This is a genomic window from Lysobacter sp. A289, assembly GCF_054072675.1.
In genome coordinates this window covers 339,015-454,357 of record NZ_JBSVRN010000001.1, presented here as the reverse complement: position 1 = coordinate 454,357, position 115,343 = coordinate 339,015, and the positions used below count along the sequence as shown (strand labels likewise).

Annotated in this window: 97 protein-coding genes, 4 tRNA genes and 1 pseudogene (2 of these 102 cut by a window edge); 39 read left to right on the top strand and 63 right to left on the bottom strand. The window is 64.8% G+C overall.

The window, feature by feature from the left end; translation table 11 throughout:
• From xseA to ACW5DN_RS02165, 5 genes are all read left to right on the top strand, one after another.
• On the top strand, positions 1-323 hold the end of the coding sequence (xseA, locus tag ACW5DN_RS02185; RefSeq protein WP_456961123.1) for an exodeoxyribonuclease VII large subunit. Its footprint begins 1,030 nt before the window's first position; 323 of the gene's 1,353 nt are visible here — the last part of the coding sequence; its start codon lies beyond the left edge, outside the window; it ends in the stop codon at positions 321-323.
• A gap of 4 nt (positions 324-327) precedes the next feature.
• Positions 328-801, top strand: coding sequence for a DUF4442 domain-containing protein (locus ACW5DN_RS02180; RefSeq protein WP_456961122.1), 474 nt, complete (start codon positions 328-330; stop codon positions 799-801).
• 63 nt (positions 802-864) lie between these two features.
• Positions 865-2,853, top strand: coding sequence for a bifunctional serine/threonine-protein kinase/formylglycine-generating enzyme family protein (locus tag ACW5DN_RS02175; protein ID WP_456961121.1), 1,989 nt, complete (start codon positions 865-867; stop codon positions 2,851-2,853).
• Positions 2,854-2,895: 42 nt separating this feature from the next.
• Positions 2,896-3,570 (top strand): DUF502 domain-containing protein, encoded by a 675-nt coding sequence (locus tag ACW5DN_RS02170; RefSeq protein ID WP_456961120.1) that lies wholly within the window; start codon positions 2,896-2,898, stop codon positions 3,568-3,570.
• 92 nt (positions 3,571-3,662) lie between these two features.
• Positions 3,663-5,480, top strand: a complete 1,818-nt coding sequence (locus tag ACW5DN_RS02165) for a DUF885 domain-containing protein (protein WP_456961119.1) — start codon at positions 3,663-3,665, stop codon at positions 5,478-5,480.
• A gap of 132 nt (positions 5,481-5,612) precedes the next feature.
• On the opposite strand, the gene ACW5DN_RS02160 is transcribed toward ACW5DN_RS02165, so the two are convergent.
• Positions 5,613-6,968: a DEAD/DEAH box helicase gene (locus ACW5DN_RS02160; protein ID WP_456961118.1), complete on the bottom strand. Its 1,356-nt coding sequence runs from the start codon at positions 6,966-6,968 to the stop codon at positions 5,613-5,615.
• A gap of 439 nt (positions 6,969-7,407) precedes the next feature.
• Between ACW5DN_RS02160 and ACW5DN_RS02155 the strand changes: the two genes are divergently transcribed.
• A complete protein-coding gene (locus ACW5DN_RS02155; protein WP_456961117.1) occupies positions 7,408-9,519 on the top strand; it encodes a M13 family metallopeptidase in 2,112 nt (703 codons plus the stop codon).
• 155 nt (positions 9,520-9,674) lie between these two features.
• Positions 9,675-11,666 carry a M13-type metalloendopeptidase gene (locus ACW5DN_RS02150; RefSeq protein WP_456961116.1) on the top strand — a complete coding sequence of 664 codons (1,992 nt, stop codon included), beginning with the start codon at positions 9,675-9,677 and terminating at the stop codon, positions 11,664-11,666.
• 61 nt (positions 11,667-11,727) lie between these two features.
• Here the strand turns inward: ACW5DN_RS02150 and ACW5DN_RS02145 are convergent, their stop codons facing one another.
• Together ACW5DN_RS02145 and ACW5DN_RS02140 are read right to left on the bottom strand one after the other, a co-directional pair.
• Positions 11,728-12,384: a rhomboid family intramembrane serine protease gene (locus ACW5DN_RS02145; protein WP_456961115.1), complete on the bottom strand. Its 657-nt coding sequence runs from the start codon at positions 12,382-12,384 to the stop codon at positions 11,728-11,730.
• A 113-nt stretch (positions 12,385-12,497) separates the two neighbouring features.
• Complete coding sequence (locus tag ACW5DN_RS02140) at positions 12,498-12,833, bottom strand: MGMT family protein (protein ID WP_456961114.1); 336 nt, start codon at positions 12,831-12,833, stop codon at positions 12,498-12,500.
• Positions 12,834-12,868: 35 nt separating this feature from the next.
• Here ACW5DN_RS02140 and ACW5DN_RS02135 point away from each other — a divergent pair, with 35 nt between their 5' ends.
• A complete protein-coding gene (locus ACW5DN_RS02135) occupies positions 12,869-13,279 on the top strand; it encodes a hypothetical protein (protein ID WP_456961113.1) in 411 nt (136 codons plus the stop codon).
• 59 nt (positions 13,280-13,338) lie between these two features.
• On the opposite strand, the gene ACW5DN_RS02130 is transcribed toward ACW5DN_RS02135, so the two are convergent.
• On the bottom strand, positions 13,339-14,466 hold the full coding sequence (locus ACW5DN_RS02130) for an anion permease (protein ID WP_456961112.1): 1,128 nt from the start codon (positions 14,464-14,466) through the stop codon (positions 13,339-13,341).
• Positions 14,467-14,476: 10 nt separating this feature from the next.
• Complete coding sequence (locus ACW5DN_RS02125) at positions 14,477-15,103, bottom strand: DUF47 domain-containing protein (protein WP_456961111.1); 627 nt, start codon at positions 15,101-15,103, stop codon at positions 14,477-14,479.
• Between the two features lie 303 nt (positions 15,104-15,406).
• Between ACW5DN_RS02125 and ACW5DN_RS02120 the strand changes: the two genes are divergently transcribed.
• Entirely contained in the window at positions 15,407-16,744 is a 1,338-nt protein-coding gene (locus tag ACW5DN_RS02120) for a hemolysin family protein (RefSeq protein ID WP_456961110.1), read from the top strand.
• A complete protein-coding gene (locus ACW5DN_RS02115; RefSeq protein WP_456961109.1) occupies positions 16,728-17,363 on the top strand; it encodes an exopolysaccharide biosynthesis protein in 636 nt (211 codons plus the stop codon). The genes ACW5DN_RS02120 and ACW5DN_RS02115 overlap by 17 nt, the downstream gene beginning before the upstream one ends.
• Here the strand turns inward: ACW5DN_RS02115 and ACW5DN_RS02110 are convergent.
• The 3 genes from ACW5DN_RS02110 to ACW5DN_RS02100 all read right to left on the bottom strand — a co-directional run bounded on the left by ACW5DN_RS02110 (position 17,360) and on the right by ACW5DN_RS02100 (position 21,346).
• On the bottom strand, positions 17,360-19,534 hold the full coding sequence (locus ACW5DN_RS02110; RefSeq protein ID WP_456961108.1) for a putative bifunctional diguanylate cyclase/phosphodiesterase: 2,175 nt from the start codon (positions 19,532-19,534) through the stop codon (positions 17,360-17,362). The two genes, ACW5DN_RS02115 and ACW5DN_RS02110, sit on opposite strands and share 4 nt — an antisense overlap.
• The gene (locus ACW5DN_RS02105) at positions 19,531-20,379 is read right to left on the bottom strand and encodes a phosphate/phosphite/phosphonate ABC transporter substrate-binding protein (protein ID WP_456962933.1); all 849 of its coding nucleotides are present in this window, start codon (positions 20,377-20,379) and stop codon (positions 19,531-19,533) included. The genes ACW5DN_RS02110 and ACW5DN_RS02105 overlap by 4 nt, the downstream gene beginning before the upstream one ends.
• Positions 20,380-20,566: 187 nt before the next feature.
• Positions 20,567-21,346 carry an RNA methyltransferase gene (locus ACW5DN_RS02100; RefSeq protein WP_456961107.1) on the bottom strand — a complete coding sequence of 260 codons (780 nt, stop codon included), beginning with the start codon at positions 21,344-21,346 and terminating at the stop codon, positions 20,567-20,569.
• Positions 21,347-21,457: 111 nt separating this feature from the next.
• On the opposite strand from ACW5DN_RS02100, the gene ACW5DN_RS02095 reads away from it, so the two are divergent.
• Complete coding sequence (locus ACW5DN_RS02095) at positions 21,458-22,288, top strand: inositol monophosphatase family protein (RefSeq protein WP_456961106.1); 831 nt, start codon at positions 21,458-21,460, stop codon at positions 22,286-22,288.
• A 126-nt stretch (positions 22,289-22,414) separates the two neighbouring features.
• Here ACW5DN_RS02095 and secF read toward each other — a convergent pair whose 3' ends face one another.
• The 5 genes from secF to queA form a co-directional block, all read right to left on the bottom strand.
• On the bottom strand, positions 22,415-23,380 hold the full coding sequence (secF, locus tag ACW5DN_RS02090) for a protein translocase subunit SecF (protein WP_456961105.1): 966 nt from the start codon (positions 23,378-23,380) through the stop codon (positions 22,415-22,417).
• 15 nt (positions 23,381-23,395) lie between these two features.
• Positions 23,396-25,261: a protein translocase subunit SecD gene (gene secD, locus ACW5DN_RS02085; RefSeq protein WP_456961104.1), complete on the bottom strand. Its 1,866-nt coding sequence runs from the start codon at positions 25,259-25,261 to the stop codon at positions 23,396-23,398.
• Positions 25,262-25,319: 58 nt separating this feature from the next.
• Positions 25,320-25,655, bottom strand: a complete 336-nt coding sequence (gene yajC / locus ACW5DN_RS02080) for a preprotein translocase subunit YajC (RefSeq protein WP_456961103.1) — start codon at positions 25,653-25,655, stop codon at positions 25,320-25,322.
• A 113-nt stretch (positions 25,656-25,768) separates the two neighbouring features.
• Positions 25,769-26,878, bottom strand: coding sequence for a tRNA guanosine(34) transglycosylase Tgt (gene tgt, locus ACW5DN_RS02075; RefSeq protein ID WP_456961102.1), 1,110 nt, complete (start codon positions 26,876-26,878; stop codon positions 25,769-25,771).
• Positions 26,875-27,939: a tRNA preQ1(34) S-adenosylmethionine ribosyltransferase-isomerase QueA gene (gene queA / locus ACW5DN_RS02070; protein ID WP_456961101.1), complete on the bottom strand. Its 1,065-nt coding sequence runs from the start codon at positions 27,937-27,939 to the stop codon at positions 26,875-26,877. Before queA ends, tgt begins: the two co-directional genes overlap by 4 nt.
• A 221-nt stretch (positions 27,940-28,160) precedes the next feature.
• Here queA and ACW5DN_RS02065 point away from each other — a divergent pair, with 221 nt between their 5' ends.
• The 3 genes from ACW5DN_RS02065 to ACW5DN_RS02055 all read left to right on the top strand — a co-directional run bounded on the left by ACW5DN_RS02065 (position 28,161) and on the right by ACW5DN_RS02055 (position 34,190).
• Positions 28,161-29,675, top strand: coding sequence for an aminotransferase class III-fold pyridoxal phosphate-dependent enzyme (locus tag ACW5DN_RS02065; protein ID WP_456961100.1), 1,515 nt, complete (start codon positions 28,161-28,163; stop codon positions 29,673-29,675).
• A 250-nt stretch (positions 29,676-29,925) separates the two neighbouring features.
• A complete protein-coding gene (locus ACW5DN_RS02060; RefSeq protein ID WP_456961099.1) occupies positions 29,926-31,440 on the top strand; it encodes a catalase in 1,515 nt (504 codons plus the stop codon).
• Positions 31,441-31,748: 308 nt separating this feature from the next.
• The gene (locus ACW5DN_RS02055; protein WP_456961098.1) at positions 31,749-34,190 is read left to right on the top strand and encodes a membrane-bound PQQ-dependent dehydrogenase, glucose/quinate/shikimate family; all 2,442 of its coding nucleotides are present in this window, start codon (positions 31,749-31,751) and stop codon (positions 34,188-34,190) included.
• A 143-nt stretch (positions 34,191-34,333) separates the two neighbouring features.
• Here ACW5DN_RS02055 and ACW5DN_RS02050 read toward each other — a convergent pair whose 3' ends face one another.
• From ACW5DN_RS02050 to ACW5DN_RS01975, 16 genes are all read right to left on the bottom strand, one after another.
• Positions 34,334-34,918 (bottom strand): hypothetical protein, encoded by a 585-nt coding sequence (locus ACW5DN_RS02050; RefSeq protein ID WP_456961097.1) that lies wholly within the window; start codon positions 34,916-34,918, stop codon positions 34,334-34,336.
• Entirely contained in the window at positions 34,915-35,355 is a 441-nt protein-coding gene (locus tag ACW5DN_RS02045; protein WP_456961096.1) for a hypothetical protein, read from the bottom strand. Before ACW5DN_RS02045 ends, ACW5DN_RS02050 begins: the two co-directional genes overlap by 4 nt.
• A gap of 33 nt (positions 35,356-35,388) precedes the next feature.
• On the bottom strand, positions 35,389-35,847 hold the full coding sequence (locus ACW5DN_RS02040) for an HIT family protein (protein WP_456961095.1): 459 nt from the start codon (positions 35,845-35,847) through the stop codon (positions 35,389-35,391).
• On the bottom strand, positions 35,844-36,110 hold the full coding sequence (locus tag ACW5DN_RS02035) for a hypothetical protein (protein ID WP_456961094.1): 267 nt from the start codon (positions 36,108-36,110) through the stop codon (positions 35,844-35,846). The genes ACW5DN_RS02040 and ACW5DN_RS02035 overlap by 4 nt, the downstream gene beginning before the upstream one ends.
• 79 nt (positions 36,111-36,189) lie before the next feature.
• The gene (locus ACW5DN_RS02030) at positions 36,190-36,576 is read right to left on the bottom strand and encodes a YchJ family protein (protein WP_456961093.1); all 387 of its coding nucleotides are present in this window, start codon (positions 36,574-36,576) and stop codon (positions 36,190-36,192) included.
• A gap of 53 nt (positions 36,577-36,629) precedes the next feature.
• Positions 36,630-37,055, bottom strand: coding sequence for a PaaI family thioesterase (locus ACW5DN_RS02025; RefSeq protein ID WP_456961092.1), 426 nt, complete (start codon positions 37,053-37,055; stop codon positions 36,630-36,632).
• A 53-nt stretch (positions 37,056-37,108) separates the two neighbouring features.
• The gene (locus ACW5DN_RS02020; RefSeq protein ID WP_456961091.1) at positions 37,109-37,591 is read right to left on the bottom strand and encodes a hotdog fold domain-containing protein; all 483 of its coding nucleotides are present in this window, start codon (positions 37,589-37,591) and stop codon (positions 37,109-37,111) included.
• 146 nt (positions 37,592-37,737) lie between these two features.
• Entirely contained in the window at positions 37,738-38,538 is an 801-nt protein-coding gene (locus ACW5DN_RS02015; protein ID WP_456961090.1) for a trypsin-like serine protease, read from the bottom strand.
• 62 nt (positions 38,539-38,600) lie between these two features.
• The gene (locus ACW5DN_RS02010) at positions 38,601-39,083 is read right to left on the bottom strand and encodes an N-acetyltransferase family protein (RefSeq protein ID WP_456961089.1); all 483 of its coding nucleotides are present in this window, start codon (positions 39,081-39,083) and stop codon (positions 38,601-38,603) included.
• A gap of 8 nt (positions 39,084-39,091) precedes the next feature.
• Positions 39,092-39,349 (bottom strand): hypothetical protein, encoded by a 258-nt coding sequence (locus ACW5DN_RS02005; protein ID WP_456961088.1) that lies wholly within the window; start codon positions 39,347-39,349, stop codon positions 39,092-39,094.
• Positions 39,350-39,496: 147 nt separating this feature from the next.
• Positions 39,497-40,249 (bottom strand): NAD(P)H-dependent oxidoreductase, encoded by a 753-nt coding sequence (locus ACW5DN_RS02000; protein WP_456961087.1) that lies wholly within the window; start codon positions 40,247-40,249, stop codon positions 39,497-39,499.
• A gap of 460 nt (positions 40,250-40,709) precedes the next feature.
• Positions 40,710-40,919: a hypothetical protein gene (locus ACW5DN_RS01995; RefSeq protein WP_456961086.1), complete on the bottom strand. Its 210-nt coding sequence runs from the start codon at positions 40,917-40,919 to the stop codon at positions 40,710-40,712.
• On the bottom strand, positions 40,920-41,063 hold the full coding sequence (locus ACW5DN_RS01990) for a hypothetical protein (RefSeq protein WP_456961085.1): 144 nt from the start codon (positions 41,061-41,063) through the stop codon (positions 40,920-40,922).
• A 171-nt stretch (positions 41,064-41,234) separates the two neighbouring features.
• Complete coding sequence (locus ACW5DN_RS01985; RefSeq protein ID WP_456961084.1) at positions 41,235-43,769, bottom strand: diguanylate cyclase; 2,535 nt, start codon at positions 43,767-43,769, stop codon at positions 41,235-41,237.
• Between the two features lie 36 nt (positions 43,770-43,805).
• Positions 43,806-44,021, bottom strand: a complete 216-nt coding sequence (locus ACW5DN_RS01980) for a hypothetical protein (protein WP_456961083.1) — start codon at positions 44,019-44,021, stop codon at positions 43,806-43,808.
• Positions 44,022-44,161: 140 nt separating this feature from the next.
• On the bottom strand, positions 44,162-44,782 hold the full coding sequence (locus tag ACW5DN_RS01975) for a YbhB/YbcL family Raf kinase inhibitor-like protein (RefSeq protein ID WP_456961082.1): 621 nt from the start codon (positions 44,780-44,782) through the stop codon (positions 44,162-44,164).
• A 237-nt stretch (positions 44,783-45,019) separates the two neighbouring features.
• Here ACW5DN_RS01975 and ACW5DN_RS01970 point away from each other — a divergent pair, with 237 nt between their 5' ends.
• Together ACW5DN_RS01970 and ACW5DN_RS01965 are read left to right on the top strand one after the other, a co-directional pair.
• Positions 45,020-45,859, top strand: a complete 840-nt coding sequence (locus tag ACW5DN_RS01970) for an acetoin reductase (RefSeq protein ID WP_456961081.1) — start codon at positions 45,020-45,022, stop codon at positions 45,857-45,859.
• A gap of 2 nt (positions 45,860-45,861) precedes the next feature.
• Positions 45,862-47,994, top strand: coding sequence for a copper-transporting P-type ATPase (locus ACW5DN_RS01965; protein WP_456961080.1), 2,133 nt, complete (start codon positions 45,862-45,864; stop codon positions 47,992-47,994).
• Between the two features lie 71 nt (positions 47,995-48,065).
• On the opposite strand, the gene ACW5DN_RS01960 is transcribed toward ACW5DN_RS01965, so the two are convergent.
• The 5 genes from ACW5DN_RS01960 to ACW5DN_RS01940 all read right to left on the bottom strand — a co-directional run bounded on the left by ACW5DN_RS01960 (position 48,066) and on the right by ACW5DN_RS01940 (position 56,714).
• Positions 48,066-49,076, bottom strand: coding sequence for a zinc-dependent alcohol dehydrogenase family protein (locus ACW5DN_RS01960; protein ID WP_456961079.1), 1,011 nt, complete (start codon positions 49,074-49,076; stop codon positions 48,066-48,068).
• A gap of 103 nt (positions 49,077-49,179) precedes the next feature.
• On the bottom strand, positions 49,180-50,325 hold the full coding sequence (locus ACW5DN_RS01955) for a phytase (RefSeq protein ID WP_456961077.1): 1,146 nt from the start codon (positions 50,323-50,325) through the stop codon (positions 49,180-49,182).
• Between the two features lie 55 nt (positions 50,326-50,380).
• Positions 50,381-53,203: a TonB-dependent receptor gene (locus ACW5DN_RS01950; protein ID WP_456961076.1), complete on the bottom strand. Its 2,823-nt coding sequence runs from the start codon at positions 53,201-53,203 to the stop codon at positions 50,381-50,383.
• 125 nt (positions 53,204-53,328) lie between these two features.
• A complete protein-coding gene (locus ACW5DN_RS01945; protein ID WP_456961075.1) occupies positions 53,329-55,089 on the bottom strand; it encodes a hypothetical protein in 1,761 nt (586 codons plus the stop codon).
• 113 nt (positions 55,090-55,202) lie between these two features.
• Entirely contained in the window at positions 55,203-56,714 is a 1,512-nt protein-coding gene (locus tag ACW5DN_RS01940; RefSeq protein ID WP_456961074.1) for an alkaline phosphatase PhoX, read from the bottom strand.
• A gap of 166 nt (positions 56,715-56,880) precedes the next feature.
• On the opposite strand from ACW5DN_RS01940, the gene ACW5DN_RS01935 reads away from it, so the two are divergent.
• Together ACW5DN_RS01935 and ACW5DN_RS01930 are read left to right on the top strand one after the other, a co-directional pair.
• Entirely contained in the window at positions 56,881-57,309 is a 429-nt protein-coding gene (locus ACW5DN_RS01935) for a DUF2231 domain-containing protein (protein ID WP_456961073.1), read from the top strand.
• The gene (locus tag ACW5DN_RS01930; protein ID WP_456961072.1) at positions 57,306-58,598 is read left to right on the top strand and encodes a PQQ-dependent sugar dehydrogenase; all 1,293 of its coding nucleotides are present in this window, start codon (positions 57,306-57,308) and stop codon (positions 58,596-58,598) included. Before ACW5DN_RS01935 ends, ACW5DN_RS01930 begins: the two co-directional genes overlap by 4 nt.
• Positions 58,599-58,774: 176 nt before the next feature.
• Here the strand turns inward: ACW5DN_RS01930 and ACW5DN_RS01925 are convergent, their stop codons facing one another.
• Complete coding sequence (locus ACW5DN_RS01925) at positions 58,775-59,674, bottom strand: LysR family transcriptional regulator (protein WP_456961071.1); 900 nt, start codon at positions 59,672-59,674, stop codon at positions 58,775-58,777.
• Between the two features lie 80 nt (positions 59,675-59,754).
• On the opposite strand from ACW5DN_RS01925, the gene ACW5DN_RS01920 reads away from it, so the two are divergent.
• Positions 59,755-60,612: a DODA-type extradiol aromatic ring-opening family dioxygenase gene (locus tag ACW5DN_RS01920; protein WP_456961070.1), complete on the top strand. Its 858-nt coding sequence runs from the start codon at positions 59,755-59,757 to the stop codon at positions 60,610-60,612.
• 17 nt (positions 60,613-60,629) lie between these two features.
• Here the strand turns inward: ACW5DN_RS01920 and ACW5DN_RS01915 are convergent, their stop codons facing one another.
• A complete protein-coding gene (locus ACW5DN_RS01915) occupies positions 60,630-60,782 on the bottom strand; it encodes a hypothetical protein (RefSeq protein ID WP_456961069.1) in 153 nt (50 codons plus the stop codon).
• A gap of 76 nt (positions 60,783-60,858) precedes the next feature.
• Between ACW5DN_RS01915 and ACW5DN_RS01910 the strand changes: the two genes are divergently transcribed.
• The gene (locus tag ACW5DN_RS01910) at positions 60,859-61,089 is read left to right on the top strand and encodes a hexameric tyrosine-coordinated heme protein (RefSeq protein ID WP_456961068.1); all 231 of its coding nucleotides are present in this window, start codon (positions 60,859-60,861) and stop codon (positions 61,087-61,089) included.
• A 54-nt stretch (positions 61,090-61,143) separates the two neighbouring features.
• On the opposite strand, the gene ACW5DN_RS01905 is transcribed toward ACW5DN_RS01910, so the two are convergent.
• From ACW5DN_RS01905 to rsmD, 7 genes are all read right to left on the bottom strand, one after another.
• Entirely contained in the window at positions 61,144-61,911 is a 768-nt protein-coding gene (locus tag ACW5DN_RS01905; protein WP_456961067.1) for a TMEM43 family protein, read from the bottom strand.
• Entirely contained in the window at positions 61,908-62,798 is an 891-nt protein-coding gene (locus tag ACW5DN_RS01900) for an MBL fold metallo-hydrolase (protein ID WP_456961066.1), read from the bottom strand. The genes ACW5DN_RS01905 and ACW5DN_RS01900 overlap by 4 nt, the downstream gene beginning before the upstream one ends.
• 85 nt (positions 62,799-62,883) lie before the next feature.
• The gene (gene ggt / locus ACW5DN_RS01895) at positions 62,884-64,623 is read right to left on the bottom strand and encodes a gamma-glutamyltransferase (RefSeq protein WP_456961065.1); all 1,740 of its coding nucleotides are present in this window, start codon (positions 64,621-64,623) and stop codon (positions 62,884-62,886) included.
• A 29-nt stretch (positions 64,624-64,652) separates the two neighbouring features.
• The gene (locus ACW5DN_RS01890) at positions 64,653-64,907 is read right to left on the bottom strand and encodes a YfhL family 4Fe-4S dicluster ferredoxin (protein ID WP_456961064.1); all 255 of its coding nucleotides are present in this window, start codon (positions 64,905-64,907) and stop codon (positions 64,653-64,655) included.
• A gap of 72 nt (positions 64,908-64,979) precedes the next feature.
• Positions 64,980-65,480: a hypothetical protein gene (locus ACW5DN_RS01885; protein ID WP_456961063.1), complete on the bottom strand. Its 501-nt coding sequence runs from the start codon at positions 65,478-65,480 to the stop codon at positions 64,980-64,982.
• Positions 65,481-65,555: 75 nt separating this feature from the next.
• Positions 65,556-66,059 carry a pantetheine-phosphate adenylyltransferase gene (gene coaD, locus ACW5DN_RS01880; protein WP_456961062.1) on the bottom strand — a complete coding sequence of 168 codons (504 nt, stop codon included), beginning with the start codon at positions 66,057-66,059 and terminating at the stop codon, positions 65,556-65,558.
• Between the two features lie 57 nt (positions 66,060-66,116).
• Positions 66,117-66,746 (bottom strand): 16S rRNA (guanine(966)-N(2))-methyltransferase RsmD, encoded by a 630-nt coding sequence (rsmD, locus tag ACW5DN_RS01875; RefSeq protein ID WP_456961061.1) that lies wholly within the window; start codon positions 66,744-66,746, stop codon positions 66,117-66,119.
• A gap of 62 nt (positions 66,747-66,808) precedes the next feature.
• Between rsmD and ftsY the strand changes: the two genes are divergently transcribed.
• The 4 genes from ftsY to ACW5DN_RS01855 are packed head-to-tail and all read left to right on the top strand — an operon-like array spanning position 66,809 to position 70,796.
• Positions 66,809-68,083, top strand: a complete 1,275-nt coding sequence (gene ftsY / locus ACW5DN_RS01870) for a signal recognition particle-docking protein FtsY (RefSeq protein ID WP_456961060.1) — start codon at positions 66,809-66,811, stop codon at positions 68,081-68,083.
• 16 nt (positions 68,084-68,099) lie between these two features.
• Positions 68,100-69,425, top strand: coding sequence for a hypothetical protein (locus ACW5DN_RS01865; RefSeq protein WP_456961059.1), 1,326 nt, complete (start codon positions 68,100-68,102; stop codon positions 69,423-69,425).
• Positions 69,422-70,486, top strand: a complete 1,065-nt coding sequence (gene mutY, locus ACW5DN_RS01860) for an A/G-specific adenine glycosylase (protein WP_456961058.1) — start codon at positions 69,422-69,424, stop codon at positions 70,484-70,486. The genes ACW5DN_RS01865 and mutY overlap by 4 nt, the downstream gene beginning before the upstream one ends.
• A 34-nt stretch (positions 70,487-70,520) precedes the next feature.
• On the top strand, positions 70,521-70,796 hold the full coding sequence (locus ACW5DN_RS01855) for an oxidative damage protection protein (protein WP_456962932.1): 276 nt from the start codon (positions 70,521-70,523) through the stop codon (positions 70,794-70,796).
• 7 nt (positions 70,797-70,803) lie between these two features.
• Here the strand turns inward: ACW5DN_RS01855 and ACW5DN_RS01850 are convergent, their stop codons facing one another.
• Entirely contained in the window at positions 70,804-71,232 is a 429-nt protein-coding gene (locus ACW5DN_RS01850; RefSeq protein ID WP_456961057.1) for a DUF6491 family protein, read from the bottom strand.
• 161 nt (positions 71,233-71,393) lie between these two features.
• On the opposite strand from ACW5DN_RS01850, the gene ACW5DN_RS01845 reads away from it, so the two are divergent.
• Positions 71,394-71,469: transfer RNA gene (locus ACW5DN_RS01845), tRNA-Phe, on the top strand.
• A 119-nt stretch (positions 71,470-71,588) separates the two neighbouring features.
• Here the strand turns inward: ACW5DN_RS01845 and ACW5DN_RS01840 are convergent.
• A complete protein-coding gene (locus tag ACW5DN_RS01840; protein WP_456961056.1) occupies positions 71,589-82,058 on the bottom strand; it encodes a two-partner secretion domain-containing protein in 10,470 nt (3,489 codons plus the stop codon).
• Positions 82,059-82,069: 11 nt separating this feature from the next.
• Entirely contained in the window at positions 82,070-83,737 is a 1,668-nt protein-coding gene (locus ACW5DN_RS01835; RefSeq protein WP_456961055.1) for a ShlB/FhaC/HecB family hemolysin secretion/activation protein, read from the bottom strand.
• A 342-nt stretch (positions 83,738-84,079) separates the two neighbouring features.
• Here ACW5DN_RS01835 and ACW5DN_RS01830 point away from each other — a divergent pair, with 342 nt between their 5' ends.
• The 5 genes from ACW5DN_RS01830 (at position 84,080) to dxs (ending at position 90,353) form a co-directional block, all read left to right on the top strand.
• A complete protein-coding gene (locus ACW5DN_RS01830; RefSeq protein WP_456962931.1) occupies positions 84,080-84,544 on the top strand; it encodes an NDR1/HIN1-like protein in 465 nt (154 codons plus the stop codon).
• A gap of 66 nt (positions 84,545-84,610) precedes the next feature.
• Positions 84,611-86,401 carry an acyl-CoA dehydrogenase C-terminal domain-containing protein gene (locus tag ACW5DN_RS01825; RefSeq protein WP_456961054.1) on the top strand — a complete coding sequence of 597 codons (1,791 nt, stop codon included), beginning with the start codon at positions 84,611-84,613 and terminating at the stop codon, positions 86,399-86,401.
• Positions 86,402-86,476: 75 nt separating this feature from the next.
• On the top strand, positions 86,477-87,175 hold the full coding sequence (locus ACW5DN_RS01820) for an HNH endonuclease (protein ID WP_456961053.1): 699 nt from the start codon (positions 86,477-86,479) through the stop codon (positions 87,173-87,175).
• A gap of 64 nt (positions 87,176-87,239) precedes the next feature.
• Positions 87,240-88,340 (top strand): hypothetical protein, encoded by a 1,101-nt coding sequence (locus ACW5DN_RS01815; protein ID WP_456961052.1) that lies wholly within the window; start codon positions 87,240-87,242, stop codon positions 88,338-88,340.
• A gap of 87 nt (positions 88,341-88,427) precedes the next feature.
• Complete coding sequence (gene dxs / locus ACW5DN_RS01810; RefSeq protein WP_456961051.1) at positions 88,428-90,353, top strand: 1-deoxy-D-xylulose-5-phosphate synthase; 1,926 nt, start codon at positions 88,428-88,430, stop codon at positions 90,351-90,353.
• A 75-nt stretch (positions 90,354-90,428) separates the two neighbouring features.
• Here the strand turns inward: dxs and ACW5DN_RS01805 are convergent.
• The 9 genes from ACW5DN_RS01805 to thrS form a co-directional block, all read right to left on the bottom strand.
• Positions 90,429-90,505, bottom strand: a tRNA-Pro gene (locus tag ACW5DN_RS01805).
• Positions 90,506-90,578: 73 nt separating this feature from the next.
• Positions 90,579-90,935, bottom strand: coding sequence for a MerR family transcriptional regulator (locus ACW5DN_RS01800; protein ID WP_456962930.1), 357 nt, complete (start codon positions 90,933-90,935; stop codon positions 90,579-90,581).
• Entirely contained in the window at positions 90,928-91,230 is a 303-nt protein-coding gene (locus tag ACW5DN_RS01795; RefSeq protein ID WP_456961050.1) for an integration host factor subunit alpha, read from the bottom strand. The genes ACW5DN_RS01800 and ACW5DN_RS01795 overlap by 8 nt, the downstream gene beginning before the upstream one ends.
• Positions 91,231-91,306: 76 nt before the next feature.
• Positions 91,307-93,697 carry a phenylalanine--tRNA ligase subunit beta gene (gene pheT / locus ACW5DN_RS01790; RefSeq protein ID WP_456961049.1) on the bottom strand — a complete coding sequence of 797 codons (2,391 nt, stop codon included), beginning with the start codon at positions 93,695-93,697 and terminating at the stop codon, positions 91,307-91,309.
• 22 nt (positions 93,698-93,719) lie between these two features.
• Positions 93,720-94,757 carry a phenylalanine--tRNA ligase subunit alpha gene (gene pheS, locus ACW5DN_RS01785; protein ID WP_456961048.1) on the bottom strand — a complete coding sequence of 346 codons (1,038 nt, stop codon included), beginning with the start codon at positions 94,755-94,757 and terminating at the stop codon, positions 93,720-93,722.
• Between the two features lie 115 nt (positions 94,758-94,872).
• Positions 94,873-95,232 carry a 50S ribosomal protein L20 gene (gene rplT / locus ACW5DN_RS01780; protein WP_456961047.1) on the bottom strand — a complete coding sequence of 120 codons (360 nt, stop codon included), beginning with the start codon at positions 95,230-95,232 and terminating at the stop codon, positions 94,873-94,875.
• A 13-nt stretch (positions 95,233-95,245) separates the two neighbouring features.
• On the bottom strand, positions 95,246-95,443 hold the full coding sequence (gene rpmI / locus ACW5DN_RS01775; RefSeq protein ID WP_456961046.1) for a 50S ribosomal protein L35: 198 nt from the start codon (positions 95,441-95,443) through the stop codon (positions 95,246-95,248).
• A 194-nt stretch (positions 95,444-95,637) separates the two neighbouring features.
• Complete coding sequence (gene infC, locus ACW5DN_RS01770; protein WP_456962929.1) at positions 95,638-96,159, bottom strand: translation initiation factor IF-3; 522 nt, start codon at positions 96,157-96,159, stop codon at positions 95,638-95,640.
• Positions 96,160-96,239: 80 nt separating this feature from the next.
• A complete protein-coding gene (gene thrS, locus ACW5DN_RS01765) occupies positions 96,240-98,141 on the bottom strand; it encodes a threonine--tRNA ligase (protein WP_456961045.1) in 1,902 nt (633 codons plus the stop codon).
• Between the two features lie 490 nt (positions 98,142-98,631).
• Here thrS and coxB point away from each other — a divergent pair, with 490 nt between their 5' ends.
• From coxB to ACW5DN_RS01740, 5 genes are read left to right on the top strand one after another with little or no spacing between them, the layout of a single operon-like run.
• On the top strand, positions 98,632-99,525 hold the full coding sequence (gene coxB / locus ACW5DN_RS01760; RefSeq protein ID WP_456961044.1) for a cytochrome c oxidase subunit II: 894 nt from the start codon (positions 98,632-98,634) through the stop codon (positions 99,523-99,525).
• A complete protein-coding gene (gene ctaD, locus ACW5DN_RS01755; protein ID WP_456961043.1) occupies positions 99,522-102,005 on the top strand; it encodes a cytochrome c oxidase subunit I in 2,484 nt (827 codons plus the stop codon). The genes coxB and ctaD overlap by 4 nt, the downstream gene beginning before the upstream one ends.
• A gap of 10 nt (positions 102,006-102,015) precedes the next feature.
• On the top strand, positions 102,016-102,444 hold the full coding sequence (locus tag ACW5DN_RS01750) for a hypothetical protein (RefSeq protein WP_456961042.1): 429 nt from the start codon (positions 102,016-102,018) through the stop codon (positions 102,442-102,444).
• On the top strand, positions 102,444-103,145 hold the full coding sequence (locus tag ACW5DN_RS01745) for a cytochrome c oxidase assembly protein (protein WP_456961041.1): 702 nt from the start codon (positions 102,444-102,446) through the stop codon (positions 103,143-103,145). The genes ACW5DN_RS01750 and ACW5DN_RS01745 overlap by 1 nt, the downstream gene beginning before the upstream one ends.
• Positions 103,138-104,376 (top strand): c-type cytochrome, encoded by a 1,239-nt coding sequence (locus tag ACW5DN_RS01740; RefSeq protein ID WP_456961040.1) that lies wholly within the window; start codon positions 103,138-103,140, stop codon positions 104,374-104,376. The genes ACW5DN_RS01745 and ACW5DN_RS01740 overlap by 8 nt, the downstream gene beginning before the upstream one ends.
• 21 nt (positions 104,377-104,397) lie before the next feature.
• Here the strand turns inward: ACW5DN_RS01740 and ACW5DN_RS01735 are convergent.
• Positions 104,398-104,472: transfer RNA gene (locus ACW5DN_RS01735), tRNA-Val, on the bottom strand.
• Between the two features lie 81 nt (positions 104,473-104,553).
• Positions 104,554-106,659: an excinuclease ABC subunit UvrB gene (gene uvrB / locus ACW5DN_RS01730; RefSeq protein WP_456961039.1), complete on the bottom strand. Its 2,106-nt coding sequence runs from the start codon at positions 106,657-106,659 to the stop codon at positions 104,554-104,556.
• A gap of 154 nt (positions 106,660-106,813) precedes the next feature.
• On the opposite strand from uvrB, the gene ACW5DN_RS01725 reads away from it, so the two are divergent.
• The 4 genes and pseudogenes from ACW5DN_RS01725 to ACW5DN_RS01710 all read left to right on the top strand — a co-directional run bounded on the left by ACW5DN_RS01725 (position 106,814) and on the right by ACW5DN_RS01710 (position 108,916).
• On the top strand, positions 106,814-107,350 hold the full coding sequence (locus tag ACW5DN_RS01725; protein ID WP_456961038.1) for a GspH/FimT family pseudopilin: 537 nt from the start codon (positions 106,814-106,816) through the stop codon (positions 107,348-107,350).
• Positions 107,351-107,402: 52 nt separating this feature from the next.
• Positions 107,403-107,479, top strand: a tRNA-Asn gene (locus ACW5DN_RS01720).
• A gap of 120 nt (positions 107,480-107,599) precedes the next feature.
• Positions 107,600-107,827, top strand: coding sequence for a hypothetical protein (locus tag ACW5DN_RS01715; protein WP_456961037.1), 228 nt, complete (start codon positions 107,600-107,602; stop codon positions 107,825-107,827).
• Between the two features lie 53 nt (positions 107,828-107,880).
• Positions 107,881-108,916: pseudogene (locus ACW5DN_RS01710) on the top strand (IS5 family transposase).
• Positions 108,917-109,088: 172 nt separating this feature from the next.
• On the opposite strand, the gene ACW5DN_RS01705 reads toward ACW5DN_RS01710, so the two are convergent.
• The 6 genes in view from ACW5DN_RS01705 to ACW5DN_RS01680 are tightly spaced (at most 11 nt apart) and all read right to left on the bottom strand, a layout consistent with a single transcriptional unit that may run on beyond the window.
• Entirely contained in the window at positions 109,089-109,532 is a 444-nt protein-coding gene (locus ACW5DN_RS01705; RefSeq protein WP_456961036.1) for a type IV pilin protein, read from the bottom strand.
• A gap of 2 nt (positions 109,533-109,534) precedes the next feature.
• On the bottom strand, positions 109,535-113,092 hold the full coding sequence (locus ACW5DN_RS01700) for a PilC/PilY family type IV pilus protein (protein WP_456961035.1): 3,558 nt from the start codon (positions 113,090-113,092) through the stop codon (positions 109,535-109,537).
• Positions 113,089-113,631, bottom strand: a complete 543-nt coding sequence (locus tag ACW5DN_RS01695) for a pilus assembly PilX family protein (protein WP_456961034.1) — start codon at positions 113,629-113,631, stop codon at positions 113,089-113,091. Before ACW5DN_RS01695 ends, ACW5DN_RS01700 begins: the two co-directional genes overlap by 4 nt.
• Positions 113,628-114,743, bottom strand: coding sequence for a PilW family protein (locus ACW5DN_RS01690; protein WP_456961033.1), 1,116 nt, complete (start codon positions 114,741-114,743; stop codon positions 113,628-113,630). Before ACW5DN_RS01690 ends, ACW5DN_RS01695 begins: the two co-directional genes overlap by 4 nt.
• A gap of 1 nt (position 114,744) precedes the next feature.
• On the bottom strand, positions 114,745-115,221 hold the full coding sequence (gene pilV, locus ACW5DN_RS01685) for a type IV pilus modification protein PilV (RefSeq protein WP_456961032.1): 477 nt from the start codon (positions 115,219-115,221) through the stop codon (positions 114,745-114,747).
• An 11-nt stretch (positions 115,222-115,232) separates the two neighbouring features.
• On the bottom strand, positions 115,233-115,343 hold the end of the coding sequence (locus ACW5DN_RS01680) for a GspH/FimT family pseudopilin (RefSeq protein ID WP_456961031.1). 507 nt of this gene lie beyond the right edge of the window; only the last 111 of its 618 coding nucleotides appear in the window; its start codon lies off the right edge, out of view; the stop codon is at positions 115,233-115,235.

Sequence of the window (115,343 nt, the reverse complement as noted above, 5' to 3'; positions counted from 1 at the left end):
CCGACGCGGTACTGCGGATATCCCATCCGCGGCGGCGTGTCGATCGTTTGCGCGAGCGGCTGGCGGCGGTGTCGCAACGCCCACAAACAGCCATTGCCCGACGGTTGAGCCACGATGCCCTGGCACTGCGTGGACTCGCGCGATCACTGGAGGCGATCAGCCCTCTGGCCACCGTCCGCCGCGGCTACGCCATCGTCGAGCATCCTGACGGCCGCCTGGTTCGCAGCGTGTTCGATGCCGGTCCCGACGACCGTCTGGAAATCCGGCTCTCGGACGGCCGGCTGCAGGTTCGTGTCGAAAAACCGGCGGCGTCCGGCACTTGAATAAATGAACCCCAACCTGCTCCGCCACGGACTCAACCTGTGGCCGCCATTCCTGTTCAGCGGCATCCACGTCACTGCCATTGGTGCCCATTACCACCATGCCCATGTCGAGCTGCGCATGCGTCCGTGGAACCGCAATTACGTCGGCACCCATTTCGGCGGCAGCCTGTTCGCGATGACCGATCCGTTCTGGATGCTGTTGGTGATGCAATCGCTCGGGCGCGACTACATCGTCTGGGACAAGGCCGGCACGATCGAATTCATGAAGCCGGGCCGCGGCACCGTGCATGCGCGCTTCGACCTGGAGGCGGCGGCCCTGGACGAGTTGCGGGAAGCGACCGCCGATGGCGACAAGGCCTTGCGCTGGTTCGAGACCGGAATCACTGACGCCCAAGGCGACATCGTCGCCCTGGTACGCAAGCAACTGTACGTGCGCCGGAAACGCAGGACCCTTGGGGATATCGAACCGGACCCATGAGCGTTATGCTCGTCGCTCGCGAGACAGGGGGGCCGCGCGATGCCACATCCGCCAGACAATGATATGAGCACGCAACCAATGCCCGAAGTTCGTGGTTATCGGCTGCTGCGCGTCATCAACCATGGTGGCATGTCCACGGTGTACCTGGCAGAGCAGATCGCCCCGTCACGCGAGGTCGCGATCAAGGTGATGGCGCCGCAGGCGTTGTCGGATGAAGTCAGTCGGCGTCGCTTCGAGAACGAGGTACGTACCGTTGCCCGGCTGGAGCATCCCCACGTGGTACGCATCCACGAGTTGGGGCGCACCGCGGATGGCCTTCCGTATTACACGATGCCGTACCTGTCGCGTGGCCACCTCGGCCAACGCCGCTTCCTGCTCGACAATGGCGAGCCCGACGAACCGCGCATAATCGCGACCTTGCGCACGGTGCTGTCTGCCCTGGCGTACGCGCATGGCCGCGGCGTGGTGCATCGTGATGTCAAGGCCGAGAACGTGCTGTTCGATGAGGGCGAGCAACCGTTGCTGGCCGATTTCGGGATTGCGTTGCGACGCGGCTTCGGCCCGCGGGTGACTGCCATCGGCCTGGCGGTTGGCAGCACGGCCTACATGGCGCCCGAACAGGCACGCGGCGAGGAAGTCGACGGTCGCGCCGACCTCTACAGCATGGGTGTACTGGCTTGGGAAATGCTTACTGGCCACTTGCCGTTCGAAGCCGCTGACGCCTTGTCGATGGCGGTCATGCATGCGCAGGACCCGATTCCGAAACTGCCGGCACACCTGCGTCATTGGCAGCGTTTCATGAACCGTGCGCTGGCCAAGCAACCCGGCGAGCGATTCGAAGATGTCAGCCAAATGTCGGACATGCTGACCCGGGTGGAGCGGCGCCAGGGTTGGCCACGACTCGCCGTGTTCTGGGAGCGCATTACCGGTCAGCTGGCTGACGTGCCACGGTGGGTGTTGGCTGCCACCGCCTTGGTATTCGTCGCCATTATCGGCAGCGCCGTGTTGACCCGCGATAATGGCATCGATGGGTTCTTCCGCGCTGGCGCGCCGATGATCGAAAACACCGTCCAAACCGACCCAATCGCGTCGATGTTGCGCCCCCTGCCCGAAGCCCCCGTGCAAGCCGCACTGGACAACGCGCGCAGGCAGATCGAACAGCGCAATCTCACTGCACCGGAGGGCAACAACGCCTATGCCAGCGTGGTGACGGCGTGGCAGGCCGAGCCCGACAACCGGCAAGTGCATGCGGTGGCTGACGAGCTCACCACCGCGTTGGGCGCCGAATTGTTATTGAACCTGCGCAACGGCAAAGACACCCGCGCGAAGGAATACGCGGGCCGTGTGCAGCAACTGGCTGACGATACCGGAACCCCCGTGTCGCCCGCTCGCTCGCAACTGCAAGCCAATATCCAGCAGGTTCTGCAACACCGGATCGAACAGGCCGCCACCCATTTCGACAGCACGCTGGCGATCGCTACTGCCGCCTTGTCAGGACCGCTTGGATTGCCGGAGGCTGCGGCGGCCAAGCTGCAACACCAGGCTTTGGCGATCCCCAAGCGTGGGCAGCGACTGCCCGATGATCCCTCCGGAGCGGTGGTGGCCACGGCCGGCGTAGCCGTCAGTCGCAAGCCCGTCAGCGTCGATGATTACTCCCGGTTCGCCACGCTCACCGATCGTCCGGCCGCCCGCTGTCGCGAGCGCGTATCGCTGTTGCGCGTGCTGGCACCACGTGACTGGCGCAATCCCGGGTTCGATCAGGACGAGGAAAACCCGGTTGCCTGCGTATCGTTCGTCGATGCACAGGCCTATGCCGAGTGGTACAGCCGCCAATCCGGGCATACGTATCGCTTGCCATCGACTGCCGAGGCCGATCAGCTGGCACCGGAGATCAGCGGCAAACCCTTGTCGCTGTGGCTGCTTGACTGCGGTAGCAGTTGCAAACAACGCGAGGTTGGCGGCGCGTCATGGCGCAGCCAGGCTCCGAGTCGGGCGCTGGATAGCGGCCGTGGCTATGACGATGTCGGGTTCCGGCTGGTAAGGGAGCTGTAGCATCCATCCACCGATGCCTCGCCGCCCATTTACAATCGCGCCATGCGCACTCCCCCTACCCTGAAACGACTGTTCCTCACCGGACTGCTGACCTTGTTGCCGCTATGGCTGACCTGGGTCGTGGGCAAGTTCGTGTTCGTATTGCTATCGGACACCAGCCGGCCGATCACCGGGCCGATGCTGACCCGGCTTGCCAGCGACTTCCCGCACTTCGCCGGTTGGCTGGCGCAACCCTGGGTGCAGACGGTGATCGCGCTGGTCGCAACCTTGCTGGTGATCCTGGCGTCGGGGGTAATGGCCCATCGGGTAGTCGGCCAGCGGTTGCTGCGCTGGTTCGAAGCCGTGATCGGGCGCATCCCGTTCGCCAGCACCATCTATGGCAGCGCGCGGCAGCTGCTGGATATCCTGCAGACCAAGCCCGACGGCACCCAGAGGGTGGTGCTGATCGACTTCCCGCACGACCAGATGAAGTCGATCGGCTTTGTCACCCGGGTGCTCAAGGAACAGGGCACCGGGCGCGAACTGGCCGCCGTGTACGTGCCAACCACGCCGAACCCGACCTCGGGCTACCTGGAGATCGTCCCGGTCGAGAAGATCACACCAACCGACTGGACCGTCGACCAGGCGATGAGCTTCATCATCTCCGGCGGCGCGGTGTCACCTGACTCGATCCCGTTCTCGCCACCTGCGCGGACTGATGGCGGGAAGGCCACGTAGCGATCGCGGGTGACTTTTGGGCCATGCCATGCGCACCGTGAGCGATGAGGCTCGACGATTGTGCTTGCCGGCCCATCCAATCGGAGAATGCGATGAAGTCCAACGTCACCCGCTCCCTGCTCGCCGTTGCCCTGGTCGCCGCAATGGCCGGTTGCAGCCCCACCCCCGCCAACGATGCGGCCCAGGCCAAGCCCACCACCGAACAGGCAGCAACCGACAAGGCCGCCCAGCTCAAGGAGATGTACGCCCAGTACTGGGAGGAGTACCTCAAGCTCAATCCATTGGCGGCGACGTTCCAGGGCGACCCGCGCTACAACGACCAGATGCCGAACTACCTGTCCGAGCAGTACCGGCAGAAGTCGCACGACTTCACCCAGCGCTGGCTGGACAAGGTCGAGGCGATCGGTTCGGACGGACTGGAAGGCCAGGCGCTGCTCAGCTATGAGATCTTCGTCGAGGATGCCGAGGACGAGCTGGCCAGCGAACAGTTCCCCGGTTGGATGCAACCGATCAACCAGTTCTACAACCTTGCCAGCATGGCGGTGCAGCTCGGCTCGGGCACCAGCGCGCAGCCGTTCAAGACCGTTGAGGACTACGCGGCGTGGCGCAAACGTGCATCGCAGACCCCGGTGCTGTTCGACCAGGCCATCGCCAACATGAAGCTCGGTGTCGAGGCCGGCGTGGTGCAGCCCAAGGTGCTGATGGACAACGTGGTCGACCAGCTCGACGCGCTGATCAAGGACAAGCCCGAAGAAACCCTGTTCTGGAAACCGATCGAATCGATGCCCGAATCATTCCCGGAGGCCGACAAGGAGCGCATCGCGGCGGAGTACCGCAAGATGATCGACACCGAGCTGATGCCGGCGTACCGCGAGCTGCGCGAGTACATCGCCAACGACTACATGTCGCACGCCCGCGATACCGTCGGCATGGCCACGTTGCCCAATGGCGAGGCGTGGTATGCGTTCAACGCCCACAAGTCCACCACCACCGACCTGAGTCCGAGCCAGATCCACCAGATTGGCCTGGACGAAGTGGCCCGCATCCACGGCGAGATCCACAAGGTGATGGAGGAAGCCGGCTTCAAGGGCACGCTGCAGGAGTTCTTCGAGTTCATGAAGACCGATCCGCAGTTCAGCTTCGACAGCGAGGAAGCACTGCTCACCTACTACCGCAGCCTCGAGGACAAGATCAACCAGAAGATCCCGGAGCAGTTCTCGCTGATCCCCAAAGCCGGTTTCGAGATCCGCCCGGTCGAGGCGTTCCGGGCCAAGTCCGCGGCCGGCGGCTCGTACATGACCCCGAGCGAGGACGGCAGCCGTCCCGGCATCTTCTACGTCAACACCTACGACCTGCCGACCCGCAAGACCTGGGATGCGGAAGACCTGTACCTGCACGAGGCGATCCCCGGCCACCACTTCCAGCTCGCGCTGCAGCAGGAGCTGACCGGCCTGCCCGACTTCCGCCGCTTCGGTGGCCAGACCGCGTTCATCGAGGGCTGGGGCCTGTATGCCGAGTCGCTGGGCAAGGATCTGGGCGTCTACGAGGATCCGTACAGCTACTTCGGCTATCTGCAAAATGAACTGTGGCGCGCGATCCGGTTGGTCGTCGATACCGGCCTGCACAGCAAGAGCTGGACCCGCCAGCAGGTGATCGACTACATGCTGGAGAACTCGGCGGAAAGCGAGACCCAGGCCACGGCGGAAGCCGAACGTTACATGGCGATCCCGGGCCAGGCGCTCGCCTACAAAATCGGCGCCCTGAAGATCCAGGAGCTGCGCGACAAGGCCGAAGCGGCGCTGGGCGAGAAGTTCGATGTGCGCGAATTCCACGCGGAAGTGCTGAAGGACGGCTCGGTGCCACTGGACGTGCTGGAAGCCAAGATCAACCGCTGGATCGCCAGCAAGTAACAAGCCAGCCCGGATCCGGGGCTCCCATACGCAAACGACCCGGAGCTTATCCGGGTCGTTCGATTGCACTGACGCAAACCAGCGACGGGAATGGCTCCCGTCGCTGGCAGTCAAGTTCGACTACGCTTTGGGTCAGGCGCTGGAGCCGTCCCGGAACGAACCGCGTCCGCCACGACCGGCCGGTGCCGTGCGCTGTCGCGGGCCGCCGGCATGGGCATGACGCGGAGCCGGCTGGCCATGCGAACGAGCACCGCCACGCGGGGCGTTGTTGCGTGGAGCGTTGTTGCGAGGCGGACGGCCCGCACCGGCATTGTTGCGCGGGTTCGGGATCGCCACGTCCAGACGGATCGGGCGGCTGGGCTCGTAGCCCGGCACCACCACCATCTCGACATCCTTCTTCAGCACATGCTGGATCTGGCGAAGCAGGCCACCTTCGTCATGCGAGACCAGCGACAGCGCCTCGCCGGTGGAACCATTGCGACCGGTACGACCGATCCGATGCACGTAATCCTCGGCCACCATCGGCAGGTCGAAGTTGATCACCAGCGGCAAGTCAGGAATGTCCAGGCCACGTGCGGCGACATCGGTGGCGACCATTACCCGGGCACGGTTCGACTTGAAGTCACGCAACGCCTTCTGGCGCTGTGACTGGCTCTTGTTGCCGTGGATCGCAACCGACTTCAGGCCGGCGGCTTCCAGCTGTTCGGCAAGCCGGTTGCAACCGTGCTTGGTACGACCGAACACCAGCACTTGGTCGCCCGGACGCTTGGCGATGATCTCGATCAGCAGGTCGCGCTTGCGGCCGCTGTCCACCGGGTGCGCACGATGGCTGATGGTGTTGGCGATCGCGTTGTTGGTGGCGACCTGGACCTGCTTGGGATCGCGCATGAACTGCAACGCAAGCTGCTTGAGCTGACTCTCGAAGGTGGCCGAGAACAACAGCGTCTGCCGCTGTGCCGGCACGCGGCCGAGGATGCGCTTGATCGCGGGCAGGAAGCCCATGTCGAGCATGCGGTCGGCCTCGTCGAGCACCAGCACTTCGATCTCGTCGAGCTTGACGGTGCCGCGCTCGATGTGGTCGATCAGCCGACCCGGCGTGGCCACCACCACGTCGATGCCACGACGCAGGTTCTCGACCTGCGGGCCCATGCCGGCGCCGCCGAAGATCGTGCAGAAGTTCAGGCGCAGGTGCTTGGCATAGCTGCGCAGGCTGTCGTTGACCTGCACCGCCAACTCGCGGGTCGGCACCAGGATCAGCGCGCGCGGCTTGCGCGAACCGTTCGGCGCGGTCTGCTTGGCCAGCCGGTTGAGCAACGGTAAACCAAACGCGGCGGTCTTGCCGGTACCGGTCTGGGCGCCGCCCAGCAGGTCGTGGCCATCCATGATCAGCGGGATGGCCTGGACCTGGATCGGGGTCGGGCTGGTATAGCCCTGTTCGGCAAGCGCGCGCAGCAAAGCAGGCGCAAGGCCGAGGGATTCAAAAGACATGTTGTAACTCCGAGTAGACAAAAAACCGCATGGAATGCGGCAAGACCCGGAGCGTTCCCTGAAACCGCGCTGCGAGTATTCAATGTGACGGTGCCGGATGCTCCGGACCGTGTCGGCGCGACGAAAGACGTGCGGGATAACGTCGAACTGGACTTGACCGACCAATACGACAGGCAACCTGGGAAACGTGACCCTTGCGGGTAGGCAGCCGTGCGCTGAACAGGCGAATCCTACGCGAAAACCTGTCGTCGCGCCAGCCGTTGAAATACCCCATTCATTTTCCCGCCGCGGACACCGCAACAGCAACAACTTGTCTGGCGCCCATGACCTCCGACACACCCGCCGATCCCGCAGGAGGTCTACTGTCGACCGGCCCCGTGCTTGAAAGAAGTACTCTTCGGGGGCTGTCATTCCCCAATGCCACCGGCCGGAGTCACACGTGAGCTTGAACAAACCACAAATCCTGTTGCTGTCCCTCGCCATCGCCACTGCCGTGGCCGCTTGTTCCAACCAGGACGACGCCAACGCTGACGACGCCAACGCCAAGCCTGTAGCTGCCGCTGACGCCAACTCACTGACCATCGATGAGAGCGCGCTGCCACCGGTCAACCGGTTCCAGATCTCCGACCTGGACACCTCCAAGGACGCCTGCACCGACTTTGGTGGCTACATCAACGGCACCTGGTTGGCGGCCAACGATATTCCGGGCGACCGCACCAGTTGGGGCGCGTTCGAGATGCTCGACGAGCGCTCCACCGCCGTCCAGCACCAACTGGCCAAACAGGCTGCTGCCAATGACGATGCCACCGGCGTGCAGAACATCGTCGGCGACTTCTGGGCGACCGGCATGGACGCCGAGCAAATCAACGCCCAGGGCATTGCCCCGATCCAGGACAGGATCGACGCAATCGCCGCACTCGACAGCCAGCAGGCGATTGCCGACTACCTGCGCAGCAGCGCAGCGGAAGGTGAGAACTTCCTGTTCTCGTTTGGTGCCGAGGCCGACTTCAAGAACTCCGACATGAATATCGCCTACGCCGCCCAGGGCGGACTCGGCCTGCCGGACAAGTCGTATTACCTGGATGCCGACAAGGCCGACAAGCTGGCTGCCTACCAGGAGCACATCGCCAAGGTACTGGAGTTGTCAGGCGTGGAAGTGGCGCAAGCGGCGGAACAGGCAAGCGACGTGATCGCCTTCGAGACCCGGCTGGCCAAAGCTTCCAAGTCCAGCGAAGAGATGTCGCGTGATGTCTCGTTGTTCTACAACCCGGTCAGCCTGGCGGAAGCTGACAAGCTGACCCCGAACTTCCCGTGGACGACATTCTTCGAGTCCCAGGGCGTCGCCGCCCCGGAGATGTTCTCGCTGGCCATCCCGGCCTTCCACGAGCAAGTCAGCCAGATGCTGGCCGACGTACCGGTCGAGCAGTGGCAGTCCTACCTGCGCTTCCACACCGTCGACGGTGCCTCGCCGTTCCTGAGCGATGCGTTCGTGCAGGAGAACTTCAACTTCTACAACAAGGCAATGCGCGGCCAGAAGGAGATCAAGGACCGCAGCAAGCGGGTGCTGAACACGATCGAGGGCGAGGTGGGCGAAGCCCTGGGCCAGATGTACGTCAAGGTCGCCTTCTCCCCCGAGTCCAAGGCGCGCATGGAAACCCTGGTCAAGAACCTGAGCGACGCGCTGAAGGTTCACCTGGAAGGCCTGGACTGGATGAGCGATGAGACCAAGGCCAAGGCCATGGAGAAATGGGGCAGTTTCACCCCGAAGATTGGCTACCCGGACAAGTGGCGCGACTGGGCCGGGCTGGAGACCGACCGCGATAGCTACATCGGCAACGTGATGGCGGCCAACCAGTTCAACTACCAGTGGAACCTGTCCAAGATCGGCCAGCCAGTCGACAAGACCGAATGGGGCATGAGCCCGCAGACCGTCAACGCCTATTACAACCCGCTGGCCAACGAGATCGTGTTCCCGGCGGCGATCCTGCAGCCACCGTTCTTCGATCCCGAAGCCGGCGACGCGGTCAACTACGGCGGCATCGGCGCGGTGATCGGCCACGAGATGATCCACGGCTACGACGACCAGGGCAGCCGCTTCGGCCCGACCGGCAACTTCGAGAACTGGTGGACAGAAGCGGACTCCAAGGGCTTCAGCAGCCGTACCGACAAGCTGATCGCGCAGTTCGACGCCTATGAAGCCATGCCGGGCAAGCACGTCAACGGCAAGCTCACCCTGGGCGAGAACATCGCCGACCTGGGCGGGCTGGCGGTGGCCTACGACGCGATGAAGCAGGCAACCGAAGGCACCCCGGACCCGATGACCGATGGCATGACCCGCGACCAGCGGTTCTTCGCCAACTGGGCCACCGTGTGGCGTCGCAACTTCACCGACGACGAGCTCAAGGTACGCCTGACCACCGATCCGCACGCACCGGCGAACTTCCGCGCCATTGGTGCGCCGTCCAACATGCCGCAATTCGCCGCGGCGTTTGAGTGCAAGCCCGGCCAGCCGATGGTTCGAAGCGACGACAAGAAGGTCGTCATCTGGTAGTCGTGCCCGGCCCTGGTCAGTCCTGACAACGCAATGACCAGCGATCGATGCAGAAGCCCGGATTCGTTCCGGGCTTCTGCTTTTCTGCCACCCGCGTTCAGTGGCCAAGGCGCATCCGTTGTTAGACTGGCGCGATCATCTGGACGGAATCTGCAATGACCCTTCGACCGCTCTGTTGTGCCCTCGCCCTGGCCCTGACCGCCGGCTTCGCTTCGCCGGGTGCCGCCGCGCAGGATACTGCCACCGCGTGCAGCGATTTCCACGCTTTCTCCAACAGCGGCTGGCTCACCGCCAACCCCCTGCCCGCCGGTTCGGATTCCATCTCTGCGCTGGGGCAGCTGGGAGAGCGCGCGCACCAGCAACAGATCAGTTTTCTCAACGCCGCCATGCAGTCACCCGAAGGCGACGTGCAAAAGCTGCTGGGTGACTTCTGGGCCAGCGGCATCAGTGAAGCCCAGGTCGAGCGCGACGGCGCCCAGCCATTGGCGCCCCTGCTGGACAAGATCATCGCGGTAAAGCGCTCCCAGCACGTCGCCCCGACCATCGCGGCCCTGCATCAGGTGGGCATCCCGGTAGCATTCAACTTCGGCGCCGACATCGACCTGCGCAACCTGCAAAGCCATATCGGCTACTTCAGCCAAGGCGGACTGGGCCTCCCCGATCCGGCCTATTACACCCGCACCGATGCCGCGACCCAGGCGTTGCTGGGCCAGTACGACACCTACGTGCAGAAGATCCTCGCTCTGACCGGCGTGAAGGAGAAGGACCTGGCCGATCAGGCGCAACTGGTGATTGACCTGGAGACCCGCATCGCCCGGCTCTCGCTGCCCTTGCCCAAGCTGAATGATCCACGCACCAACTACGCGCCGGTTGCCACCGAGGGACTCGCTGCGCAGTACCCGAATCTGCACCTGGATCAGTTTCTCGAAGTCCAGGGCATCACCTCGCCCACGGTATCGGTTGCCAACCCGGAGCTGCTGGCCGGTATCGACACATTGGTCGATGAGCTCAAGCCCGAACAATGGCGTGCCTATCTGCGCTGGCAAGTGGGCGATGCCATGGCACCGTACCTGTCCAAAGCCTGGCGTGACGCGCACTTTGATTTTCACGGTCGCCTGTTGGCCGGGACCAAGGCACCGCCGCCACGCCAGCAACAGGTACTGGATGCCATCAACCTCGCCGCCGGCCCAATGCTGGGGCACGAGTACGCCGAAAGGTACCTGACCCCGGAGGTCAAGGCGCGGGCACTCGAAATTGCCGGGCACGTCCGCGACGCGCTCGGCGTCGCCCTGCAGGGCGACTCACGCCTGGGACCGGAAGCCCGGACAGAAGCGGCAGCCAAGTTGGCCGCGCTGAAGATCGAGATCGGCACCCCGGCGCGGGATCTTGACTACACCGTGCAGCCGATGGGCCGTGGCAGCTTCGGCGGCAACATGCTGATCGCCTCCACTTGGCGTCACCGCGAGGAAATGCGAAGGATCGGCGAGGACAATGCCGGCCGCCGCTGGAACGTGCTGCCACAGCAACCTGCACTGGCCTACGACCTGGCCCACAACCGCTTGATAATCACCGCGGCGGTGCTGCAATCCCCGATAATGAACCCGATCGCACAGACCTCCGCCCAGTACGGCAGTTTTGGCGCCCTGGTCGGTCACGAGCTCAGCCATGGCTTCGATTCGCGCGGTCGCTTCGTGGACGCCGCCGGGGAGTTGCGCAATTGGTGGGGCCCGCAGGAACTTGCGGCGTGGGATGCCACGGCAAACCAGTTGGCCGCGCAGTACGGAGCCTTCGACTATCCGGTACTGGAAGCGACCAAGGTCAACCCGGAAGCGGTCCGCGACGAGAGCGTTGCCGACCAGGCCGGAGTCGAGTTGGCGTGGGCCGCTTATACCGCCGCGACGCCCGACGCCGACAAGGCGTCCAGGGAAGCCTTCTTCGAAGGTTGGGCGGCCCTGTGGCCCAAGCATATGACTCCTGAGATGGCCGCCCGCAGCGCCGTCAGCGACGTGCACGCCCCCGGCGTGTGGCGGACCAATGGCCCGCTGATGAACCTGGGCGATTTCGGCGAGGTCTACGGCTGCAAGGCCAAAATGCCGATGCAGCACCCGGCCGATGACCGGGTCGTGCTCTGGCCGCAAAGCGACTGAGCTGATCCGGTAAAACGGCGCGGATGAAACCGCGCCGTTTTACTTCAACCATCCGCGTCCGTCAGCGTACGACGCGTGGCCGCGGTGGCCCACGACGGCCAAACGGTGGCTGGCCCCGCCAATACCGGATCAGCAACCAGCCGAACAGCATCCCGCCCAGATGGGCGAAATGGGCCACGCCGGGCTGGTAACCGCTGAAACCCAGCATCAGCTCGATGGCGCCGTAGACGATCACCAGCGTGCGCGCCTTCATCGGGATCGGCGGGATCAGCAGCATCACCCGTTGGTGCGGAAACAGCATCCCGTAGGCCAACAGCAGGCCGAACACGCCGCCCGAGGCACCGATGGTCGGATAGGCGGCGCCACCGTTTGACATCGTCCAGGCCCCGACGATCAACTGGCATACCGCCGCGCCCGCCACGCAGCCCAGGAAGTAGGTCAGGAACCGACGCTCGCCCCAGGTGTGTTCCAGCGGCGCGCCAAACATCAGCAACGCGATCATGTTGAACAGCAAGTGGGTGAAGCTGCCATGCATGAAGCCGTAGGTGAGCAACTGCCATGGCAGGAACTCGTTGACCACGTAGGCACTATCACCGCTGCTGATCGGCCAGAGCATGAACGACGCCAGTGCAGCGTCACCCAGCACCATCTGCAGGACGAAAACCAGTCCGTTGGCAATCAACAGCGCCTTGGTGACGGGCGGCAAGTTGGAAAACATTGCATCTCCTCAAAGGTCGTTCAATGGTAGCTGCTGGGCGCTGTTTCCGGTTGGTAAGCCCGTCGAGGACATGGTGTTCACCTGGTCAGTTGGCAACCCCGCTGGCCTATCCCTCAGCCTCCCTGCCTGCCCCAGATCTGCTCATCCAGTGTCGCGGCGGCACGCAGACCGCGCACGCGCCCTGCCTCCACCACCACCCCCTCGGCCCGCAAGCGCTGGACCTGCTCGGCAAGCTGTGGTGAATCGGCAGGGAAAGCGATACGCCCGTCCGAGCGCAGGACCCGGTGCCATGGCAGGTCGGGATCGTCGTTGTGACTCAACAGGCGGGCCACCATGCGCGCCCGCCCGGGCAGCCCGGCGCGCCGCGCCACCTCGCCGTACCCAGCCACTGAGCCGCGCGGTATTGCCCGGATGACGGCCAGGATTCGAGCGGGAGCATCGTCTTGCATCGCGGTAGCATAGTAGTCCCGACCCGGAGTCGCCCATGCACAACCTCCAAGCGATCCAGCAGCACCTGGTTGCCGCCGGTTTCCAGATGAGCTTGCCGCACGAAGGCGTGGCCTGCATCGAGCTGTCACTGGACAACGGCAGTCGCCACCAATCGATCTTCCTGTCCGAACTGGACGACGATGATGGACGTCCCTACCTGCGCGTAAGCAGCGCGGTAGCGCCGATTGCGGGCCTGGACGCCCATCGCGCCCTGGTATTCAACTGGCAAAGCCGGGTCGGCTACCTGGCCATCGGCGACATGGGCGGCGAACGCTACCTGCAGCTATGCGAAAACCGCCCGTTCGACGGACTCGACGGCGCCGAAGCGCATCGATTGGTGCTGGAGATCGGCGGACTCGCCGATCACATGGAGCAGTCCCTGTCCGGAGAGCGCGACCTGCTCTAGGCCGGGCTTGCCGCTGGTCGTGCCCAACGGCCCCGGCCAAGAACAAAAGGGTTGCACGGTTACGCCCAGCCGGCGGCGGCCAACACCCGGAACGACAGGTACGCGATACCGCCGGCCGCGGGGATGGTCAGGATCCACGCCCAGATCATCCGCTCCACCATCGTCCACTTGATGGCATTCAGGCGTTTGGCGGTGCCCACGCCCATGATCGATGCGGAGATGTTGTGGGTGGTGGACACCGGGATCCCCAACGACGACGCAAAGGTGATGACGGTCGCCGCACTGGCCTCGGCGGCAAAGCCATGGATCGGGTGCAACTTCACCAGCTTGTGGCCCAGGGTCTTGATGATGCGCCAGCCACCGGCAGCGGTACCGGCCGCCATCACCACGGCGCAGGTCAGCTTGATCCACAGGTCGATGTCACCATTGACCAACGCATCCTCCGAAGGGTGCAGGAACGCCAGGAAGCCCGGCAGGTCGTCCAGCGTCCCATCGGCCTGCGCAGCGACCAGGGCAAGGGCGATGATGCCCATGGTCTTCTGGGCGTCGTTCATGCCGTGCGCGAACCCCATGTAAGCCGCACTGCCGATCTGTGCCTTGCCGAAGAACGCGTTGACCCAGCGGGTCCGCGCCAGCCGCGCCACCAGCCCACCGGCCCGCGCCATGGCCGAGATGGTCGCGAACAACACCCCCATCAGCAGGAACCCGCCGACGAATCCCGCCACCGGCGAGGTCACCATCGGCACGATCACCTTCCACATCACGCCGGCGCTGCGGTACCAGGGTTCCACCGGGACCGAAAAAATGATCGCGTCGAAATTGTTCGCCGCCGCTGCCAGTGCCGCACCTATCAGCCCGCCGATCAGTGCGTGCGACGAGGAGGACGGCAGGCCGAGCCACCAGGTGATCAGGTTCCACACGATGCCACCCAGCAACGCGCACAGGATCAGCTGGGAACTGATATCGACCACGGAGGCATCGATCAGCCCCGAAGCGATCGTCTTGGCAACCGCGGTACCCAGCAACGCGCCCAACAGGTTGGTACTGGCCGCCATCGCAACCGCCTGCATCGGCGACAGCACTTTGGTGGCCACTACCGTGGCAATCGAGTTGGCGGTGTCGTGGAAGCCGTTGATGTATTCGAAGACCAACGCCACGAATACGACTATCAGGACCAGGGTCAGCATCCCAAAGGCCTCAGGAGTTCTTCAGAACGATTTCGTACGCCACCACGCCGGCCTCGCGGCAACGGTCGATGGCCTTTTCGAGGATCTCGAAGAACTCCTTGAGCAGGAACATCTGCAATGGCTCCAGGTCGCCCGAGTAGATATCCCGGTACAGCTCAAGCATCAACCGGTCCGCCTCGTTCTCGATCGAGCGCAGCTCGTCGTTGAGTTGTTTCATCGGCGCCAGCTTGATCTTGCGCAGCTGTTTGACCATCTTGACCACCACTTCGGCCGCCTGCTCCAGCATCGCCGCGCGCGGCGCGAAGTCGATGTGCGCCAGGTGCTGCACCGCCAGTGAGTAACGGTCGGCGAACTTCTCGGCCTGCTTGTTGATCTTGTGCAGTGCAGAGCTCAACGCCTCGATATCTTCGCGCTCGATCGGGATGATGAAACTGTCGACCAGTTCCTGACTGATCTGCGCCGAGGCATCGCGCTCGCGCTGGCGGGCGAGCTTGAACGCATCCAGCGCCGGCTCGGCGTCTGCGCTCCTGAGCATCTCGTGCAACGCCTTTGTACTGTCGTGGGCGGCAACTGCGGAGGCCTCCAGCAGCGTATAGAACTGATTGCCTTGGCCGAACATGGTTTGCAGGGAGAACATCAGGGAGGGACCTCGTCGTGCTGGCGGCAATGGGTCGCCGGAATGTGCGGGCAGGAATGCCGCAACCGGATGGCGGTGGAGGCGACGGCGGAATTATGACGGTTTCGTGACCTTCACGCCCAGTCAGGGACTCTCAACGGGCCCACGGGCACCACCTGCTAAAATCCGCGAGCGCCGCATCGGCGCGCTTATCCGACATCATTTCTCCATGGACGACGACTCCAAACCTCCGCCAACAGTCACTACGCCGCCATTGCGGCGACACGTGCGCGCCCCCTTCACCGCCAACCCGGAGAGGGCGCAATGCTGGAGTTCCTGATTGTCCTGGTGCTGATCGCGTTCAACGCCTTCTTTGCCCTGTCGGAAATGTCGGTGGTCACATCGCGCCGGCCCAAGCTCCGCCAGATGAGCCGCTCCAGTCCCAACGCGCGCAAGGCACTTGACCTGGCCGAGCACCCCGACCGCTTCCTTTCCACCGTGCAGGTGGGTATTACCCTGATCGCCATCCTGACCGGCATGTTCGGTGGCGACGCCATCGGCAGCGCGATCGGCAGCTGGCTGGGCGAGAAGATCCCGGCCCTGGGCAGTTACGCCCAACCGGTCGGCGTGGTGCTTGCGGTCGGCCTGATCACCTACCTGAGCATCGTGCTGGGCGAGTTGCTGCCCAAGCGTCTGGCATTGTTGGCGCCCGAGAAGCTGGCCAGTTTCATTGCATTGCCGATGCACTGGGTTTCACGGATCGCAACCCCGGCGGTTTGGCTGCTGATGGTCAGCACCCGCGGCCTGCTCAGGCTGCTGCGGCTGGATCGTAGCCAGGCCACGAACATCAGCGAGGAGGAGATCCGCCTGCTGGTCAGCGAGAGCCACGAACAAGGCGTGATCGATGCCGACGAGCGCAAGATGATGCACCGCGTGCTCGGCCTGGGCGATCGCACCGCCGACAGCCTGATGACCCCCCGCACCCGCATCACCTGGCTGGATGCCGGTGCCCCGCTGGAGGTCAACCTGGAGACGATGCGCAATGCGCCCGTCTCGCGCTTCCCGGTGTTGCGCGGTACCGATCAGGACGTGATCGGCGTGGTCGAAGCCAAGTCGCTGTTGCGCGCGCTGGCGCCCGGGGTGGCGATCGACCTGTTTGGCCACATGCGCGAGGCATTGTTCGTATCCGAATCGACCCACGCGATGAAGCTGCTGGAGATCTTCCGCGAGGAGCAGCAATCACTGGCGCTGGTGGTGGATGAGTACGGCGACGTAACCGGCCTGGTGACGGTCAACGACGTGATGGGAGCGGTCATTGGCCGCGTCCAGGCGGGCATGGGGACGACGACCGAACACCAGGTCGACCAGGCCAGCCCGGTAGTGGAGCGCGCCGACGGCTCGTACCTGATCGATGGCAGCCTCCACGTCGAGGACCTGCACGAACTGGTCTCCGGCTCCGTGCCCGGCGACGAGGAGCACGACTTCCATACCGCCGCGGGCATGGTGATCACCCACTTCGGCCGCATTCCCAACGTAGGCGAGCAGTTCGCCTGGCCCGGCTGGCGGATCGAGGTGGTCGACCTGGATGGCCCGCGTATCGACAAGCTCCTGCTGTTCCGCGAACCCGAGCAGGATCCGGACAACGATGAGACCGGTGGATAGGCAACAGGCCATCCGCGAAGCAGGAACGCGTGCCCTGCTGGACGCCTTTGCCGACGGCGACCAGGAACAGGTGGTCAAGCTGGGAGAGGTGTTCGCCGGCCTTGGCAAGCGTTCCTTCGGCATGCTGCTGTTCGTTGCCATCCTGCCAGCATTCATCCCCATTCCCGGCGTGGCAGGCGCAGTCAGCGGACCACTGGTAATCCTGGTCGGGGCGCAGTTGTTGCTCGGCTTGCGAACCCCGTGGCTACCCGGGTTCGTCGCCTGCCGCGGCCCGCGCCGACACACCCTGGCGCGTTTTCGCGACCGGTTGTCACCCTGGCTGGCCCGGTTGGAACGCGTGGTACGGCCGCGCTCGCCTGCCTTGCTCGATCATCGCCTGGCCAACGCGTTCACCGGCTTGCTGCTGGTCGCGCTGGGACTGCTGCTGGCCTTACCGATACCGCTGACAAACTATCTGTTTGGCGTCTTGCTGCTGTTGTTCGCGCTGGCATTGCTGGAACGCGATGGGCGCCTCATGGCGGTGGCGTGGTTGGCCGGAGCGGTGGCCGTTACAGTGTTCGGACTGCTGTCGGGCCAGATCGCCACGCTCATCACCCCGTGGGTCGACCTGCTGTTCTAGCCCAGACCCGACACCGTCAGCGGCGTCTTCGCCCGCACCACCTCATGGAATGCCTCCAGGGCCATCGGGCGCCCCAGCCAGAAGCCCTGGGCCAGGTTGCAGCCACGCTCGCGCAACAGCGCGTACTGGCTTTCCGTCTCCACGCCTTCGGCGACCACGGGTATCCCCAACGAATGCGCCATCGCGATGATCGCGGTGGTCAAGGCAAGGTCATCGGGATCATGCAGGATGTCAGCCACGAAGCTGCGATCGATCTTGACGCCATCGATCGGCACCCGTCGCAGATGGCTCAGCCCGGAAAACCCGGTGCCAAAATCATCCAGCCATACCCGCACCCCGCGTGCACGCAGCTGATGCAACATCTCGCTCGCGTGCGCCGCGTCACCGATCATCGCGGTTTCGGTCAGTTCGATATGCAGCTGTTGCGGCGGCAACCCGCTATCTCCCAGCGCCGCGGCGACCACGTGCGGCAAGTCGCCACGACGAAGCTGCCGTGGCGAGACGTTGACCGACACGAACAGCGGTTCCCCATTGGCAGACATCGGTTGCCATTGAACGGCGTCCCGACAGGCGGCCTCCATGACCAGCGGCCCGATGGTTTCTATCAGCCCGCTCTGTTCGGCGACTTCGATGAACACCGACGGGGCAATGGATCCCAGCTCCGGATGGTTCCAGCGCAGCAGTGCCTCCGCCCCGACCAGGACGCCATCGGCGAGCTGGAAGATCGGCTGGTACACCAGACTGAGCTCCCCGCGGTCCCAGGCATCACGCAACTCTGCTTCCAGATGCAGCCGCCGCTCTACCGCCTGGTTCATCGTCCGGCTGTAGTAGCGGATGCAGTTCTTGCCCGCGGCCTTGGCCTGGTACATCGCGATGTCGCCGATTTTCATCAAAGTCGCGGCGCCGGCCGCATCCTGAGGGAACAGGCCGATACCGATGGAAATCCCTAGGAAGACATCGCTGGCCCGCAGTGGCAGCGGTATCGCGACTTGTTCCACCAGCATTTCCGCCAACGTACTGGCGACAGCGCGCAACTCGTCCCCATCAGCCGCCTCAAGCAGCACCAGGAACTCATCACCACCAAAGCGTGCCACCAGGGCCTGCTCGCCGGCCACCCGCGCGACCACCTCGCGGATGCGATTGGAGACCTCCAGCAAGACCTCGTCCCCGACGTCATGGCCCAAGGTGTCGTTAATCCGCTTGAAGTCATCAATATCGGCGAACAACAGCGCCAGCTGTCGGCCCGAGCCACGCAACTGCACCAGGCGCTGGTCCAGCGCCTCCCGGAAAGCGAGGCGGTTGGCCTGGCCGGTCAGCGCGTCGGTATAGGCCATCTTGCGGATGTCGCGGTCATGGCAGGCGATACTCTCGCTCATCCGCGAGAACGCGCGCATCAAGTCGCCAAGCTCGTCGTTGCGATCACTGGCCGGCACCTGTGTTCCGAATGCCCCGCCTTCGATCGCACGTGCCGAATCGGCCAGTTGCCGGATCGGACGTACCAGCCAGCGATGGATCGACCACAACGTGACACCGCCCAGGGTCAGCACCGCGACACCCAGCAGGCCAATCCAGAACAGCTGCCGCCGACCCAGTTCCGACAGGCTTTGGCGCAGACTGGCTGCCCCACGCTCCTGGTACCCACGCACGACGTCGAGGTCGTAGCCGATGCGGACGCCGCCCAGCCGATTGCGGCCGACCAGGATCGGCGCCGACACGTCCATGATTGCGTCGCTGAACTGTGTATGCAGCGCCGTCGTTGCAATGGCCTGTGCCGCCAATGGATCGCTCATGTGCCGGCCGTAACCGGGAATCTCGTCACTGCCGTCGTGCAGGACGTCACCGTCGTCATCAAAGACAGTGACGTAGGCAATGCCGGGCTGGCGCAACGCGTCGCCGACGAGCGCTCCGATCTGGTCCAGGTCGTGGTAATAAAGCGGGTTCGCCAGCGACTCCGCCAATGGCCCAACCATCCCTTCCGCCCGTCGACGCAGCGTCTCGATGGTCATGGAATGCATGGCCGCCCGGCTGGCTGCCTCGACCTCGTACTGGGTACGGTTCTGGCGGTGCAACAGCAACGCGATCAGCGCCACCAGTACCACCATCGCGACCAGCATCAGCGATGCGACCCTCGCCTGCAGTCCGTAAGCCGGCTTGAAACGCAAGGGCTTCATTCGACCTTGGCTCGTACGTGGCGGACGCCGGACTGGATGTGATCCAGCGCATGGCGGGACGTGGCGTCGATCGGCAAGAACCCGGTGGTCCCGAAAAATTGCTGTAGCGCGGCGCTGGCAGACGGATCGCTGGCCGCGCCCAGCAGCACTTCCTTGAGCCGTTCGCGCACCGCCGGGTCCATGTCCCGGCGCAGCATCTCAACCGCACGCGGGTAGTCCGGTGTGCGGCCAATCACCAACAGGTCGCGTTGGAAGGCCTTCGGCATCCGCTCCGGGTTGTCCCAATCCAGGTTGCTCATCACCCCCGCATCGACCACCCGCTTATGCACCCAGGTCGCGATGTTTCGCTCCGAGCGCGCAAACAGGTAGCCCAGCGCATCAGAGTCGATCGAATCAGTCGGCGAAAGCAGGATCTCCAACGTGATTCCCCGTTCCAGCAATTCGCCTGCCGGGACAAAATAGGCACTGGTGGACGACGGCCGCTGGAAGGCGATGCAATGCCCGCGCAAGCCGTCCAACCCGGTGATGCCGCTGTCACGCCGGACGAAGAACACGCTGTGGTATTGGCTGTGGCCGCCACGCTCGGTCAAGACCAAGGGCTCGGCGCCGGCACGCTCGCGCAGCAACATGCCGGACCCCGCGGTCTCGGTGACCCAATCGACCCGGCCACGGCGCATGTAGCTGGCCATCTGCTGGGCATCACGCGCCATCAGCACGCTGCCCTCACGGATCCCCACGTCGGCCATCCGGGGCACCACATAGTCCAGCAACGGCTTGAGTTGCTCGTAGTGGGTCGCTGGATCGTCGCTGATCCGACCCAACACCAGCACGCCGTCGTCCGCCATTGCCGGCGACAACGCGCATCCGAACACGACCAAGAGACCCAATACGGCCCGCTGAACCGATGCGATCACTGCAGAACTCGCACAATAAAGCCGCCGACACGGGGCGATTCGGCAGGATAGCCCGAAAACCCTCCCAACCGACCCTGGCGACCACCAGTCGACGCTCGCGATGCACGCCGCGATGCAGTCATCGTTTTCCCGCCAGGGTTGCCATGCGGGTGGCATCCGCCAATACCCCTCGCAACAACCGCACCTCCGGCTCGTCCAGGCCCGCGCGCATGAACAATCGGCGCAGCTTGCGCATTGCCGATGCCGGCGCTCGTCCCTTGTGGAAATCAATCGCATCCAGCGTCTCGCCCAACTGGGTGAAAAAACCCTCCATCTGGGCGTGCGAGGCAGGCAACTGATGAGCTTCTTCCGCTACAGACGGTCCGGAGGCGGCCAGCAGCGCCAACCGCACCTCATAGGTAAGCACCTGCACCGCGGCCGCCAGGTTCAACGAGCTGTAGTCCGGGTTGGCGGGGATATGCACCGCGGCATGGCACAACTGCAACTCGTCGTTGTCCAGGCCGGTACGCTCACGGCCGAACACCAGCGCGACTTCCTCATCGGCCGCCGCCCGGGACACCAGGCGCTGGGCCCCCGCGGCAGGCAGCAACTCTGGCAACATTATGCGACGGGTACGCGCGGTGCAGCCGACTACCAGCCGGCAGTCGGCAACAGCCTCGGCCAGGCTGCCGCAGACCACCGCGGCAGACAGCAAGTCGTCGGCACCGGCCGCCAGCGCGAACGAGTCACCGTTGGGCAATTTTTCCGGCGCGACCAGGACCAGACGCGCCAGCCCCATGGTTTTCAGCGCGCGAGCCGCCGAGCCGATGTTGCCCGGATGCTGGGTCCCCACCAGCACGATACGGATGCGATGGGCAACAGGAAGCGGGGCGTGTTCGGGAATGCGCGTGGTAGTCATGGCGGCAATGGTAAACTTCCCAGCCGGCCACGGTCTCCATCCGTGTCATCGCCGGCTGCTCTTTTCCCTTGCTAATCCTTCCTTCACCTCTTTCGCCCGAGGCCGTTTGCCATGCAGAAACCCGCCGTCACCCTCATGGTCAAGGCCGCCCGCTCCGCCGGCAATGTGCTGTTGCGCCACATGTACAAGCTGGATGCGTTGAACGTGGTCGAAAAGGACCGTATGGACTTCGCCAGCGAAGTCGACGAGCTGGCCGAGAAGGAAATCATCAAGGAGTTCCGCCGTGCCACCCCGGACTACGCGATCCTTGGCGAAGAGGGAGGGCTGATCAAGCCCAAGAGCGGGAGCTCCCGTTTCACCTGGGTGATTGACCCCCTGGACGGCACCAGCAACTACCTGCGCGGGATCCCGCACTTTTGCGTGTCTATTGCATTGGTCGAGGCCGGCGAGCCGGTCCACGGGGTGATTTTCGACCCACTGCGCAATGAGCTGTTCACCACCAGTCGCGGCAGCGGCACCACGCTCAATGACAAACGCGTACGCGTCTCTGATCGCAAGGACCTGACCGGGGCCATGATCCTGACCGGGTTCGCCCCGCGCGAGCGCGCCCGTGCCAGCGCACAGCTCAAATGCATCGATACGCTATTCACCGAGATCGAGGACATCCGCCGCAGCGGTTCCGCCGCGCTCGACCTGGCGTACGTGGCCTGTGGCCGCGCCGATGCCTACTTCGAGGCCGGCCTGAAGCCGTGGGATATCGCCGCTGGCGCGCTCATGGTGCGTGAGGCGGGCGGCAAGATCAGCGACTTCCGCGACCGCACCACCGGCCCGATGGACGCACGGGGCGTGGACCCGCGGCCGCTGTTGGCCGGCAACATCAAGGTCGCCGGATTGTTGCAACAGCGCATCGTCAATACCGGTTATGCGGCCGCGTTTGATTGAATCAAAATGGTGGATTACGCCGGTGGCTAATCCACCCTACGGACGAATGGCCGCCGGACGAATGGTCACCCACGAAAAAGGCCGCTGAATCCGCGGCCATTTTCGTGGGTGACCCAACCGCACCTGTTACGGTCGGCGAGCCAACGCTTCGTCGTTCTTGGCCTTGGGCATAAGATCCTGCTTGGTGATCTTCAGGAAGCCGATGGTCAGCAGTTGGGACGCGATGAAGATCGACGACAAGGTGCCCACGACCACGCCGATCATCATCGACTCGGCCATGCCACGCAACGACCCACCACCGTACAGATACAACGCCAGCACGGTCAGGAACGCGACCACCGAGGTGATGATCGTACGGGACAAGGTCTCGTTGATCGAGGTATTGATGATCGTGCGTGGATCGGCGCGCATGGTTCGGAAATTCTCGCGGATTCGATCGAACACCACGATGGTGTCGTTGATCGAGAACCCCAGCACCGACAGGATGCCGGCCAGCACAGTCAGGTCGAACTCGTGGCCACTCAATGCGAACCAGCCGGTGACGAGCACCACGTCCTGCAGTGACGCAAGCACCGCGGCGACCGCGAACTTCTTCTCGAACCGCATCGAGATATAGATCAGGAAGCCGACCACCACGAAGATCACCGCCCAGATGCCATTGAGCGCCAGTTCCTTGCCGACCTGCGGGCCGACGAAGTCGCTGCGCATCACCCTGCCCGGATTCTCAGGCGTTGACACGGCCTTGGTGATGGCCTGGGCCGTCTGTGAGTCAATCTGGGCAGCCTCGTCTTCGCCCTCCTGCTCCGATTGCAAGCGAACCAGAATATCGTTGCCCGAGCCAAAGCTGAGCACCTCGGCATCGCCGTACCCGGCGTCCGCAAGCCGGGTACGCGCATCGTTGATGTCGATCGGTTGCTCGAAACGCAACTCGGTGACGGTACCGCCGGTGAAGTCCAGTGCGAAGTTGAAGCCGTTGACCACTATCGACCCGACCGATACCAACAGCAGGATGATCGATAACGAAAATGCCGCGGTACGCAGGCGCAGGAAATCGATGTTGACGTTTACCGGGATGATGTTGAGTTGTTTCATAGTCGTTTCCCGCCGTCAGATCGCAAGGGACTTGAGCTTGTTGCGCTTGCCGTAGATCAGCGTGGCCATCGCCCGCGAACCCGACACCGCCGTGTACATCGACGTCGCGATGCCCACGATCAACGCCACCGCAAAGCCCTTCACCGGACCGGTGCCGAAGGCGAACAGCGCCACGCCGGCCAGGATCGCGGTCAAGTTGGCATCCATGATGGTGCCGGTGGCTTTCTCGTAGCCGGCGACGATGGCCGATTTGGGCGGCATCCCGTCACGCAGCTCTTCGCGTATTCGCTCGTTGATCAGCACGTTTGCATCCACCGACAGGCCGACCGTCAACGCGATACCAGCCAGACCAGGCAACGTCAGCGTGGCCCCGAACCACGACATCACCGCGACCAGCATCAGGATATTGAGCAGCAACGCCAGGCAGGTAATAAGCCCGAACATGCGGTAGTAAACGAGAAAGAACAGCAGCGCGAAGATGAACGAGTAACTCACCGCGGTCAGGCCGCGCTCGATGTTTTCCCGGCCCAGGCTGGGACCGACGATGCGCTCCTCGACGAAGTCCATCGGTGCGGCCAGCGAGCCCGAGCGCAACAGCAGCGCCAGGTCGGCCGCCGCCTTGCTGCTGTCCAGGCCTGTGGTCTGGAACTCCTTGCCGAACACGCCGTTGATATTGGCCACCGAGATCACCTGCTCGCTGACCCGGGTGCTGCGCACCTCTTCGCCATCAACCATGCGCACCTCGGGGATACGCTCGATGTAGACCACGCCCATCGGCTTACCAACGTTCTCGCTGGTGAAGTCGAACATGCGCTGCCCACCGGCACTGTCCAGCCGGACCGAGACCGACGGCGTGCCGGATTGCGGATCCATCCCCGAGGTGGCGCCGATCAACTGGTCACCCGAGGCGATCACCCGCTTGTTGAGCAGGATCGGCACCGGCTTTCCATCCGGACCGAGCTCCTTTCGATAATAGATCTTGGCCTGCGGTGGTACGTTGCCCGAGGCGACCGCGTCATACGCGTTGCCTTCAACCACGGCGCGGTATTCCAAGGTGGCGGTGGCACCGATGATGCGTTTGGCCTGGGCAGTGTCCTGCACGCCCGGCAATTCAACCACGATCCGGTCATTGCCCTGGCGCTGGATCAGCGGCTCGGACACGCCCAAGGCGTTGATGCGGTTGCGCAAGGTACCCAGGTTCTGGGTCAGCGCGTCGGCCATCATCCGCTGCAACTCGGTGTCGGGCACCGTCAGCGTCAGCGTCCGGTCATCTTGATCCAATTGCAGCGCCGGCTGGCTGGCGCGGATCTTGTTGAGCGCATTGGCGCCGTCGGCCGCGTCGGCCAGACGTACCACGATGGAATTATCGGGCCGGCGGGTCACCGACTCGTAACGCACCCGGCTATCGCGCAACACCACCCGGGCGTCCTCGACGATGGCTTCCATGTGCTTGTCCAGCGCCGCCTTCTGGTCGACCTGCATCAGGAAGTGCACGCCGCCCTGCAAGTCCAGGCCCAGCAGCATGCCGTCGGCACCCAGGGCGGTGAGCCAGCCGGGAACCGTGGACGCCAGGTTGAGCGCGGTCACGTAGTCACTGCCCAGCACCGGCGCCAGTGCATCGGCGGCCCTGGTTTGCAGCTCGGTGCCGGGGAGGCGCACCAGCAGGTTGTCACCGGTCAACTCGACTTGCTTGACCGGGATGCCCGCCTTCTCAAGCGCGCCGGCAACCCGGTCGGCCAGCGCCTGGTCGACGGGGGCGCCGCGGCTGGCGGTGACCTGTACCGAGGGATCCTTCTGGTACAGGTTGGGCAACGCGTACAGCGTGCTCAACAGGATGGCCAGCACCAGTACAACGTATTTCCAGCGCGCGTAAGTCAGCATCGATTGCCCCTGTGGCGACCACCCCGGCCACCAGACGTCAAAAAGTAGTGTTGGCCGATCAGGCCGACTTCAAGGTGCCCTTGGGCAATACGTTCGCAATCGATCCCTTCTGCACGCGGATGCGCACGTTGTCGGCGATCTCCACGGTGATGAAGTTCTCGCCCAGTTCGGTCACCACGCCGGCCATACCGCCGTTGGTCAGCACTTCGTCGCCCTTGGCCAACTGGCCGAGCATGGCCTTGTGCTCCTTGGCGCGCTTCATCTGCGGACGGATCATCAGGAAGTACATGACGCCGATCAACAGGATCGGGAACAGCAAGGACATTCCAAAGCCGCCAGCCGCCGGCGCAGCGGCTGCATGGGCGGGGGCAATCAGGAGATCAAGCAGGTTCATGTGGAAATTCCGTAAAGGCTGAAATTAGCCGGGGATTATGTCACGGCAGGCCACATACCACCTGCCTGACCGTGAGACGGGTTGAAACCGGTTGAAATGGGGCTTGCACGCCGCTACGGCTGGCGCGCGAGATAGAAAGACTCCCTGAAGGCGGCAAAGGTTCCCTGCCCGATCGCCTCGCGCATCTGCGCCATCAGCCGCTGGTAGTAGCGCAGGTTGTGCAAGGTACCCAACATCGGCCCGAGCATCTCGTTGCAACGGTCCAGGTGGCGCAGATAGCTGCGGGTGAAACCGCCGGCGCAGGCGCGGCAGTCGCAACCCTCCTCGATCGGCCGCAGGTCGTGCTCGTATTTCGCGTTGCGGATGCGCACCGTGCCGGTCGAGGTGAAGAAGTGGCCGTTGCGCGCGTTGCGGGTCGGCATCACGCAATCGAACATGTCGATGCCGCGCGCCACGCCTTCGACCAGATCCTCCGGTCGCCCCACACCCATCAGGTAGCGCGGACGGTCGGCAGGCAATTGCGGACAGGTGTGCTCGAGCATCGCGTTGCGCTCATGCTCCGGCTCGCCCACCGCCAGGCCGCCGATGGCATAGCCATCGAAACCGATCTGCTTGAGCCTTTCCGCCGAGCGTGTGCGCAGGTCGTGGTGGACGCCACCCTGGACGATGCCGAACAACGCCGCGTCATTGCCCTCGTGGGCTTTGCGGGAACGCTCGGCCCAGCGCAGGCTCAGCTCCATCGATTTTTGCGCGACATCCGGGGTTGCCGGATAGGGCGTGCACTCGTCGAAGATCATCACGATGTCCGAGCCCAGCACCTTCTGGATGTGCATGCTCTCCTCGGGGCCCAGGAACACCTTGCGGCCGTCGATGGGCGCGGCGAACGTCACCCCGGCTTCGGTGATCTTGCGTTTGTGCGCCAGCGAGAACACCTGGAAGCCACCGGAGTCGGTCAGGATCGGGCCATCCCAACGCGTGAAACCGTGCAGGCCGCCGTGCGCCTCGATCACCTCAAGGCCCGGCCGCAGGTACAAGTGAAACGTGTTTCCCAGGATGATCTGCGCGCCCAGCCCGTGGATGTCATCGGGAAACACGCCCTTCACCGTGCCGTAGGTGCCGACCGGCATAAACGCCGGGGTCTCGACCGTGCCGCGCGGAAAATCCAACCGGCCACGGCGCGCGTCGCCGTCGGTGCCGAGCAGTTCGAAGGACATGCGGCTCATGGCTGTCGCTCCGTGGTGCGCTCGGGCCACAGCAGCATCGCGTCGCCGTAGGAGAAGAACCGGTAGCGCTCGCGGATCGCATGCGCGTAGGCCGCAAACACCCGATCCTTGCCGGCGAACGCGGACACCATCATCAGCAAGGTGCTCTCGGGCAAGTGGAAGTTGGTGACCATCGCATCGACTGAGCGGATCTTGTAGCCGGGCAGGATGAACAACCGGCTCTCACCGGCATACGGGCGCAACTCGCCACCGGGATTGGCCTCGGTCGCCTGCATCGCCGTCTCCAGCGCGCGCACCACCGTGGTGCCGACGGCGATCACCCGGCCCCCGGCAGCGCGCGTACGACGCACCTGCCCGACCAGTCCAGCGCCGACATTCAGCCACTCGCTGTGCATCACGTGCTGGTCAAGGTCGTCGACCCGCACCGGCTGGAACGTGCCCGCGCCCACATGCAGGGTGACATGGCCGACGTCCACACCCCGCGCGGCCAGGTGCTCCAGCAGTGGCTGGTCGAAGTGCAGCCCCGCGGTGGGCGCGGCAACCGCACCGGTCTCGCGCGCGAACACGGTCTGGTAACGCTCGGCATCATCGGCACCTGGAGCACGTTGGATATACGGCGGCAATGGCAGCTGCCCCGCATGCAGCAGCCATTGCTCCAGCGATTGCCCGACATGGAACCGCAGACGATAGAACTCGCCATCACGCCCCAGCACTTCGACGTCGCCACCGGCGTCCAGCGCGATCCGTGCGCCCGGTCGGGGTGACTTGCTGACGCCCAGTTGCGCGCGCGCCTCATCGCCGCCCAGCAAGCGCTCGATCAGGATCTCGACCCGGCCACCGGTTGCCTTCTGCCCGAACAGGCGCGCCGGAATCACCCGGGTATCGTTGAACACCAGCAGGTCGCCAGGTGCAAGCAGACCGGGCAGTTGGTGGAATATGTGGTCTTCGATGCCACCTGGCTCTGGCGGCACCAGCAGCAATCGGCTCGACGAGCGTTCGGGCAACGGCGCCTGGGCAATCAGCGCCTGCGGCAACGCATAATGGAAATCGGATTTTTTCAAGGCGGATCTTCGAGGCGACTTTCGGGCTGGCGGGCGCGGTGACAACCCACCGACGCCGGCCGCATAGTGTAACGACGGTGGGGGTTATACCCATACGGCCGGCATGATAGAATCATGCAACTGATTGAATCAAAACGAAAAATACCGTCGTGTTGAACTCCTGTGCGCTTATGCCGGGGCACTTTCGACACCGCAATCGACCCTGTGGAGGAACAACACCGATGTCCAGCACCACCAACGGCAACGCCATTGTCAGCAAACTTGCGCCACTGCGCGCCCACTCCGGCTCGCGCCGCACCACCGGTCTGGACGATGCGGTTCTGGCCGGTTTTTCCAACGATGCCGACCTGATCGAGGCGGTCGATGCCGCGGTCGCCGAGTACCACCGCGTCAAGGGTGATTTCGCCGACCTGCTCGAGCTCGACGAGGATGCCCAGACCCACGCCATGCAGGCGGGTTTCATCAACTTCTACCAGGATGACGCGGTCAATCCCTATGTCGCCCTCACCGCACGCGGGCCGTGGATCGTGACCCTGAAGGGCGCGGTGCTGCATGACTCGGGCGGCTACGGCATGCTCGGCTTCGGCCACGCACCGGCCAAGGTGCTCGAGGCGATGGCCAAGCCGCAGGCGATGGCCAACATCATGACCCCGAGCCTGTCCCAGTTGCGCCTAAGCACTTTGTTGCGCGAAGCGATCGGCCTGGGCCGCGACTGTCCGTATGCGAGCTTCATGTGCCTGAACTCCGGCTCCGAATCGGTCACGCTGGCGGCCCGCATCGCCGATGCCAACGCCAAGGCCATGACCGACGAAGGCGGCCGGCACGCCGGTCGCACCACCATCAAGCGGGTCGTGGTCAAGGGTGGTTTCCATGGCCGCACCGAGCGCCCGGGCTTGTACTCCAACTCCTCGCGCAAGGCCTACGAGCAGTACCTGGCCAGCTACCGCGGCGAGAACAGCGTGATCGTGATCGCGCCCTACGACATCGATGCGCTGAAGCAGGCGTTCGCCGATGCCGACGCCAACAACTGGTTCATCGAGGCGATGTTCCTGGAGCCGGTAATGGGCGAAGGTGACCCGGGCCGCAGCGTGCCGGTCGACTTCTACAATGCCGCCCGCGCGCTGACCAAGGCCCACGGTGCGCTGCTGCTGGTCGACTCGATCCAGGCCGGACTGCGCGCCAACGGCGTGTTGTCGATCGTTGACTACCCCGGCTTCGAGGGCGTCGATGCGCCCGACATGGAGACCTACTCCAAGGCGCTCAATGCCGGCCAGTACCCCTTGTCGGTTCTGGCGGTCAACGAGGTGGCCGCGAATGCCTACAAAAAGGGCTTGTACGGCAACACCATGACCACCAACCCACGCGCGCTGGATACGGCCTGCGCGGTGCTGGAAACGGTCACCCCGGCGCTGCGCGAGAACATCCGCGCCCGCGGCGCCGAGGCGATCCAGAAGCTGGAGGCGCTCAAGGACACACTGGGCGGCATGATCACCAAGGTCCAGGGCACCGGCCTGCTGTTCTCCTGTGAGCTGTCCGACGACTTCAAGTGCTTCGGCACCGGCTCCACCGAAGAGTGGCTGCGCGAGCACGGCATCGGCGTGATCCATGGCGGTGCCAACTCGTTGCGTTTCACCCCGACCTTCACCGTCACCAGCGCCGAGATCGACCTGCTGGTCAGCATGGTCAGCCGTGCGCTCAAGGAAGGCCCTCGCCTCAACCAGGCCGCGGTGGCCTGACCGCCGCTACGTCAGCCACTGCAATCGCGTACTGAAAAAGCCGGGGCAACCCGGCTTTTTCATGCCAGCACCAATACGATTGAAATTGCCGATCGTCCGTCGCTACAGTCGCGCGCTCCGCCTATCGCTTCGATCGAGACAATCGAATGGCATATCAATGGAGCGCGGGGCAGACTCGTTGGCAACACCAAGCCAAGCCGCCTGGATCCGTGCCAATGCGGCGCTGACCATCTACATGAGGAAGACGACCATGACCCGTCCCGACAACACGTCCAACAGCAGTGCGTCCAACAGCGGATCGACCACCGGTGCCGGCGCGCCCGCCCCGAGCGACCGCAACTCGCTGAGCATCGGCGCAGACGGCCCGATCCTGCTGCACGACGTGCACTTCCTGGAGCAGATGGCGCACTTCAACCGCGAGAAGGTGCCCGAGCGCCAGCCGCACGCCAAGGGCGCGGGTGCGTTCGGCGTGCTCCAGACCACCGAGGATGTCTCGAAGTACACCAAGGCGGCGCTGTTCCAGAAGGGCGCGTCGACCGACATGCTGGCGCGCTTCTCCACCGTCGCCGGCGAGGTGGGCAGCCCCGACACCTGGCGCGACGTGCGCGGGTTCTCGCTGAAGTTCTACACCGATGAGGGCAACTACGACCTGGTCGGCAACAACACCCCGGTGTTCTTCGTGCGCGACCCGATGAAGTTCCCCCACTTCATCCGCAGCCAGAAGCGCCTGCCCGACTCCGGCCTGCGCGACAACCACATGCAGTGGGACTTCTGGACCAACAACCCGGAGACCGCGCACCAGGTCACCTACCTGATGGGCGAGCGTGGCCTGCCGCGCACCTGGCGGAACATGAACGGCTACGGCTCGCACACCTACATGTGGATCAACGCTGCCGGCGAGAAGTTCTGGGTCAAATACCACTTCCACACCGAACAGGGCATGGCGTTCTTCAACAACGCCGAAGCTTCCGCGATGGCCGGCCAGGACGCCGACTTCCACCGCGGCGACCTGTTCAACGCGATCAAGCGCGGCGAACACCCCAGCTGGATCCTGTCGGTGCAAGTCATGCCGTACGCGGACGCCAAGAGCTACCGTTTCAATCCGTTCGACCTGACCAAGACCTGGTCGCACAAGGACTATCCGCTGATCAAGGTCGGCACCATGACCCTGAACCGCAACCCGGAAAACTTCTTCGCCCAGATCGAGCAGGCCGCGTTCTCACCGGGCAACACGGTGCCGGGCATCGGCCTGTCGCCGGACAAGATGTTGCTCGGTCGCGCGTTCGCCTACGCCGACGCCCAGCGCCACCGCATTGGCACCAACTTCCACCAGTTGCCGGTCAACCAGCCCAAGGTGCCGGTCAACACGTACATGTTCGACGGCCTGATGACCTACCACCACAGCGGCAACGCGCCGGTGTACGCACCCAACAGCGGCGGCCGCACTTGGGCGGATGAAACCGGCCCGGTGGCAGACGGCTGGGAGACCGACGGCGAGATGGTCCGCAGCGCCTACACCCTGCACGCGGAGGACGACGACTTCGGCCAGCCCGGCACGCTGGTGCGCGAGGTCTGGAACGACGCCCAACGCGCCCAGTTCGTCGACCAGGTCGCCGGCAGTCTGCTCGGCGGCGTCCGCAGCCCGGTGCTGGAACGCGCGTTCGAATACTGGAAGAACGTCGACCCCGCGACCGGCCAGCAGATCGAAGACAAGGTCCGCTCGGGCAGCGCTCCGGCACCGGCCGAGGGCATGGGCGAGGGCTGATCAGCGGCTCGTATGCATGATCGCCAGTTCGTGAAGCGGTCACGGCCAAGGCCGCCGCAACACGACCGATTACGACCAGACCGATCGCAACACCCCGGCCTCGCGTGCCAGTCACGCGGGGCCGTTTTGTATTCCCGGCCCGGCTTTGCGGCGGCTATTGATACTCAGGGTTCCAGTGCTGGAACGCCGGGCGAAAAGCCGTTGGTCAATTCCGCGTAGTAGGCTCACCCACACCACTAATCTCACTGCCGGAGTCCACCGTGGGTATATCAGCGCAAGCAACTTCACCCCGGGCCTGGCCTGCCTACGTGGCCGCTGTCCTCGTGCTGCTGTGCGGGACATTCATGGCGATCGGCGGCGGCCGGCTGCTGATGCTCGGCGGCAGCCCGTATTTCGTGCTCGCGGGCATCGGCCTGGTGGTCGCGGCGGTGCTGATGTTCCGCCGCCGGGCCGCCGGCACCTGGTTGTATGCGCTGGTGATGCTGGCGACGCTCGGTTGGGCGTTATGGGATGTCGGCCTGGCGTTCTGGCCGCTGGTGTCGCGGCTGTTCGCGTTCGGCGTGCTGAGCCTGCTGGTCGCGCTGGCCTGGCCCGCGCTGACGGGTACCCGCAATCGCGGCGCATGGATCGCCGCCGCCGTGCTCGTCGTGGCCCTGGTCGCCACCGCCATCCGGGCGTTCCAGCCGAGCCCGATAGTGCAGGCCAGCGGCCCGTATCCGGCGGTGACGCCGGTATCGCCAGCGGCGGCACAGAAGGAATGGCGGCATTGGGGTAACACGACCGCCGGCACGCACTTCGCGGCGCTCGACCAGATCAACCGCGACAACGTCGGCCAACTGCAGGTCGCGTGGACGGCGCGCACGGGCGACATCCCCGAGAGCACCGGCTCCGGTGCCGAGGATCAGAACACGCCGCTGCAGATCGGCGACACGCTGTATGTGTGCACCGCCTACGGCAAGGTACTGGCGCTGGACGTGGACACCGGCGAGGAGGCGTGGCGGTTCGACCCGCACGCCACCGCGCCCAACTGGCAGCGCTGTCGCGGCCTCGGCTACCACGAGCAGCTGGCTGGCACAGCCGCACCTGACGCCCTTGACGAAATCGGCGAGGCCGCAGCAACGCCGGCACCGGCCACTCCAGCCACCGCCACCGCATCGGCATCGGCATCGGCATCGGCCAGCGTCGATCCGGTCGGACGCCAGGCTCTTGCCTCGACGAGCTGCAGCAAGCGCCTGTTCCTGCCCACCCTCGACGCCCGCCTGATCGCGCTGGATGCCGACAGCGGCCAACCGTGCGCGGACTTCGGCGACAACGGTACGGTCGACCTCGGCATCGACATGGGCGAGATCAAGCCCGGCTACTACCAGCAGACCTCGACCCCGCTGGTGGCGGGCGACCTGGTAATCGTCGGCGGCCGCGTCGCCGACAACTTCTCGGTCGGCGAACCGCCCGGCGTGGTCCGCGCCTACCACGCAGTCACCGGCGAGCTGGCCTGGGCCTGGGATCCGGGTAACCCCGCCACCACCCTGCGCCCGCCCGAAGGCGAGACCTACACCCGCGGCACGCCCAACGTGTGGTCGGCGATGGCCTACGACCACGCACTGGGCCTGGTGTACCTGCCGACCGGCAACGCCACCCCGGACTTCTGGTCCGGCCATCGCAGCGAACTCGACGACAAGTATTCATCGGCGGTGGTCGCGGTGGATGTCGCCACCGGCCGGCCGCGCTGGCACTACCAGATGACCCACCGCGACCTGTGGGACTTCGACATCCCGGCCCAGCCGCTGTTGTACGACGTGCCCGACGGCAACGGCGGCACCCTGCCGGCGCTGGTGCAGATCACCAAGCAGGGCGAGATCTTCATGCTCAACCGGGTCACCGGCGAGCCGATCGCCGAAGTCGTCGAAAAGCCGGTGCCACAGGGCAACCTGCCCGGCGAGCGCTATTCACCGACCCAGCCGTACTCGGTCGGCATGCCCTCGATCGGCAACGAGACCCTGGTCGAATCCGACATGTGGGGCGCCACCCCGTTCGACCAGCTGCTGTGCCGGATCCAGTTCAAGTCACTGCGCCACGAGGGCGTGTACACCCCGCCGGGGCTGGACCGCTCGCTGCAGATGCCCGGCTCGCTGGGCGGCATGAACTGGGGCGGCGTCTCGGTCGACCCGACCACTCACACCATGTTCGTCAACGACATGCGCCTGGGGCTGGCCAACTACATGGTGCCGCGCGCGGACGTCCCGACCTCCGCCAGCGGCATCGAGATGGGCATCGTCCCGCAGGACGGCACGCCTTACGGTGCGATGCGCGAGCGTTACCTCTCGCAGCTCGGCATCCCCTGCCAGAAGCCGCCGTTCGGCACCATGACCGCGATCGACCTGGCCAGCCGCGAGATCCTCTGGCAGGTGCCACTGGGTACCGTGCAGGACACCGGCCCGTTGGGCATCAAGATGCATCTGCCGATCCCGGTCGGCATGCCGACCCTGGCCGGCTCGCTGGCCACCCAGTCCGGCCTGGTGTTCTTCGCCGGTACCCAGGACTACTACCTGCGCGCACTCGACGGCCGCACCGGCAAGGAATTGTGGAAGGCGCGGTTGCCGGTCGGCAGCCAGGCGGGACCGATGACCTACGTCTCGCCCGATACCGGCCGCCAGTACGTGGTGGTGACCGCCGGCGGTGCCCGCACCTCGCCCGACCGCGGCGACTATGTGATCGCCTACGCGTTGCCGGAGGGTTCGGCCGATCGTTGATCCTGGTTGCCGTTACCGGCGCGCCGCCTTCCCCGCCTGCAGGCGCGCGCCGATCCGGGTGGCCAACCAGGCCTTCGGCAGGTAAGCGGCCAGCAGGTCGACCGCGATGAACCAGGCCGTTACCGGAATCATGAAACTGGCGGCTACGCCTTCACCGCCAGTTGGAACGCCACCCCGCACGCCAGCCCTGTCACCGCACCGACGAGGACTTCCGAAATCCCGTGCCGGCGCAGTACCAGCCGCGACCACGCCACCACCACTGCGGCCGCGAGCAACCCGGCGAACGCCATCGCCTGCGGCCAGACGATGCACGCCGCGAACATCGCGAACGCGACATGCAAAGAGATCTTGAGCCGGCCGCGCAGCACGTGGCCGGCCAGCACGATCACCCCCGACAAGCCGATCGCCGCGACTACACCACGATCCGACCCGGCAATCGCGAGTATCGCCGCAAGCCCCAGCAGCACCCATGAAGCGAACCGGTTGAGTTGCGAGCGCTCGTGCGGCTGCGAGGCATCAATATGCGACCAGCGGCCCGAGCGGGTCTGCAGCGCGCTGTAGATCATCACCACCGCGGCCGCCGCCAGCGTGAGCCCCAGCGCCCGCCACACCCGTCCCGGCGCCGGGCCGCCCGCACTGGTGGCGACGGCCGCTGCGACCACCATCATCACCACCGGGTGGATCAGGATCGACGCCAAGCGCGCGACCCATTCCCAAGTCGGTTTCATGGCGTTGCCGGCGCCGCCTTACCCGCCTGCAGGCGCGCGCCGATCCGGGTGGCCAACCAGGCCATCGGCAGGTAAGCGGCCAGCAGGTCGACCGCGATGAACCAGGCCGGTGCCGGAATCATGAAGCTGGCGGCCACGCCACCGCACAGGAAGATCACGCCAATCGCGTAGGCCAGCTTCGCCTTGTGGCTGGCCGCAATCAGGTAGGCGACGAGCGCCCCGGCGAGCGTGCCGACGGCATGCGCCAGGAACGGCATCACGAAGTGCCGCGGTTCGAAAAGATGGATGGCGGAGGCAAGGCCCTCGGCGCTGGTCACGTCCACGCCCGCCGGCGGCGGAATCAGCGACGGGCCGAGGGTGACGAGTGCCAGGTTGACGGCACTGCCGACGACGAACCCGACGACGACCGCAATCACGTTGCGCAGCAGATGGGGCATGGCAAGTTACCGACTAGTGGGAGGTTTGCGAGCTTACCGCTGCGGATCGCCCTTCGCTCGGTCATCGGCCTGCGCCAGTTGCCGACGCAGCGTCTCCGCATAGGCCTCCCTGACCTGCTCGCCTGGCGTATCTGGCGCATGCGGATAGACGCGCAACATGCCATCGCCGATCCGGCGCGGATGCACGTGAAAATGCAGGTGCGGCACTTCCTGGTCGGCCGCCTCGCCGATGGAATGCCAGAGACTCAGACCCTCGCTGGCGAACGCCTCCCCGACCGCCCGTGTCACCCGCGTCAGCATGGACATGACTGCCGCGCCGGTCGCATAGTCCAAGTCACGGATATCGCGACAATGGCGCCGCGGAACCACCAGGACATGGCCCCGGTTGAACTGGCGCAGATCGACAAACGCGACCGCCAGATCATCCTCGCAGACGATGCTCGCGGGTTCGGCTCCGCGGACGATCCTGCAAAAGACGCAGTCGCTGCTCATGTGCGACAAACGGACTCGATGAACTTGTCGTCGGTGGGAACTGCCGCATCGTTGCGACGGTTGCGGACGCGCCGCTTGGTCGAATTCCCCCTGCGCGACCCCATACCCGTCAAACCTCCAGCGACGCTGTAATGACCTAGCAGTTCCTTGATGCGGTCGTTGAACTTCAGGTACGGGCTGATGAGGATCAGCCGGTCCTTCGCGTCCTTGATGAGCTCTTCAAGGAAGTAGTTGGTTGCGCTGGTGTTGAGAAACTTGGCCATGACTTTCCCTTGCTGCTGGTCGAACAATCCCCTTGACGGCAACCGCAGCCGGATCCGCGGTGCGCCTTGCACGATGTTGCTAGACAGGAAACTCCCCGTCCAGGTAGAACCAGCGGCCATCTATGCACGCGAAGCGGCTCACCTCGTGCAGCCGCACCGCGGGCGCGCTGCCAACCTTGTAGCGGGCCACGAACTCCACCACCGCGCTGTCATCACCGGCATCGGCGTGGCGCTTCACGTCCAGCCCCAGCCAGCGCAGGCCCGGGGTGTCGTCCAGGTCGAGCGCGGCCGGGCGGGTGTCAGGGTGCCAAGTGGCCAGCAGATAGTCGCGCAGGCCCAGCACATAGGCGCTGTAGCGCGAACGCATCAACTCCTCGGCGCTGGTGGCCAGGCCGCGACCCTCGTGCAACGGCTGGCAGCAAGCCGCATAAGCGACGGACGGGTTGCAGGAGCAGGCTTGGGGCATGGAGAACCTGGAATCACGCCGCGCAGTGGAGCCGCGGTCGACTGGATGAATGGTCAGGCGCCTTTCTTCGGATAGAGCACCATTTGAGTACAACGGAAAAGAGCGATGGTCTTGCCGGACTCCCGGTGCGTGACCACGACATCCCAGACCTGGGTGGTCTTGCCAAGATGCACGGCTTTGGCAGTGCACTCGATCGTTCCGTCACGGGCGGTGCCGAGAAAGTTGGACTTGAGCTCGATCGTGGTGAAACCTTCTGCTCCCTCCGGAAGATTGGCGACGCACCCATAACCTGCGGCGGTATCGGCCAGAGTGACAATGCTGCCGGCATGCAGGAACCCGTTGGGCGCCATCATCTCCTTGCGCACACGCAACTCCGACGTAACCTCTGACGCAGAGATACCCGTGATGACGATGCCGAGATGACCAGGAAGGTTCCCGGCGCCGATTTTGTTGAAGTAATCTGAATTCAGTATGGGCATGGCTTCATATACCTTTATCCGACCCGTGAAGTAGCGTCGGCTTGAATGAATTGTCAGGCCGCGCCCGACCTGAGCTTCCGGGGTGCTACCCACATAGTAATCAGCGCCTCAAACACGGGCTCTGCCTGTTGATCCCGCACTACGACGTTGACTTTGAATTCACCAGGTACCGACCAATCGATCTCCGACTGGGGCGTAGCGATGGCAACCAGATCAGTCTTTGCCATCTCGAGGTACTTCACGGCCATTCCCTTGGGAATCCAGCGGTGTGTCGAGGGAATAGTAACCTCGGTCATTGTTCCGCCTGCGAGTTCCGCCATATTGCACATGGCGACGGCATGCACCGTCCCTATGTGGTTTAGCACGGCACGGCGCTTTCGCATCCGCACCTCGCAGTATTGTGGGCGAAGCTCCTCGAATTGCGGGCGAATGCTGCCGAAGTATGGTGCCTTTAGGCACAGTAGGCGAGAGAACGCCCACTTCCCACCCGGTTTAGAGGAAAAGCTTTGCCAAAGGCTTAGTGTTGTCCGGCGCACGGCGTCTCCAACATGAAGATTGCGAGGGAAGTTTGATAGCGGTCTAACGCTTGAGTTAAGACGACCTGCGTAGCGGAGCCGGCAACATGCAAGATTTTTCTGCCATGTTGTTGGTGTAGCGAAACGGGTTCGGCTCGAACGAATTGTTAGTCCCGCCTACTGTTGCGAAGAGATAACGCTTTCAATCTCAGGCGGACATTGCAACTGATTTGGCCATACCGCCCGGGCGTCCTAATCGCGCTTTGAGGATCTGCCCATGAAGTCAGTCCGGCCAACAACCAATCCTTCTCAGCCCGGATAAGGATTGGCCCGCCGCTGTCACCACTTCCTGACCCGCCCTCAAGGGGCAGAGCGTCCGACGGCTTGTCGAACATATAGCAGAGCCAGCGTTCATGGGCGCTGGTGACTTTGTTGTACGCACGACGAAGCTCCGTGCGGTGGGAGCTACTAAATTCGTACCCAGTGAGTCCGTTACCCGTAGCGCCTTTTCCTATGACCTTGATGATTTGGCCGAATTCGTCGTCGCTCTTGTTGATTGCGACAGGAGAGACGTCAGTAACGGGTTGAGCCAATTTTAGAAGTGCGATGTCATCTGAGGCGGAGAGCAGCACTCTAAAAAGCGTCCAATCCCAAGTGGCCAGTGCCTGGTCAAGCAGCTCTTGCGGCGGCTTTTTGTATCCGGGGTGTATTACGAGACGTTCAACGTCTCTAGGTACCCCGTTAATAGTCACCTGCTTGATTTCAGATTGCCACGTGATCGCATGAGCGGCGGTAATTACCCACTGCGGAGCAATCAGTACGCCATGCCCCTCGCTAGGCATGTCAACTAGAGCAGGAAACTCAGACGCCGGAACTCGATACTTGGAGTCATCAACGTCATCTCGAATGACGATCGCGCTTGCACTGAAGGACACAACTAGCAATGCGAGCAACCAGAGTCGAGTCATATGTGATGCCTTTGGGAATGTCTTCAAGGGGGCTAACGCCGGCGATTAAATTAAGCCGTACGCTATCCGCAGTTGTCCGCTAGCGCCTTAACTGCCTCTGGTGAGAGCGCGTAATTTACCCAGATTGGGTCAGCCTGCGCCCCGAGCCGCTCGTAAAACCGCTTGCCAGCTTCATTCCAGTCTGCGACTTGCCACCGCACGCGCCCGCAGCCCCTGACCACAGCCTCTCGAGCGACGGCTTTCATCAGTGCCTCCCCAACCCGCTGCCCCCTCGCCTCAGGGACGACGAATAATTCCTTCACGAACAATGCAGGTACAGCCTCCGCGGTAAAGGGGACGATGTAGAACACTGCCATGCCAACAACACGGCATTCGCTCTCGGCAACCAAGGCATAGAAGTCTGGCGGTAAACGACTGAAGCCTCGCTCCCGGAGCACATCCTCAGTGACGGCGAAGGAGTCGGCGTACTGCTCAAACTCCGCTAAAGAGCGCATGAGCGGGAGCAAGCTAGGGATGTCTACTTCTACCGCGAGACGGACTTTCATCGTTGTAGTCACTTTCGCCCTGATTTGTTAGTGGGCCGAAGCAGTAGCCACGTCACCAGTCCTGGAAGAATAATGCCTGCCAGAAAAAGCAAGTCGGACAGACTCAGCTTTGTACTGATTCCGGGAATGGAAATATCCGCCTGACTGATTGATGGCTGGCCGTGACCAGTGAGATAAAGATCCACAACGACGAGCACCAGCGCAGACACGACGCCAAACGCTAGTGCGGCACTAACAGCAACGAGTAATCGTGCGTACCACTTCATTCAGTCTGGCTCCAGCCTTACGTCTGATTTAAGCCGACCTGCGTAGTGGAGCCAACCATATGGCAAGCTTTATCTGCCATGTGGTTGGTGGAACGAAGCGGGTTCGGGTTGAACGAATTATTAAGGCACTCTTGGGTCATAGGGAGGCTACCAGACGTTTCTTTGCACGCCGGATCTGGCAACGACCCCCGGCTTCAGTCTTTCATCAGCGCCGTAGTCTTCAGCGGGATGGAAGAACAACCGAGGCGTATCACCGACTGTCTCCAGCCGGCGCTTGTAAGCCGCAAGTTGCTCAGCACGGCCAGCGTCGCCAATTTTTCCGGGCATATGCGCAACATATGGAGGAAGGACATCAAATCCTGCGTATCGCAGCAATCCATTGTGTATGGGCCAAAGAACTGTAAGTAAGCTCCCATCAATGCCATCAGGAGCGTATGTCTCTGCCGAGGTGCCCGTCGTACTCGCCACCATCGCTAGCTTATTCTTGAATACGCCGGTGTCATATTTACGACCCGTATGGTAGGCAAACCCTCTAGCAAATACGCGATCAAACCAGCCCTTTAGAATTGCTGGCGGACCAAACCACCAGATTGGAAACTGCAAAATTAGAAGGTCGGCTTGTACCAGCTTCTCCTGCTCTGTTTTTATCTCGGGCGCGATAGTTCCGTATGCCATCGCATGGGTCTGCTCACGTGCAATGCTGAGCCGATCCGGATCGGAGCGATCACCTGTAAAGTCATGAGGGCCTGTTACAGGATTCCAGCCCATCGCGTAGAGGTCGGATACTTGTACGTCATGACCTTGCGACGTCAGCGTATTTACTGCCAAGTCCTTCATTGAGCCGTTAAACGACGAGGGTTCAGGATGAGCGTAAACAATGAGAACTTTCATGATGGTCATGAGGAATTGGTTGAGCGCCTAACGCCTGAGTTAAGCCGACCTGCGTAGCGGAACCGGCAACATGGCAAGCTTAACCTGCCATGTTGTTGGTGTAGCGAAGTAGGTTCGGCTTGAACGAATTGTTAGGCCGCTGCCACCGCCCTCAGAGCCTACAGAAACGATGACAGGACCATGAAAATTGCACCGCCCACAATGGCGAGAACCATAAGCCAGCGGAGCGAATTGGCAGACAAGAAGCCAAAGAACCGCATGTGCATTGCCGAGAACGAATGACCGCAGCCAGGACAGCGGACTTTGGTAGATGCGCCCGGAGCGGTCACAACCCCAAGCAGAAGAGGGACGCCACCCCAAACGAGCGCGTCGCGGGCCTCAAATCTAGCGGAGCACTTGGGACAGATCTCGTGATCGTTCATCTGCGGCCTAACTATAGTTATCAATAAATTCCGCCTGATAATACAACTCAAGCGGCACCGATCTTCCCGTCCTGCTCCTGTGCCCGTCCTAGCACAACCAGCATTTCCACCAGCTTCGGCAGGCGCTTTTTCCACGGGCCACGGGCAGTAAACCTTGCGGCGATCTCATCGAGTGAGAGCGGGACGGGGCTGGTGGCGAGGAGGTCGGCGCTGGTGCTGCCGTCGCCGTGGCTGAAGGTGATCGGCCGCTCGAACATTTAGTCCTGCTCGGCGGTGGCATGCGGGGTGTCGACGCCGAGCAGATGGGACAGGTCGATCAGGAAGGATTGCGAGGTCGACAGCTCGGAGGCGGTGATGCCTTGCCATTTGGTGATGAAGGCGAGAGCGCCCTCACACCCCAAGGGTGCTTCCTTCGGGGCGTCCGCCCGTTGGGCACCTTCTCCCGCGAGCGGGAGAAGGGAAGAGCTGGTGTTTGCGTCGGCCACGTATCGAGTCCCCTACCCTGCGGTTTTGTGATGCCGTTAGCAGGATACGGCAGGCGGTCGTGCGGGGTGGCCGGCGGCCGCGGAAAGTCAGGGGACTTGCAGACTGAAGCGAGGAAAGCCTGCCCCGGATACTTCAGGCGCGGGATCGTCGCGCAGCTCGCCCAGCGGCGGAATGACGAGCGTGGTGTATTCCTCGTAATGCGCATCGGGCAGGTCGCGCAGGGCCAGGCGCTCGATCCGCGGTGATCCGATCGGCAGCTGCGCCGCCTCGTACAGGATCGCCTCGTGCTCTGCCGGGTACCAGCGCAGCAGCTTGTCGACCAGCGCCTGCAGCCCTTCGCGCTCGGCGTGCAGGCGGCGGCACGACAGGTCACCGGACAGGGTCACCTGCCACAGCAGCACCAGGCCGTCGGTATCAGGCCGGCGGTCGTAGACCAGGAAATGGGTCGCTTCCATCGACTGCACGCCGCGGTGGCCCGGGTCGATCCCGAGGTCGGCGTACAGACAGGCTTCGGCCGAAATCCCCGGCTCCATGCGCGCCGGGATGCCCTTCGCGCGGGCCTTGCGCAGCACCGTGTGCGGCACGTCGGCAAACACGCCCGGGTGGCCGTAGAACACCGCGCAGACGTGCTTGCCGGCCTCCACCTCGGCCATGATCGCCGCGTCGATCTCGCGGTAGATCTCCCGCCGGTCCTTGTCGGGCGCGTAGTAGACGCCGAGATTGATAGCGTCGGGGCGGAAGCCGTGGATCATGCCCAGTGCGAACGGGTCGACCAGGCAGAACACGACCTCGGCTTCGCGGATTTCCGACAGGCAGCGTTCGCTGGCGTGGCGGCCGAACTGGATCCCGCTGCCCACCACCACCAGGCCTCCGGCCGACTTCGCGGCGGAGCCGGCATCCCCGCTCGCACACACCACGCGGTCGCGACCGTCGTGCTTGGCGCGGTACAGAGCTTGGTCTGCCTCGTGGATCAGCTCCTCCAGCGTGGCGGTGTCAGCGCTCCTCTGGCAGATCCCCGCGCTGAGGTTGAAGCCGAACGTCTGCCCGAACACGGTGATCGGTTCGATCCTCGCGCGCAGGCGCAGCAACAGCGCCTCGGCTTCGGCCACGTCGGCATCGATCAGGATCGTGAACTCGTCGCCGCCGCTGCGCCCGGCGATGCCGCGCGCGCCAACGACCTCGGTGATCCATGCGCCAAGCGAACGCAGCGCCTCATCGCCGGCAGCGTGGCCGTAGCTGTCGTTGACCTGCTTGAACAGGTCGATGTCGGCGACGATCGCCGTAAACGGCCTCCCGTTGGCGCGGGCGCGCGCGAATGCAGCTTGGCCGAGCTTGCGGACCTGCTGGTAGTTGTACAGGCGGGTCAGGCCGTCGTGCTCGGACTGCCAGCGGTAGCGACGGCGCTCGCGGAGCGAGCGGCGCAGCAACCCCGATAGCAGGATCGCGGTGACCAGCAGCCCGACCAGGCCCACGCCAAGCATTATCTGCCGGCGCTGCGTCGCGGTGACCTGCAGCGCCGCCAGCTCCTTTTCGGCTTCCAGCAGGGCGATCTGCTGCTCCTTCAAACGGGTATCGAACTCGACCTGCAGGTAGACCAGGCGGCGGTCGCGGGCGTCACGCTCGGCGACCTTCGATGCCGACATGGCCAGCCGGAAATGGGCGAGCGCCCGGGCGAAGTCGCCGCGCCGCTCGGCCAGCTTGGCGAACAGATCCTCGGTCTCCGCGATCGCGAGGTGGGAGTCCTGGTCCCGGTAGTAGCGCAGGGTGTCGGTCAGCAGCATCTCGGCCTCGTCGAGCCCCCGGTTCGACTCGATCAGGCTGTTGGCCAGCTCCAGTCTGGCGCTCCAGGCGCCGGCCGCGAAGCCCGCCGCCACGAAATCCGCAAGCGCCTGGCGGGCCCAGCCCAGTGCCTCGGCGTGACGCCCCTGGCTGGCCGCCATCTTGCCGACGCCGTACTTGCCGTTGGCAATGAACACCAGGTCGCCGGCGCGGGTGCAGGCCTCGATCTGGCGATGCCGCCATGCCTCCGCTTCGCGGAAATTACCCGCGTGATCCTCGGCCATGCCCACGTCGGCCAAGGCCAGACACAGCGCCCTGGGATCATTTCCGGCTTCGACAATCTCGAGGGCGCGCAGCGCCAGATCCCGCGCCTTGCCGGTCTCGCCGACGAGGGTGTGCAGATAACTGGCGGCACCGAGCAGCCCGGCCGATTCCGCGGGTGCCTCATCCAGGTACGACAGGCCCTCGCCCAGCCAGGTGAATGCCAACGTCCAGTCCTCGACGTTGGCGGCGATGCTGATGGCGCTGGTATAGACGCGCACGCGCAGCGCCGCAGGCAGGTCCTGGCGCAGCAGCTCGGACAGGCCCTGCAGCGCGGCGGACTGGTTGCCGGCGAGCCCGAGGTTGCGCAGACGGACAAACTCTATCCGGTAGCGCTGCTCCTGCGAGAGCGCATCCAGCTGCGATGCCAGGCCCTCGATCTTCTTGTCGGACTCACGCCAGTGCGCGGTAACCGCCAACCGCTCGATGTCCTGGACCTGCGCCTCCAACGCGTCGTCGGCGAACACCGGCGTGGCGGCGAACGCAAGCAGCAGGAAGGCGATGGAGAGGAACCGGCTCATACGGTAGCGATCATCGACGGCGTAAGGCGCGGTCAGCTACTCGTAAGCCTTGATGATGTGGTTTGTGGCGAACTGTCCGTCCGCCAGCCCGGTTAGCCGCTTGATCGCTGCGTAATCGCTGGCAAGCATTGCCTTCTGCTCATCCCCGGACAGGCCGGCGCGCTTGACCACCGCGCCCGGATCCTCCGCATACTCTGCGGCCAGCGCGGCATCACTGCCGAGTTTCCGCATCAGAACGAGCAGTTTTGACATGTCCCCTTCCCCTTGAATTGACCAGACATCCACTGCCCCATGTGCCGGATCGATCACCCCAGTCCCAGCCCATCAAGCTGTTTGACCCTAGCATAGGCCCGTGTCCGTCTTCGCGCCGCGCGCCGGGGTGCAAGCCGCCGTCAGCCGGCAGGCTCCTGCGGTGCCGCGTAGGTGCCCACCAGCCGCGCCTTCCCCATCACGTGGCCGCTCATCGCCCTGAGCAGCGCGTCGCGGCCGGTGTCGGGCGCGAGGTCGAGCGCGGCGTCCAGTGCAAACACCTGGAAGTGGTAGTGGTGCAGGCCGGTTCCCGCAGGCGGCCGAGGGCCGAAGTAACCGGTTGATCCGTGGTCGTTGAGGCCCTGGCGCATGCCGTCCGGGTCGGCCAGCCGCGGATCCGCGGGCAGGCCTTCGGGCAGCGACGTCGCGCCAGCCGGGATGTTCCAGGCCACCCAGTGCACGTAGGGCGCGGGCCGGTCGGCGTCGGGATCCTCCATCACCAGCGCGTAGGTCTGCGCACCCTCCACCGGCTGCCAGGCCAACGCCGGCGAAATGTCCTCGCCGTAGGCACTGTGGCGCGCCGCGATTGGCTGGCCGTCGGCGAAAGCCGGCGAGCGCAACGTAAACTCGCCGGCGCTGGTGGCCTGCGTGTCAGGGCTGTCGAAGGCGAGCGCCACGCCATCGCCCTGGCAGCCCGGGGCGATGGCCGCTAGCAGGGCGGCGAGTGCAATCGGCAGGATGGTACGTCGGGACGTGCGGTTCATGGCGCGATCCTCGAAACGGGTACACAGGCTAGCGTGAGTCGCGTTGCGCGGGTGCGAAACCGTCAAGCGCCAACCTCAACACCCGCGAAGCCGCCGAACGCGGCGTGTTCGGTTCACCGGCCATGTTCGTCGGCGACGTGATTCTCATCATCGATGCCGTGATCGACGACCCCGGATTTCACCCGGTCTAACGATCGCGACTCGCAAACTGTGTCACCCCGATGGAAGAGTTGACTGGTGGACACGGTGCAGCCGCTCGCCAGAGGCGGCCTGGACAATACCAACAAGGAGATAAACATGAGCATTAAGGGAAAAGTCGCCCTCGTCACCGGCGCTGGCCAGGGCATTGGCCGTGCGATCGCTCTCAGGCTGGCGAACGACGGCGCTGACATCGCCATCGTGGACATCAAGGACGAGCAGATGAAGGCTGTCGCGGACGAGGTGAGGGCGGTCGGTCGCAAAGGGACAACGTTCAAGGCCGACGTTTCAAATCGCGACGATGTTCATGCCGCCATCGATCACGCTGAAAAGGAACTTGGCGGATTCGACATCATCGTCAACAACGCGGGCATCGCCTCGATTCAGCCTCTGGTCGACGTCACGCCCGAGGAACTCGACAAGATCCTGAAGGTCAACGTCGCGGGCGTCGTGTGGGGCATTCAAGCCGCCGCAAAGAAGTTCAAGGAGCGTAAGCAGAAAGGCAAGATCATCAACGCGGCGTCGAATGCCGGCCACGAGGGCTTCGCTCTCCTGGGTTTATACAGCGCGACCAAATTCGCGGTCCGGGGTTTGACGCAGGCGGCTGCCAAGGAGCTTGCCAGCGACGGCATCACGGTCAACGCCTACTGCCCGGGCACTGTCGGTACTGACATGTGGGTCGAGATTGACAGGCGTATGGCCGAGATCAATGGAGACGAAATCGGGGTCAACCTCAAGAAGAATATCGAAGGCATCGCTCTTGGCCGCGCTCAGACCCCCGAGGAGGTTGCCGCGTTCGTTTCCTACCTGGCCGGTCCCGATTCGGATTACATGACCGGCCAGGCCCCCCTGATCGATGGCGGCATCGTCTACCGGTGAGCATGTCGAGAACAGGAGTCAGGGCGATCTATACCTGCCCGATGCATCCGGAGATCAGGCGCGATGGGCCGGGCAACTGCCCGATCTGCGGGATGGCGTTGGAGCCGGACGTGGCCACCGCCGACGACGGGCCGAACCCGGAGCTGGCCGACATGACCCGGCGGTTCTGGATCGGGCTGGTGCTCACCCTTCCCGTGTTCGTGCTGGAGATGGGCGGCCACCTGTTCCCGGCGATCCATCGTCTGGTTCCGCCAACCACGTCGGCCTGGATCCAGTTCGCCTTGGCCACGCCGGTGGTGTGGTGGGCCGGCTGGCCGTTCTTCCAGCGCGCGTGGGCGTCGCTGGTCACCCGCAACCTCAACATGTTCACCCTGATCGCCATGGGCACCGGTGTGGCCTGGACCTACAGCGCGGTGGCCACGCTCATGCCCGGCCTGTTCCCGCCCGCGTTCCGGGCGGCAGACGGGAGCGTCGCGGTCTACTTCGAGGCCGCCGCCGTTATCACCGTCCTCGTCCTCCTCGGCCAGGTGCTGGAGCTGCGCGCGCGCGAGCAGACCTCCGGCGCGATCAAGGCCCTGCTCGATCTCGCACCCAAGACCGCCCGACGGATCGACGCATCCGGCGAGGAAAGCGACGTGCCGGTCGAAGAGGTCGAAATCGGCGACCGCCTGCGCGTGCGCCCCGGCGAGAACGTGCCGGTGGACGGCGTGGTCGTCGACGGCCGCTCGGCCGTGGACGAGTCCATGGTGACGGGTGAATCCATGCCGGTGACCCGCAGCGTCGACGACCCGGTCATCGGCGGCACCCTCAACCAGTCGGGCGCGCTCATCATCCGCGCCGAGAAGGTCGGCCGCGACACCCTGCTGTCGCGGATCGTGCAGATGGTCGCCGACGCGCAGCGCTCGCGCGCGCCGATCCAGCGCATGGCCGACCGCGTTTCGGGCTGGTTCGTGCCGGCGGTGATCGCGGCTGCCATCGTCACCTTCATCGTCTGGTCCATCGTCGGGCCGGAGCCCAGGATGGCCTACGGCCTGGTGGCCGCGGTCTCGGTGCTGATCATCGCCTGCCCTTGCGCGCTGGGGCTGGCCACGCCGATGTCGATCATGGTCGGCGTGGGCAAGGGCGCGCAGCTCGGCGTGCTGATCAAGAACGCCGAGGCGCTGGAGCACCTGGAGAAGGTCGACACCCTGGTGGTCGACAAGACCGGCACGCTTACCGAGGGCAAGCCGTCGGTGACCGGCATCGTGCCCGCCGAGGGTTTCGACGAGGAGGCGATCCTGCGTTTGGCTGCGGGCGTGGAGCGCGCCTCCGAGCATCCGCTGGCGCTGGCGATCGTCGACGCTGCCAAGAGCCGCGGCATCGTCATCCCCGACGTCACCGGCTTCGACTCACCCACCGGCAAGGGCGTGCTTGGAACAGTGGAAGGCAAGTTCGTCTCGCTTGGCAACGCCGCCTTCCTGGCCGAGCAGTGCGTCGATACCGCCGCCTTGGCCGACCAGGCCGACGGCCTGCGTGGCGAAGGCGCAACCGCCATCTACATCGGCGTGTCCGGCCGTGCCGCCGGCATCCTCGCCATCGCCGACCCGATCAAGGACACCACGGCGCCGGCCTTGCAGGCATTGCGCGATGACGGCATCCGCATCGTCATGCTGACCGGCGACAACCGCACCACGGCCCTGGCGGTGGCGCGCACGCTCGGGATCGACGAGGTCGAGGCGGACGTGCTGCCTGACGGCAAGAGCGACGTGGTGTCGCGCCTGCGTGCCGAAGGCCGGGTGGTCGCCATGGCCGGGGACGGCGTCAACGACGCCCCGGCCCTGGCCGCTGCGGACGTGGGCATCGCCATGGGCCCGGGCACCGACGTGGCCATGGAAAGCGCCGGCGTCACCCTGCTCAAGGGCGACCTGATGGGCATCGTCAGGGCGCGGCAGCTGTCGGAAGCCACCATGCGCAACATCCGCCAGAACCTGCTTTTCGCCTTCGCCTACAACGCGGCCGGCATCCCGATCGCCGCCGGCGTGCTGTATCCGTTCTTCGGCATCCTGCTGTCGCCGATCATCGCCGCGGCGGCCATGACGCTGTCGTCGGTGAGCGTGATCGGCAACGCGCTCAGGCTGCGTTTACTGAAGTTGTGAACGCGGTGAAACCCTGCGTGCTCGGCGGCATCTGCACGATGTCGTAGCCGCGGTAGCTGGTCGAGATCGGCTCAGATGTCGACGACGATCTTGCCGAAGTGCTTCCCGCTCTCTTGATGGCGGAACGCGGCCACCAGGTCGTCGAGCGCGAAGTGGCGATCGATGATCGGGCGCATGGTGCTGGCGTCGAGTGCGCGCACCATGTCCTGCTGCTGGCGGCGGCTGCCGACCACGAATGCCTGCAGGCGCAGGTGCCGCGCCAGGGCCAGGCCCAACGGCAGCTTGCTGTCGACGCCGGTCAGCACGCCGATCACGGCGATGTGGCCGCCCACGCGGGTCGCCAGCATCGACTGCACCAACGTCTCTGGACCACCCACCTCGATCACGTGGTCCACGCCGCGGCCACCGGTCAGGCCGCGCACGGTCATGCCCCACTCGGGATCCTTGCGGTAGTTGATCACCTCGTCGGCGCCCAACTCACGCAGGCGCTCGAGCTTGGCGTCGCTGGACGAGGTCGCGATCACGCGCGCGCCGGCCAGCTTCGCGAACTGCAGTGCGAACACCGACACACCACCCGTGCCCTGCACCAGCACGTCCTGGCCCGGTTGCAGCGCGCCGTGCTCGAACAGCGCCTGCCAGGCAGTCAGGCCGGCGGTGGTCAGGGTGGCCGCTTCGGTGTGGCTCCAGCCGCGCGGCGCGAGGGTGAACGCCGTGGCCGCCGCCGTCACCTGCTCGCGCGCATAGCCGTCGATGCCGTCGCCCGGCACCCGGCCGAAGCCCTCGGCCTGCGGCTCGCCGTCAACCCAGTCCGGAAAGAACGTGCTGACCACGTGATCGCCGACGGCAAACTCGGTGACGCCCGCGCCGACCGCGGTCACTTCGCCAGCACCGTCGGACATCGGAATGCGCCGCTCCTTGGGAGCCATCGCGCCACTGACCACGCCGTAGTCGTGGTAATTGAGCGAGCTGGCGCGCAGGCGCACGGTGATCTCACCGGGGCCAGGCTCGACCGGCTGCGTGGTGCCGATGGTGACGTGGTCGAAGCCGCCACCGGCGGGGATGAAAACAGTCTTGATGGTCATGGGGGATCCTCTTGGGTGATACCGGCCATCCGCGCGCGGTCGGCCTCGGTCAGCCCCAGAATGCCTGCCTCGGCATAGATTAGGGAATCCGCCCCAACACTCGCTAGCTGCCGCAGGCCGGCAGTTCGAGCGTGCTCGCGATGTCGCGCCAGTCGAAGGCGACCATGCCCTGGTCGTCATGCACCGCGTAGAACACGCCTTCGGGGAACTCGCGGGTCGCGGCCTGGTGCAGCCAGATCCCGTCGGTGTTGGCCACCATGTCGCCGCGGAAGGCGCCGGCGTGCTGCAGGCTCTCGCGTTCGAACAGGTGGAAGGTGGTTACGTCCTTGGCCTGCTCGGTGGTCACCCACCACCCGCCGTCACCGCAGGTGTACAGGGCAATGCCCTCGGCCTGGGCGGCGAAGGTGTCGGCGCCGAACACCTGCCCGGAGAAGTTGCCTTCCAGGTCGTACACCTTGAACTCGTTGGCGTAGGTCTCGTCCTCCTCGGCCACCAGCAAGCGCCCGGTGGCCGGGTCGCCCCAGAGTGACTCGACCACGCGCAGTGCGCCGGTCTCGCCGGTATCGCCGAAGGCACCGGTGAACTCGCCCAGCATGCCGTTGTCGCCCACGGTGACGCTGTAGCGCTTGACCCGCTCGTCCAGTTTGGCCAGCGGCGGCAGGATGTCCTCGCCGTCCGCGTCCTCGCCGGCCATGTAGGCATCGGTGACGTAGATCTCGTAGGCGCCCTCGCCGGCCTTGTCGACCCACAGGCCGTACGGCTTGACCAGCTGCTCCTGGCCGAAGCTCCCCAGCGGCTGCAGCGACGGCAGCGCGAAGCCCTGCACGCGCTGGTTGTCGCGCTCGACCACCAACAGCAGGTCATCGATCACGAATACGCCGTTGGGACGCCTGAACTGTCCGTCCGCCTCGCCGCGCGAGCCCAGCGTGCGAACAGTGGCACCGGTATCGCCGTCGTAGACCACCAACTGATCGGTGGCCTTGGCGGTGCCGAACACCCAGGTGCTGCCGTCGGCCGTGGTCCAGCTGGCCAGCGAGTCGATGTTGTCCTCCGGGGTCATCGTGCTCTTGAACGCCTCGGTAATGACCGGCGTGTCAGTCGTCGCGCCCGGTTCGGCGTTGGCCGCTGCAGCGTCGGCACTGCCTTGCGCAGGCGCGGTGGAGGTTGTGGCATCGCCGGCGTTGCCACAGGCGCTGACGGCCAGTGAGATGGCAAGGGACAGGGGCAGCAGGTTTAAGCGAAGGGTCATGGATGGGTCCTCGGGATTCGGAGTGGGCGGGGCGGATTCGGCGGGTGCGCGGCGATCAGAAATTCACCTGCACACCCAGCTCGAAGGTGCGGCCGTAGCTCTCGAACTGGCTGTTGAAGCGGCGCTCGCCCAGGTATGCGTACAGCGGGCGATCGTTGAGGTTGATTGCGTTGAAGTAAAGCTGGGTGCTCGGACTGAGACGGTACTTGGCACTCAGGTCAAGCTGGAAGTGATCGTCCACGTAGCGGTCGAACGCCGGGTCGTCCAGTTCCTCCAGCGAGTCGAGGTAGCGGCTGCGGTAGTTGCCGGCCAGACGTAGCGAAACGGTCTCGTTCTCATAGCCCAGCGACACGTTGCCGACCCGGTCGGACTGGCGCGGCAGGCTGAACTCGCCCTCACGGAATGGCAGCGTGGACTCGCTGTCGATCCAGGCGTGGTTGATCGAGAACAGCAGGCCGTCGAACGGCCCGGGCAGGAACGAGAGTTTCTGCGTCCAGCCCAGTTCCAGGCCGCGGACGGTCGCGTCGTCGCCATTGAGCGGCTGGATCGCCTCGTCGAAGTCGACGAAGGCGCCGGTACCGGCCACGTCGGCGACCACGATGAAGTCATCGATCTTCTTGTAAAACAGGCTCGCGGAGAGCAGGGACACGTCGCCAGGGTAGCACTCCACCGACAGGTCGACGTTGGTGGCGCGCATCGGGTCCAGCTCGGGGTTGCCCAGCTCTGCCTTGCGCTCGTAGCCGTCGCCGTCTTCCTCGATCTCGATCACCTGGTAGGGCGCGGAGTCGGCGAAGTTCGGCCGCGACACGGTCTTGTTGGCAGAGGCCCGGAACACCAATCCCTCGCGCGGCTCCCAGCGTGCGTGCAGGCCCGGCAGCCAGTTGGTGTAGGTCTTGCCCATGCCGATCGGCACGAACATCGGATCGCCGCTGCCGGACTGCTCGTCGATCTCGATGCGGGTGCCGACGGCGTCGTACTCGGTGCGCTCCACGCGCACGCCGCCGATCAGGTGCAGGTCGCCGAAGTCCAGCTTGCCCATCGCGTAGGCGGCATGGATGTCCTCGTCGACGCGGTAGTCACCGCCCTGGCGCTCGATCGCGGTCTCCTCCTCGTCGATCTCGAACTGGCCGCGATTGGCGTCGATGAAACCGGCCAGGCTACCGGCGTCGGCGATCGGCTGGAGCGTCGCATACGGGTAGTCGGCACCCGAGCGGGCGAAATCGGCCAGGGTGTAGTCGCCGCCGTAGCCACCGAACACGGTCGAGTCGAAGTCGGCGGTCTTGTCGCGCAACCGCGACTTGCCGCCGAACTTGATGTAGCCGTAGATATCGCCCAGCTCGAAGTCCCGCTGCAGGTCCAGTTTCAGCGCAGTTTCGGTCTCCTTGGTGCTGTAGGGCTCCAAAACGATCTCGTCGAGCTCGTACGCGCCGGCATCGGTGAATGCGGCGTTGTCCAGGCCGAAGAAGTGCGGGCGCTTGCCGGCGCCGCCAATGTCGTAGCCCAGGTCGAGCCCTTCCTGCACCCAACCGGCGCCGAAAGAATCGGTCTCCTCGGTTTCGGCAAACGAGTAGGCGGCGCTGTAGTCGATCGTCCACGGGCCGCGGAAGGCCTTGCCGCCCAGGGTGGTGGCGAAGATGTCCTGGGTCTGGATGCGTGCCTCGGTGAACTTCTCCACCGTCGCGTCCTCGAACCGGCCGCCAGTCCCGTCCAGTGCCACGGTGTCGCCGTCGTCGAACACGAACACGTTGGTGGACTGCACCTCGTCGTCGCTGAAACGGCTGTAGAGGTTGCGCCAGTAGAACTCGTTGTCCATGTCCGGGCGCCAGTCGAAGTTGAGGTTCGCACTGGTGCGCTCGCGGGTAATCATGTAGTCGCGCTGCTCGCCCTCGGCGATGCCCTTGAACTCGGTGCCGTTGGGCGCTTCCAGCCAGTCCGCGCCGGCGGTCTCGATGCCGTCGGTGGCGAACTCACGCTCATACCAGCTCACCGACGCCGCTACGCCGAAGTCGTCGTTGGCGCCGAAACGGTCGGTGTAGGTGCCCGACAATTTGGGATTGGTGTTGTCGCTGCGTTCGTTGTGGCTGGCCTCCACGCGGCCGCTGATGCTGCGGCCTGGACGGTCGAAGGCGGTCAGACTCTTGATCTCGATGTGACCACCGACGGCGTCGCCGTCCATGTCGGGGGTGACCGTCTTGATCACCTCCAGCGTCTCCAGCAGGTCGGAGGAGATCACGTCCAGGTTGACCGCGCGCGAGTCGTCTTCCGGCCCGGGCACACGCATTCCGTTGATGCTGGTGGTGTTGAGCGCGGCGTCGAGGCCACGCACGACCACGAACCGGCCCTCGCCCTGGTCGCGCTCCAGTGACACGCCGGGCAGTCGCTGCAGCGACTCGGCCACGTTCTGGTCGGGGAACTGGCCGATCGCGTCGGCCGAGACGATCGATACCAGGTTGTCGGACGCCTGCTGCTGGCTCAGCGCGGCGGCCTGCCCGGCCATTTGGCCAATCACCAGCACCGAGTCCAGCGTGGTCGCGGCGCCACCAACGGCGCCAATGGCGATATTGCCGATCGAGGCCATCGGTTCTGCCACTTCAATCGCCTGCTGCACCGGTGCGGCGCCGACGTAGTCGACCTGCAACGTGTAGCTGCCGGCGGGCAGGCCGCCGATACGGAAGCTGCCATCGTCGCCGCTGACCGCCTGACGGTTGCCTTCCAATACGCGGATGGTGGCGCCCTGGAATCCGATCAGGCCGGCCTGATCGGTCACGCGGCCAGCCACGGTGGCGGCATCGGCATGGGACATCACGGAAAACAATGGCAAGGCGGTTGCAACGGCGCATGCAAGCGCACGCTGGCGCAGGGGCTTACGGGACGTCATGGTGACTCCGGCGGATTGGGGTAAGGGTCGTCGAGCCAATTCGGATCAGCTGATCCCTGCAACCGTATGTCTCAACCGTGACCTGCCGATGACAGTTGTCACCCCAATGCCACCTGTCGCCATGTTCAGTTCCCGGCGGGTATCACCTCGCCGTACCGGTTCATGCCCGAGCCGCCGTTGGAGCCGGCGTCGTAGACGTAGCCGTACACCCGCGTGCCATCGGCACGTCGAACCGGCTGGCCGCGGACCCACTGTGCATCGACCTCGTCGACCTGCAGCGTCTCCGGCTGCCAGTTGCCGGCGGCATCGGTGCTGGCGTGGAACAGGCGGCCGCTGGCGTTCTCGATGAACAGCACCTGTGCGCGACCGTCCAGAACGATGGCGTCGGCGCCGGTCTGGTCGGAGTCGACCGCGTTCTGTACCAAGTGGCGATCGGTCACCATGTTGACCTCGCCCAGCGGGCCACCGGCAACCGAGCGGCGCTCGCGCAGCCGCCCATCAGCCTGGCGGTAGATCACCATGACGGTGTCGTCCTGAGGCAGGTAGACCAGCGGCAGGATCGCACCGACATCGTCTTCGCCGGTACCGAGCCGGTCGGAAACCAGCTCGCGCGGGCCGGGCTGCCCGTCGGCCCCGATGAGGCGATACCAGGCGGTGCCGTCGTGGCCGGTGTAGGCCAGATGCACGGCGTCGCCCTTGCCGGTGACCAGCATCGGGCCGGACAGGCGCGGCCCGGAGTCGGCGTCGAGGATGGTCTCCGCGCCCCAGCGGCCGTCGGCGGCGCGGATCTTCAGATGAATCTGTTCCGGGCCGCCGTACACGCCCACCAGGCTACCGTCGGAACGCGCGGCGAGCGCAGCGACCTGGGTCGGCGGCTCCGCCGGAGAGGCCACCAGCTCGTCGCGCACCGTCCAGCTATCCGGATGGGTCGGGTGGTCGGAGGTGCGGAAGGCGTGGTGCCAGACGTCGTCGGAGGTCTGGTGGAGCATGTGCACGGTGTCGCCAGCCAACACTGTGGAAAAGCCTTCCAGGTCGTCGGCCGCCGGACGGTGGGCGGCGTCGACTTCGTCCCAGCTTCGACCGCCATCGCTGGACTTGACCACCATCAGCACGTTGCTGGTCTCGGCCGGTTCGATGATGAAATACAGGTCGCCGTTGGACGCTTGCCAGGGCCCGATCGGACCGGGCGTCTCGACGAAGGTGCCACCGAGCAGCCCGTCCGGCACCGCCACGGTGAGGGTCGGTGTGGCCGCGGTTGCGCAGGCACCGGCGGTGTCGACCATGCGCAACTCATAGGTGTCGCCGGTCTCATTGGCATGCGCGTCGTCGGCCAAGCGGCGGATCACCAGCGGCCACTCCCATTCCCCATGCACCTGCCCACCGCTCCAGGTCGGCGTGGTCGAGTCCAGCACCATGCCCGCACCGGGGCGGAACGGGGCGGACGAGCCGGTCAACAGGTCGGTGGTCGCCTCGCCGGGGGTGTATTCCTCGTTGGCGACCACGCTGATCGGCGGGGTCACCAGCGGATAGGGGAACTCGGCCGATTGAAGGTCGCTCCATGCGCCGCCGTTATGGCGGTACTGGAGCCAGAAGCGACGCAGCGTATCCGCCATATCGGCGGCCTCGACCTCGATCCGCACCCGGAACGGCTGGTCGGCGTTGATCGTGGCCTGCTCGTTGGTGGCGGCTGCCCAGTCGGTATCGACGTTGAGTCCGGCCTCGAAGTCCGAGCGCACACGGAACGCCGTCAACGTGCAGCTGGCGGCGCGACTGCCGTCAGACAATGCCAGGTCGGCCGGCTGGTGGGCCAGGGCCGGCCCCGCATACGAGGTCATGGCAACCAGGAAAGCGGTGGCGATGGGCGACAGGCTTGGGATGAGGGGCATCGGCGCGGATCCTGCTACGGGACGGGAATGAACCCGCCACCCTATCGCCACCCTGTGACGTGCGGATGTCAGCGTGGTGGCAGGGCGGCCTTTGCGCGTCGGGAGCCTCCTTCCTACAGCCCCCCGTGTTGCCACGGCCCGGTGATGGCCAAGGTGATGCCAGGGGTCTGGATGTTGACGAACAGCGTCTCCCCGGCCGGATCCCAGCACGCTCCGCAGAATTCGCCGCGACGATAATCGCCCTCGGCAACCTGCTTGCCGGCACCCGCGATCTGGCTGCTGGTCAACTCGGCATTGTTCTTGGCCAGGTAGAACGACTCCCCTGCCCCGGTCAGGCCGAGTACGCGCGCCCCAGGCCCGTACTGGTCCAGGCTCTCGCCGCCGTCCTCGCACAGCACGACGCCGCCGCGCGGGCTGACGGTGACGTTGTCGGGGTTGTTGGCGGCGAGCTGGTTGCCGCTGACGAACAGTGCGCGCAACGTCTGGCTGGGCAGGTCCAGCACCCAGACCGCGCCACGGCCATGTCCCTTGCGGCCGGAATCGTCCATGCCGGTGGACGTGTCGACGATGAAGAGGCTGTCGCCGGCGTGCCAGATGCCTTCGCCGCGGCTCATGCGCAGCGCGCCCTGGGTCCAGGCCTGCGCGAACGGGCCGCTGAGGGTATCCCCGGGGTCAATGTCCGGGAAGCTGGCCGGAGCGACCAGGTTGTCCAGGTCGGGGGCGTCGATGTCGACCCATTCCAGTTGGTAACGGTCGCCGATCGCGGCCACGCAGAGATCGGCGTTGCGCCTGCCCTGCACCCGCGCGGCCTGCAGCCGGCCCCCGTTGGCCAGCGAACCATTACGGCCACTGGTGTCGTCGGGCACGTAGCGGTACAGCCCCGACTTGTTGCGGTCGTCCTCGGTCAGGTAGACGTAACCGGTGCGCGGATCCACCGCTACCGCCTCGTGCGAGAACCGGCCCATGCCGATGATCGGCCGCCCGCTGGTGCGTGCGGGGTCGGGGTCGACCTCGAACACGTAACCGTGTTTGTTGCCGTCGGCTGAAACCTCGTTGCTGCTGACCTCCTCGCAACTCAGCCAGGTTCCCCATGGGGTCGGGCCGCCGGCACAGTTGATCAGGGTGCCACCCAGGCTCGCCTCCATCGCCTGCAGCTTGCCGTCACGCCAGGTCAGGTTGGTGGTGCCGCCGCCAGCAACGCCGCCGCCGATCAGCCCGGTGTCGTACATGCCCGGCGCCTTGATCGGCGTTCCTATCCCCCGCTCGTGGTTGCGCACGATCACCAGCTCGTTGCCGCCACCTTCGCGCTGAGGCTGGAGCACCGCCATGCCGTCGTGCCGGTCGGGCACGGGCTGGCCATCATCCATCAGGTCACCGGCCCAACCGAGCGAGGTATAACTGAAGCCCGGGGGCAACTGCAGCAGCTCCAGCCCGGTCGCGCTGTCGGCCACCGGCGCCAGCGCACCGTAGGGACCGGCAATCGGTCCCAGACGCATCGCATCACCGCTCGCGGCGGCGAGGGCCTGGCGGGAATACAGCGCCCCCAGGCTGCCGATCGCGGCCATGGCCATGGCCGCCGCGCTGCCCTTGAGGATCTGGCGGCGGGAAAGATCGAAGTCGGCCATCGGTGGCACCTTAGTCTGCGAAACCGGCAAGTCTGCTACCTCGCTGTAACAGCGCGATGACAACGGCGTCTGGATACTGGGAGGGGCCCTCCTGTTGGAAGTATCGCGCGACAGCACTGGTACAGTAGTGGGTGCCTCGTTTCAATCATCAAAGGGAACAACTGCCATGGCTGTCACTGTCGACCAAGTGTCTCAAAGGGCACTACACCCGTTTCATGCGTTCCTGCTTGCCGGGGCCGTCCCGCTGTTCCTGGGCGTCCTGTTGAGCGATATCACCTATGCCCGCAGCTACCAGATCCAGTGGAGCAACTTCGCGTCCTGGCTGCTCGTCGGCGCGATGGTTTTTACCGGCTTCGCGCTGCTGTGGGCCGTCATCGACCTGTTCCGTGGCGATCGCCGCGGCGGGCGCCCGCTCGTCTACGTCCTGCTTCTGCTGGCGACCTTCGTGGTGGGCTTCATCGACTCCCTGATCCACGCCAAGGATGCGTTCGGGATCATGCCGACCAGCCTCATCCTGTCCGTGATCGTTACCGTGCTTGCATGCGCGGCGACCTGGGTCGGGTTCTCCAATCTTCGTGCCGGAGGTGCAGCATGAAACGCCTATTGACCGCCCTTGCCATCACGACCCTGCTGGGCGCATGTGGCGGCAGCAACAGCAGCTCGGACGCGGATCTGTACGGCGCCGATCCGAACATCCCGGCCGCTCAGACCCGGCTGCTGCCCAACATGACCATTGCCAAGCCGGCGCTATGGGGCGACCAACTGCCGACCGTGCCCCAGGGCTACACGATCGCGGCCATCGCCACCGACCTCAATATCCCGCGCCAGACCCTGGTTCTCCCCAACGGCGACATCCTCATTGCCGAAGGCCGCGGTGGCAGCGCAGCGAAGTTGAAACCGAAGGACGTGATTGCCAGCAGCATCAAGGCCAAGGGCAACACCACGGTCAAGAGCGGCAACCGCTTGACGTTGCTGCGCGACACCGATGGCGACGGCAGCTACAAGGAGCGGACCGTCTTCGCTGAAAACCTCAACGCGCCTTACGGGCTTGCGTTGATCGGCGACAAACTGTACGTCGCCAACCAGGACGCGCTGGTGCGGTTCGATTACCACGATGGCCAGACCAAGGCCAGCGGGGCACCGGTCACGGTCACGGAGCTGCCGTCGGCAATCAACCATCACTGGACCAAGGCGTTGACCGCCAGCCCGGATGGACGTTTCCTTTACGTCGGCATCGGCTCCAACAGCAACATCACCGAACGCGGGATGGACGCCGAGGTCGACCGCGCACAGGTGTGGCAGGTGGATGCCCAGACCGGCGCGCACAAGGTCTACGCCACCGGCCTGCGCAACCCCACCGCGCTTGCCATCCAGCCGGGAACGGACGTCTTGTGGGCGGTCGTGAACGAGCGCGACGAGCTCGGCCCGGACCTCCCGCCCGATTACCTCACCTCGGTCCGTGAAGGCGGATTCTACGGCTGGCCCTACGCCTACTGGGGCAAGAACGTCGATCCGCGCGTGCGGCCGCAGAACCCGGAAAAGGTGGCCTCCGCGCTCACTCCGGACTACGCCCTGGGTACGCACGTGGCCGCGCTGGGTCTGGATTTCTCCACACCCACGATGGGTGCCCAATTCGCGGACGGCGCATTCGTCGGCGAGCACGGCAGCTGGAACCGCAAGAACCCGGTCGGCTACAAGGTGATCTTCGTGCCGTTCAGCAATGGTCGTCCCGCGGGTCCGCCGATCGATTTCGCCACCGGTTTCCGGGGCGAGGACGGCAAGACCCGTGGCCGCCCGGTCGGCGTGACCGTGGATCCGCGCGGCGCGCTCATCATCGCCGACGACCTGGCCAACACGATCTGGCGCGTGGCCCCGGCCCGCTGACCGTATCGACATGAACCCGTAGACCCACGCGCTCGAAGCGGGGTTCGAAGGGATGGCTCCGGAGCTGCTGACAATCTACCAGGATCTGCATCGGCATCCGGAGCTGTCGATGCCGGCACCGATCCGCAGGTACACGCCGACGCCAAACGGGAAGCGGAAAACGAGGCTGGCGACGCTCAGCGCGGATTCTTGGCGAAGGCCTCCGCCAGATAGTCGATCATGACCCGCACCTTGGCTGGCGGCCGCCGGTCGGGCGGATACAGGACATGGATACCGCCGAGTTCCACCACCGGTTTATCCAGTTCCAGCACGACGAGGTTACCGCGCTCCAGCGCCTCGCCGACGATGAAATCCGGCTGGTAGATGATGCCCTGCCCGCCGACCGCCGCGGCCAGCAGCGCATCGCCGTTGTTGGCCAGCAGGTCGCCGCCGACCGGCACGCGGAACTCGCCGTGCGCGCCGAACGCCCACTGCTTGCTGTCCTGCATGGCGGACAGCGTGTAGCTCAGGCAGTTGTGCTGGGCCAACTCGGCAACCCGTCGCGGCACGCCACGGCGGTCGAGGTAATCCGGTGCCGCGCAGACCAGCATCGCGGCGTCTCCGAGCCGGCGGGCCTGCAGTGGACTGTCCGCCAGCCGGCCGATCCGGACGGCCAGGTCCCAGCTGTCGGCGATCAGGTCCAGTTGGGCATCGCTCAGGCCAAGCTCGACCCTCACCTCCGGGTGCAGTCGGCTGAACTCGGGCATCAGCGGCGCGATGAAACGGCTGCCGAAGGACAGCGGCACGTTCATGCGCAGCAACCCGGTGGCCTTGATGCGCTGTGACGCGGCCGCCGCCTCGGCCTCGTCGATCTCCGGAAGGATGCGCTGGCAGGCCTCGAGGTAATTGCTGCCGGCCTCGGTCAAGCTGAGGCGACGCGTGGTGCGGTGGAACAACTTGACGCCCAGACGTGCTTCCAACGCATTGACATGCTTGGTCGCCATCGCTGGCGACATGCCCAAATGGCGGGCGGCGGCGGACAGGCTGCCGACGCCGGCAGCCCGCACGAAGACGCGCATGCTGGTGACGCGATCCATACCAGCTCCTACTATCAGTGCGAAGTGTTGGTGAATCTTAGTCGGTTCTCCATCACCCGGTTGCTACCCATACTGGAGTCATGAATCAGGCAAAGGTATCCACGGTGAACAACGACAACAGCCCCAGCGCCGGCAAGAACGCAAGGATGCCGGTGTTTTTCATCCCGCATGGTGCGGGCCCCTGCTTTTTCATGGACTGGAACCCGGCCGACACCTGGACCCGCATGGCGGGCTTCCTCAAGGGCGTGGCCGACACGCTGCCGGCCCAGCCGAAGGCCATCGTGCTGGTCTCCGGCCATTGGTTGGAGCCGCAGTTCAGCGTCACCGGCCACGCCCGTCCGCCGCTGATCTACGACTATTCCGGCTTTCCGCCGCACACCTATGAGCTGACGTATCCCGCCCCCGGCAACCCGGAGCTGGCGGCGCAGGTCGCTCAGCTGCTTGGCCAGGACGGGGCGGCGGCCGGGGTGGACGGTAAACGCGGCTTCGACCACGGCATGTTCATCCCGCTCAAGCTGATGTTTCCGGCGGCGGAGATCCCGGTGATCCAGCTGTCCCTGCGCCGCGACCTGGATCCGCGTGCGCACATCGAAGCGGGCCGCGCACTGGCGGCGCTCCGCGACGAGGGCGTGCTGATCATCGGCAGCGGCATGAGCTTCCACAACATGCGCGGCTACGGCGATCCGCGTTTCACCCCGATCTCGGCCGAGTTCGACGACTGGCTGACCGCCGCCGTGGAAAGCGCGCCTGCAGAACGCAACGCGCTGCTGCAGGACTGGACGCAGGCGCCGCACGCGCGCCTGTGCCATCCCCCGGGCGGCGAGGAGCACCTGATTCCGCTGCTGGTCGCTGCCGGTGCCGGCGCCGACTCCAGTGGCCAAAAGGTCTACTCGGAGACGGTCATGCAAACCACCATTTCGGCATTCCGCTTCAGCTGAGCAACCGGCGCGCTTAATCATTCCAGATCAAAAACAGGAGCAATCCATGAACGGCGATTCAAAAGAGCGCCAATGCTGCAACGCATGATCTGACCGCCCGCGACACGGCGGACAAGCCGCAGCCGGATGGTCGCGATGCCGATGATCCGTTCGTCGGGCAGTGAATGCACGCTAGTGCCTGGGTCGGCTTCGGCTAGAGTTATGGCTCCACTTCGCTCGATCCACCCATCCAACAGGAGACCGGACATGGCTGATACATGGTTGCCATCACTCATCACCAGCACAGCGCAAGAAGGTTTTGAATTGGCCATCACCCTCAGTCGTCGCGGGGTCAAGTACACCCAACCCGATGGCGAAGTCCTGCACGCACTGCGACCTGCCTACGCACAATCCGCCGAGGCGCTGACGGCCGCATCCCAGGTAATCGCGGTCAATTTCCAGACAGTGGCCGCGGCCAATAACTACTGGCGCGGCTGACTCCCGCATTTGCCGGCGCCGAGGTAGACCAGGGCATGCCGGGGAGGATAAAAGTTAGCGTTTGGATCGGCCGCGCAACAGCATGGCGAGCGCCAATAGCAGCACCAGTCCGCCGCCGGATATCCAGAACCAGCGGCCAAAGTTTCCGGCCTGCAGAGAGTCCTGGGCCGCCGCTTGCGAGGGCCGTGGGGGTTGGATGTCCAGCTCCGGCCTGGCCGCCAGCTGCCAGCTGCCATCCTCCAGCTCGACATGCCCCGCCAATTCGGGAAGGCGCAATTGCCGCCAATGGATTCGCAAGTCGCCAATCTTGGGGTCGAGCGGATTGTCGGAGCTTCCAAGACCGTCGCCTTCCGGTTGGAAGGTGGCCGCCAGGTTGGCTCGCAAGCGTGAGAAACCCGGCCGAAAATCCTCCCATTGGCCCAGTGTTTTCAGTACCGACAGGTCGAGCGGCCTGCCATCCAGACTCGCGTCGGTAGCCCACCAACGCTGGCCTTGCAGTGGAATTTCATCAGGGTTCTTGTGGCCCGGCGCGAATGCCGATGAGTCGATCAAAGCCGGTTTCCAGACTCGCTCATAGTTGCCATCGCGGTTGCGATACCACTGGAACATCTCAACCCGACGATCCAGCCCGAACTGGTCGGTGCGCACGCCAAATTCGGTGTCTTCAAGCACGCGGCCCGGCACCGGATCGCCCACGGGCCGGGCAGCGACCGTCTGCGCCGGTGCCGCCGTGCGGCCAGGCACCTGCGCGCCGACCGGCCACGGCGCAAGTGTCGCCACCGTCACCAGCACCCATGCCGCCAGGCCGGGCCGCCAGTTCATGCGGCCAGCGTCCTCGCCCGTAATTCCGCCACCTCGTGGCTGGTGCCGAACCTGCCCTTCTCGTTGCGGGTCACCTGGGCCAGCGCGCAACCCGGATCGTGGGTAAAGAACAGGCGCACGTTGCGCGCCATCTTGTCGGCCAGGAAGGTCTTTTTCTCGTCGATCAGCAACTCGGCATTGCGGTCGTACCCCATCGTGATCGGTACATGCACCCACGGCCGTCCGGGGACCAGGTCGGCGCAGAACACCACCCCGCCCTGGGATTGCCCGTCGATGACTTCCGGGCCGACGATCTCCGCCAACATCAGGCCCGGCGTGTGGCCGTCGCTGTAATGGAAGCGCACCGCCTTGCCGAGAGTCTGCGAGAACTCGCCATTGACCAGCTCAAGCTTGCCAGTGGCCTCAAGCAACCCCGGCAGCTCGGGGATGAAGCTGGCGCGGTCGCGGGCGTGCGGCGCGGTGGCACGCTGCCAGTGCTCCCGGCCCACCACGTAACTCGCATTCGGGAACACCAGCCGCGGCGACTGGCCTTCTTCCCACTGGGTCAGCAGGCCGCCGGCATGGTCGAAGTGCAGGTGCGACAGCACGATCACATCGATGTCGCCGGGCTTGAAGCCGGCCTCGGCCAGCGAGTCGAGCAGCACGTGGCGATCCTCGACCACGCCATAACGCTCGCGCAACCTGGGCTCGAAGAAGGCGCCGATGCCGGCCTCGAACAACACCGTCTTGCCCGCCAAGGGGCTGGCCAACAGCGCGCGGCAGGCCAGGTCGATGCGGTTTTGCTCATCGGGCGGCGCCCACTGGCTCCACATTGCTCGCGGCGCGTTGCCGAACATCGCCCCACCATCGAGTTTCTGGCTGTTGCCGATCAGCGACCAGAGTTTCATCTTCGACTCCACAAGCTCGCAGTCATGGCTGCATCCCGATCATGATGGGCGATCGGGATGCGCAAGGAAACCGTCCGTTCAGCGCTCAACGCCCGTCGAGCTGTACCTCGGCCGAGCCGACCGGATTGCGTGGATCGGTGCCGCCGTCCAGGGTGTCGGTCTGTTTGTCCCAGGCAACGGTTTGCAGGTTGCCCCAGGTACCCTCGCCGGTGTTGACCGTGTGGCCCATCGCGCGCAAACCCTTGATGGTGTCGGCATCCAGTGCGTCCGGTTCGGCGGCAATCACGTCCGGCAGCCATTGGTGGTGGATGCGCGGTTCGGCGGCGACCTGTTGTGCGTCCAGGCCGGCGTCATAGCTCAGGATGCCGATCAACACCTCGGTGATGATCCGGCTGCCACCGGGCGCACCCAGTACGGCAAGCTTGTCTGGCGACTCGATGAAGGTCGGGGTCATCGAGCTGAGCATGCGCTTGCCCGGCTCGACCGCGTTGGCGGCAAAACCCATCACCCCGAACGCATTGGGCGTACCGGGCTTGAGCGCGAAATCGTCCATCTCGTTGTTGAGGATCACCCCGGTCCCGGGCGCAATCAACCCGGAGCCGTACAGCAGGTTGACGGTCTGGGTTGCCGAGACGATGTTGCCTTCGGTATCGATGATCGAGAAATGGGTGGTCTCGTCATCCTCGAAGGGCACTGGCTGGCCGGAAAGCAGCTCACTGGGAGTCGCCTTGTCCGGGTGGATGGTCGCGCGCAGGCCGGCCGCGTAGGCCGGATCGGTCAACAGCGCGATCGGCATCTGCACGAAATCCGGGTCGCCAAGATAAATGGTGCGATCCCGGTAAGCCCGGCGCATCGCCTCCACCACCAAGTGGGTTCGCTCGGTCTGGTCGAGCTGGGACAAGTCCCACGGCTGCAGGATCTGCAGCATTTGCGCCAGTGCAACCCCGCCCGATGACGGCGGCGGCGCGGTAACTACCTGCCAACCGCGGTAATCGAACCTGATCGGTTCACGCTCGCGCACCTGGTACCCGGCCAACTCGGCGGCAGTCCAGTGACTACCCTCTTCCGCCACCGAGGCGAGCAGCTTGTCGGCCACCTCACCGCGGTAAAAGCCGTCATGGCCATGCGCTGCCAGCAACTCCAGCGTGCGAGCCAGGTCGGGCTGCTTGAGGATCTCGCCGACCTTGGGCGGATCACCATCGGCCAGGAATACCTCGCGGGTGCCACGATAGCGTTCCATCACCTCGCTGCGACGCGCGTAACCCTTCTCCAGCCGCTCGTATATCGGGAAGCCATCACGGGCAACACGGATCGCCGGCGCCAGCGTGGTTGCCAGCGGCAGCTCGCCGTAGTCCTGCGCCAGCACGACCAGCGCGGCCGGCAATCCCGGGATACCGGCCGACCACGGGCCGTTGGTCGCCCGGTCGCGATCCAGTTCGCCGTCCTCGTCGAGGTAGGCCTCCGGCGTCGCCACGATCGGTGCCGTCTCGCGGGCGTCGAGGAATATGTCGCTATCGGTACTGGCGTCGTGAAGCAGGAAGAAGCCACCGCCGCCCAGCCCGGAGCTGATCGGCTCGACCACCGACAACGTCGCCGACACCGCGACCGCGGCGTCGAACGCGTTGCCGCCCTGGGCAATGATGTCCAGCCCGGCCTCGGTCGCAAGCGAATGAGCACTGGCGATCACCGCCCCGGGCGGGGTGTTGGTGGCGGGCTGGGGCGCCGGTGCCTGCTCCGGCGAGCTCACACAGCCAGTGAGGCCGACGGTGAGTGTGGCGAAGGCCAGCAAGCTGGCCAGCATTACCGTTCGTGGTGCATTGCGCATCAATCTGCCCTCTCTAGATGGCGATGGATTTACCCGGCACCGGCTTGCAACCTCAACAGCTTGCCAAGCAACTGCTCATGGGTTTCCGGGAAACTCGGGTCCGGGTCGATACATTCCACTGGGCAGACGACCACGCACTGCGGCTCGTCAAAATGTCCCACGCACTCGGTACACAGCCCCGGGTCGATTACATAGATGTCTTCACCCTGGGTAATCGCCCCGTTGGGACAGGCCGGTTCACAGACGTCGCAATTGACGCAAATTTCGTTGATCTTCAGGGCCATGGCATGACGCGGCGCCGTGGCCCGCGAAAGGATCCGTTGATTACAGTTTCAAGGATGCCTGTCGAAAGAAGACTACTTCGCCTCGACAAACACGTACACGACACCGGACGGCTCGACGGCAGCCTTGACCCGGTCATTATCGGCGGCGTCACCGATGAACAGCAGCCTGACGTTTTTCATTGAACCCGGGTCGACCTTGGCGAAGGCACCTACCACGATATCGGCCATCATCGCCGACTCGGGCGACCCAAACGCCACCAGGTTGCCTTCCACGATGCCACGCTGCATCGCGATCTCGATCTCTTCCTTCAGGCGCTCATGGGCACCTTCGAAGCCGACGCTGTCGCTGCCGGGCAAGTAGTAAAGATACGGGCTGTTGGTGACCTCGCCCATGTTGCTGGTCACTACCTGCGACAGATAGCTGCCCCAGGCGTTGTCGTCATTGGTGGTCGGCGCAGTCAACGGTGCCTTCACCACGACTTCGGTCTCTTCGGCCTTGTCGGCCTTGTCGCAGGCTGCCAGCAGCGGCATCGAAAGCAGAGCAATCAGGATCAGGCGGGTGGTGGTGTTCATGGCATATTCCCCTTCGGTCAAATATCAAGTTCAATTGGACAAGTTCAATTGGAACGGTGTCGGTACGGCAACTACTCAAACGTCACTACGCTGCCACTGCGTCTGCAACGCCTTGGCAACGGCCGGCGGCACGAAGCCGGAGACGTCACCCCCGAGGCGGGCAATCTCGCGCACCAGCGATGATGAAATGAAGCTGTACTGCTCGGCGGGAGTGAGGAACAACGTCTCCACGTCCGGTATCAAATGGCGGTTCATGCTGGCCATCTGGAACTCATATTCGAAATCCGACACTGCACGCAAGCCACGCAGCAGTACTCCTGCCCCCAGACCGGATACGAAGTGGGCCAGCAGGGAGTCGAAGCCGCACACTTCCACGTTGGCGTGGTGACCCAGCGCCTGTTGCGCCAACTCGACCCGAAGTTCCAATGGCAAGGCAGGACTCTTGCTCGGGCTCTCCGCCACTCCGACGATGAGCCGATCGAACAGTGGCGCGGCGCGGTCGACCAGATCGATATGGCCGTTGGTCACCGGATCGAACGTTCCCGGGTAGACAGCGATGCGGTGGCGGGCCGGAGTCATTTGATGGCGAGCTCAAGAAGTTTGGAACCCGGGTTTCCCGGGGTTGGGGGGAGTGTATCAACCGCGACCGGCGTCTTGCTGGTCAGCCGCGATGCCGGCACCCCGATACACGGCATACCGTACCTCGCGGGTGCGGCCCTCGCGGTGCAGTATCCACCCGTGCGGCAGGACAATGGGCTCGGCCAGCGGTGCCTCGACATACAACCAGGCATCGTTGGCCAGCACCGGCAGCAGTCCCGCCAACACCGGCTCCCACTGCCCGGAAGCGAATGGCGGGTCAACGAAGGCGATATCGAAGCTGGCGCGCGGTTGCGCCGGCAGCCAGACCAGTGCGTCCGCCCGGATGATGCTGGCGACCTCGCCGCCCGGCAGCCGCTCGGTGGTCGCCTGCAAGCTTTCCGCCAGCCGGGGGTCGCGCTCGACCAGCACCGCTGACGCCGCACCACGGGAAACCGCCTCCAGCCCGAGCGCCCCGCTGCCGGCAAACAGATCCAGCACTCGTGCGCCGGGCAAGGCCGGCATCAACCAGTTGAACAAAGTCTCGCGAACCCGGTCGGACGTCGGACGCAGCCCGCTGGCGTCACCCACCGGCAACTTGCTGCCGCGCCAGCGCCCGGCGATGATCCGGACCTGGCCGGGGCCACGGAACACCGGGCGGATGGGTTTTGGAGCGGGTTTCTTGGTCATTCGCAATGACAGGCCAGTGCTAGCATGTGCCTATTCTCGCGCATTCGTGAAACCAACCGTCGATGGTCAGCCTCTTCCGCCGAAAAAAGCCAGGGACCAGTCCGTCCGAGCGTCGTTACAGCACGGAAGAACTGGCGGCCGCGTTCCCGGGCCCGGCACCGGCGAGCGACGAGCCTTCGGCACCCGAGGCTCCGGTCGTACCGGTTCCGGCTCCAGCGGCGGCTCCGGCCTCAACTCCGCCGCAAGCCCTGGCACCAGCTCCGGCTCCCGCTCCAACTCCGGAACCCGAGCCGACCCCGGCGCCACCTGACTTGCCCAAGCCCGCGGATTTGCCGCAGCCTGCCGTCGCACCGAGTCAGAAGGTCGCCTCGACACCGGACATCCATCCTGTCGCATCGGTCGACAAGCCGGTCGCTACCGACCGACCGAGCTGGCGCGAGCGCCTGCGGGGCACTGGGTTCGCGCGCAGCTTCGGCGGCCTGTTCCATGGCAACCCGAAACTTGATGACAACCTGCTCGACGAGATCGAGACCGCACTGATCATTGCCGACGTCGGGGTGACGGCGACCACCGACCTGGTCGAAGACCTGCGCAAGCGCATGAAGGCACGCGAGTTCGCCGATTCGCGCGCCTTGCTGCAAGCATTGCGCGCCGACCTGGTCGCATTGCTGGCGCCGGTTGCGGTGCCATTGTCGATCCGCAACGACGCCCACCCATTCGTCATCCTGACCGTAGGCGTCAATGGCGTCGGCAAGACCACCACGATCGGCAAGCTGGCGCGCCGGTTCAAGGACGAAGGCCGACCATTGATGCTGGCTGCCGGCGATACCTTCCGCGCCGCAGCGGTGGCCCAGTTGCAGGCCTGGGGCGAGCGCAACCAAGTGCCGGTAATCGCGCAAGGGCAAAACGCCGATGCCGCCTCGGTTGCGTTTGATGCATTGCAGGCCGCCCAGGCGCGCAGCATCGAGGTGCTGATCGCCGATACCGCCGGACGCCTGCATACGCAGCAAGGCCTGATGGCCGAGTTGGGCAAGATCAAGCGGGTGATCCAGAAACTCGACCCCGCCGCCCCGCATGAAGTGCTGATGGTGATTGATGGCACCACCGGCCAGAACGCGCTGTCGCAGTTGCGCCAGTTCAACGCCGCCGTCGGGGTGACCGGGCTGGTGGTGACCAAACTGGACGGTACGGCCAAGGGCGGCGTGGTGTTTGCATTGGCGCGCGAGTTCGGCATCCCGATCCGCTTTGCCGGCATTGGTGAGCGCCCGGAGGACCTGCGCGTGTTCGATGCCGAAGCCTTCGTCGACGCGTTGTTGCCCGAGGCGATCGGCGCCTAGCGCCGGCGACCTGCGCGTGGGCGCCCCAGCAGCGCCAACCGGGACCGAGCGAGAAGCCCGCCAGTGGCGAAAGATCATCGCCAAGGGTGCAGGCGCGTTCCTGCTGTTGATGTTCGCGCTTACCCTCGGCTGGTTCACTCGCCCCGGCCAGGTCGCGGATCTGATTCTGGAACGGGTCGGGCAGGCACTGGGATTGGAGATCACCTCCAGCGGCGCAAGTGAGTACCGTTTGCGCGGAGTCCCCAGGCTTGTGGTTCGCGATGTCATCGCCCGCCAGCCGGGCGCGGAAACGCCGTTACTGACCGCCGAACGCATCTACCTGTCACTGCCGTGGACGACCCTGCGCGCGGCCGGTGAAGACCTCACCGTGCAGCGCGCGGAACTGGATGCGCCACGAGTCGACCTCGCCGCATTGCAGCATTGGCTCGACAGCCGGCCACCCGGCGGGGAGTTTCGCGTCCCGACCATCACCAGCGGGGTCCAGGTCACCCGGGGCGAGATCATTGGCGACGGCTGGTCGATCGACCGGATTGGCCTGGACATGCCGTCGCTGCATCCCGAAAGCGCGCTTGCGGTGCGAATCAGCGGCAGGGGCGATTTTGGCACCACCCTGGCTCCGTTCGACTTGCAGTTGGCGCTGACCCGGCCAACGCTGGATGCAGGCCTTGGCGCCGCCGGCATTGTCACCGTGGTCACGCCCGACTGGCGCATGCCGATGCGGCTGCAGCTATCGGGGCAACTGCACGATGGCGATGATGGCCTCGGGCTTGATCGCTTCCAGTTGGGTGCTGACACTCGCTGGCTGAACCGCACTGCCGACGACTCCCGGAACCTGGCTTTCTCCTTTGGCATTGCCGGGCCGCTGCGGTATCACTCAGGCAACCTCACCATCGCGCCGCTGGGCGCCGTGCTGCGCGGCAACGGGCCCATACCCACCTTCGATGCCCACGGCTCTCTGGCCTGGGGCGACGCATTGGCATTGCAACTCAACGGCGCCATCGCCGAATGGCCCGACCGTTGGCCGGCGCTGCCCGCGCCGCTGGCCCAGTCCGGTTCACCACTACCGTTCAATGTCGACTACACCGGCCCGTTCGATTTGTCCGGCGTCACCTCATTGCAACTGCAACGCGATGGCAGTCGTCTGGACACCCGTTTGAAATTGCCTGCGATCCTGGACTGGCTGGACCAGCTCGACACCGGCACCCCGTTGCCGCCACTCAGCGGCACCCTGGTTGCGCCACGCATCGAAGTTGCCGGCGCAACCCTGACGGGGGTGGAAATCCGGTTCGACAATGGTGAAGACGAGCACCCAGGCGATTCCGAAGACAGCGTCGACCCATGACACCGGAGCCAGCCGACTTTGCCGGACGCCTGCTCGTCTGGTTCGATCACAACGGGCGCCATGATCTTCCTTGGCAGCATCCGCGCACGCCTTACCGGGTATGGCTGTCGGAGATCATGCTGCAGCAGACCCAAGTCAAGACCGCCGCGCCCTACTTCGAACGTTTCGTCGCGGCGCTACCAAGCCTGCCCGCCTTGGCCGCCGCGCCGCTCGACGATGTCCTCGCGCTGTGGTCGGGGTTGGGCTACTACACCCGCGCCCGCAACCTGCACAACGCGGCGAGACTATGCATGGAACAGCACGACGGCGACTTGCCACGTGATGTCGACGCGTTGATCACCCTGCCCGGCATTGGCCGCAGCACCGCCGCGGCGATCGCGGCGCAAGCCTGGGACGACCGGCACGCGATCCTGGATGGCAACGTCAAACGGGTACTGGCGCGCTACCACGGCATCACCGGTTGGCCCGGCTCGCCGGCAATCGAGAAGCAGTTGTGGACGCTTGCCGAGTCACACCTGCCCACCTCGCGTCTGCGCGACTACACCCAGGCCCAGATGGACCTTGGCGCGACCCTGTGCACGCGCAGCAACCCGCGTTGCGTCTCATGCCCACTGCAAGGCGATTGTGTTGCGCGTATCGAAGGCCGCAGCAGCGAACTGCCGACCCGCAAGCCAGCCAAGGCCATCCCGCAGCGTCACGCGCACGTACTCTGGCTGCAAGACGTCGAAGGCCGAGTGCTGTTGCAGCAACGCCCACCGGTGGGCATCTGGGCCTCGCTGTGGACCTTGCCGCAGGCCGACGACGAGGCTGGCGCACGCGACTGGCTCGCCCGCCACCTGGCGGGTGACCTTGATCACGACGGATTCGACCAGGGAGAAACCCTGCCGACCATCGCCCACGCCTTCAGCCACTACCGGCTGGCACTGCAACCACGGCGCTGGCGCGGCGTTACCCTGGGCGGCGCGGTGGGCGACAATGTCGGTCTGCGCTGGGTCGCTCCCGGACAACTGGCGAGCCTCGGCATCCCCGCACCGATCCGCCGGTTGCTGGAAGCGGACTGAGCGAGCGCGCAGCCAATTTCAAGGAGATCTGATGATGGCCCGTACCGTCTACTGCGAACACGACAAACGCGACGCCGAAGGACTCGATTTCGCACCCTGGCCGGGTGACGCCGGCAAGCGGGTATATGCCCATATCGGCAAGCCCGCCTGGGCCAAGTGGCTGGCCCACCAGACAATGCTGATCAACGAGAATCGCCTGTCACCGATGGACCCCAAGCACCGCGCCTTCCTGCAGGCGCAGATGCTGAAGTTCCTGTTCGAAGGCAACGTTGATCAAGTGGCGGGCTATATTCCGCCCGACGGTGATTGAGCCCGCGCTACTTGCCTTCCACACTGTCGCGGGCGGCGTCTTCGGCCTTCTTCAGGGCTTTGACGTCCAGCGGAAGGATCTGCTGGATCCGGCACGGGAAGTTGGTGGTTCCACGATCGAGCACCACCACGCTGTCCATCCCGGCGAAGACCGTCCCGCCCTGCCCGCTGAAACTGATGGCATGCCCGTATTCCAGGCCCGGACAGCGCCCACCGAGTTCCAGCAGGTAGGCCTGGTTGCGCCGGGTCCAGACCGCCAGGGCGCTATCGCCCAGCGGCGTCCAGCTGTAGAGCGTGCCTAGATTGTGGAAGCTGTTGACCGGCGCTCCGGCATGCGCACGGTGGATGTCCAGGCGCTGATCGTCGGGCAAGGTCGCGGTGGTGGCGCAAGCGGTCAGCAGCGCTACGACGGCGACCGAAAGGAAGATACGTTTCATGTCTGCTCCCGGGTTGGCGAAGGAGGTGCTCAAAAGTGCATGGTGCACCGAGGGTTGCGATGATTTTGGCACGAGCGCAAACGCATTCAGCTCACATCCGGCTTGCCACCTACGCCATCAGCCCGCTATCATGCCGCTCCTTCACGGCCAGCCCGTGACAGGGCCGGGTAGCTCAGTTGGTAGAGCAGGGGATTGAAAATCCCCGTGTCGGGGGTTCGATTCCCTCCCCGGCCACCATTTTGGTGGATAGCGTAAGCGAGAAAAAAGCTCCCAGCGATGGGAGCTTTTTTTGGCCTGAAGCTTCAGCCTCCATTTGCCCTACCCTCGGGCGCTCATTGGCTCACGGCTCCGAAGGATCACTCCCTCTCGCCGCATTCCGACCCGGGCAAATCCGGGTTGCACTCGGGACGCAGGTGTTCCGGCAAGCGAATACCCGGGTCAACGATTCCGTAGCCACGGTAGGGCGAATCGGAATCGACGTCCGTCAATGCCACCGTGCGATAGCTGGCGTTCTGCGCTCGTGCGGCCCATTCCGGCACCATGCTTCCGCCCACGATGGGCAACTGCGCCCCATCGCTCGAAACCGCGTAGAAATAGGCTGGGGGCTTGCCAATTTGCGTCACGTACTGGGGATGGGTTCCCCACACATAGATTGGCGCCGGTTGCAGCCCGATGTGGCCGGTAGAGGCGAAGGTACCGCTACCGTTGTAAAGCCACGCCGTTCCCTGCTGAAGCAAGTCGCCGCCAACAACGGACAGATAAGTGTCGGCGATTCCCGCGTCCACCGTAAACCCGCTGCCATCGACTGAAGACAGGGTCAGTGTCCGGCCATTGGTCATGCTGAAGCCGGAGCGGGAAGTGAAGTTCCCGAGCACATCGACCTGGTTGTCAACATGGTGATCGGCACTGCCGAGTGTGGTCGCACCACCGGCCCGGCCACTGAGCGTCCCCGCTGCGATGCTGGCACCCTCCCGCGCGGTAATTGCGCCGCTCGCATCGAGATGCACCTCCTGCGCGGACACTGCTCCGTCGATGAGGATGTCGCCCCCGGTCGCCGTCAGTACGGCGTGGTCTCCTCCGCTCACCAGCCCGGTGACATTCAATGCGTTTGTGCTGGTTGCCGTCAGCTGCCCGGCCGTCACCGTGCCCAGCGTGAGGGTGTTGGCGTCCGTGATCGTCACGGTGCCGCCACTGATGTTCACCGCGCCGACGAAATCGTTGCCCGCGTTCGCCAGCGTCACGTCGCCCGTACCGGCATTCGCACTCGTGATACCGCTCACTGACAACAGTCCCGTATCCTGCACGATGGCCGCGTCGTGGCTCGTCAGCGACAGGTCACTCGTCGCCGTCACGTCGGCGCCCAGCGCGATTCCGTCATCGCCATGCAGGGTCACGTTCGCACCGCTCAGATCGGCCGTCGTGGCCAGCAGAGTGCCGGACTGCAGCACCAGGTCGGCAGCTCCCGTGTCGATCGTGGCCCCACCCAGGTTCAACGCACCGCCGGCCGCCAGCGTCACCGCCTGGTTGGCACCGCTTGCCAGTGACGCCACCGTCAGGTCATTCATGTCGCGCAGCGAGATTGCGCCAGCGGCCACGTCCACCGCGCCGGCGAAGTCGTTGCCCGCATTCGCCAGCGTCACATCGCCCGTACCCGCATCCACGTTCGTGCTGCCGTCTACCGACAGCACGCCTGCGGCCTGTACGATCGCTGCATCCTGGCTCGTCAGCGACAGGTCACCGGTCGCCGTCACATCGCCGCCCAGCGCGATACCGTCGTCGCCCTGCAGGGTCACGTCCGCGCCGCCCAGGTCTGCGGTCGTCGTCAGCAGGCCCCCCGACTGCAGCGCAAGGTCGGCGTTGCCCGTGTCGATCGCGTCTCCGCCGAGGTTCAACGCGCCGCCAGCCATCAGCGTCACCGCCTGATTGGCCCCGTTGCCCAACGACGCCACCGCCAAATCATTCATGTCGCGCAGCGAGATTGCGCCGCCGGTCACGTCCACTGCACCGCCGAAGTCGTTCCTCGCGCTGGTCAGCGTCACGTCACCGGTACCTGCATCCAGCTCGGTCGTGCCGCCTACCAGCAGCGCACCGTCCTGCTCGATCGCGCCGCCGTTGCTGGTCGCCACCAGCGCGCCCGACACGTCGGTGGTTCCCAGGTTCAGCCGACCCGTGCTCGTCGCCGTCAGCTGCCCGGCCGTCACCGTGCCCAGCGTCAGGGCATTGGCGTCCCGTATCGCCACGGTGCTGCCGGTGATGTCCACTGCGCCTACGAAATCGTTGCCGGCGTTTGCCAGCGTCACATCGCCCGTACCCGCATCCACATCGGTGCTGCCGCCTATCGATAGCGCGCCGCCGGTCTGCACGATCGCCGCGCCCTGGCTCGTCAGCGACAGGTCGCCGCTCGCCGTCACGTCACCGCCCAACACTACGCCGTCGTCGCCCTGCAGGGTCACGTTCGCGCCACCAAGGGCCACCGTCGTGGCCAACAGCGTGCCCGACTGCAGCGTTAGGTCGGCGGTGCCCGTGTCGATCGGTGAGCCGTTCAGGTTCAATGCACCGCCAGCCGCCAGCATCACCGCCTGGTTGGCCCCGTTGGCCAGCGACGCCACCGCCAGGTCATTGGCGTCGCGCAGCGAGATGGCGCCGCCGGTGACATTCACCGCACCGACGAAATCGTTGCCTGCATTCGCCAGCGTCACGTCGCCCGTGCCCGCATCCAGTTCGGTCGTGCCGCCGACGTGCAGCGCGCCGCCCTGCTCGATCGCACCACCGTTGCTGTGCGCCACCATCGCGCCCGACACGTCGGTGGTTCCCAGGTTCAGCCGACCCGTGCTCGTCGCCGTCAGCTGACCGGCGGTGACCGTGCCCAGCGTCAGGGCGTTGGCGTCCGTGATCGCCACGGTGCCGCCGGTCACGTCCACCGCACCGACGAAGTCGTTACCGGCGTTCGCCAGCGTCACGTTGCCCGTGCCCGCGCCCAGTTCGGTCGTGCCGCCCACGTGGAGCGCACCGTCCTGCTCGATCGCGCCGCCGTTGCTGGTCGCCACCAGCGCGCCCGACACGTCGGTCGTGCCCAAGTCCAGGCGGCCCGTGCTCGTTGCCGCCAGCTGATCGGCGGTGACCGTGCCCAGCGTTAGCGCGGTGGCATCCGTGATTGCCACGGTGCCGCCGGTCACGTCCACCGCGCCGACGAAGTCGTTACCCGCGTTCGCCAAGGTAACGTTGCCCGTGCCGGCATCCACGTCCGTGATGCCGCCTACCGACAGCACGCCTGCGGTTTGCATAATCGCCGCGTCCTGACTCGTCAGCGACAGGTTACCGGTCGCCGTCACGTCGCCGCCCAGCGCGATACCGTCGTCGCCCTGCAGGGTCACGTCCGCGCCGTCCAGCGACGCCACCGTCGTCAACATGGCTCCCGACTGCAGCGCCAGGTCGGCAGTGCCCGTGTCGATCGGTGAGCCGTCCAGGTTCAACGCACCGCCTGCCACCAGCGTTACCGCCTGGTTGGCGCCGTTGGCCAGCGATGTCACGACCAGGTCATTCGTGTCGCGCAGCGAGATTGCGCCGCCGGTGACATTCACCGTACCGACGAAGTCGTTGCCCGCGTTCGCCAGCGTCACGTTGCCCGTGCCAGCGTCCAGTTCCGTCGTGCCGCCTATGTGCAGCGCGCCGCTTTGTTCGATCGCACCACCGTTGCTGGTCGCCATTAGCGCACCCGACACGTCGGTGGTTCCCAGCTCCAGGCGGCCCGTGCTCGTTGCCGCTAGCTGATCGGCGGTGACCGTGCCCAGCATCAGCGCGTTGGCGTCCGTGATCGCCACGATACCTCCGGTGATGTCCACCGTGCCCGCGAAGTCGTTGCCCGCGTTCGCCAAGGTTACGTTGCCCGTGCCCGCATCCACGTCTGCGCTGCCGCCTACCGACAGCACGCCTGCGGTCTGCACGATCGCTGCATCCTGGCTCGTCAGCGACAGGTCACCGGTCGCCGTCACGTCACCGCCCAACGCGATACCGTCGTGGCCCTGCAGGGCCACGTTCGCACCGCCAAGGTCTGCGGTCGTCGTCAGCAGGCCCCCCGACTGCAGCGCCAGGTCGGCGGTGCCCGTGTCGATAGCGTTGCCGCCAAGGTTCAACGCGCCGCCAGCCACCAGCGTCACCCCCTGGTTGGCACCGCTTGCCAGCGACGCCACCGCCAGGTCGTTCATGTCGCGCAGAGAGATGGCGCCGCCGGTCACGTCCACCGCACCGACGAAGTCGTTGTCGGCGTTCGACAGCATCACGTTGCCCGTACCCGCGTCCAGCTCGGTCGTGCCGCCCACCGACAGCGCGCCGCCGGTCTGCACGATCGCCGCGTCCTGACTTGTCAGCGACAGGTTACCGGCCGCCGTCACATCACCGCCCAGCGCGATACCGTCGTCGCCCTGCAAGGTCATGTTCGCGCCGCGCAGGGCGGCCGTCGTGGCCAACAGCGCGCCCGACTGCAGTACTAGATCGGCGGTTCCCGTGTCGATCGGTGAACCGTCCAGGTTCAGCGCGGCACCCGCCACCAACGTCACCCCTTGGTTGGCACCGCTTGCCAGTGACGCCATCGTCAGGTCATTCATGTCGCGCAGCGAGACCGCGCCGCCGGTCACGTCCACCGCGCCGACAAAATCATTGCCAGCGTTCGCCAGCGTCACGTCGCCCGTGCCCGCATCCACATCGGTGCTGCCGCCTACCGACAGCACGCCTGCGGCCTGCGCGATCGCTGCATCCTGGCTTGTCAGCGACAGATCACCGGTCGCCGTCACATCAGCGCCCAGTGCGATGCCACCGTCACCTCGCAGCGTCACGTTCGCACCGTCCAGCGACGCCACCGTCGTCAACATGGCTCCCGACCGCAGCGCCAGGTCGGCGGTACCCGTGTCGATCGCGGCGCCGGCCAGATTCAACGCACCGCCGGCGACCAGCGTCACCGCCTGGTTGGCGCCGTTGGCCAGCGACGCCACGACCAGGTCATTCATGTCGCGCAAAGAAATGGCATCGCCGGTGACATTCACCGCACCGACGAAATCGTTGCCCGGGTTCGCCAGCGTCACGTTGCCCGTGCCAGCGTCCAGCCCGGTCACGCCACCTATGTGCAGCGCGCCACTTTGTTCGATCACACCATCGTTGCTGGTCGCCATTAGCGCGCCCGACACGTCGGTGGTTCCCAGCTCCAGTCGGCCCGTGCTGGTCGCCGTCAGCTGCCCGGCCGTCACCGTACCCAGCGTCAGGGCGGTGGCATCCGTGATCGCCACGGTGCCGCCGGTAATGTCCACGGCGCCGACGAAGTCGTTGCCGGCGTTGGCCAGCGTCACGTTGCCCGTGCCAGCGTCCAGTTCGGTCGTGCCGCCCACGTGCAGCGCACCGTCCTGCTCGATCGCGCCGCCGTTGCTGGTCGCCACCAGCGCGCCGGATACGTCGGTGGCCCCCAGGTCCAGCCGGCCCATGCTCGTCGCCGTCAGTTGCGCGGCGGTGACTGTGCCCAGCGTCAGGACATTGGCGTCCGTGATCGCCACAGTGCCGCCGATCAAGTTCACCGTGTCGGCGAAGTCGTTGCCGGCGTTCGCCAGCGTCACATCGCCCGTACCCGCATCCACGTTCGTGCTGCCGCCTACCGACAGCACGCCGCCGGTCTGCATGATCGCCGCGTCCTGACTTGTCAGCGACAGGTTACCGGTCGCCGTCACGTCACCGCCCAGCGCGATACCGTCGTCGCCCTGCAGGGTCATGTTCGCGCCGCGCAGGGCGGCCGTCGTGGCCAACAGCGTGCCCGACTGCAGCGCCAGATCGGCGGTGCCCGTGTCGATCGGTGAGCCGTCCAGGTTCAACGCACCGCCTGCCACCAGCGTTACCGCCTGGTTGGCACCGTTGGCCAGCGACGCCACGGCCAGGTCATTCATGTCGCGCAGCGAGATCGCGCCGCCAGTCACGTCCACCGCGCCGGCGAAGTCGTTGCCGGCGTTCGCCAGCGTCACGTCGCCCGTGCCCGCGTCCAGCTCGGTCGTACCACCTATGTGCAGCGCGCCGCTGGTCTGCATGATCGCTGCGTCCTGGCTCGTCAGCGACAGATCACCGGTCGCCGTCACATCAGCGCCCAGTGCGATGCCACCGTCACCCCGCAGCGTCACGTTCGCACCGTCCAGCGATGCCACCGTCGTCAACATCGAACCCGACTGCAGCGCCAGGTCGGCGGTGCCCGTGCTGATCGCGGCGCCGGCCAGGTTCAACGCACCGCCTGCCACCAGCGTTACCCCCTGGTTGGCACCGTTGGCCAGCGACGCCACGGCCAGGTCATTCATGTCGCGCAGCGAGACCGCGCCGCCGGTCACGTCCATCGCGCCGACAAAATCATTGCCAGCGTTCGCCAGCGTCACGTCGCCCGTGCCCGCATCCACATCGGTACTGCCGCTTACCGACAGCACGCCTGCGGCCTGCACGATCGCTGCGTCCTGACTTGTCAGCGACAGGTCACCGGTCGCCGTCACGTCACCGCCCAGCGCGATGCCACCCTCACCCCGCAACGTCACGTTCGCACCGTCCAGCGACGCCACCGTCGTCAACATGACTCCCGACTGCAGCGCCAAGTCGGCGGTGCCCGTGTCGATCGCGGCGCCGGCCAAGTTCAACGCACCGCCGGCCACCAGCGTCACCGCCTGGTTGGCGCCGTTGGCCAGCGATGCCACCGTCAGGGCGTTCACGTCGCGCAGCGAAATCGTACCGCCGGTCAAGTCCACCGCGCCGCCGAAGTCGTTGCCGGCGTTCGCCAGCGTCACGTCGCCCGTGCCCGCGTCCAGCGCGGTCGTGCCAGCCACCAGCAGCGCACCGTCCTGGCTGATGTCACCGCCGTTGCTGTGCGCCACCAATGCGCCCGATACATCTGTCGTTCCCAGGTCCAGCCGGCCCGTGCTCGTCGCCGTCAACTGCCCAGCGGTGACCGTGCCCAGCGTCAGCGCGTTCGTATCCGTGATTGTCACGCTGCCACCGATGATGTCCACGGCACCGATGAAGTCGTTGTTCGCGCCGGCCAGGGTCACGTTGCCCGTGCCCGCGTCCACGTCCGTGTCGCCGCCCACCGACAGCGCGCCGCCGCTTTGCACCATCGCTGCATCCTGGCTCGTCAGCGACAGGTCACCGGTCGTCGTCACGTCGCCGCCCAGGGCGATGCCGTCACCGCCCTGCAAGGTCATGTTCGCGCCGCGCAGGTCGGCCGTCGTGGCTAACAGCGTGCCCGACTGCAGCGCCAGGTCGGCAGTGCCCGTGTCGATCGCAGCCCCGCCCAGGTTCAGCCCGCCCCCGGCCACCAGCATCACCGCCTGGTTGGCGCCGTTGGCCAGCGAGGCCACCGTCAGGGCGTTCACGTCGCGCAGCGAAATCGCGCCGCCAGTCACGTCCACCGCGCCGCCGAAGTCGTTGCCGGCGTTCGCCAGCGTCACGTCGCCCGTGCCTGCATCCAGTTCGGTCGTGCCGCCGACCTGCAGGGCTCCTCCCTGCACGATCGCGCCGCCGTTGCTTTGCGCCAACAAGGCGCCCGTCACGTCGGTGCTGCCCAGATCGAGGGCGCCCGTGCTCGTCGCCGTCAGCTGCCCGGCGGTGACCGTGCCCAGCGTCAGCGCGTTGGCGTCGATGATCGCCACGGTGCCACCGGTAATGTCTACCGTGCCGGTGAAGTCGTTGTTCGCGCCGACCAGCGTCACGTTGCCCGTGCCCGCATCCACGTCCGTGCTGCCGCCCACCGACACCATGCCCCCCGTCTGCGTGATCGCCGCGTCCTGGCTCGTCAACGACAGGTCGCCGGTCGCCGTCACGTCCGCGCCCAGCGCAATGCCGCCGTCGCCCTGCAGCGTCACGTTTGCACCACCCAGCGCCGCCGTTGTCGTCAGCAATTCTCCCGACTGCAGCGCAAGATCAGCGGTGCCCGTGTCGATCGCGGCCCCGTCCAGGTTCAACGCACCCCCGGCCACCAGTGTCACCGCCTGGTTGGCGCCGTTGGCCAGCGATGCCACCGTCAGGGCGTTCACGTCGCGCAGCGAGATCGCACCGCCAGTCACGTCCATCGCGCCGACAAAATCATTGCCGGCGTTCGCCAGCGTCACGTTGCCCGTGCCCGCGTCCACGTCCGTGCCGCCGCCCACCGACAGCGCGCCGCCGGTCTGCACGATCGCCGCGTCCTGGCTCGTCAGCGACAGGTCGCCGGTCGCCGTCACGTCCGCGCCCAACGCAATGCCACCGTCGCCCTGCAGGGTCACGTTCGCACCACCAAGGTCTGCGGTCGTCGTCAGCAGGGCGCCCGACTGCAGCGCCAGGTCGGCGGTGCCCGTGCTGATCGCGGCGCCGGCCAGGTTCAACGCACCCCCGGCCGCCAGCGTCACCGCCTGGTTGGCGCCGTTGGCCAGCGATGCCACCGTCAGGGCGTTCACGTCGCGCAGCGAGATCGCACCGCCAGTCACGTCCACCGCGCCGCCGAAGTCGTTGCCGGCGTTGGCCAGCGTCACGTTGCCCGTGCCCGCATCCAGTTCGGTCGTGCCGCCGACCTGCAAAGCTCCGCCCTGCTCGATGGCGCCACCGTTGCTGTGCGCCACCAGTGCGCCCGACACATCCGTCGTTCCCAGATCCAGCCGGCCCGTGCTCGTCGCCGTCAACTGCCCGGCGGTGACCGTGCCCAGCGTCAGCGCGTTCGCATCCGTGATTGCCACGCTGGCACCGATGACGTTCACGGCGCCGATGAAGTCGTTGTTCGCGCCGGCCAGCGTCACGTTGCCCGTGCCTGCGTCCACGTCCGTGTCGCCGCCCACCGACAGCGCGCCGCCGGTCTGCACGATCGCCGCGTCCTGGCTCGTCAGCGACAGGTCGCCTGTCGCCGTCACGTCCGCGCCCAGCGCGATGCCGCCGTCGCCCTGCAGGCTCACGTTCGCACCGCCCAGCGCCGCCGCCGTCGTCAGCATGGCGCCCGACTGCAGCGCAAGATCAGCGGTTCCCGTGTCGATCGCGGTCCCGCTCAGGTTCAACGCACCCCCGGCCACCAGTGCCACCGCCTGGTTGGCGCCGTGGGCCAGCGATGCCACCGTCAGGGTGTTCATGTCGCGCAGCGAGATCGCACCGCCGGTCACGTCCACCGCGCCGCCGAAGTTGTTGCCGGCGTTCGCCAGCGTCACGTCGCCCGTGCCGGCATCCAGCTCGGTGGTGCCGCTCACGCTCAGCGCACCGTTCTGGTTGATGTCACCGCCGTTGCTGCTCGCCGCCAGGCTGCCATTGATGTCGCCGGCCCCCAGGATCAGCGAACTCTGGCTGATCGCGGTCAGGTTACCGGTCTGGAGCATCCCCAGTTCCAGGGCATTCGCGTCCCAAATCGTTGTCGTCCCTCCGGTCAGGTTGACCTGGCCGCCGAAATCATTACCTGCGTTGTTCAGCGTAATCGCGCCGGTGCCCGCATCGAATGTCGCAACCCCGCCGACGTTGAAAGCACCGCTTTGCGTAATGCCGCCGGTGGTGGTGGTGGTCAACGACAGGTTGCCGAAAATGTTCAGTGCCGGCGCCATGACGCTGGTCGCACTTACCGACAGCGCCCCCAAGGCCTGGGACTGCCCCACGCCCCCGCCGAAACCGACCGTCCCGCCCGCGCTCACGGCCAGCGCATGGCCACCATCGACCGTCGACCCAAACTGGATGTTTCCGGCGCCGCCGCCTGACAGCGTGGTATCGCTGACAAGGGTGACGGCGCCGACATAGTCCTGGTCTCCGGACGTGGCAATATCACCGCTGAGGAACAGGCCATTCGGGCCGGTCATCGATACCGTGCCCGAATCGATGTCGCCGGTAGAGCGCACCGCGCTACCCGATCCGATCAGGGTGACGCTACCGTCAGCTTGCACGCCCAGCCCCGTAGCATCGATGGTCCCGCTGTGATTTACCGCATCGTCCAGGACGCCGGCGGCGAGTCTGGCGTGCAGGTACACCGCTCCGCCATTTGCCTCCAGCCGCCCCCGGTTCTCGACCACCGCGAGCGCGCCCGTAACCGTGGCGTCGAGCGCATCGCCGACCACGATCGAGAAGTCGCTGCCGGGGAACAGGTTCAGCGTCGCACCTTTTCCGCCAAGCAGATCCACCCGGCCTGCCTCGGCGCTGATCAGGCCGCTCGTGTCGTTCAGGACGTGGCCGCCAAGCAGGATGGCATGGCCGCCGTTGGTCACCACGATGTTGCCGCGGTTGATGATCGAGGCCGGAGAACCGGTCTGCTCGAACACGAAGCTGTTGTTGACGTACTCGCCGCCCTGCTGTGCCAGGAAATCACCGGTATTGGTCAAGAGCGTCGACGCGACGAGCCCGCCGACGTTGAGCTGCGCGGTTTCGCCGAAGACGATGCCATTCTGGTTGATCAGGAAAATGGTGCCGGCCGCCTCGATGTTCCCGAAGATCTGGCTCGCGTCGAGATCCATGATCTGGTTGAGCGCGATGTCGCCAACCACCTGGTCGAACGTCACCGTGGCATCTTCGCCCACGTCGAAAGTGTTCCACAGGATCAGTGCCCGTTCCTCGATCTGGGTGACCGTCATGTTCCCGGCGCCATCGGCCGTGATGCTCCCGATGCCGCCCAGTGGGATACCGCCGGTCGGCAGCTGGGTCGGTGCCACCTGCGCCGTGGCCGGCAGGCCTGCCATGCCGAGTGCAAGCGCGGACAGCACGGCCACGACCCGGCGTCCCCGCCGCCCGCGCGCCGTTCCGCCATGACTGCGATGCGCGAATTCCGACACCACCTGGAGCTGGCCGAGCGCGCGGTTGAAGACGAGGTTGTAGATACGATTCATGGGAATGCTCCCTAGAAAACCATGCCGAATTTGGCCCAGATCCTGAAGTCGTCGCCATCGGAGGCGTCCTCGTTCCCAAGGGGAACGGCGGCCGCCAGCCTGAAGTCGAGTCCATGGAAGCCGGGCAGCTGGAAGCGAAGGCCCGCGCCCACGCCGTCGAAGGTCCTGCCAGGACTGCCCACGCTGCCGGCCGCCGACGACACCCGCCCGTGGTCGGCGAACATTTCGAACTGCAGCACTTCGCGCCACGGCCGCCCGCCGAACGGTGACGCCTTGTCGCCGAAGCCCGGCGCATCGACGTGGTACTCGACCGCGACGTGGTAGCCGCGGTCGCCCAGCGCGTCGGAAATCGGATACGCACGCACGCTGTCGGGGCCGCCGAGCGCGAACTGTTCCATCGGCACGAGCACGTCGTTGCTGTACTGGCCATTGACCTTCAGGTACAGCCGCTGCGAATGGGTCAGGTACTGCATGCGCACAAAGGAAAGCCGCAGTGACCAGAAGTCGCTGTCGCGCTGCGGAGTGATCAGGTCCGGACTGCCTGAACGGTCATTGAGCCCATGGCGGACACTGGCCTGCAGCAGGCTGACGCCGCGGGAGCGCCGATCCACGTGCCGCAGGGAGTATGCGACCTCGCCGACATCGAACCGGTGATCCGACAATTGGAAGCCCAATGCCTCCAGGGTCGACCGCTCACGTACCAGCCGCAGCGCTGCCTGCATCTGCAGGTCTTCGCGGTTGACGAACTTCCACTCCGCACCCAGCTGTGCGATCTCGGTGGGGCCGCTGATGCCAAGAGCGGCGAACGGCCCGCTCCGGACTTCCATCTCGCTGCGCGCGTAACTCAGGCTGGCACCCAGTCCCGGGACGGCAGCGACCGGGATGGAGTAGGACAGCGCGCCCTGGTTGCTCTGCTGGGGATCCAGGGCATGGACGTAGCTGGCGGAGAACGCATCACCCAGGCCGAGCGGCGAGTCCCAGGCCACGCCCACCTGCGCGCGATAACGGCCGGTGAGTTCGGTGCCATGGTTACTCAAGCCCACGGAGAACCGGTAGGGACGATCGGCCTCCCGCGCCACCATGACCAAGTCGGTTTCGCCCATGTTCGTTCCGGGCTGCAGGACCGATGAAATGGACACGCCCGGAAGGTCGCGCGCGTACAGCAGCGCGGTATCCAGTTCGCTCTTGTGCAGGATGCGGCCGCGCAGGGGATCGACCGGCGCGGTGATCACGCCGGGGCGGTAGCGTTCGGTGCCTTGCACGATCACGTTGCCCAGCCGGCCCTCGAGCACCTCGATGCGCACCCTCCCGTCCGGGCCCGCGGACTGCGCGGGAAGATAGGCCTTGCTGACGATGAATCCGGCTTCGCGATACGCCGCCGTGATCGCCGCGGCCACGTCCTGCAACTGATCGAAGTCCAGTTCGGCCTCGCCCTGGCCGCCCGCGAGCTCGGCAAACCGGTCATCGGCAATTGCCTGCATGGCTGCCGGCGTGATGCCGATCTCCGGATGCGTACCGACACCTTCCACGACGAACCCCTGCACCCGCAGAACGAGGTCGGCCGTATCGGCACGATCGCGTACGGAGGGTAGATGCTGCTCCGTCACGGCGTCCGGCGACGACGGAGTCGATTGCTGCGCTTGTGCCACGGCGCCAGGGAGGTAGAGCGCGATCGCCAAAACCGACGCAGGATAGCGCCACAGCGAAGTTCGGCCGCTCTTCTCCCCAAACAGACGCCGATTCCGGCGTCGGAATTGCCTGTCACTCATATTGTCCCCTACCCGTCTCCCTCCCCTGGCGCGATACTACAATGTTCCTGAACAAGGTGTCGGGCGGTTCGGTATACGGCCGCCGCACGGCCTGCACCGATTGTTGCAGCGCGCAAAACTCATGAAAGACCGCATGAAAGGCGCCGGTCCGCAGCGAACGCGCGGCTGCGCAACTCGGCGGGCACCATGCGCCGTAGTATCCTCGGCTGTCGCACTCACGGAGCAACCGACATGACGACAGGCAAGCACTGGATGAGGTGGATCGGTTTGGCTCTGTGCGCCGCCCTATTGGCAGCTTGCGCCAGTGGGCCGGTGCGTCGCGTGTCGGAGCCGTCCGCACGCATCCAGCAGTTGACTGTCCTGGCCGACGGCAGCTGGTCGGCCGAATTGCGGATCGAGAACTTCAGCAGCATCCCGATGCGGTTCGACTCACTGCGCCTCGCACTTGAGGTGGACGACCAGGAAGCCGGCGCGCTGGCGGCACAGCCGGCGGTGACCATCGGCCCGGAATCTGCCGACGTGATCACCGTGACACTCGCGCCTTCGGTTGCCGCAAAGCTTGAAGTCGCCGATGCACTGGCCCGCAACCAGGGCCTGGATTACGCACTTGAGGGAACCATCACCGCGACACCCGACGACGAGCGCCAGCGTGAGTACAAGATCGAGCGCAACAGCACGTTGAGTCCGGCACCGGGGCTGCCTGGCGTGTTGCGCTGAGCAGCGGGCAGCCAGACTTCCACAAGTTCCAATCCATTCAAATCTTTGCCCAACCGAGGGTCCTCGATGAGCCAGTACAACGTTCCCCTTCGCGACATGCAGTTCGTCCTGTTCGATGTGCTCGACAGCGAGGCCGAGTTCCAGCGGCTGGGCTTCACCGATGTCAGTCGCGACCTGCTCGATGCGGTCCTGGAGGAGAGCGCGAAGTTTGCCGAGAACGTGCTCGCACCGCTCAACGAAGTCGGGGACCGCGAAGGCTGCCAGTTCGACAAGGCGACCGGCACCGTCACCACGCCGACCGGCTTCAAACAGGCATACGAGCAATACGTGGATGGTGGCTGGACCGGGCTGGTGTCATCGGTGGAGTTCGGCGGCCAGGGCCTGCCGCACCTGGCTGGCTTCGCGCAGAAGGAAATGATCGATGCCGCCAACCTGGCCTGGGGAAACTTTCCATTGCTCTCCCACGGCGCCACCGAGGCACTGCTGCACCACGGCGAGGACTGGCAGCGCGAGGTGTTCCTGAAGCCCCTGGTCGAGGGCCGCTGGACAGGGACCATGTGCCTGACCGAGCCGCATTGCGGCACCGACCTTGGCCTGCTGAAGACCCGTGCCGAGCCGAACGACGATGGCAGCTACTCGATCACCGGGACCAAGATCTTCATCACCGCCGGCGATCACGACCTGACCGAAAACATCATCCACCTGGTGCTGGCGCGACTGCCGGAGGCGCCCGCCGGCAGCAAGGGCATCTCGCTGTTCGTGGTACCCAAGATCCGCATTGCGCGCGATGGCAGTACAGGTGACGCCAACGCGGTGCGTTGCGGCAGCATCGAGCACAAGATGGGCATCCACGGCTCGGCGACGTGCGTGATGAATTTCGACGGCGCGCAGGGCTATCTGGTCGGCAAGCCGCACAAGGGCATGGTCGGGATGTTCACCATGATGAATGCCGCACGCCTGGCGGTAGGATTGCAGGGCCTGGGCCTGTCGGACCGTGCGCTCCAGAACGCGTTGGCATACTCGCGCGAGCGGTTGCAGATGCGCTCGCTGTCGGGCCCGAAGTTTCCCGACAAGCCTGCCGACCCGATCATCGTGCATCCCGATGTGCGCCGCATGTTGTTGACTTGCAAGGCACTGGTGGAAGGTGGCCGGGCCATGAGTTATCACGCCGGGCTGCAGATCGATGTCGCCCAGAACGCCACCGACCCGACCGAGCGCGAGCAGGCCGATGCGCTGGTGGGTTTCATGACCCCGATCGTGAAGGCCTGCCTGACCGAATGGGGCGTGGAATGTACCTATCACGCGGTGCAGTGCTACGGGGGCCATGGCTATATCGCCGAGAACGGCGTGGAGCAACTGGCCCGCGACGCGCGGATCACCACGCTGTATGAAGGCACCACCGGGATCCAGGCGCTGGATCTGGTCGGCCGAAAGATCCTGCAGCTGCAAGGCGCCGGGTTGAAGGTAATGCTGGGCATGATCGAGCAGTTCTGCAGCGACAACGCGGGCAACGCCGCGGTCGCCGAGTTCATCGCACCGCTGCGCGCCCGGATCGACGAGTGGCAACGGCTGACGATGCAGATCGGCAAGCGTGCGGCCACCGACCCGGACGAGATCGGCGCGGCCGCCTATGACTACCTGATGTACTCGGGCTATGTCGCCCTCGCCTACTGGTGGGCACGCAGTGTTGCCGCCAGCGAAGGTTCAACGCAGCCGGAGGAATTCAAGGCCGGAAAACGCGAGACTGCCCGGTTCTATTTCGCGCGGATCCTGCCGCGTACGCTGGCCCACGCGGCGGCGATCGACAGTGGCAGCAGTTCGCTGATGGCACTGGACGCAGGACAGTTCGACGCCTGAGGACGGCGCAACTCGTCGCAAGCGCGCGCAGGCCCGATCCAAATCGCCACAAATCAGGTATATGCTCGATTTCCAATGGAGATCGACACAGCACCGTTATCGCTGGTTCGCTCTGGAATCCCCGCCGGATGCAGCAACCGGCCGGATCCGGATGATCCTCCGTTCGGCTCGTCCGCGCTCGATTCGCGCCACGCACTGGAGCATCTCAACGCGGTACGGCTGCTGTCGCTGGATGCCTACGGCCAGGCACTCAGCTGGATAAACTGGCAGCAGGCCGCATGCCTGTATGCCCGCGATGCGGTGGCATGGACGCTCGGTGACCCGTGCCTGGAAGTCCACGGTGGTTTCAACCGGCTCAGTGGCCAGCACAGCCTGCTGGAGCTGCACCCGATCGTGGCGGCACGCGGGCACGCCCGTTCCCGCGCGATCAACCCCACCCCATCCCTGACCAACCCGGCCCTGTTCGCCCGTGACGCCCACCTGTGCCTGTACTGCGGCGACGAGTTCCACCGCCCGCAGCTGACGCGTGACCATGTCATGCCGGTATCCCGCGGCGGCCGCGATATCTGGGAGAACGTGGTCTCCGCCTGTTTCCACTGCAACTCGCGCAAGGGAAACCGCACCCCGCAGCAAGCGCGCATGCCATTGCTCGCCGTACCCTACCGGCCCAGCTGGATCGAACACCTGATCCTGTCCAACCGCAACATCCTGGCCGACCAGATGGCGTTCCTGAAAAGCCAGCTGCCCAGGAAACATGTCCGCTCGTTTGCCTGAGCACAGTGTTTGACGCCTGCAAACGGTTCCGCAACACTGGCGGATTGAAAAGATGGATTCGATAATGGCCCTTACCCTTGGCCTGACCGGCATGGATCCGGCGACCGAAACTTCGTTAAAGGCCGCCTTCACGGAGGCCAACGGGCGCTTGGGCTCCGCATGGCAATTGATGCCGGTCGCCGGGGCCGAGTACGTCGTCGTCGATATGGACAGCATGTACGGGCCAATGAGCTGGCTGCGCCTGCATGCGTCGGGCAAGACCGTGATCGGACTGACGTCCGCGCCGCGCACCCAGGCCGATCTGCTGCTGGCCCAACCGTTTGATGCGGGCTCGCTGTTTTCCCTGCTCTCACAGATCGCGCCACAGCCGGCCGAGACCGCATCCGTTGCCGCTGCGCCCGAAAGCGTCGCTGCGGACAAGTCGCCCGCAGCGGACTTGCCCTCAGTGCCGCCGCCAGCGGACCAAGCACCCGAAGCACAGTCGATTGACAAGGACGTCGCCGCGACACCATTGCCGTTGCCCGTCGAGCCGGAAGCTCCTGTGCCCGACGTGGCGGCCGAAGTCGTGCCGACGCTACCCGACGCCGAAGCAGATGCGCCGACCGATCTGGAACCGACCACATTGAGTGAGTGGCTTGCTTCCGGGCGTCTTGCCAGCCGGGTCAAATTCGAGCGTGACGGTCTGGCGTTGCTGGTCGATACCGCCCGCAACCAATACTTTGGCCCCAGCAGCCTGAAGCCATTGGCCGCTCATGTAACCAGCCAGGCCGATGCCAACGATTTCGTCTCCGTCCCTGATTGGGACAGCGAGATCGCCAGGATTGGCGCAGCGCAGCCGTTGACGCGACTGGTCTGGTACGCAGGACTGCTGTCGAGCCAAGGCCGCCTGACGCCGGGATTCGACCCCAAAGCGCGTTACCAACTGTTGAAATGGCCGCAAACCGAGCGCGAATACCCCAAGCATTTCCGGATTGCGACCACCATGATGAAAGGCCCGACGACGTTGCCTGACATCGCCGAAGCAAGCGGGGTTTCCATCGCGGAGGTGACCGACTTCGTCAACGCCAGCCTCGCCACCGGTTTCGCCGATATCGAACGCTTGCCCGAGCCGGCACCGGAGCCGCAAAAATCCGGCGGTCTGTTCGGACGCCTGCGCGGGCGCTGAGGGCGACTACCGCTGCCAGTCAGATCCCGCCTTGCTCCGTTCCAACGCGAGCGGGACAATGGCCTACTACCGTCCGACTCCGTATTGATGATTGATTCGCAACGCTACCCGCGTCTGTCACATATCCAGACCCCCGCCGACCTGCGCCAGTTCCCCGCCGAGGAACTGTCTGCCATCGCCGGAGAGCTGCGTGCGTACCTGATCGAACAGGTCGCTCAATCGGGCGGTCATTTCGGCGCGGGCCTGGGCGTGATCGAATTGACGGTCGCATTGCATTGGCTATACGACACGCCCACCGACCGCCTGGTCTGGGACGTCGGCCACCAGACCTACCCGCACAAGATCCTCACCGGGCGCCGTGACCAGATCCACACCGTCAAGCACAAGGACGGCGTGGCGCCGTTCCCCAAGCGCGACGAGTCCGAATACGACACGTTCGGCGTCGGCCACAGCTCGACCAGCATTTCCGCTGCAATCGGCATGGCAATCGCGCTGCAGCACGTCGGCGACGAGCGCAAGGTGGTTGCGGTGATCGGTGACGGCGCGATGACCGCCGGCATGGCATTCGAGGCGCTGACCCACGCCGGCGGCATGGGCAACGACCCCGGCGGCGTCGAGCCCAATGTGCTGGTGATCCTCAACGACAACCAGATGTCGATCTCCGAGAACGTCGGCGGCGTGACCCGGATGCTCGGACGCCTCACCGGCAGCCGCACCCTCAACGCCCTGCGCGAAGGCGGCAAGAAGCTGCTCGGCGACAAGAATCGGCCACCGGCGCGCTTTGTCCGCCGCTGGGAAGAGCACTGGAAAGGCATGTTTGTGCCCTCCACGTTTTTCGAGGAAGTCGGCTTCCATTACACCGGCCCCATCGATGGCCATGACATGGAATCACTGGTCGCAACGCTGAAAACCCTGCAAGGCATGAAGGGCCCGCAGCTGCTGCACATCATCACCACCAAGGGCAAGGGCTACGAGCCCGCCGAGGGCGACCAGATCGGCTACCACGCGGTCAGCCCGTTTGATCCGGACCTGGGCATGGTCAGCAAGACCGGGGCGAAGAAGCCGACCTATACCGACGTGTTTGGCGACTGGATCTGCGACATGGCCGCCGCCGACAAGGCATTGCTGGGCATCACGCCAGCGATGCGGGAAGGCTCCGGTCTGGTGCGCTTCAGCAAGCAATACCCGAAACGCTATTTCGATGTCGCCATCGCCGAACAGCACGCGGTCACCCTGGCCGCCGGCATGGCCTGCGAAGGCGCCAAGCCGGTGGTTGCGATCTACTCGACATTCCTCCAGCGCGGCTATGACCAACTGGTACACGACGTGGCGCTGCAAGGCCTGGACGTGCTGTTTGCGATTGATCGCGGCGGCGTGGTCGGCCCGGACGGCGCCACCCATGCGGGCAACCTGGATCTGAGCTACCTGCGCTGCGTGCCCAACATGGTGGTGATGGCGCCGGCGGACGAGAACGAGTGCCGGCAGATGCTTTCCACCGGCTTCCGCTTCAACGGCCCGGCGTCAGTGCGCTATCCGCGCGGCGTCGGCCCGGGTGTGGAGGTCCAGGCAGGCCTCGACACCCTGCCGATCGGCAAGGCGCAATTGCGCCGCAAGGGTTCCAGCATCGCACTACTGGCCTTCGGCGCACTGGTCCAGGTTGCCGAACAGGTGGGCAGCGAATTGGGACTGAGCGTGGTCAACATGCGCTTCGTCAAACCATTGGATCGCCAATTGCTGCTGGAGCTGGCGAAGACCCACGAAGGCTTTGTCACCCTGGAGGACAATGTCGTCGCCGGTGGCGCCGGCAGCGGCGTGGCCGAGCTGCTGGCGGCCGAAGGCATCACCCTGCCAACCCTGCATCTGGGCTTGCCGGACGCTTTCCAGCACCACGCCAGCCGCGAAGAGTTGCTGAGCGAAGCCGGACTGGATGCGGACGGCATCCGCGTGGCCGTACTGGCGCGCTGGCCGGCATTGGCCGTGACGTCGTCGGGCGGGGCGGCCAGGACCGCCTGACCAGGGATCGCCTGACCAAGGCCGCCGGAAAGGCAGACGCCCGGCAATGCCGGGCGTCGCTGGAATCAAACGAATTGGTCGGGGCGGCCGGATTTGAACCGACGACCACTTGTCCCCCAGACAAGTGCGCTACCAGGCTGCGCTACGCCCCGAAGTCTTGCGGTCCGCCGTGGGGCGGGCGGTGAGTATAGCCGATTACCGTGGAATCCGAACCACCATCGTGGCTTATCGCCGCAGCAACTGCAGCACTTCTTCCAGCTCCATCCGCACCTGGCGGACGATCTGCGAACTCAGCGCCGACTCGTCCTTGGCGTCGTCGCCCTCCAGCCGTAACCGCGCCCCGCCGATGGTGTAGCCCTGCTCGTACAACAAGCCACGGATCTGGCGGACCATCAGCACTTCATGGCGCTGGTAGTAACGACGGTTGCCACGACGCTTGACCGGCTTGAGCGACGGGAACTCGGTTTCCCAATATCGGAGAACATGGGGCTTCACGTCGCACAACTCGCTGACTTCTCCGATGGTGAAGTAGCGTTTGGCCGGAATCGGGGGAAGCTCGCGGTTGCTGCCCGGATCAAGCACGTGCGGCTCCTGCGTACGATTCGACACGTTCCTTCAGCTTCTGGCCTGGCCGGAATGTGACCACGGTCCGCGCCGAGATCGGGATCTCCTCACCGGTCTTCGGGTTGCGGCCCGGCCGCTGGCTCTTGCGCCGCAAGTCGAAATTGCCAAATCCCGACAACTTGACCTGCCGCCCGGACTGCAAGGCTTCGCGCAGGGAGTCGAAGAACGCATCGACAAACTCCTTGGCCTCGCGCTTGTTGAGACCGACCTCGTCAAACAGTCGTTCGGCCATTTCAGCCTTGGTCAACGCCATGATCCATTTCCTTCAGATAGCTCTATCGCCGCACGATTGCCGTTTTGCACCATCGCGGCCAAACTTGCCGCGACCATCAACTGCGTAGCATGGCGCCGTGTTCCGACTGCAACGCCGCAGTTACCGCAGTTACCACCGCATCCACGTCGGACTCAGTCAGCGTGCGGGATTCTTCCTGCAAAATCAAGCCCATAGCGAGACTCTTGCACCCTGATTCAACACCCTTGCCCTGGTACTGATCAAACAACACCAGCTCACGCAGCACCCGGCCCGCAGCGCCACGGACGCTGGCGGAAACCATCGCCCAGGACACGGCATAGGGCACCACGAACGCCAGGTCACGGCGCACCGACGGGTACCTGGACAAGGCCGCTGCACGTGGCAGCGGGCGCGCGGTCAGCGGCGCCAGGTCGAGCTCGAACGCCACCACATCGCGATCGATTTCCATCGCCTGTTGCAGGCGCGGATGCAGCTGGCCGATCCACCCCAGTGCGATCGCGCCGCCCTTGTCGTCAATGCGGAAGACGTCGGCGCACCGGCCCGGGTGCGCCCAGCCCGGCTGCGACGCCCGGTACTCCAACCGGGCGCCCGACAAGGCGGCCAGACTCTCCAGGTCGCCCTTCAAGTCGTGAAAACCCACCTCGCGCTCGGCCACGGCCCATTGCTCGATGGAGACATTCCCGCAAGCCGCGCCCGCCACTCGCAGGTGCTGATGCGGCGCTTGTCCGTTGACCGCGGCGAATACGTTGCCGAGCTCGAACAGGCGCACACGGGATTGCTGGCGTGCGACATTGCGGCCCAGCGCGGCGACCAGTCCGGGCAGCAACGAGGTGCGCATCACCGCGAGCTCGGCGCTGAGCGGATTGGCCAGCGACACCGCGCCATCGGCCAAACCCCAGGACTGCAACAACTCGGCATCGACGAAGGCATAGTTTATGGCCTCGAGGTAGTCACGTCCGACCAGTTGGCGGCGAATGCAGCCCTCGTCCACCCTCGCCTCGCTCGGCGCGGCCAGCCGCGAGGCGCCGGACGGCAAGGTCGTGGGGATCGAGTCGTAGCCGTGGATCCGTGCCACTTCCTCGATCAGGTCTTCCTCGATCGCGATGTCAAACCGCCGACCCGGTGCGGTGATCTGCCAGCCCTCGTCGCTTACCTCGACGGCCAGGCCCAACGCTTTCAGGATCTGCTCAACCTTGGCATCGGGCACGTCCAGCCCCAACACGCGGGCAAGCCGGGCGCGACGCAAACGGATCGGCCCTGGATGCGGCAGGTGTTCCGGCAACGCTTCTTCCACCACCGGACCGGGCATGCCACCGGCAGCATCAAGGATCAACCGGGTTGCATACTCGATTGCCACACGCGGCAGTTCCGGATCCACGCCACGCTCGTAACGGTGCGCGGCGTCGGTGTGCAGGCCGAGTTTGCGACTGCGGCCGATGATCGCGCTGGGGGCGAAATGGGCGGACTCGAGGAATACGTTGCGGCTGGCGTCGGTGACCCGCGTATCGAAGCCACCCATCACACCGGCCAGCGCAACCGGCTTGTCGGCGTCGGTAATGGCCAGAAACTGCTCATCGAGCTGCACCGTCCTGCCATCCAGCAGCTTCAGGCTTTCCCCGGCTTGCGCCCAGCGCACGCCGATCGGCCCGGCCAGCAGGTCACGGTCGAAGGCATGCATTGGCTGGCCCAGTTCCAGCATCACGTACTGGGTCACGTCGACCAGCAGCGACACCGGACGCACGCCACTGCGGCGCAAGCGCTCGGCAATCCATAGCGGGGTCGGGACCGTGCCATCGATGCCTTCGATCACCCGGCCGCAGTAGCGTGGCGCAGCGGCGCCCGCACTGAGCTGGATCGCAAGCTTCGCCTCAGCGGTCGCGGGCACCGGCTCGATATCGAACGCGGCAACCTGCCCGTCCAGTGCCGCGGCAACGTCGAATGCGATCCCGCGCACACTGAAGCAATCCGCCCGGTTCGGGGTCAGCTTGATCTCGATACTGGCGTCGGGCAGGCCGAGCAACCCGGTCATCGGCGAGCCTGTCACGGCATCGGCCGGCAGTTCCAGCAGGCCGGACGCATCGCCATCGGTACCCAACTCCTTGGCCGAGCACAACATGCCAAACGACTCCACGCCACGCAGCTTGGCCGGCTCGATCTTCATCCCGTCCGGCAACACGGCGCCCACCTTGGCCAGTGGCGCCTTGAGGCCCGCGCGCGCGTTGGGCGCGCCACAGACGATCTGCACGATCTCGCCATCGCCGACGTCGACCTGGCAGACCTGCAAACGATCCGCCTGCGGGTGCTTGTCGGCGCTGACTATCTGCGCGACCACCACGTCATCGAGCGATTGCCCCAGCTCGGTGACCTCTTCGACCTCCAGGCCAATCGCGGTCAGGGTTGCGACCAGCTCATCGTGGCTGGCTTCGGTCGGTACGTGCTGGCGCAGCCAGTTTTCGGAGAATTTCATCGCTTTCCACTACGCGGGATGGTCACGCGAACTGCTTCAAGAAGCGCACGTCGTTGTCGAAGAAACTGCGCAGGTCGTCAACCCCGTAACGCAGCATGGCAAGACGCTCCACGCCCATCCCGAACGCGAATCCGGTGTACTTCTCCGGGTCAATGCCGACATTGCGCAGCACGCTCGGATGGACCATTCCGCAACCGAGCACTTCCAGCCAGCGGGTGCTGCCGTCGGGCTGCTGCCAGGCGATGTCGACCTCGGCGGACGGCTCGGTGAATGGAAAATAGCTGGGCCGGAAACGCATCTCGAAATCGCGCTCGAAAAACGCACGCACGAACTCGGCCAAGGTGCCTTTGAGGTCGGCAAAACTGGCGACCTCGTCGATCAACAGCCCTTCGACCTGATGGAACATCGGGGTATGGGTCTGGTCACTGTCGCTGCGGTAGACCTTGCCGGCGGCGATCATCCGCAACGGTGGCGTGCCGCCTTTGGCAAGCAGGTCCATCATGTAGCGCACCTGCACGCCCGAGGTATGAGTGCGCAGCAAGTGCCTGTTGCCGCCGGCCTCAGCGGCATCGTCCCCGGACATGTAAAAGGTGTCGTGCATAGCCCGCGCCGGATGGTGCGGCGGGAAGTTCAGGGCCTCGAAATTGTGCCAGTCGTCCTCGATTTCCGGACCGTCGGACAACTCGAAACCGAGGCGACCGAAGATGTCGGTCATGCGCTCCAGGGTGCGGCTGACCGGGTGCAGCCCACCACAGGCGGCATCGATACCAGGCAGAGTAACGTCCAGCGTTTCCGCCACCAGGCGTGCATCCAGCACTGCGGCGGCCAGCGTCGCCTTGCGCGCCGCCAACGCGGTGGACAGCACATCGCGCGCCTTGTTGATCTTCTCGCCCGCCGCCTTGCGCTGGTCGCCCGGCAGGCTGCCCAGTTGCTTGAGCTGGGCGGTGATGCTGCCGGACTTGCCGAGCAGGGCCACCCGCAATGCCTCGATCAGTTCGGGCGAATCGGCGGCGGCAATATCGGCCAGTGCCTGTTCGGTCAATTGTTCGATGCCGCTCATCTGCAATCCCCAGAACCAAACATGGGGAAGGACTTGCGCCCTTCCCCATGCGTGTATTGCGTTGTCGGCTCACTGCGTCGCGGGATCAACTCCCGCACGCGAGCGACGCGACACCTTACGCTGCGAGTGCGCCCTTGGCTTTCTCGGTCAGAGCGGCAAAGCCTGCCGCGTCGTGCACGGCGATATCCGCCAGCACCTTGCGGTCAAGGGTAATGCCGGCCTTCAGCAGGCCATTCATGAAGCGGCTGTAGCTAATGCCATTGGCGCGGGATGCCGCGTTGATGCGGGCGATCCACAGCGAGCGGAAATTGCGCTTCTTCTGCTTGCGGCCGATGTAGGCGTACTGCAGGGCCTTCGTGACCGCCTGGTAGGCGACGCGATAGACCTTGCGGCGGGCGTGGTAGTAGCCCTTGGCCTGCTTCAGGATTTTCTTGTGACGCCTACGCGCCTGTACACCACGTTTGACTCGTGCCATTTCTCAGTCCTCCTCAGGCGTACGGCAGCATGCGGGCAATACGGCCGGCATCTTCGGCGCGAACGTGGTTCGCCTGCCTCAGGTTGCGCTTCCGCTTGGTCGTCTTTTTGGTGAGGATGTGGCTACGGTTGGCGTGGCCGCACTTGAACTTGCCGGAAGCGATCTTGCGAAAACGCTTGGCCGCTCCACGGTGAGTCTTCATCTTGGGCATTGCGAATGTCCTTTCGGGTTTCTGTAACTGACCTGGGCGGTGGCATGGCCACACTTTCCGTCCTGCCCGTGCCGGCTTGTAAGCCATTGATTCGCAAGCGAATCAACAACAGGTCCTGACAACAACTGCAAACAACACCGGTTCACCCGGCCGACCATTATGCCGGCTGGGTTTCATGGTTGCAATGCGTGATGCTACTTCTTCTTGGGCGCGATCATCATCACCATCTGCCGGCCTTCCAGGCGCGGACGCGATTCAACGACAACCTCGTCGCCAAGGTCCAGCTCGATCCGGCTCGCCATCTGGCGGCCCAGCTCCTGGTGGCGCATTTCGCGGCCACGGAAGCGGATGTTGACCTTGATCTTGTCGCCTTCGTCCAGGAACCGGCGCATGTTGCGCAGCTTGATCTGGTAGTCGCCTTCATCGGTGACCGGGCGGAACTTGATTTCCTTGATCTCGACCTGTTTCTGCTTCTTCTTGGCGGCGTTGGCCTTCTTCTGAAGGTCGAAGATGAACTTGCCGAAATCCATGATGCGGCAGACCGGCGGATCGCCGTGAGGCTGGATCTCGACCAGGTCGAGGCCCTCTTCCTGCGCAAGCTCGAGCGCTTCGTCGCGCGAAAGCACGCCGACCATCTCGCCATCGCTGCCAATCACACGCACCTTGGGTACGCGGATCTCCTGATTCTTGCGGTTCCGCTTGTCGGGGGTACTGATGTTGCAATCTCCGGTATGGGTCGAGCCAGCCGCGCGTGCAGCTGCACACGTGCGAATGGGCCATTATGAACTACGTTGCCTTAGCGAATGTCTTCACTGCGTAAACGCTGGGCGAATTCGGCGACGGTCATCGACCCCAGATCCTCCCCCCCGCGTGCGCGCACCGCGACCTGGCCATTTTCCTTCTCGCGGTCACCGACCACCAGCAGGTATGGCACGCGCTGCAGCGTGTGCTCGCGGATCTTATAGCCGATCTTTTCGTTGCGCAAATCGCTGGCCACCCGGAACCCTTGATCCGCAAGGGCTTTGAGCGCTTCAGCGGCGTAATCGGCCTGGGCATCGGTGATGTTCATCACCATCGCCTGCACCGGGGCCAACCAAGCTGGGAAACGCCCCTCATGGTGCTCGATCAGGATGCCGATGAAGCGCTCCATCGACCCGACGATCGCGCGGTGCAGCATGACCGGGTGGCGGCGCTGGCTGGCTTCGTCGATGTACTCGGCGCCCAGTCGGGCCGGCATCATGAAGTCGACCTGCATGGTGCCCAACTGCCAGGTACGGCCGATCGCGTCGCGCAGGTGGTACTCGATCTTGGGGCCGTAGAAGGCGCCCTCGCCGGGCAATTCCTCCCACTCCACACCGGCCGCGCGCAGGGCCGAACGCAGGGCCTCCTCGGCTTTGTCCCAGGTCGCATCGTCGCCCATCCGCGGCTCGGGACGCAGCGCCAACTTGACCTGCACGTCGCTGAAGCCGAAGTCCGCATAGACCGCCATCGCCTGGGCGTGGAAGGCGGTGACCTCGGACTCGATCTGGGCCTCGGTGCAGAACACGTGGCCGTCGTCCTGGGTGAAACCGCGCACGCGCAGGATCCCGTGCAGCGCCCCCGACGGCTCGTTGCGGTGGCAGGCGCCAAACTCGCCGTAGCGGATCGGCAGGTCGCGATAACTGTGCAGGCCGTGATTGAACACCTGCACATGGCCGGGGCAATTCATCGGTTTCAGCGCGTAGGTCCGCTTCTCCGACTCGGTGAAGAACATGTTCTCCTGGTAGTTGTCCCAGTGGCCGGATTTCTTCCACAGCTCCACATCGAGGATCTGCGGGCAACGCACCTCGGCGTAACCACTCTGGCGATAGACGCCGCGCATGTACTGCTCGACCACCTGCCAGATCGACCAGCCCTTGGGGTGCCAGAAGACCAGGCCGGGCGCCTCTTCCTGCAGGTGGAACAGGTTCTGCTGTTTGGCGATCTTGCGGTGGTCGCGCTTCTCGGCTTCTTCCAACTGGTGCAGCCAAGCCTTCAGGTCCTTGTCGTTGAGCCAACTGGTCCCGTAGATGCGGCTGAGCATCTGGTTGTTGTGGTCGCCGCGCCAATAGGCACCGGCGACCTTCATCAGCTTGAATGCGCGCAGCTTGCCGGTGCTGGGCACGTGCGGGCCACGACACAGGTCGGTGAACTCACCCTGGCTATAGAGCGAGAGATCCTCGTCAGCCGGGATCGACTCGATGATCTCGGCCTTGTAGTGCTCGCCGATGCCCTTGAAGAAGGCGACCGCCTCGTCGCGCGACTTGACGCTGCGACTGACCGGCTGCGCCTCCTTCACGATCTTGAGCATTTCCGCCTCGATCGCCGGCAGGTCCTCGGGGGTAAACGGGCGCTCGTAGGCGAAGTCGTAATAGAAGCCGTTGTCGATCACCGGGCCGATGGTGACCTGCGCGCCCGGGAACAGGCGCTGCACGGCCTGGGCCAGCAGGTGGGCGGTGGAGTGACGCAGCACGTCCAACGCGTCGGGATGCTTGTCGGTGACGATCTCCAGCGACGCGTCGCGGTCGATCTGGAAGCTGGTGTCGACCAGTTGGCCGTCGACCTTGCCAGCCAACGCGGCCTTGGCCAGGCCGGGGCCAATGGAGGCGGCGACATCGGCGACGGAAACCGGATTGTCGAATTCACGGCGCGAGCCGTCAGGAAGCGTGACTGCAATCATGGGTATCTGTGGGGCTCTTGCAAGAAGGACGGCCGAAAAGCTCGGCGCAAATAAAAAAGACGCCCCGAAGGCGCCTGCGCGGTGCGGAAGCTTCGGGCGGAATCAACAATGTTCGGTGGTAGTGCTCATGTCACACGCTCGGCCGGCGCGTTGGCGCGGGCCACCTCGGAATGGGATCGATCGAATGTCGATCCATACCGCAATAGTTGGGGACAACCTCGCGCAAGTCAACGGCGCCGCCGGATTGGCATGTGACGGTCGGCATCCGCCGGCTGATGGGTACTGCATGACCCGGCATTCACGCGTGTGCGCGTACCACTACCCAAGCCGATCCGGAGCGACCCTACGAGGAGACGCGGTGAGACTGCAGCGCACCGTGCGAAATACCTCCGCCAGCCAAACCATCATTGCCATGTGCGTCGCAACCCTGGGATCAACCGGTTGCAGCGACGCTCATTCGACATTGAATCCGGCAGGACTCGAAGCCGAAATGATCGCCAGGCTCTTCTGGATCATGGCGGTGGGTGCCGCGGTGGTCTGGGTCGCCGTGATCGGCATCGCGCTATATGCCACCTTCCGGGGTCCACGGCCGCATGATCGACGCACGACGCGCTGGCTGATCCTCGTCGGTGGCGTGATCACCCCGACCGTGGTGTTGGGCATGTTGCTGGTATATGGCCTGGTGTTGATGCCACAGCTGCGCCAGCCGATCGCGCACGACGGGCTGCGGGTGGCCGTGTCCGGGGAGCAATGGTGGTGGCGGGTGCGCTATCTGCCTGCGGCGGGGAGCGAGGAGGAGGCAATCACCCTGGCCAACGAGATCAGGTTGCCGGTCGGCGAGCGGGTGGAGTTCACCTTGACCAGCCCGGACGTAATCCACTCGTTCTGGATTCCATCGTTGGCCGGCAAGGTCGACATGATCCCGGGGCGAACCAACACTTTATTCCTGGAGCCGACCAAGACCGGCGTGTTTCGTGGTGCCTGCGCGGAGTATTGCGGTACCTCGCATACGTTCATGCAGTTGCTGGTGGTGGTGATGGAGCGCGACGCGTTTGATGCCTGGCTCCAGCGGCAAGCGGCACCGGCATCGCCGCCGCAAACGGCATTGGCCCGGCAGGGTCGGCAAGCCTTCCTGGGCAATGGCTGCGGCGCCTGCCACGCCATCCGTGGAACCCCGGCGGATGGCGTGGTCGGCCCCGACCTCACCCACGTCGGCGGTCGCCTGAGCCTGGCAGCCGGCACCCTGCCCAATGACGCCTACGCTTTTCGACGCTGGATCGGGAACACCCACGCGGTCAAGCCCGAAGCGCTGATGCCGGCGTTCGGCATGTTGCCGGACTCACAGCTCGATTCAATCGCGGCCTATCTGGATGGACTGCAATGAGCACCCAGGCCCAGCGGCTGGCAGCGGCCTGGAAGACACCCGTTGGCTGGCGCTACTGGTCGGCGGTGAACAACACCGACATCGGCCGCTGGTACACCGCCGCCGCGGTTTTCTTCTTCCTGTTCGCCGGCGTCCTGGCGCTGTTGATGCGCGTCCAACTGGCCGTGCCGGACAACGATTTCGTCAGCGCCACCACCTACAACCAGATGTTTTCACTGCACGGCTCGGTGATGATGTTCCTGTTTGCGGTACCGATCTTCGAGGCGTTCTCGATCCTGATCATGCCGTCGATGCTCGGCGCGCGCGAGTTGCCGTTTCCACGTCTGTCGGCGTACGGGTTCTGGTGCTTCCTGATCGGCGGCGTGTTCGTCTGCGGCTCGATCTTCTTCGACGCCGCGCCGCAGGGTGGCTGGTTCATGTATCCGCCGCTGACCACCCAGTACCAGGACGGGCTCGGCGCCGACATCTGGCTGCTCGGGTTGAGCTTCATCGAGATCGCATCCATCGCCGCCGCGGTCGAGCTGATCGTCGGCGTGCTCAAGACCCGGCCGCCGGGCATGCGGATCAACCTGATGCCCTTGTATGCCTGGTACATCCTGGTGGTAGGAGCGATGATCCTGTTCGCGTTCCCGCCGCTGATCGCCGGCGATTTGATGTTCGAGTTGCAGCGCATGCTCGACTGGCCGTTCTTCGACCCGGCGCGCGGTGGCGACCCGTTGCTGTGGCAGCACCTGTTCTGGATCTTCGGCCACCCCGAGGTCTACATCATCTTCCTGCCGGCGATCGCGCTGGTGGCGATGATCGTGCCGACGTTCGCGCGGCATCCGGTGGTCGGCTACAGCTGGATCGTGCTGGCCGCGGTCGGGACGGGCTTCCTGAGCTTCGGGCTATGGGTGCACCATATGTTCACCACCGGGCTACCGAATATTTCGCTGGCGTTTTTTTCCGCAGCATCCCAGGCCGTCGCGCTACCGACCGGCATCCAGATCTTCGCGCTGCTGGCGACGGTACTGGCCGGCAGGCTGGTGCGGTCGGTGCCGATGCTGTTCGTGCTCGGCGCGATCACCATCTTCGTGCTGGGCGGTTTGACCGGGGTCATGATCGCGTTGGCACCGTTCAATTTCCAGGCCCACGACACCTATTTCATCGTCGCCCACCTGCATTACGTGCTGATCGGCGGCATGGTATTCCCGGTCGTCGCAGGTACCTATTACTTCTATCCGTTGATTGTCGGCAAGCAACTGTCGGAGCGGCTCGGGCGCTTCGTGTTCTGGTTGATGTTCGTGGGCTTCAACGTGGCGTTCCTGCCAATGCATGTCGCTGGGCTGGCCGGCATGCCGCGCCGGATCTTTACCTATCGTGGCGGGCAAGGCTTCGACCTGCTCAACCTGGTGTCGACGCTCGGTGCGTTCGTGCTGGCTGCCGGGTTCGCACTACTGCTGTTTGACGCGTTGTGGACGGCCTTCAAACGCGATCATTCCGCGCGCGATCCCTGGCGCGCCGGCACCCTGGAATGGTTGGGCGAGATGCCCTCCAAGCCATGGGGCGTGCGTTCGATCCCGATCATCAACACCCGCTATCCGCTGTGGGACCAGCCCGGCCTGATGCGCGAGGTCGACGCCGGCCATTTCTACCTGGCCGATGCCCCCGAGGGCAAGCGCGAGACCCTGGTCACCTCGACGATCGACGCCATTCCCGAGCAGTGCCTGCGGGTGCCGGGAGCGACCTTCGTGACGCTGTGGGCGGCGCTGTTTACTGGCGGCACTTTCATCTTCCCGGTGTTCGGCTGGTATGTCGCCGCGGGGATAAGCGCGGCGTTCGCGCTGGTGACCATCCTGACCTGGCTGTGGACCGGTACCGCGTTGATTCCAGAAAAGCCGGCCAAGGACGTCGGCCTCGGCTTGAGCCTGCCGTTGTACGCCTCCGGCCAGGCCTCGGTGGGCTGGTGGGCGATGTTCATCACCATGATCGGTGACATGACCGCCTTCGCCAGCCTGATATTTGGCTATTACTTCTTCTGGACCGTCCACGACGACTTTCCGGCCGACCCAGCCGCCGGCCCCGGCATGCTGTGGCCGTCGATCGCGTTGGGCCTGGTCCTCCTCGCCTGGGCGGGCACGATGCTCGCTCGCGGCTTGAATCGGCGCGATCGGCGGGTTGGTTTCTACCTGGCAACCGGCGCGGCAGCGACGCTGGCACTCGCGGGGGCCGCGGCACTGTTCGCCGGGCCGTGGTTGAGCGGGATGGATCCAACAAGGCATGCGTACCCGGCCACGGTGTGGTTGCTGGTGGGCTGGACCGCGGCCCACATCGCCATCGGGGTGATCATGCAGCTGTACTGCATCGCCCGCCGCGCGGCCGGGCGCATGACCGCCGAACACGACATCGATATCTGCAATGTCACGTTGTACTGGCATTTCGTCGCGATCACCGTGCTGGTGACGGTCGCAACGATCGCCGGTTTCCCGCTGCTGACATGAGGCTGCGACGATGACCGAACGCAAACAGCCCGATGCAGCCACGCCCGGCCCGGCCTCCGACGACGCGGCGTTGCCGGAAAGTCGCGCCAGCCTGTGGCTGCTGACCGCCGGGCCGACGGCCTGGGCGACGCACTTCCTGTTGTCGTATGTCACCGCGGCGGTCTGGTGCGCCAAGGCGGCGGATGTAGCGGCGCCCCTGGGTGCCGCTCGGGTCGCGCTGGCGGCATACACGGTAGTGGCATTGGTCGTGATCGCGGGGTTCGGTTGGCGCAGCTGGCGCCAGCACCAGTGGGGCGAGGCGGAGCTGCCGCACGACGCCGCCAGTAGCGGTGACCGCCATCGCTTCCTCGGTTTCGCCACGTTGCTGCTGTGCGGGCTGAGCTTCGTCGCGGTGGCCTACATGGCGATCGCGATGAGCGTGATCGGGACGTGTCGCTGATGCGCGCCGTGCAACCCAAGAAAACCTCTTTCAAAGTCTGGCTGTTTGCATGCGGGCTGGTGGTACTGGGCGCGACCTGGATTGGACCCCTGCCGGAGTTGTCGCGGCATTCGTTTGCTGCGCACATGACGATGCACATGTCAGTGGTGGCGGTCGCCGCACCATTGCTCGCGGCGGGTCTGGCCGGGGGGCGCCTGGATCCGGTGCGACGGTTGCCGTCAAACGAGCCAACGACCATGGGGCTGTCATGGCTGGCCGGCGTGCTATCGCCGGTGGTCGCATCGGCCATCGAGTTCATCGTGGTATGGGGATGGCACGCTCCAGCGCTGCACCATGCCGCGCGCCACTCTACGGCGTTGCTGGCGGTCGAGCAGGGCAGCTTCCTTGTTGTCGGCCTGCTGGTGTGGCTGGCCGCGTTCGGCGGTCGCCCCGACCAGCGCCGCCAACGAGCCGCGGCCGGGATCGGCGGGCTGCTGATGACCTCGATGCACATGACCCTGCTCGGAGTGTTGCTGGCACTGGCGGCGCGTGCGTTGTACCCGCATGGCGCCGAGGTCGCGTTCGGCCTGACCGCACTTCAGGACCAGCATCTGGGCGGGGTATTGATGCTGCTTTTCGGCGGCGTGGCATACATGGCCGGCGCGCTGGTGTTGTTGCTCGGCCTGCTGCGCGGCCGGCAGGAGGCGGTGGTCGATGGCTAACCGGCGGCGCGAGATGCTGGGCCAATGGGCGCCGTGGCGATGGCCGCGCCGGGCCTGGCAATGCCTGACCGCGGGCACCTGGAAACTCGCACTATGCCGAGTGCTGGCCGTGGTAGCGGCAATCGGCCTGGGTGGCCTGCTGTTCGTAACCGCCGGGCTGATGCCGATCGCCGCCAGCGCCGGACACTGGCCGATCACCCGCGTGTTCCTGCAGTTCACCATGAGACGCTCGGTCGCCACCCATACCATTGGCATTGCGGTGCCAGCGCTGGACGATCCGGCGATGGTGCTGAAAGGTGCCGGCCACTACGCCAGCGGATGCCTGCCCTGTCATGGCGCGCCAGGACAGCCACGGGCGCTGATCGTCAAGCAGATGGTGCCGGAGCCGCCGTATCTGCCACCGGTGGTTGCCGAGCTAGCGCCTGACGAGTTGTTCTGGATAGTCAAGCACGGCATCAAGTACACCGCGATGCCTGCGTGGGTTGCCCAGCAGCGCGACGACGAGGTCTGGGCGATGGTCGCATTCCTGCAACGCTTGCCGACGCTCAGCGCCGCGCAGTTTCGGCAACTGGCCGATGGCGAGCAGGCCGCCAGGCTTGCCGGTAGCCGCGCGGGCTCGCGCCTGACGACATTGCTTGCCCCGCCGTCACCGGCCCTGGCCAATTGCGCACGCTGCCATGGCCTGGATGGCATGGGTCGCGGCAATGGCGCGTTCCCACGGCTGGCCGGGCAGAGCGAGACTTACCTGCTGTCCAGCCTGCACGCGTATGCGCGCGGCGAGCGCCACAGTGGCGTGATGCAGCCGGTTGCTGCCGGGCTGGGCGCGAGCGAAATGCAAACGCTGGCCAGGTACTACGCCACGCTTGGAAGCGCGGACACCACGGCGCCCGCCGATCACGGCCAAGATGTTGCCGCCATCGCCCGTGGCGCCAAGTTGGCCCGGGAGGGTGTCGCCGCACGCCGAATTCCGGCGTGTGTCGCTTGCCACGGCCCTGACCCCACTCCACGCAACCCGATGTACCCGCAACTGGCCGGCCAGTACGCCGACTATCTGGAGCTGCAACTGACCTTGTTCAAGGATGGCGATCGCGGCGGCACCGACTACGCACCGATCATGGATATCGTGGCTGACGCCCTGGACGAAGGCGATATCCGTGACCTGGCGCTCTACTACTCGTCGCTGCCAGCCCGTCCGGCGGGCATAAAAAAACGGCCAGAGCCGAGGCGCTGACCGTTCTTAAACCACTGAATGTGGTGGGCGGTGAGGGTTTCGAACCCCCGACCCCTACCATGTCAAGGTAATGCTCTACCACTGAGCTAACCGCCCGTTCGCCAACATGCGTGAAGTCAGCGAGAGGGCGCGCAGTTTATCCCGCCGCGGAGGCAACGGCAATAGGGTCTGAGGATCTCAGGCCCCAAACCCTTGCTCCTTCAGCAGCCGCAGCCGATCACGCACTATCCCGGCCTGCTCGAACTCCAGGTCGCGGGCGTGCTGGTACATCTGTTGCTCCAGCTTCTTGATGCTTGCCGCCAGCTGGCCGGGGCTGAGCGCCGCATATTCCGCCATCTCCTCGGCCACCTGTCGGGCCTTGTTACGGCCCTTCAGCGCGTCCGGATCGACCCGGGCGCCTTCCATGATGTCCATCACCGCCCGGTTGATCGAGGTAGGGATAATCCCGTGCTCGGTGTTGTACTCGACCTGCTTGGCCCGGCGGCGGTCGGTCTCGTCGATTGCCTTCTGCATCGATTTGGTCATCCTGTCGGCGTACAGGATCGCCTTACCGCGGACGTTGCGGGCGGCGCGGCCGATGGTCTGGATCAATGAGCCGGCCGAGCGCAGGAAGCCCTCCTTGTCCGCATCCAGGATCGCCACCAGCGACACCTCCGGCATGTCCAGGCCCTCGCGCAGCAGGTTGATGCCGACCAGCACGTCGAACTTGCCCAGCCGCAGATCACGGATGATCTCCACCCGTTCCACCGTATCGATATCCGAGTGCAGGTAGCGCACCCGCACGCCGTGCTCGGCGAGGTATTCGGTGAGGTTCTCGGACATGCGCTTGGTCAGGGTGGTGATCAGCACCCGGTCGCCCATCGCGACGCGCTTGGTGATCTCGCCCATGACGTCGTCGACCTGGGTCGCGACCGGACGGATCTCGACCTGCGGATCGATCAACCCGGTCGGCCGCACTACCAGCTCAACCACCTGCCCTTCCGATTTCTGCAGCTCGTAATCGCGCGGGGTAGCGGAGACGAAGATCGAGCGCGGCGAGCGCCCTTCCCACTCCTCGAACTTCAACGGCCGGTTGTCCAGCGCGGACGGCAGCCGGAACCCGAACTCGACCAGCGTCTCCTTGCGCGAGCGGTCACCCTTGTACATCGCGCCGATCTGGGGAACGGTCACGTGCGACTCGTCCAGCACCAGCAGCGCGTCCGGCGGCAGGTAGTCGAACAGGCACGGCGGCGGCTCGCCGGGCATGTGGCCGGTCAGGTGGCGGGAGTAGTTCTCCACGCCGTTGCAGAAACCGACCTCGGCCAGCATCTCCAAATCGAACTGGGTGCGCTGTGCGAGCCGCTGCGCCTCGACCAGCTTGTTCTGCGCATACAGGTGCTCCAGCCGGTCCTTGAGCTCCTCCTTGATCGCCTTGACCGCGTCCAGCACGCTGCGGCGCGTGGTCACGTAGTGCGACTTCGGGTAGATCGTGTAGCGCGGCAGCTTGCGCAGGGTCTCGCCGGTCAGCGGATCGAACGCGGTGACCGCCTCGATCTCGCCGTCGAACAGCTCGATCCGCACCGCCTCCATCTCCGACTCCGCCGGGTGCACGTCGATCACCTCGCCGCGCACCCGGTAGGTGCCGCGCCGCAGCTCGGTGTCGTTGCGCACGTACTGCATCTCGGTCAGGCGGCGGATCAGCTCGCGCTGGTCGATGCGCTCGCCCCGCACCATGTGCAGCACCATCCGGAAATATTCGTTCGGGTCGCCCAGCCCGTAGATCGCCGACACCGTGCACACGATGATCGCGTCGCGCCGCTCCAGCAGCGCCTTGGTCGCCGACAGGCGCATCTGCTCGATGTGCTCGTTCACCGAGCTGTCCTTCTCGATGAAGGTGTCCGACGAGGCGACGTAGGCCTCGGGCTGGTAGTAGTCGTAGTAGCTGACGAAGTACTCGACGGCATTGTTGGGAAAGAACGACTTGAACTCGCCATACAACTGCGCCGCCAGCGTCTTGTTGGGCGCCATCACCAGGGTCGGTCTCTGCACCTGCTGGATCACGTTGGCGATGGTGTAGGTCTTGCCCGAGCCGGTCACGCCCAGCAACGTCTGGTGCGCCAGGCCGGCCTCGAAACCGGCCACCAGCTTCTCGATCGCCTGCGGCTGGTCGCCCGCCGGCGAGTACGGCGAGACCAGCTTGAAGGTGCCTTCGCGCTGACGCGAACCCGGGAACCGGTCGCCGGGCCGTGGCGCTTTCCGGCCGGATTCCGTCGCAGGTGTCGCCATGTGGGTTTCGTCGTTCATCGTGTCGAAGCGTCTGGCCGCCAAACCCCATAGTGTAGGACCCCACATTGATGGGGGCAGGCGCGGCACTTCCCTACCCCGGCGCGGGCAGGTGGCCGATAACCGTTCAGTCCGGCGCGCGCGACCCTGCAGCCTGTCCGAATGGAGTCGGCCGATGAAGTCCATGGCGAAGGGATTCACACTGATTGAGTTGATGGTGACGTTGGCGGTACTGGTGGTCACCCTGACCTTGGGGGTACCCACGTTTGCCGGCTTGCAACAGCGGGCGCGCACCGCCAGCGCTTTTCACCTGTTGACCACCTCGCTGGCGACCGCGCGACTGAGCGCCGTCAAGCATGGACAAGCGGTCAGCATCTGCCCCAGCAGCGACGGCAGGACCTGCCGCGACGACGTGGTGTGGGATGAAGGCTGGATCCTTTTTGCCGACCCGGGCCATGACGACCAGCCCGCGTCAGTTGCCGCAGTGCTGCAGCGGATCGACGGAATCGGCAAGGGCCTGACCTTGCACAGCACACAAGGGCGGACCCAGGTGCGCTTCACGCCGGATGGCTGGGCCTACGGCAGCAACCTCAGCATCCGGTTGTGCGATGAAAAGAACGCCCTGCTGCTTGGCAAGGTGGTGATCAACAACGCCGGCCGGCCCCGGAGCGAGCGCTACGACGAAGCAATAGCCTGCCCATACGCACAATGATTGTTGCGGAAAGCTTGACCCCCATGCCACAGCGCTTACAATGCCCGTCCCCGCCCGAATAGCTCAGCTGGTTAGAGCACTTGACTGTTAATCAGGGGGTCGCTGGTTCGAGTCCAGCTTCGGGCGCCAAGACATTAAAAAGGGTCGCGAGCAATCGCGACCCTTTTTATTTTGTCCCGCGCATCCAGGGCGGACAGCGCCGCAAAGTCGTCAAAGACGAATTTTGCGCGGGAATACCGATCCGGCCGGTTGACCACGTGCCTCGACGCAGCGCCGGACTTCCTGCTCGCTGAGGACGCGGAAGACCTGATCAGTGGGCAAATCAACGCCATCACCAAAAGATGCGACGAAGTCTGCCAAGAAGGCGGATTGAGCGAGGTGAACCGCAACCTCTTCCGCCAACGGAACTTTCTCAATCCTTCGATCTTCGATCAGGCACCGGAGAGCTTGCGGGTGCTGGGAAGACCTTTTCGCTAAAATGTTGCTCTAGCAGGCTGCTGAAATACCCCTCACCAGCTTAGACTAGCCGCATCCCGGCCAACCACCCACTGCGCCCGGTGCGGGAGATGGTCAACGTGGCGTTGCAGCGGCTGGACGGCCTGTTCGAGCGGATGTACGCGCCGACCCAGGTCGGCGGCCGCCCCAGCATTGCGCCGGAGAAGCTGGCGCGGACGATGTTGCTGCAGGCGTTCTACAGCATCCGCTCGGAGCGGCAACTGATGGAGCAGGTGCACTACAACCTGTTGTTCCGCTGGTTCATTGGCCTGTCGATGGACGACGCGGTGTGGGTGCCGACGGTATTCAGCAAGAACCGCGAGCGGCTGATCGAGCACGACGTGGTGGTGGCGCTGTTCAACGAGATCGTGGAGATGGCCGAGTCCGAGGGCTGGTTGTCGGGTGAACACTTCAGCGTCGACGGCACGTTGATCCTGGCCTGGGCCGGTCACAAAACCTTCGTGCGCAAGGACGATGACGGAGACGGCACGGACTTTCGTGGCAAATCGCGCAGTAACGATACGCATGCCTCCAAGACCGACCCGGATGCCCGCCTATACCGCAAAGGCAACACGGCCAGCGAGCTGCGTTACATCGGCCAAACCTTGTCCGACAACCGCCACGGGCTGATTGCCAATGCCCGCGTCACGCGGGCCGACGGTTACGCCGAGCGCGAAGCGGCCAAGGCCATGATCAACGATGCGTGCCAAGCCAATCCGGAAGGCGCGCTGACACTGGCTGGGCGCGGACAAGGGGTACGACGCCGCCGAGTTCATCGAAGCACTGCAGGAGATGAAGGTCGCCCCGCACGTGGCGCAAAACACCAGCAACCGGCGCTCGGCGGTACCCGATGCCATCGCCGCCAGCGCGGGTTACGCGATCTCCCAAACCAAACGCAAGCTGATCGAACAGGGCTTTGGCTGGGCGAAGCTGATTGGCCGCATCCGCCAGGTGATGGTGCGCGGATTGGAAAAAGTCGACCAGGTCTTCGTGCTGAACATGGCCGCCTACAACTTGATAAGGATGCGAACTTTGGGACAGTTGCGCCTGCAAAGCGGGCAAATGCCATGAAACGGGTGGAAAATGCCTGGAAAGTGGCCTGAAAGATCAAAACCGACCGCAAGGTGGTGAAACTTTCACCACCCTGCTCGCGGCGGCACAAATGAAGGGCCGGGAGCAGTGCTCCGAGTGGATATTTCAGCAGCCTGCTAGGGGGGCCGCGAAGATCCTTTTTCGAGCTCGATCACCAACACTCGTTGGGATCGGTGGCGGCATTGCTAACGGACTTGGCTCCCGTTTGATTGATCGCCAATGTCCCGCATTTGGTGTCCTTGGCAGCTTGCTGACTGCCCGCCACCGGCACGGCTTCGATCGAAAAGGCTGTGGCCGTTGTTCCACCCGCCAACTGAATGCCGTAGTGAATCGCAAGTTCATTGGCGCACTGGCTCGCGGGCAGTGCGACTGCATTACCGTCCCGGTCGGTGTTGTAGCGCATGTTAGTGGTGTAGAAGCGCTCCATGAACTGCGCTGCCTCCATCGTGCAGGCAGCTGCAGCCGCTCGACGCGTTTTGATCACGTGATTTTGATAACTGGGATATGCGATCGCCGCTAGCACAGCGATGATCACGATCGTGATCATCAGCTCAATGAGGCTGAAACCGCTATGCCGATTGCGTGCAAGCATCATGGTCAGTTCCTGTTAAATAGTTCGCGCCAGCCTAGGCGTCGCGCGCCTGAGGAATCGGGAGGCGTGGGGACGGAGCCGCACTCGCCATCGCTGCCGCAGGCGTAAACATTGTTCCCGACGCCCACACCCTGACCGGGCATGCCAATGCCCAAGTCCACCGAGCCAACGAACCCGTCATCACCGGCGTCATCGCCATCATCGCCATCGCCCCCACCCACTTTGTCGTTTCCTTCACCATCACCATCAATATCTAGGTAGCTGCCGGTACCACCGCCTCCACCAACCTGCGGATTAGTGCCGGTAAACACGTCGATCGCGTTGAGATAGCCGCTGCCACCTGCATCACACCCACTGCCCGCTTGCGGAATGATGCTGGAGAACCACAAGGCCCGGCCGCGCAGGAAGGGACCGGTAACCACACGCTCACCGGCCGTAGGAATACCCAGGTCGACGAACCATCCTTGCGCGTCTTCCGGCAACACCGAGTACGCCTCCCACGACCGGGCTGGACGACCTGTTGAGTCAACCCCGGTCCGTGGTATGGAGCGTTGCTGCAGGGCGGCGCGTCCGGGAATAGCGGTGCCATCATCAACTAGCGCATACATGGTCTGAGTGGACGAAGTGCCCAAGTCGTCGACAGAAATATAACGGCCTGTGCCAAACGAAACGAAGATGCGCTCGCTGACCGGCTCACGCGCGATCGCGACTGCACCGGTGATCGGCTGCGCATTGCCTGATGCGTCCGTAGCGGTGAACAAAAGCCTTCGATTCGAGGCATTGTCCCATTGATTGATGTTACCGGTAATGTCGAACCTCCACACCTGACCCGACATGTCACCTGCATAGATGGTGTCAGCGATCCCATCCAGGTTGGTGTCGGCAGCACGTGGCGCAGCTAATCCACCCCCATCGGCGTCAACCACGATCTTCGCCACTTCGTCACCCGTGTCTGCGTTGTACACAAACAGAGTGGAACTACCGTTGGCGCTCTCGATACCGTTACCCACGAATGCATATGTAACGTCACCGATTCCTTTGCGGACCAACGGAGCACCCAGTACATAGCCCATATCGGGGTCGGTCGTGACAGTCGCGTCCCAGAGGACACCGGTATCGTCGAAGGTCGACGGATTTGTCACGTCCAGCGCGAACACGCCCTTACCACCCCGTCCGAGCGATGCCACGAGGATGTTCCGGTCCCCACCCTGCGCACGAGTACTCACGTCGATACCGCCATCAACGAAAAACCTGTGCTGATACTCCGGGTCGCTGAGCGAAGACAACGCCGTGAAGTTCAGACCTGCGGGAACATATGAGAACTCCACTACACCCGAAGCGCTGTTGATCGCATGGAGCATGCCATCGTTGGCGCCAATGAACAGGGCCGCAGCCTGTTCCGAATAGAAAGGTGAGGAATTGACGATGTCACCGATCGGCGTGGTACGCACGCGCAACTTACTGCTCCCGCCTTCACGCGAACGGTCACCCTTGATGTAATCGGCATTGTGGGCGCCCGTCACCGGTGCCGATCCACCCGTGCGCTCAAGCGCCGTGGTTTGGGCAGTCGTCGGGAATGACGCGCCATCGGAGTCGTCGTTGTCCCACGTGTATACGCCACGCGCGAGGAACGCATCTGCATCGTCCTCGATCTCGTCAACCATGCTCCAGCTGGACGCGCCAATACCCCCGGCAGTTGCCAGAGCGATGCTTTGGACGTCGCCAGACCATTCGCCAGAAGTGAAGGTTGCCTGGAAGATGCGGGAACCTGCATTGAGTTGCGGGCCGTTGGAAGTGACATTGGAGCCCGAGGAGCGCCGCTTTGAGATCGTCGCGAGGGCACCCTTGAGCGCCGCCGCGAACGCGGTCGCGTTGGAGGCCGCAATAAAGCTACCGTGCCCGTTGACTGACGCGTGATAAAGATCGTCGATTCGTCGAGCGTCCTCGACGTTGGTCATCGGATTCGGCCAATCCGTGGGAGGAGGGATCGTTGGAGTCAATGTTCCCTGCAGACCGATGGAAATACCGAAGGTCACCATATGCTGCCAATCAGCGGCGTCCGACGCCGACACCGGCACGTTGTCGTCCATACCGCCGCGCAGGTCGGTGTTGTAATAATGAGCAGCCACGTCGGCCAAGGTAACTTTATGGCCGTCGCCGTCTTCATCTGCGAGTCCGAACGTAGAGTCCCTGCTGTCGTTCCAATAGCCGTCGGTCGTCAGGATCGCGAAGTTCTGCCTGCACGACAACTGACTGGCGCCTCCCTGCGGACCCCACGGCCCGTTGGGGTCGGTGCGCTTGAAGTAATCTCCGACATCGTTCAGTGCTCCGCGCAGAGGCGTCGAACCATCCTGCACCACCTCACCATGAACGTCATCGAACCAAGCCGTCTTGTTGGTTCCCTCTACATCTTCGAACAGCCCGTCATTGATGCCTACCGGGATGATGGCATCGGTACCATCAGAGCTGAGGTCATCCGAACGTCCGTTGATGGGTGTATAGCCGACGCGATAGTTTCTCCCCAGGGTCGCAAAAGCTTCGGAAGCACCGGCCTTTGCTGTCTTCATGCGCGTGCGGTAGTACGAATACCAGGTGGCGATGTTGGTGAGCTCGTCCGCCTGATCCCGACCGGTAGGAGTCGTTTCAACCTCGGACGTGGTGGCCAGGTGTGCATCGAGCATCACATCCGAAAACTGGGCATCGTTGTCTCGATATACCTGAACGGTCCAGGTGCCATCCCGCGGGGCATTTTCCGAACACGACTCGCTTCCATTCCCGTTGCCTGACCTGCACTGCCTGTCGCCCCTTGGGTCGATCAGGTTCAACTCAACGCCTGTGCCGCCACCCGTGGTCGAAACTTCAATCCGGGTGACGTCGGATGTGACGTCGATCGTAAACGTCCGATGGCTGCTGGAATTCATGCTCGAGTTCAGGGGTCCTTTTGGAAATCCGGAGACCTGTCTGCGCGTCGCGGTCATGCTTACGACCTTGCCACTGGAGCTGATCCAGTAACGGTCGAAATCGTCTTCATCCGTCGACGACGTCACCCCATCCTTGGGCACGTAGAAAATCGATTCGTCGTTGCCGCGAAGGTCGCGGGTTCCATTAACAGAACAGTTCCATCCACAGCGCAGGTCGTCGCCGTTCGCTTCATTCCAGGAGGTGAATACTTGAGTGAAGTCGGTTCCGCCGGTCATCCGGTCGCCGTTCGCCGTCAACCAGGCCTCATAGTCGATGCTGGGGTCATAGTAAATCGTGTTATTCAAATAAGAACGATCGTTTGCACTGTCGTTCAATTCTCCCGAGCAGCCGACGCTCGTCCCGAAGTACTGGGGGTCGACGTGGCAGTCGGGCATCGAGACCGAAGCCATCGACCCCGAGTTATCCAGGATGAACATGATGTTTGGCGGAATCGAATCGGTACCAGTCTGCAACGGATAATCGGGAAAGCTCGTCGCGGCGCTGGCGGGAAGCGCCAAGCAGGTCACGAGAAACATTGCGATGGGCGCGCGCAGGTCAAAAGCACGGCGAGTGGATAGTTTGCGGTTCACGTAAGCCTTCATGGCATTGGCACCTCATAGGTGGACTGCAGCAACACTTCCGCACCATTTGGCGTTTCACTGCGCACGGTAATGCGGTAGACCTGCTTGATATCGGTACATGGCGCGGCGGACATATCAATACTGCCCGTGCAGCTCGCACTTTCCGCCTGTCCGTAGTCTTCGACGACGTACTGGGAAGTGATTTGCCCGATCGGTTCGCTTGCCTCGCTGAACTCGCCACCGTCATCCCAGAAGCCAGCCGCCTGCCAAGCGGGGGCGGCACCATTGATGGGCATGGCGCAGACGCCATCATTACAGCCAGCCGCAGGCAGCACAGGCATTGTCGTTGCAACCGCTTCCGCCTCGCGCAGGACTGCCTCAGCCGACTGGAACGCGTGGCTACGCGCATTGACGTTGCCTGCCATCCGCTCCTGCAACAGGGTTCCACGCATCGAGGCCAGCCCGAGCAGAGTCACCACAAGCAACAGCAACAACACGACGATCAGGGCGACACCCCGCTGGCCGTGATTACGGGATTGTGCTGAAAATTGACGGGTCACAGCACGCCCTCCTTATTGCGTAGTGCAACCACGTAGGTCAAATCGCGCGATAGCGCCTGACCATCCGTACCTTCGATGTAATTGCCCTGTAACGCACCCTCGACGCCTGTCACGGTGAGATTCACCTGCACAGCGTTAACTGCGGCCCAGTTGGCGATGGCACCTGCGGCTTGGAACGCGGCCAAGCCGTTGGAGCGATAGCGCAGCTCCATGCCGATGACGCCCTCGGCAATCTCGACGGTCTCGTCCACGGTGGGCACCGCCAAATCGTTTTCGTTGATCAGTGTTGCGCGGTAGAGGGAGCGACCGCCGCCGCCATTGTTGCCGATATACCAACGGAAGCTCTGTACCTGCACCACCGTTGCAGGTGAGCGGGCATGCTTAGCGCACTGGGCGCTGGACGAGGCACCGGCTGGCACCAGGAAACAGTATCCAAAAGCTCCACTCGCACCGGACGCGCAATTTCGCTTGTACTGGAACTCATTACCGCAATTGCCCTCGGTGGGGCCACCGCCACCGTCGTGCTGGATCTTCAAGCCCCCCCCGGCGACTCCAGTCGCCTGAAAGACCATCGCGACGGTGCTGTTGCACACCATCAGGATGTCCCCGTCAGATATGCCGTCCGTAGACGTGACATCCAGCACTGAGCTCGGTGTGGTGTGACTGGTTACACGAATATCACCACTATTCGCCAAATGCAAATCAACGGCATCCGTATCGGCCACCCGTTGCGCGGCCCCCGCGCCACTGGTGGTACCGGGAGCTGCTACACCCGCAGGGTATCCATGCAAACCGTCTGCATACTCGGTCCACCAGGAGTTTTCGCCGGTTACAAGTTGCGAAACAATCGGGATGCCACCCCCACAGGGATTCCCGCCTGCCTCGCGAAGGTCACGCGCCATGATCTCGAATGACACCCGGGTATTTTCCTGAATGCGATTGAGTGTCTCTGTGGACGCGTACACGCGTTTGTTGGCTAGGAAAATGCCTCCTGCTACTGCCGAGACCACCAAGCCGAGCAGCAAAGCAATCATCAACTCAATCAGTGTCACGCCGCGAGCTAGATAGGCGGGGTGTCGTCCGGCACGCCGGATATTCTTGTTAACCGTCATGTCACAGCCTGCTGATGGTTTCTATTTCAAGGGTTTCGAGCGTGTCGGCATCACCGGTTCCACGGCTGTCATCCCAACGCACGCCGACCGTGCACGAGTCGGCGGCGCACTGGATACGGCCGCATGTACCCGGGCCGAGTTCGTTCTGCAGGTTGACCAACCAGCCGTTGAATACAGAGAAATCGGTCGAATCGTCATCGGCCACATCAGGGTCATCCGCCGCGGAGGTGCAACTCCAGCCGACGTTATAGCTACCGCCCATGGCGGCGATACGATTCAGGCGTAACCGATCGAACAGCGAATAGGTCTGCATTACTGCCTGGGATCTGGCAGTCGAGCTATTACTGTTCTTCAGGGTTACTGCCTGGAGCGCCGCCATGCCCAGCATGCCAACTGCCATGATCAATACTGCGATCAGCACTTCAAGCAGACTGGTGCCCGATTGCTTTCGGCGATGAGAAGTCAACGGGTGAATCATGAATTAGGCCCTCAATCCGTTCTAGCACTGCATGCGTCAGTACCATTTCGGGTACTGACGCTGATGCGGCTCACGGCGACGAGAATGTCGCGCGTGTTTTCGGCGGCGTCGAGGTCGGTGGA

Excerpts from the sequence above, each read along its gene's own strand:
- ACW5DN_RS02180 (WP_456961122.1), top strand. The coding sequence starts at position 328 with ATGAACCCCAACCTGCTCCGCCACGGACTCAACCTGTGGCCGCCATTC.
- ACW5DN_RS02175 (WP_456961121.1), top strand. The coding sequence starts at position 865 with ATGAGCACGCAACCAATGCCCGAAGTTCGTGGTTATCGGCTGCTGCGC.
- ACW5DN_RS02170 (WP_456961120.1), top strand. The coding sequence starts at position 2,896 with ATGCGCACTCCCCCTACCCTGAAACGACTGTTCCTCACCGGACTGCTG.
- ACW5DN_RS02165 (WP_456961119.1), top strand. The coding sequence starts at position 3,663 with ATGAAGTCCAACGTCACCCGCTCCCTGCTCGCCGTTGCCCTGGTCGCC.
- ACW5DN_RS02160 (WP_456961118.1), bottom strand. The coding sequence starts at position 6,968 with ATGTCTTTTGAATCCCTCGGCCTTGCGCCTGCTTTGCTGCGCGCGCTT.
- ACW5DN_RS02150 (WP_456961116.1), top strand. The coding sequence starts at position 9,675 with ATGACCCTTCGACCGCTCTGTTGTGCCCTCGCCCTGGCCCTGACCGCC.
- ACW5DN_RS02145 (WP_456961115.1), bottom strand. The coding sequence starts at position 12,384 with ATGTTTTCCAACTTGCCGCCCGTCACCAAGGCGCTGTTGATTGCCAAC.
- ACW5DN_RS02140 (WP_456961114.1), bottom strand. The coding sequence starts at position 12,833 with ATGCAAGACGATGCTCCCGCTCGAATCCTGGCCGTCATCCGGGCAATA.
- ACW5DN_RS02135 (WP_456961113.1), top strand. The coding sequence starts at position 12,869 with ATGCACAACCTCCAAGCGATCCAGCAGCACCTGGTTGCCGCCGGTTTC.
- ACW5DN_RS02130 (WP_456961112.1), bottom strand. The coding sequence starts at position 14,466 with ATGCTGACCCTGGTCCTGATAGTCGTATTCGTGGCGTTGGTCTTCGAA.
- ACW5DN_RS02125 (WP_456961111.1), bottom strand. The coding sequence starts at position 15,103 with ATGTTCTCCCTGCAAACCATGTTCGGCCAAGGCAATCAGTTCTATACG.
- ACW5DN_RS02120 (WP_456961110.1), top strand. The coding sequence starts at position 15,407 with ATGCTGGAGTTCCTGATTGTCCTGGTGCTGATCGCGTTCAACGCCTTC.
- ACW5DN_RS02115 (WP_456961109.1), top strand. The coding sequence starts at position 16,728 with ATGAGACCGGTGGATAGGCAACAGGCCATCCGCGAAGCAGGAACGCGT.
- ACW5DN_RS02110 (WP_456961108.1), bottom strand. The coding sequence starts at position 19,534 with ATGAAGCCCTTGCGTTTCAAGCCGGCTTACGGACTGCAGGCGAGGGTC.
- ACW5DN_RS02105 (WP_456962933.1), bottom strand. The coding sequence starts at position 20,379 with ATGGCGGACGACGGCGTGCTGGTGTTGGGTCGGATCAGCGACGATCCA.
- ACW5DN_RS02100 (WP_456961107.1), bottom strand. The coding sequence starts at position 21,346 with ATGACTACCACGCGCATTCCCGAACACGCCCCGCTTCCTGTTGCCCAT.
- ACW5DN_RS02095 (WP_456961106.1), top strand. The coding sequence starts at position 21,458 with ATGCAGAAACCCGCCGTCACCCTCATGGTCAAGGCCGCCCGCTCCGCC.
- secF (WP_456961105.1), bottom strand. The coding sequence starts at position 23,380 with ATGAAACAACTCAACATCATCCCGGTAAACGTCAACATCGATTTCCTG.
- secD (WP_456961104.1), bottom strand. The coding sequence starts at position 25,261 with ATGCTGACTTACGCGCGCTGGAAATACGTTGTACTGGTGCTGGCCATC.
- yajC (WP_456961103.1), bottom strand. The coding sequence starts at position 25,655 with ATGAACCTGCTTGATCTCCTGATTGCCCCCGCCCATGCAGCCGCTGCG.
- tgt (WP_456961102.1), bottom strand. The coding sequence starts at position 26,878 with ATGAGCCGCATGTCCTTCGAACTGCTCGGCACCGACGGCGACGCGCGC.
- ACW5DN_RS02065 (WP_456961100.1), top strand. The coding sequence starts at position 28,161 with ATGTCCAGCACCACCAACGGCAACGCCATTGTCAGCAAACTTGCGCCA.
- ACW5DN_RS02060 (WP_456961099.1), top strand. The coding sequence starts at position 29,926 with ATGACCCGTCCCGACAACACGTCCAACAGCAGTGCGTCCAACAGCGGA.
- ACW5DN_RS02050 (WP_456961097.1), bottom strand. The coding sequence starts at position 34,918 with ATGAAACCGACTTGGGAATGGGTCGCGCGCTTGGCGTCGATCCTGATC.
- ACW5DN_RS02045 (WP_456961096.1), bottom strand. The coding sequence starts at position 35,355 with ATGCCCCATCTGCTGCGCAACGTGATTGCGGTCGTCGTCGGGTTCGTC.
- ACW5DN_RS02040 (WP_456961095.1), bottom strand. The coding sequence starts at position 35,847 with ATGAGCAGCGACTGCGTCTTTTGCAGGATCGTCCGCGGAGCCGAACCC.
- ACW5DN_RS02035 (WP_456961094.1), bottom strand. The coding sequence starts at position 36,110 with ATGGCCAAGTTTCTCAACACCAGCGCAACCAACTACTTCCTTGAAGAG.
- ACW5DN_RS02030 (WP_456961093.1), bottom strand. The coding sequence starts at position 36,576 with ATGCCCCAAGCCTGCTCCTGCAACCCGTCCGTCGCTTATGCGGCTTGC.
- ACW5DN_RS02025 (WP_456961092.1), bottom strand. The coding sequence starts at position 37,055 with ATGCCCATACTGAATTCAGATTACTTCAACAAAATCGGCGCCGGGAAC.
- ACW5DN_RS02015 (WP_456961090.1), bottom strand. The coding sequence starts at position 38,538 with ATGACTCGACTCTGGTTGCTCGCATTGCTAGTTGTGTCCTTCAGTGCA.
- ACW5DN_RS02010 (WP_456961089.1), bottom strand. The coding sequence starts at position 39,083 with ATGAAAGTCCGTCTCGCGGTAGAAGTAGACATCCCTAGCTTGCTCCCG.
- ACW5DN_RS02005 (WP_456961088.1), bottom strand. The coding sequence starts at position 39,349 with ATGAAGTGGTACGCACGATTACTCGTTGCTGTTAGTGCCGCACTAGCG.
- ACW5DN_RS02000 (WP_456961087.1), bottom strand. The coding sequence starts at position 40,249 with ATGACCATCATGAAAGTTCTCATTGTTTACGCTCATCCTGAACCCTCG.
- ACW5DN_RS01995 (WP_456961086.1), bottom strand. The coding sequence starts at position 40,919 with ATGTTCGAGCGGCCGATCACCTTCAGCCACGGCGACGGCAGCACCAGC.
- ACW5DN_RS01985 (WP_456961084.1), bottom strand. The coding sequence starts at position 43,769 with ATGAGCCGGTTCCTCTCCATCGCCTTCCTGCTGCTTGCGTTCGCCGCC.
- ACW5DN_RS01980 (WP_456961083.1), bottom strand. The coding sequence starts at position 44,021 with ATGTCAAAACTGCTCGTTCTGATGCGGAAACTCGGCAGTGATGCCGCG.
- ACW5DN_RS01975 (WP_456961082.1), bottom strand. The coding sequence starts at position 44,782 with ATGAACCGCACGTCCCGACGTACCATCCTGCCGATTGCACTCGCCGCC.
- ACW5DN_RS01965 (WP_456961080.1), top strand. The coding sequence starts at position 45,862 with ATGTCGAGAACAGGAGTCAGGGCGATCTATACCTGCCCGATGCATCCG.
- ACW5DN_RS01960 (WP_456961079.1), bottom strand. The coding sequence starts at position 49,076 with ATGACCATCAAGACTGTTTTCATCCCCGCCGGTGGCGGCTTCGACCAC.
- ACW5DN_RS01955 (WP_456961077.1), bottom strand. The coding sequence starts at position 50,325 with ATGACCCTTCGCTTAAACCTGCTGCCCCTGTCCCTTGCCATCTCACTG.
- ACW5DN_RS01950 (WP_456961076.1), bottom strand. The coding sequence starts at position 53,203 with ATGACGTCCCGTAAGCCCCTGCGCCAGCGTGCGCTTGCATGCGCCGTT.
- ACW5DN_RS01945 (WP_456961075.1), bottom strand. The coding sequence starts at position 55,089 with ATGCCCCTCATCCCAAGCCTGTCGCCCATCGCCACCGCTTTCCTGGTT.
- ACW5DN_RS01940 (WP_456961074.1), bottom strand. The coding sequence starts at position 56,714 with ATGGCCGACTTCGATCTTTCCCGCCGCCAGATCCTCAAGGGCAGCGCG.
- ACW5DN_RS01935 (WP_456961073.1), top strand. The coding sequence starts at position 56,881 with ATGGCTGTCACTGTCGACCAAGTGTCTCAAAGGGCACTACACCCGTTT.
- ACW5DN_RS01930 (WP_456961072.1), top strand. The coding sequence starts at position 57,306 with ATGAAACGCCTATTGACCGCCCTTGCCATCACGACCCTGCTGGGCGCA.
- ACW5DN_RS01925 (WP_456961071.1), bottom strand. The coding sequence starts at position 59,674 with ATGGATCGCGTCACCAGCATGCGCGTCTTCGTGCGGGCTGCCGGCGTC.
- ACW5DN_RS01920 (WP_456961070.1), top strand. The coding sequence starts at position 59,755 with ATGAATCAGGCAAAGGTATCCACGGTGAACAACGACAACAGCCCCAGC.
- ACW5DN_RS01910 (WP_456961068.1), top strand. The coding sequence starts at position 60,859 with ATGGCTGATACATGGTTGCCATCACTCATCACCAGCACAGCGCAAGAA.
- ACW5DN_RS01905 (WP_456961067.1), bottom strand. The coding sequence starts at position 61,911 with ATGAACTGGCGGCCCGGCCTGGCGGCATGGGTGCTGGTGACGGTGGCG.
- ACW5DN_RS01900 (WP_456961066.1), bottom strand. The coding sequence starts at position 62,798 with ATGAAACTCTGGTCGCTGATCGGCAACAGCCAGAAACTCGATGGTGGG.
- ggt (WP_456961065.1), bottom strand. The coding sequence starts at position 64,623 with ATGCGCAATGCACCACGAACGGTAATGCTGGCCAGCTTGCTGGCCTTC.
- ACW5DN_RS01890 (WP_456961064.1), bottom strand. The coding sequence starts at position 64,907 with ATGGCCCTGAAGATCAACGAAATTTGCGTCAATTGCGACGTCTGTGAA.
- ACW5DN_RS01885 (WP_456961063.1), bottom strand. The coding sequence starts at position 65,480 with ATGAACACCACCACCCGCCTGATCCTGATTGCTCTGCTTTCGATGCCG.
- coaD (WP_456961062.1), bottom strand. The coding sequence starts at position 66,059 with ATGACTCCGGCCCGCCACCGCATCGCTGTCTACCCGGGAACGTTCGAT.
- rsmD (WP_456961061.1), bottom strand. The coding sequence starts at position 66,746 with ATGACCAAGAAACCCGCTCCAAAACCCATCCGCCCGGTGTTCCGTGGC.
- ftsY (WP_456961060.1), top strand. The coding sequence starts at position 66,809 with ATGGTCAGCCTCTTCCGCCGAAAAAAGCCAGGGACCAGTCCGTCCGAG.
- mutY (WP_456961058.1), top strand. The coding sequence starts at position 69,422 with ATGACACCGGAGCCAGCCGACTTTGCCGGACGCCTGCTCGTCTGGTTC.
- ACW5DN_RS01855 (WP_456962932.1), top strand. The coding sequence starts at position 70,521 with ATGGCCCGTACCGTCTACTGCGAACACGACAAACGCGACGCCGAAGGA.
- ACW5DN_RS01850 (WP_456961057.1), bottom strand. The coding sequence starts at position 71,232 with ATGAAACGTATCTTCCTTTCGGTCGCCGTCGTAGCGCTGCTGACCGCT.
- ACW5DN_RS01840 (WP_456961056.1), bottom strand. The coding sequence starts at position 82,058 with ATGAATCGTATCTACAACCTCGTCTTCAACCGCGCGCTCGGCCAGCTC.
- ACW5DN_RS01830 (WP_456962931.1), top strand. The coding sequence starts at position 84,080 with ATGAGGTGGATCGGTTTGGCTCTGTGCGCCGCCCTATTGGCAGCTTGC.
- ACW5DN_RS01825 (WP_456961054.1), top strand. The coding sequence starts at position 84,611 with ATGAGCCAGTACAACGTTCCCCTTCGCGACATGCAGTTCGTCCTGTTC.
- ACW5DN_RS01820 (WP_456961053.1), top strand. The coding sequence starts at position 86,477 with ATGGAGATCGACACAGCACCGTTATCGCTGGTTCGCTCTGGAATCCCC.
- ACW5DN_RS01815 (WP_456961052.1), top strand. The coding sequence starts at position 87,240 with ATGGCCCTTACCCTTGGCCTGACCGGCATGGATCCGGCGACCGAAACT.
- dxs (WP_456961051.1), top strand. The coding sequence starts at position 88,428 with ATGATTGATTCGCAACGCTACCCGCGTCTGTCACATATCCAGACCCCC.
- ACW5DN_RS01795 (WP_456961050.1), bottom strand. The coding sequence starts at position 91,230 with ATGGCGTTGACCAAGGCTGAAATGGCCGAACGACTGTTTGACGAGGTC.
- pheT (WP_456961049.1), bottom strand. The coding sequence starts at position 93,697 with ATGAAATTCTCCGAAAACTGGCTGCGCCAGCACGTACCGACCGAAGCC.
- pheS (WP_456961048.1), bottom strand. The coding sequence starts at position 94,757 with ATGAGCGGCATCGAACAATTGACCGAACAGGCACTGGCCGATATTGCC.
- rplT (WP_456961047.1), bottom strand. The coding sequence starts at position 95,232 with ATGGCACGAGTCAAACGTGGTGTACAGGCGCGTAGGCGTCACAAGAAA.
- rpmI (WP_456961046.1), bottom strand. The coding sequence starts at position 95,443 with ATGCCCAAGATGAAGACTCACCGTGGAGCGGCCAAGCGTTTTCGCAAG.
- thrS (WP_456961045.1), bottom strand. The coding sequence starts at position 98,141 with ATGATTGCAGTCACGCTTCCTGACGGCTCGCGCCGTGAATTCGACAAT.
- coxB (WP_456961044.1), top strand. The coding sequence starts at position 98,632 with ATGATCGCCAGGCTCTTCTGGATCATGGCGGTGGGTGCCGCGGTGGTC.
- ctaD (WP_456961043.1), top strand. The coding sequence starts at position 99,522 with ATGAGCACCCAGGCCCAGCGGCTGGCAGCGGCCTGGAAGACACCCGTT.
- ACW5DN_RS01750 (WP_456961042.1), top strand. The coding sequence starts at position 102,016 with ATGACCGAACGCAAACAGCCCGATGCAGCCACGCCCGGCCCGGCCTCC.
- ACW5DN_RS01745 (WP_456961041.1), top strand. The coding sequence starts at position 102,444 with ATGCGCGCCGTGCAACCCAAGAAAACCTCTTTCAAAGTCTGGCTGTTT.
- ACW5DN_RS01740 (WP_456961040.1), top strand. The coding sequence starts at position 103,138 with ATGGCTAACCGGCGGCGCGAGATGCTGGGCCAATGGGCGCCGTGGCGA.
- uvrB (WP_456961039.1), bottom strand. The coding sequence starts at position 106,659 with ATGAACGACGAAACCCACATGGCGACACCTGCGACGGAATCCGGCCGG.
- ACW5DN_RS01725 (WP_456961038.1), top strand. The coding sequence starts at position 106,814 with ATGAAGTCCATGGCGAAGGGATTCACACTGATTGAGTTGATGGTGACG.
- ACW5DN_RS01705 (WP_456961036.1), bottom strand. The coding sequence starts at position 109,532 with ATGATGCTTGCACGCAATCGGCATAGCGGTTTCAGCCTCATTGAGCTG.
- ACW5DN_RS01700 (WP_456961035.1), bottom strand. The coding sequence starts at position 113,092 with ATGAAGGCTTACGTGAACCGCAAACTATCCACTCGCCGTGCTTTTGAC.
- ACW5DN_RS01690 (WP_456961033.1), bottom strand. The coding sequence starts at position 114,743 with ATGACGGTTAACAAGAATATCCGGCGTGCCGGACGACACCCCGCCTAT.
- pilV (WP_456961032.1), bottom strand. The coding sequence starts at position 115,221 with ATGATTCACCCGTTGACTTCTCATCGCCGAAAGCAATCGGGCACCAGT.